General features: G+C 59.2%; 102 protein-coding genes (1 of these 102 cut by a window edge). 63 read left to right on the top strand and 39 right to left on the bottom strand.

The genetic code is table 11. The features are described 5' to 3' along the window. Positions 1-160 precede the first annotated feature (160 nt). The 7 genes from nagE to AC07VV_RS15730 form a co-directional block, all read right to left on the bottom strand. The gene (gene nagE, locus AC07VV_RS15760; protein ID WP_495036738.1) at positions 161-1,876 is read right to left on the bottom strand and encodes an N-acetylglucosamine-specific PTS transporter subunit IIBC; all 1,716 of its coding nucleotides are present in this window, start codon (positions 1,874-1,876) and stop codon (positions 161-163) included. A 23-nt stretch (positions 1,877-1,899) separates the two neighbouring features. Then, a complete protein-coding gene (gene ptsP, locus AC07VV_RS15755) occupies positions 1,900-4,413 on the bottom strand; it encodes a phosphoenolpyruvate--protein phosphotransferase (protein WP_495036737.1) in 2,514 nt (837 codons plus the stop codon). A 35-nt stretch (positions 4,414-4,448) separates the two neighbouring features. Next, the gene (locus tag AC07VV_RS15750) at positions 4,449-5,471 is read right to left on the bottom strand and encodes an SIS domain-containing protein (protein ID WP_495036736.1); all 1,023 of its coding nucleotides are present in this window, start codon (positions 5,469-5,471) and stop codon (positions 4,449-4,451) included. After that, positions 5,452-6,558: an N-acetylglucosamine-6-phosphate deacetylase gene (gene nagA / locus AC07VV_RS15745; RefSeq protein WP_495036735.1), complete on the bottom strand. Its 1,107-nt coding sequence runs from the start codon at positions 6,556-6,558 to the stop codon at positions 5,452-5,454. Before nagA ends, AC07VV_RS15750 begins: the two co-directional genes overlap by 20 nt. Positions 6,559-6,588: 30 nt before the next feature. Continuing rightward, the gene (locus AC07VV_RS15740) at positions 6,589-7,320 is read right to left on the bottom strand and encodes a GntR family transcriptional regulator (protein ID WP_007954613.1); all 732 of its coding nucleotides are present in this window, start codon (positions 7,318-7,320) and stop codon (positions 6,589-6,591) included. 329 nt (positions 7,321-7,649) lie between these two features. Continuing rightward, on the bottom strand, positions 7,650-8,165 hold the full coding sequence (locus tag AC07VV_RS15735) for a L,D-transpeptidase family protein (RefSeq protein ID WP_096819231.1): 516 nt from the start codon (positions 8,163-8,165) through the stop codon (positions 7,650-7,652). Between the two features lie 103 nt (positions 8,166-8,268). Beyond that, positions 8,269-8,820 carry an NUDIX hydrolase gene (locus AC07VV_RS15730; protein ID WP_096819233.1) on the bottom strand — a complete coding sequence of 184 codons (552 nt, stop codon included), beginning with the start codon at positions 8,818-8,820 and terminating at the stop codon, positions 8,269-8,271. 147 nt (positions 8,821-8,967) lie between these two features. Here AC07VV_RS15730 and AC07VV_RS15725 point away from each other — a divergent pair, with 147 nt between their 5' ends. From AC07VV_RS15725 to purT, 5 genes are all read left to right on the top strand, one after another. Further along, positions 8,968-9,567, top strand: a complete 600-nt coding sequence (locus tag AC07VV_RS15725) for a CoA pyrophosphatase (RefSeq protein ID WP_085608172.1) — start codon at positions 8,968-8,970, stop codon at positions 9,565-9,567. 47 nt (positions 9,568-9,614) lie between these two features. Then, positions 9,615-10,139, top strand: a complete 525-nt coding sequence (locus AC07VV_RS15720) for a gamma carbonic anhydrase family protein (protein ID WP_495036734.1) — start codon at positions 9,615-9,617, stop codon at positions 10,137-10,139. After that, positions 10,136-10,351, top strand: coding sequence for a DUF1289 domain-containing protein (locus AC07VV_RS15715; protein WP_096819234.1), 216 nt, complete (start codon positions 10,136-10,138; stop codon positions 10,349-10,351). The genes AC07VV_RS15720 and AC07VV_RS15715 overlap by 4 nt, the downstream gene beginning before the upstream one ends. Before the next feature lie 64 nt (positions 10,352-10,415). Next, complete coding sequence (locus AC07VV_RS15710; RefSeq protein WP_096819236.1) at positions 10,416-10,883, top strand: preQ0 transporter; 468 nt, start codon at positions 10,416-10,418, stop codon at positions 10,881-10,883. A 100-nt stretch (positions 10,884-10,983) separates the two neighbouring features. Further along, entirely contained in the window at positions 10,984-12,165 is a 1,182-nt protein-coding gene (gene purT, locus AC07VV_RS15705) for a formate-dependent phosphoribosylglycinamide formyltransferase (protein WP_102619525.1), read from the top strand. A gap of 46 nt (positions 12,166-12,211) precedes the next feature. On the opposite strand, the gene AC07VV_RS15700 is transcribed toward purT, so the two are convergent. The 3 genes from AC07VV_RS15700 to AC07VV_RS15690 form a co-directional block, all read right to left on the bottom strand. Then, the gene (locus tag AC07VV_RS15700; protein WP_102619526.1) at positions 12,212-13,528 is read right to left on the bottom strand and encodes an MFS transporter; all 1,317 of its coding nucleotides are present in this window, start codon (positions 13,526-13,528) and stop codon (positions 12,212-12,214) included. Between the two features lie 235 nt (positions 13,529-13,763). Then, positions 13,764-15,005 carry a transporter associated domain-containing protein gene (locus tag AC07VV_RS15695; protein WP_495036733.1) on the bottom strand — a complete coding sequence of 414 codons (1,242 nt, stop codon included), beginning with the start codon at positions 15,003-15,005 and terminating at the stop codon, positions 13,764-13,766. Positions 15,006-15,017: 12 nt separating this feature from the next. Then, positions 15,018-15,830, bottom strand: a complete 813-nt coding sequence (locus AC07VV_RS15690; protein ID WP_495036732.1) for a cytochrome C assembly family protein — start codon at positions 15,828-15,830, stop codon at positions 15,018-15,020. A 210-nt stretch (positions 15,831-16,040) separates the two neighbouring features. Between AC07VV_RS15690 and ffh the strand changes: the two genes are divergently transcribed. The 13 genes from ffh to AC07VV_RS15625 all read left to right on the top strand — a co-directional run bounded on the left by ffh (position 16,041) and on the right by AC07VV_RS15625 (position 27,327). Further along, complete coding sequence (ffh, locus tag AC07VV_RS15685; RefSeq protein WP_495036731.1) at positions 16,041-17,414, top strand: signal recognition particle protein; 1,374 nt, start codon at positions 16,041-16,043, stop codon at positions 17,412-17,414. A gap of 251 nt (positions 17,415-17,665) precedes the next feature. Further along, positions 17,666-17,917: a 30S ribosomal protein S16 gene (rpsP, locus tag AC07VV_RS15680; protein ID WP_003185073.1), complete on the top strand. Its 252-nt coding sequence runs from the start codon at positions 17,666-17,668 to the stop codon at positions 17,915-17,917. 5 nt (positions 17,918-17,922) lie between these two features. Next, on the top strand, positions 17,923-18,459 hold the full coding sequence (rimM, locus tag AC07VV_RS15675) for a ribosome maturation factor RimM (RefSeq protein ID WP_095191188.1): 537 nt from the start codon (positions 17,923-17,925) through the stop codon (positions 18,457-18,459). A 2-nt stretch (positions 18,460-18,461) separates the two neighbouring features. After that, positions 18,462-19,214, top strand: coding sequence for a tRNA (guanosine(37)-N1)-methyltransferase TrmD (gene trmD / locus AC07VV_RS15670; RefSeq protein WP_096819250.1), 753 nt, complete (start codon positions 18,462-18,464; stop codon positions 19,212-19,214). Between the two features lie 45 nt (positions 19,215-19,259). Beyond that, the gene (gene rplS, locus AC07VV_RS15665) at positions 19,260-19,610 is read left to right on the top strand and encodes a 50S ribosomal protein L19 (protein WP_003175895.1); all 351 of its coding nucleotides are present in this window, start codon (positions 19,260-19,262) and stop codon (positions 19,608-19,610) included. 91 nt (positions 19,611-19,701) lie between these two features. Continuing rightward, on the top strand, positions 19,702-20,115 hold the full coding sequence (locus AC07VV_RS15660; RefSeq protein WP_114881518.1) for an acyl-CoA thioesterase: 414 nt from the start codon (positions 19,702-19,704) through the stop codon (positions 20,113-20,115). A gap of 62 nt (positions 20,116-20,177) precedes the next feature. Continuing rightward, positions 20,178-21,074, top strand: coding sequence for a site-specific tyrosine recombinase XerD (gene xerD, locus AC07VV_RS15655; protein ID WP_495036730.1), 897 nt, complete (start codon positions 20,178-20,180; stop codon positions 21,072-21,074). 143 nt (positions 21,075-21,217) lie between these two features. After that, positions 21,218-21,949, top strand: a complete 732-nt coding sequence (dsbC, locus tag AC07VV_RS15650) for a bifunctional protein-disulfide isomerase/oxidoreductase DsbC (RefSeq protein WP_495036729.1) — start codon at positions 21,218-21,220, stop codon at positions 21,947-21,949. Between the two features lie 132 nt (positions 21,950-22,081). Beyond that, complete coding sequence (locus tag AC07VV_RS15645; RefSeq protein ID WP_018926703.1) at positions 22,082-23,386, top strand: homoserine dehydrogenase; 1,305 nt, start codon at positions 22,082-22,084, stop codon at positions 23,384-23,386. A 66-nt stretch (positions 23,387-23,452) separates the two neighbouring features. Beyond that, a complete protein-coding gene (gene thrC, locus AC07VV_RS15640; protein ID WP_007954636.1) occupies positions 23,453-24,862 on the top strand; it encodes a threonine synthase in 1,410 nt (469 codons plus the stop codon). Between the two features lie 119 nt (positions 24,863-24,981). Next, positions 24,982-26,355, top strand: a complete 1,374-nt coding sequence (locus tag AC07VV_RS15635) for a transporter substrate-binding domain-containing protein (RefSeq protein WP_495036728.1) — start codon at positions 24,982-24,984, stop codon at positions 26,353-26,355. A gap of 118 nt (positions 26,356-26,473) precedes the next feature. Continuing rightward, complete coding sequence (locus tag AC07VV_RS15630) at positions 26,474-26,881, top strand: response regulator (RefSeq protein ID WP_495036727.1); 408 nt, start codon at positions 26,474-26,476, stop codon at positions 26,879-26,881. A gap of 164 nt (positions 26,882-27,045) precedes the next feature. Beyond that, positions 27,046-27,327, top strand: coding sequence for a DUF3509 domain-containing protein (locus AC07VV_RS15625; protein ID WP_085729753.1), 282 nt, complete (start codon positions 27,046-27,048; stop codon positions 27,325-27,327). A gap of 173 nt (positions 27,328-27,500) precedes the next feature. Here the strand turns inward: AC07VV_RS15625 and AC07VV_RS15620 are convergent, their stop codons facing one another. Then, the gene (locus AC07VV_RS15620; RefSeq protein WP_495036726.1) at positions 27,501-28,481 is read right to left on the bottom strand and encodes a TIGR02285 family protein; all 981 of its coding nucleotides are present in this window, start codon (positions 28,479-28,481) and stop codon (positions 27,501-27,503) included. Further along, positions 28,408-29,607, bottom strand: a complete 1,200-nt coding sequence (locus AC07VV_RS15615) for a CaiB/BaiF CoA transferase family protein (protein ID WP_495036725.1) — start codon at positions 29,605-29,607, stop codon at positions 28,408-28,410. Before AC07VV_RS15615 ends, AC07VV_RS15620 begins: the two co-directional genes overlap by 74 nt. A gap of 146 nt (positions 29,608-29,753) precedes the next feature. On the opposite strand from AC07VV_RS15615, the gene AC07VV_RS15610 reads away from it, so the two are divergent. From AC07VV_RS15610 to AC07VV_RS15595, 4 genes are all read left to right on the top strand, one after another. After that, positions 29,754-30,296, top strand: coding sequence for a YaeQ family protein (locus tag AC07VV_RS15610; RefSeq protein ID WP_495036724.1), 543 nt, complete (start codon positions 29,754-29,756; stop codon positions 30,294-30,296). Between the two features lie 54 nt (positions 30,297-30,350). Continuing rightward, on the top strand, positions 30,351-32,060 hold the full coding sequence (recJ, locus tag AC07VV_RS15605) for a single-stranded-DNA-specific exonuclease RecJ (protein WP_273540214.1): 1,710 nt from the start codon (positions 30,351-30,353) through the stop codon (positions 32,058-32,060). 232 nt (positions 32,061-32,292) lie between these two features. After that, a complete protein-coding gene (locus AC07VV_RS15600) occupies positions 32,293-33,399 on the top strand; it encodes an NADH:flavin oxidoreductase/NADH oxidase (protein ID WP_495036723.1) in 1,107 nt (368 codons plus the stop codon). A 91-nt stretch (positions 33,400-33,490) separates the two neighbouring features. Next, entirely contained in the window at positions 33,491-34,024 is a 534-nt protein-coding gene (locus AC07VV_RS15595) for a GNAT family N-acetyltransferase (RefSeq protein WP_495036722.1), read from the top strand. A gap of 12 nt (positions 34,025-34,036) precedes the next feature. Here AC07VV_RS15595 and AC07VV_RS15590 read toward each other — a convergent pair whose 3' ends face one another. Next, entirely contained in the window at positions 34,037-35,665 is a 1,629-nt protein-coding gene (locus tag AC07VV_RS15590; protein WP_323159962.1) for a glucan biosynthesis protein D, read from the bottom strand. A gap of 402 nt (positions 35,666-36,067) precedes the next feature. Between AC07VV_RS15590 and AC07VV_RS15585 the strand changes: the two genes are divergently transcribed. The 17 genes from AC07VV_RS15585 (at position 36,068) to AC07VV_RS15505 (ending at position 50,447) form a co-directional block, all read left to right on the top strand. Continuing rightward, positions 36,068-36,250 (top strand): hypothetical protein, encoded by a 183-nt coding sequence (locus AC07VV_RS15585; protein ID WP_495036721.1) that lies wholly within the window; start codon positions 36,068-36,070, stop codon positions 36,248-36,250. A 318-nt stretch (positions 36,251-36,568) separates the two neighbouring features. Continuing rightward, the gene (locus AC07VV_RS15580) at positions 36,569-37,564 is read left to right on the top strand and encodes an ATP-grasp domain-containing protein (protein WP_495036720.1); all 996 of its coding nucleotides are present in this window, start codon (positions 36,569-36,571) and stop codon (positions 37,562-37,564) included. An 86-nt stretch (positions 37,565-37,650) separates the two neighbouring features. Beyond that, positions 37,651-38,784: a trypsin-like peptidase domain-containing protein gene (locus tag AC07VV_RS15575; RefSeq protein ID WP_495036719.1), complete on the top strand. Its 1,134-nt coding sequence runs from the start codon at positions 37,651-37,653 to the stop codon at positions 38,782-38,784. A gap of 71 nt (positions 38,785-38,855) precedes the next feature. Beyond that, positions 38,856-39,983, top strand: a complete 1,128-nt coding sequence (locus tag AC07VV_RS15570) for a phosphoribosyltransferase domain-containing protein (RefSeq protein WP_096819280.1) — start codon at positions 38,856-38,858, stop codon at positions 39,981-39,983. Beyond that, positions 39,973-40,731: an HAD family hydrolase gene (locus AC07VV_RS15565; protein WP_495036718.1), complete on the top strand. Its 759-nt coding sequence runs from the start codon at positions 39,973-39,975 to the stop codon at positions 40,729-40,731. The genes AC07VV_RS15570 and AC07VV_RS15565 overlap by 11 nt, the downstream gene beginning before the upstream one ends. Next, the gene (locus AC07VV_RS15560; protein WP_495036717.1) at positions 40,724-41,818 is read left to right on the top strand and encodes a cysteine protease StiP family protein; all 1,095 of its coding nucleotides are present in this window, start codon (positions 40,724-40,726) and stop codon (positions 41,816-41,818) included. Before AC07VV_RS15565 ends, AC07VV_RS15560 begins: the two co-directional genes overlap by 8 nt. Further along, a complete protein-coding gene (locus tag AC07VV_RS15555) occupies positions 41,818-42,768 on the top strand; it encodes an HpcH/HpaI aldolase/citrate lyase family protein (RefSeq protein WP_495036716.1) in 951 nt (316 codons plus the stop codon). Before AC07VV_RS15560 ends, AC07VV_RS15555 begins: the two co-directional genes overlap by 1 nt. Then, positions 42,765-43,478, top strand: coding sequence for an HAD family hydrolase (locus AC07VV_RS15550; RefSeq protein ID WP_495036715.1), 714 nt, complete (start codon positions 42,765-42,767; stop codon positions 43,476-43,478). The genes AC07VV_RS15555 and AC07VV_RS15550 overlap by 4 nt, the downstream gene beginning before the upstream one ends. A 2-nt stretch (positions 43,479-43,480) precedes the next feature. Further along, complete coding sequence (locus tag AC07VV_RS15545; protein ID WP_096819288.1) at positions 43,481-44,065, top strand: TerD family protein; 585 nt, start codon at positions 43,481-43,483, stop codon at positions 44,063-44,065. Beyond that, entirely contained in the window at positions 44,065-45,243 is a 1,179-nt protein-coding gene (locus AC07VV_RS15540) for a TerD family protein (RefSeq protein ID WP_495036714.1), read from the top strand. Before AC07VV_RS15545 ends, AC07VV_RS15540 begins: the two co-directional genes overlap by 1 nt. Positions 45,244-45,289: 46 nt before the next feature. Further along, positions 45,290-45,739, top strand: coding sequence for a tellurite resistance TerB family protein (locus AC07VV_RS15535; RefSeq protein ID WP_096819292.1), 450 nt, complete (start codon positions 45,290-45,292; stop codon positions 45,737-45,739). A 45-nt stretch (positions 45,740-45,784) separates the two neighbouring features. Continuing rightward, on the top strand, positions 45,785-46,783 hold the full coding sequence (locus AC07VV_RS15530; RefSeq protein ID WP_495036748.1) for a TerC/Alx family metal homeostasis membrane protein: 999 nt from the start codon (positions 45,785-45,787) through the stop codon (positions 46,781-46,783). 31 nt (positions 46,784-46,814) lie between these two features. Beyond that, positions 46,815-47,390 carry a TerD family protein gene (locus AC07VV_RS15525; protein WP_096819294.1) on the top strand — a complete coding sequence of 192 codons (576 nt, stop codon included), beginning with the start codon at positions 46,815-46,817 and terminating at the stop codon, positions 47,388-47,390. A gap of 77 nt (positions 47,391-47,467) precedes the next feature. Further along, complete coding sequence (locus AC07VV_RS15520; protein WP_495036713.1) at positions 47,468-48,046, top strand: TerD family protein; 579 nt, start codon at positions 47,468-47,470, stop codon at positions 48,044-48,046. Between the two features lie 177 nt (positions 48,047-48,223). Continuing rightward, a complete protein-coding gene (locus tag AC07VV_RS15515; protein WP_495036712.1) occupies positions 48,224-49,150 on the top strand; it encodes a hypothetical protein in 927 nt (308 codons plus the stop codon). An 82-nt stretch (positions 49,151-49,232) separates the two neighbouring features. Next, positions 49,233-50,171: a lysozyme inhibitor LprI family protein gene (locus tag AC07VV_RS15510; RefSeq protein WP_495036711.1), complete on the top strand. Its 939-nt coding sequence runs from the start codon at positions 49,233-49,235 to the stop codon at positions 50,169-50,171. Positions 50,172-50,228: 57 nt separating this feature from the next. Next, positions 50,229-50,447 carry a DUF4236 domain-containing protein gene (locus AC07VV_RS15505; protein ID WP_495036710.1) on the top strand — a complete coding sequence of 73 codons (219 nt, stop codon included), beginning with the start codon at positions 50,229-50,231 and terminating at the stop codon, positions 50,445-50,447. Here AC07VV_RS15505 and AC07VV_RS15500 read toward each other — a convergent pair. From AC07VV_RS15500 to AC07VV_RS15455, 10 genes are all read right to left on the bottom strand, one after another. Next, entirely contained in the window at positions 50,438-51,694 is a 1,257-nt protein-coding gene (locus AC07VV_RS15500) for a TerD family protein (protein WP_495036709.1), read from the bottom strand. The genes AC07VV_RS15505 and AC07VV_RS15500 overlap by 10 nt on opposite strands. A 76-nt stretch (positions 51,695-51,770) precedes the next feature. Further along, positions 51,771-53,015, bottom strand: a complete 1,245-nt coding sequence (locus tag AC07VV_RS15495; RefSeq protein ID WP_495036708.1) for a VWA domain-containing protein — start codon at positions 53,013-53,015, stop codon at positions 51,771-51,773. 74 nt (positions 53,016-53,089) lie between these two features. Continuing rightward, complete coding sequence (locus tag AC07VV_RS15490) at positions 53,090-54,568, bottom strand: APC family permease (RefSeq protein WP_495036707.1); 1,479 nt, start codon at positions 54,566-54,568, stop codon at positions 53,090-53,092. A gap of 145 nt (positions 54,569-54,713) precedes the next feature. Further along, positions 54,714-56,138 (bottom strand): gamma-aminobutyraldehyde dehydrogenase, encoded by a 1,425-nt coding sequence (locus tag AC07VV_RS15485; RefSeq protein ID WP_495036706.1) that lies wholly within the window; start codon positions 56,136-56,138, stop codon positions 54,714-54,716. A gap of 50 nt (positions 56,139-56,188) precedes the next feature. Beyond that, positions 56,189-56,998, bottom strand: a complete 810-nt coding sequence (locus AC07VV_RS15480) for an ABC transporter permease (RefSeq protein WP_207866805.1) — start codon at positions 56,996-56,998, stop codon at positions 56,189-56,191. Then, positions 56,988-57,923, bottom strand: coding sequence for an ABC transporter permease (locus tag AC07VV_RS15475; RefSeq protein WP_007954664.1), 936 nt, complete (start codon positions 57,921-57,923; stop codon positions 56,988-56,990). Before AC07VV_RS15475 ends, AC07VV_RS15480 begins: the two co-directional genes overlap by 11 nt. Position 57,924: 1 nt before the next feature. Then, positions 57,925-58,962 carry an ABC transporter ATP-binding protein gene (locus AC07VV_RS15470; protein ID WP_096819314.1) on the bottom strand — a complete coding sequence of 346 codons (1,038 nt, stop codon included), beginning with the start codon at positions 58,960-58,962 and terminating at the stop codon, positions 57,925-57,927. Positions 58,963-59,175: 213 nt separating this feature from the next. Continuing rightward, positions 59,176-60,327: a putative ABC transporter substrate-binding protein YdcS gene (ydcS, locus tag AC07VV_RS15465; protein WP_495036705.1), complete on the bottom strand. Its 1,152-nt coding sequence runs from the start codon at positions 60,325-60,327 to the stop codon at positions 59,176-59,178. Between the two features lie 82 nt (positions 60,328-60,409). After that, entirely contained in the window at positions 60,410-61,897 is a 1,488-nt protein-coding gene (locus tag AC07VV_RS15460) for a gamma-aminobutyraldehyde dehydrogenase (RefSeq protein WP_495036704.1), read from the bottom strand. A gap of 101 nt (positions 61,898-61,998) precedes the next feature. Then, positions 61,999-62,913: a LysR family transcriptional regulator gene (locus AC07VV_RS15455; RefSeq protein WP_007954670.1), complete on the bottom strand. Its 915-nt coding sequence runs from the start codon at positions 62,911-62,913 to the stop codon at positions 61,999-62,001. 176 nt (positions 62,914-63,089) lie between these two features. Here AC07VV_RS15455 and AC07VV_RS15450 point away from each other — a divergent pair, with 176 nt between their 5' ends. After that, positions 63,090-63,812 carry a tellurite resistance TerB family protein gene (locus AC07VV_RS15450; protein ID WP_495036703.1) on the top strand — a complete coding sequence of 241 codons (723 nt, stop codon included), beginning with the start codon at positions 63,090-63,092 and terminating at the stop codon, positions 63,810-63,812. Between the two features lie 261 nt (positions 63,813-64,073). Here AC07VV_RS15450 and AC07VV_RS15445 read toward each other — a convergent pair whose 3' ends face one another. The 10 genes from AC07VV_RS15445 to AC07VV_RS15400 all read right to left on the bottom strand — a co-directional run bounded on the left by AC07VV_RS15445 (position 64,074) and on the right by AC07VV_RS15400 (position 76,747). Continuing rightward, positions 64,074-64,790: a permease gene (locus AC07VV_RS15445; RefSeq protein ID WP_495036702.1), complete on the bottom strand. Its 717-nt coding sequence runs from the start codon at positions 64,788-64,790 to the stop codon at positions 64,074-64,076. Positions 64,791-64,852: 62 nt separating this feature from the next. After that, positions 64,853-65,563 carry a hypothetical protein gene (locus tag AC07VV_RS15440; protein ID WP_495036701.1) on the bottom strand — a complete coding sequence of 237 codons (711 nt, stop codon included), beginning with the start codon at positions 65,561-65,563 and terminating at the stop codon, positions 64,853-64,855. Positions 65,564-65,600: 37 nt separating this feature from the next. After that, positions 65,601-66,350 carry a hypothetical protein gene (locus AC07VV_RS15435; RefSeq protein WP_495036747.1) on the bottom strand — a complete coding sequence of 250 codons (750 nt, stop codon included), beginning with the start codon at positions 66,348-66,350 and terminating at the stop codon, positions 65,601-65,603. Between the two features lie 207 nt (positions 66,351-66,557). Further along, positions 66,558-67,625: a hypothetical protein gene (locus AC07VV_RS15430; protein ID WP_423204986.1), complete on the bottom strand. Its 1,068-nt coding sequence runs from the start codon at positions 67,623-67,625 to the stop codon at positions 66,558-66,560. A gap of 97 nt (positions 67,626-67,722) precedes the next feature. Continuing rightward, positions 67,723-68,334 carry a hypothetical protein gene (locus AC07VV_RS15425; protein ID WP_495036700.1) on the bottom strand — a complete coding sequence of 204 codons (612 nt, stop codon included), beginning with the start codon at positions 68,332-68,334 and terminating at the stop codon, positions 67,723-67,725. Between the two features lie 34 nt (positions 68,335-68,368). Next, positions 68,369-69,268, bottom strand: a complete 900-nt coding sequence (locus tag AC07VV_RS15420) for a hypothetical protein (protein ID WP_423205732.1) — start codon at positions 69,266-69,268, stop codon at positions 68,369-68,371. Positions 69,269-69,432: 164 nt separating this feature from the next. Then, a complete protein-coding gene (locus tag AC07VV_RS15415; protein WP_495036699.1) occupies positions 69,433-73,233 on the bottom strand; it encodes a hypothetical protein in 3,801 nt (1,266 codons plus the stop codon). Continuing rightward, entirely contained in the window at positions 73,230-74,024 is a 795-nt protein-coding gene (locus tag AC07VV_RS15410; protein ID WP_423204989.1) for a DUF4123 domain-containing protein, read from the bottom strand. The genes AC07VV_RS15415 and AC07VV_RS15410 overlap by 4 nt, the downstream gene beginning before the upstream one ends. A gap of 2 nt (positions 74,025-74,026) precedes the next feature. Further along, complete coding sequence (locus AC07VV_RS15405; protein WP_495036698.1) at positions 74,027-76,105, bottom strand: type VI secretion system Vgr family protein; 2,079 nt, start codon at positions 76,103-76,105, stop codon at positions 74,027-74,029. 126 nt (positions 76,106-76,231) lie between these two features. Beyond that, positions 76,232-76,747 carry an Hcp family type VI secretion system effector gene (locus tag AC07VV_RS15400; RefSeq protein WP_007949952.1) on the bottom strand — a complete coding sequence of 172 codons (516 nt, stop codon included), beginning with the start codon at positions 76,745-76,747 and terminating at the stop codon, positions 76,232-76,234. Positions 76,748-77,274: 527 nt separating this feature from the next. On the opposite strand from AC07VV_RS15400, the gene AC07VV_RS15395 reads away from it, so the two are divergent. The 14 genes from AC07VV_RS15395 (at position 77,275) to AC07VV_RS15330 (ending at position 92,572) form a co-directional block, all read left to right on the top strand. Then, entirely contained in the window at positions 77,275-78,897 is a 1,623-nt protein-coding gene (locus AC07VV_RS15395) for a methyl-accepting chemotaxis protein (RefSeq protein WP_096819669.1), read from the top strand. Then, positions 78,897-79,433 (top strand): chemotaxis protein CheW, encoded by a 537-nt coding sequence (locus AC07VV_RS15390; RefSeq protein WP_096819668.1) that lies wholly within the window; start codon positions 78,897-78,899, stop codon positions 79,431-79,433. The genes AC07VV_RS15395 and AC07VV_RS15390 overlap by 1 nt, the downstream gene beginning before the upstream one ends. Next, on the top strand, positions 79,430-80,707 hold the full coding sequence (locus tag AC07VV_RS15385; RefSeq protein ID WP_495036697.1) for a CheR family methyltransferase: 1,278 nt from the start codon (positions 79,430-79,432) through the stop codon (positions 80,705-80,707). The genes AC07VV_RS15390 and AC07VV_RS15385 overlap by 4 nt, the downstream gene beginning before the upstream one ends. After that, the gene (locus tag AC07VV_RS15380) at positions 80,704-81,387 is read left to right on the top strand and encodes a chemotaxis protein CheW (RefSeq protein WP_495036696.1); all 684 of its coding nucleotides are present in this window, start codon (positions 80,704-80,706) and stop codon (positions 81,385-81,387) included. The genes AC07VV_RS15385 and AC07VV_RS15380 overlap by 4 nt, the downstream gene beginning before the upstream one ends. Beyond that, complete coding sequence (locus tag AC07VV_RS15375) at positions 81,384-83,678, top strand: hybrid sensor histidine kinase/response regulator (RefSeq protein WP_495036695.1); 2,295 nt, start codon at positions 81,384-81,386, stop codon at positions 83,676-83,678. The genes AC07VV_RS15380 and AC07VV_RS15375 overlap by 4 nt, the downstream gene beginning before the upstream one ends. Further along, positions 83,675-84,685, top strand: coding sequence for a chemotaxis response regulator protein-glutamate methylesterase (locus AC07VV_RS15370; RefSeq protein ID WP_096819665.1), 1,011 nt, complete (start codon positions 83,675-83,677; stop codon positions 84,683-84,685). The genes AC07VV_RS15375 and AC07VV_RS15370 overlap by 4 nt, the downstream gene beginning before the upstream one ends. 48 nt (positions 84,686-84,733) lie before the next feature. Then, positions 84,734-85,735 carry a diguanylate cyclase domain-containing protein gene (locus AC07VV_RS15365; protein ID WP_495036694.1) on the top strand — a complete coding sequence of 334 codons (1,002 nt, stop codon included), beginning with the start codon at positions 84,734-84,736 and terminating at the stop codon, positions 85,733-85,735. Positions 85,736-85,841: 106 nt separating this feature from the next. After that, positions 85,842-86,937 (top strand): peptide chain release factor 2 gene (prfB, locus tag AC07VV_RS15360; protein ID WP_458830478.1). Its coding sequence is split into 2 segments (ribosomal slippage): positions 85,842-85,913 and positions 85,915-86,937, totalling 1,095 coding nucleotides; the frame shifts between segments, so codons are not numbered across the junction. Positions 86,938-87,006: 69 nt separating this feature from the next. Further along, positions 87,007-88,509 (top strand): lysine--tRNA ligase, encoded by a 1,503-nt coding sequence (lysS, locus tag AC07VV_RS15355; RefSeq protein ID WP_495036693.1) that lies wholly within the window; start codon positions 87,007-87,009, stop codon positions 88,507-88,509. Positions 88,510-88,627: 118 nt separating this feature from the next. Next, on the top strand, positions 88,628-89,332 hold the full coding sequence (locus AC07VV_RS15350; protein ID WP_096819676.1) for a TetR/AcrR family transcriptional regulator: 705 nt from the start codon (positions 88,628-88,630) through the stop codon (positions 89,330-89,332). A gap of 75 nt (positions 89,333-89,407) precedes the next feature. Then, on the top strand, positions 89,408-89,962 hold the full coding sequence (locus tag AC07VV_RS15345; protein WP_495036692.1) for a hypothetical protein: 555 nt from the start codon (positions 89,408-89,410) through the stop codon (positions 89,960-89,962). Between the two features lie 33 nt (positions 89,963-89,995). After that, complete coding sequence (locus tag AC07VV_RS15340; RefSeq protein ID WP_102621445.1) at positions 89,996-91,273, top strand: flavohemoglobin expression-modulating QEGLA motif protein; 1,278 nt, start codon at positions 89,996-89,998, stop codon at positions 91,271-91,273. A gap of 58 nt (positions 91,274-91,331) precedes the next feature. Continuing rightward, on the top strand, positions 91,332-92,246 hold the full coding sequence (locus AC07VV_RS15335; RefSeq protein WP_495036691.1) for an alpha/beta hydrolase: 915 nt from the start codon (positions 91,332-91,334) through the stop codon (positions 92,244-92,246). After that, a complete protein-coding gene (locus tag AC07VV_RS15330; RefSeq protein WP_495036690.1) occupies positions 92,243-92,572 on the top strand; it encodes a PA3694 family proteiin in 330 nt (109 codons plus the stop codon). Before AC07VV_RS15335 ends, AC07VV_RS15330 begins: the two co-directional genes overlap by 4 nt. Positions 92,573-92,621: 49 nt before the next feature. Here AC07VV_RS15330 and AC07VV_RS15325 read toward each other — a convergent pair whose 3' ends face one another. The 4 genes from AC07VV_RS15325 to AC07VV_RS15310 all read right to left on the bottom strand — a co-directional run bounded on the left by AC07VV_RS15325 (position 92,622) and on the right by AC07VV_RS15310 (position 97,189). Then, a complete protein-coding gene (locus AC07VV_RS15325) occupies positions 92,622-95,135 on the bottom strand; it encodes an Ig-like domain-containing protein (protein ID WP_495036689.1) in 2,514 nt (837 codons plus the stop codon). 180 nt (positions 95,136-95,315) lie between these two features. Next, entirely contained in the window at positions 95,316-96,110 is a 795-nt protein-coding gene (gene lptF, locus AC07VV_RS15320) for a lipotoxin F family OmpA-related lipoprotein LptF (RefSeq protein ID WP_495036688.1), read from the bottom strand. Between the two features lie 55 nt (positions 96,111-96,165). Then, positions 96,166-96,570, bottom strand: a complete 405-nt coding sequence (locus AC07VV_RS15315; protein ID WP_102621443.1) for a DUF4398 domain-containing protein — start codon at positions 96,568-96,570, stop codon at positions 96,166-96,168. Positions 96,571-96,844: 274 nt separating this feature from the next. Beyond that, positions 96,845-97,189, bottom strand: a complete 345-nt coding sequence (locus AC07VV_RS15310) for a pilin assembly protein (protein WP_096819655.1) — start codon at positions 97,187-97,189, stop codon at positions 96,845-96,847. Between the two features lie 214 nt (positions 97,190-97,403). On the opposite strand from AC07VV_RS15310, the gene ppc reads away from it, so the two are divergent. The 6 genes from ppc (at position 97,404) to AC07VV_RS15280 (ending at position 103,961) form a co-directional block, all read left to right on the top strand. Then, positions 97,404-100,034, top strand: a complete 2,631-nt coding sequence (gene ppc / locus AC07VV_RS15305; protein ID WP_495036687.1) for a phosphoenolpyruvate carboxylase — start codon at positions 97,404-97,406, stop codon at positions 100,032-100,034. A gap of 300 nt (positions 100,035-100,334) precedes the next feature. Further along, positions 100,335-100,982, top strand: a complete 648-nt coding sequence (adk, locus tag AC07VV_RS15300) for an adenylate kinase (protein ID WP_096819653.1) — start codon at positions 100,335-100,337, stop codon at positions 100,980-100,982. Positions 100,983-101,076: 94 nt separating this feature from the next. After that, the gene (gene tsaB, locus AC07VV_RS15295) at positions 101,077-101,751 is read left to right on the top strand and encodes a tRNA (adenosine(37)-N6)-threonylcarbamoyltransferase complex dimerization subunit type 1 TsaB (RefSeq protein ID WP_192552959.1); all 675 of its coding nucleotides are present in this window, start codon (positions 101,077-101,079) and stop codon (positions 101,749-101,751) included. Positions 101,752-101,924: 173 nt separating this feature from the next. After that, positions 101,925-102,233 carry a hypothetical protein gene (locus tag AC07VV_RS15290; RefSeq protein ID WP_096819651.1) on the top strand — a complete coding sequence of 103 codons (309 nt, stop codon included), beginning with the start codon at positions 101,925-101,927 and terminating at the stop codon, positions 102,231-102,233. Then, positions 102,233-103,093, top strand: a complete 861-nt coding sequence (locus tag AC07VV_RS15285; protein ID WP_495036686.1) for a DUF72 domain-containing protein — start codon at positions 102,233-102,235, stop codon at positions 103,091-103,093. The genes AC07VV_RS15290 and AC07VV_RS15285 overlap by 1 nt, the downstream gene beginning before the upstream one ends. Positions 103,094-103,124: 31 nt before the next feature. Beyond that, a complete protein-coding gene (locus AC07VV_RS15280; RefSeq protein WP_438300812.1) occupies positions 103,125-103,961 on the top strand; it encodes an isocitrate lyase/PEP mutase family protein in 837 nt (278 codons plus the stop codon). 12 nt (positions 103,962-103,973) lie between these two features. On the opposite strand, the gene AC07VV_RS15275 is transcribed toward AC07VV_RS15280, so the two are convergent. After that, entirely contained in the window at positions 103,974-104,591 is a 618-nt protein-coding gene (locus tag AC07VV_RS15275) for an energy transducer TonB (RefSeq protein ID WP_495036685.1), read from the bottom strand. Between the two features lie 93 nt (positions 104,592-104,684). On the opposite strand from AC07VV_RS15275, the gene AC07VV_RS15270 reads away from it, so the two are divergent. Continuing rightward, positions 104,685-105,467, top strand: a complete 783-nt coding sequence (locus AC07VV_RS15270) for a class I SAM-dependent methyltransferase (protein WP_495036684.1) — start codon at positions 104,685-104,687, stop codon at positions 105,465-105,467. A gap of 44 nt (positions 105,468-105,511) precedes the next feature. Here AC07VV_RS15270 and AC07VV_RS15265 read toward each other — a convergent pair whose 3' ends face one another. After that, the gene (locus AC07VV_RS15265) at positions 105,512-106,147 is read right to left on the bottom strand and encodes a TetR/AcrR family transcriptional regulator (RefSeq protein WP_495036683.1); all 636 of its coding nucleotides are present in this window, start codon (positions 106,145-106,147) and stop codon (positions 105,512-105,514) included. Between the two features lie 94 nt (positions 106,148-106,241). Between AC07VV_RS15265 and AC07VV_RS15260 the strand changes: the two genes are divergently transcribed. Beyond that, positions 106,242-107,342, top strand: a complete 1,101-nt coding sequence (locus AC07VV_RS15260) for an efflux RND transporter periplasmic adaptor subunit (protein WP_096819646.1) — start codon at positions 106,242-106,244, stop codon at positions 107,340-107,342. A gap of 6 nt (positions 107,343-107,348) precedes the next feature. Further along, a protein-coding gene (locus tag AC07VV_RS15255) for an efflux RND transporter permease subunit (protein ID WP_495036682.1) crosses the window boundary here: on the top strand, positions 107,349-107,870 show its start. It continues 2,547 nt past the right edge of the window; only the first 522 of its 3,069 coding nucleotides appear in the window; the start codon lies at positions 107,349-107,351; its stop codon lies off the right edge, out of view.

Here is a 107,870-nt window from a genome sequence, read left to right as displayed (position 1 = left end):
CCTACGGTTTGCTTCGCTGCACCTCCTCTCGATGCATGCGGCTTCGCCGCACGGTCGCTGCGCTCCCACCCCCGGATGAATCCCTCCACTCAGCCTGCCGATGGGGCCGGCACGTCAAAAGCGGTACTCGAGCTAACGCTCATCGTGTTGAGTGGTGGTCCTAAACCTTGGCACTTACCTCACTCCGATTAACCAACCCCTCCAGCGCCGCACTCAAACTCTGCGCCCGTTCACCCACCAGCAAGTGCCACACGCCATCTTCCAGCGCGCTCACACCCAAACATCCAAGCTCTTTCAATCGGCTTTCCGAGAGCACCTTGCCATCGGCCAGTTGCAGGCGAATCCGGCTCATGGCGATGCAATCAAGTTGCAGCACATTGTCGCTGCCGCCCAGTGCGGTCAACCATTGCTGTGCCAGCGGTGTGGCGACTGCGACGGGCTCGCTGGTTTCGATGACGGCGACAGGTGCAGTCGCTACGGCACGTCCCAACGCCGGCATCGCCAGTCGGATTTCGTCGGCAATGCTGTCGGCCATCGGCCCGACAACCACCTGCAAGCTCCCGCCCTTGCCCGGACGCACAACGGCCATCGCGCCCAGCGCTTTCAAATCGGCATCCGAGGCTTTGTTGCGATCCACCATTTCCAGTCGCAGCCGCGTGGTGCATGCGCCAACAGTCACCAGATTCTCCGCGCCGCCGAGTGCCTTGATGTAAGCCCCGGCGCGTTCGTTTTCGGTCAGAACCGCTTTGTCGGCGGTGGCGACGTCTTCACGTCCCGGCGTTTTCAGGTTGAAGCGGCGGATGCAGAAATCAAACACCGCGTAATAGATGACCGCATAAGCCAGGCCCACCGGGATCACCAGCCAGCCATTGGTGGACTTGCCCCAGCCGAGCACCATGTCGATGAAGCCACCGGAGAAGGTGAAGCCCAGATGAATGTTCAGTGCGTTGGTGATCGCCATCGACAGCCCGGTCAGCAACGCATGCACCAGATACAGCAGCGGTGCGAGGAACATGAAGGCGAATTCGATCGGCTCGGTCACCCCGGTCAAAAACGAGGTCAGCGCCATCGACAGGAAGATCCCGCCCATTACCTTGCGCCGTTCCGGCAGGGCGTTGCGGTACATCGCCAGGCACGCGGCGGGGAGGCCGAAGATCATCATCGGGAACATGCCGGTCATGAACTGGCCGCCCTTCGGATCACCTGCGAAGTAGCGTGAAAGGTCGCCAGTCACCAGCGCTCCGGTGGTCGGGTCGGTGAAGTTGCCGAACACGAACCACGCCATGTTGTTGAGGATGTGGTGCAGGCCGGTGACGATCAGCAGGCGGTTGAACACGCCGAAGACGAAGGCGCCGAAGCTGCCGCTTTCCATCATCAGGCTGCCGAAGCTGTTGATGCCGTGCTGGATCGGCGGCCAGATGTAGCCGAATACCACGCCCAGACCCACCGCCGCGAAACCGGTGACGATCGGTACGAAACGCCGGCCGCCGAAGAACGCCAGATACTCCGGCAACTTGATGTCCTTGAAGCGGTTGTACAACGCGCCGGCCATCAGGCCGCTGACGATCCCGGCGAGCATGCCCATGTTGATGCTCGCGTCGAGCACCTTCAGCGTGGAGATCATCACCAGGTAACCGATCACCCCGGCGAGGCCGGCGGTGCCGTTGTTGTCCTTGGCGAAACCGACCGCGATGCCGATGGCGAAGATCATCGCCAGGTTGGCGAAGATCACCTGACCGGCGTCGTGGATGATCGCGATGTTCAAGAGGTCAGTGTCTCCCAGGCGCAGCAGCAGGCCGGCGATCGGCAGGATCGCGATCGGCAGCATCAGCGCTCGGCCGAGGCGTTGCAGGCCTTCGATGAAGAGTTGGTACATGGCGTTTGTCCTTGTTGTTTTTGTTAGCGCAGAGGCCAATGTTGATGACAGGCATGACGCACCGCGGCAGCGCTGCTCAGCTTGAGCATGTCCCGGGCGAGGCGTTGGCATTCGGCTTCGTGCAGCTGGCGCACGCGATCCTTGATTTCACCAATTTGCACCGGGCTCACCGACAGTTCGGTCACGCCGAGGCCGATCAACACCGGCGTCGCCAGCGGATCTGAAGCCAGGGCACCGCACACGCCGACCCAGCGTTTATGCACCGCCGCGCCTTCGCAGGTCATGGCGATCAGGCGCAGCAGCGCCGGGTGCAAGGCATCGACCCGTGCGGCGAGACCGGCGTGGTCGCGGTCCATGGCCAGGGTGTATTGCGACAGGTCGTTGGTGCCGATGGACAAGAAGTCGGCGTGTTCGGCCAGTTGTTCGGCCTGCAAGGCGGCGGCCGGGACTTCGATCATCACGCCGATTTCCGGACGTAGGCTGATACCCAGTTCCAGGCACAGCGCATCGACCCGTTGGCGGATGTGCAGCAGTTCGTCGACCTCGGTGACCATCGGCAGCAGGATCCGGCAGCGCTGTAACGGGCTGACTTGCAGCAGGGCGCGCAGTTGCTGATCGAGGATTTCCGGGCGGGCCTGGGCCAGGCGAATACCCCGCAGACCGAGCACCGGGTTGGCTTCCACTGGCAGCGGCAGGTAATCGAGTTGCTTGTCGCCGCCGACGTCGATGGTGCGGATGATCACCGACTTGTCGCCCATGGCATCGATCACGGCTTGATAGGCGGCGCGTTGTTCTTCGACGTCCGGTGCAGTGTGGCGATCGACGAACAGAAACTCGGTGCGCAACAGGCCGACACCATCGGCGCCGTTCGCAAACGCATCCGCCGCTTCATGGCTGGAGGCGACATTGGCGACCACTTCGATGGCCACGCCGTTGCGGGTTTCCGCCGGCAGATGGGCCTGGGCTTGCTGGGCTTCGCGACGTTGTTGGCGGTCGATCTGGGCTTGCCGGACTTCGGCCAGTCTTTCGGCATTTGGCGTCAGTTCGAGGCGCCCGCCGTCGGCGTCGAGGACCACCGATTGACCTTGCGCTTGGTCGAGCAGCGCCGTGCCCAGTGCGACCATGCACGGCAGGCCTTTTCCCCGGGCCAGAATCGCCACGTGTGACGTTGCGCCACCTTCGGCCATGCACAATCCGGCGACACCTTGCGCGCTCAGTTGCAGCAAGTCCGAAGGCGTCAGTTCGTGGGCGGCGACGATAGCGCCGGCCGGCACTTCGTAATGCCAGGCTTCGCCGAGCAGGGCACGCAGCACCCGTTGTTTCAAGTCGCGCAGATCGTTGGCGCGTTCGGCCAGTAGCGCGCTGCCGGTGTTCTGCAGCACCTCGCATTGCACGTCGATGGAGTGGCTCCAGGCGTGGGTCGCTGCGGTGCCGGTTTCGATCGATTGCTGCGCGGCGTCGAGCAGGGCCGGGTCTTCCAGCAGCGCCAGGTGCGCGGCGAAGATCGCTTCTTCGTCGGCATTGCGCTGTTTTTTCGCCTGGGCGAGGGTGCCGTTGATTTCGCTGCGAACCTGATTCAGTGCCGCGTCGAGGATCTGCAATTGTTGCTCGGGCTGATGATTGCCAGCGTCCGCCGGCAGGCTGATCGCGTTCAAGCGAAACAGCGGCCCGCCGACCAGACCCGGTGCGGCGCAAACACCATGCAACACGCCGGCCTCGGCCGGGCGATTGCGTGGGGCAGAAACAACCGGCACGGCAGCGTGGTGATCGTCGGGCAGGGCGGTGGCCAGTGCGGTGAGCAAGGCTTGCAGCGCCGCTTGCGCATCGGAGCCCTGACAACTGACTTGCACTTCGTCCTGCTCGCCAATCGCCAAGCCCATCAAGCCGATGAGACTGTTGCACGGCGCCGATTTGCCGGCGAAATGCAGTTGTGACTGGCTCTTGAAACCTTGCGCCGTCTGACGGATCAACGCCGCCGGACGTGCATGCAGGCCACCGCGATGGGCGACCCGCACGTGACCGTGAACTTCAGGGCCGCCGGTTTCTTCTGCATTCGCCGCCGTGCTGTGACGAGCAACTATGTGCAGCAGCGGTTCGCCAACCTTCACTGTTTTCAGGGTGATGGGACGCGCCTGAAAGTCCTGGCTGTTGGTCAGGATCAGCAGGCTGACCAGGCTTTTGCACTGGCGGCCGACCTTGTCCAGGTCATAGCGCAGCAACGGCTGGCCACTGCTGACCCGGGTGCCTTCCTTGACCAGCATCGAGAAACCTTCGCCCTGCAACTCGACCGTGTCGAGTCCCAGGTGCAGGAGGATTTCCGCGCCGTTGTCGGCACGCACGGTCAGCGCGTGGCCGGTGCGGGCAACGTGGATCACCACCCCGGCGCAGGGCGAATACAAGGTGTCGTTCAGCGGATCGATGGCAATGCCGTCGCCCATCGCGCCGCTGGCGAACACCGCGTCCGGAACTTTGGCGAGCGTGAGCACCGGGCCGCTGAGCGGGGCGCTTAAAGTCAGCTCTTTATTGTTGTTGTGCATGGCTCGGTCTCATCAGGAAAACGTTCGGTTCGGACTCAGTGCGTACGAGTGACTTTGCTCAGGTGTCGCGGCTGATCCGGGTCCATGCCACGGGCCACGGCCAGACCGGCCGCCATCACGTAGAAACTCTGGATCGCCAGGATCGGGTCGAGCGCCGGGTGTTCGGCACGGCTCAGGGTCAGGTCGCGTTCGAGCACATCATCCGGCGCCGCCAGCAATACACGGGCACCACGCTGACGCATTTCCGCCGCGAGGCTCAGCAGGCCGGCCTGCTCGGCGCCGCGCGGGGCAAACACCAGCAAAGGGTAGTTGGCGTCGATCAGGGCCATCGGGCCGTGACGGACTTCGGCGCTGCTGAAGGCTTCGGCCTGGATCGCCGAGGTTTCCTTGAATTTCAGTGCGGCTTCCTGGGCGATGGCGAAACCGGCGCCACGGCCGATTACCATCAGGCGTTCGCAATCGCGCAGGGCGTCGATGGCCAGGCTCCAGTCCTGTTGCGCGGCTTCGCGCAAACCGGCGGGCAGGGCGTTGTGCGCTTCCAGCAATTCGCTGTCTTCTTTCCAGTGCGCGATCAGACGGGCGCTGGCGCTGAGGGTGGCGATGAAGCTCTTGGTCGCGGCGACGCTGCTTTCGGTGCCGGCCAGCAATGGCAGGCTGAATTCGCACGCAGCCTCCAGCGGCGAGTCGGCGGCGTTGACCATCGACACGCTCAGGGCACCGCGCTTGCGCAGCAGACGCAGGCTGTTGACCAGGTCCGGGCTCTGGCCCGACTGGGAAAACGCGAACGCGACCTGACCGCTGACCTTCAACGGCGCTTGCTGCATGGTCACCACCGACATTGGCAGCGATGCCACCGGAATCCCCAGTTGTTGCATGGTCAGGTAGGCGAAGTAGCTGGCCGCATGATCGGAACTGCCACGGGCGACGGTCATCGCCACTTGCGGCGGCTGACGGCGCAGGCGTCCGGCGATCTCGATCATCGAGCCATCGAGCTGTTGCAGTTGGGCTTGCACGGCCTCAAACGAGGACAGCGCCTCCTCAAGCATTTTTGAAGTCAATGTCTTCTCCTTCGACCATGACGGCGGTCAGTGTGAGTGAGCGATCCAGCCGCACGCAGTCGGCCCAGGCGCCCGGTTGCAGGCGCCCGCGTTCGGTGATGCCGAGGTAGTCGGCGGGGAATTGCGAAAGACGTTGCGAGGCCTCGGCGATCGGCAGACCGATCTTCACCAGATTGCGCAGGGCCTGATCCATGGTCAGGGTGCTGCCGGCCAGGGTGCCGTCCGGCAGGCGTACGCCGCCCAGGCATTTGGTGACGGTGTGGCTGCCGAGCTTGTACTCGCCGTCGGGCATGCCGGCGGCGGCGGTCGAATCGGTGACGCAATACAGGCACGGGATCGAGCGCAGGGCGACGCGGATCGCACCGGGGTGCACGTGCAGCAAGTCCGGGATCAGCTCGGCGAATTTTGCGTGGGCCAGTGCCGCGCCGACGATGCCCGGCTCGCGGTGATGCAGCGGGCTCATGGCGTTATACAGATGCGTGAAACTGGTGGCCCCGGCTTCGAGGGCGGCGACGCCTTCCTCGTAACTGCCGAGGGTGTGACCGATCTGCATGCGGATGCCACGGCGGCTCAGCTCACGGATCAAACCGTCGTGGCCGGCGATTTCCGGGGCGATGGTGATCACCCGGATCGGTGCGAGTGCCAGATACTCTTCGACTTCGGCCATCAAAGCAGTGTGGGCGAAGTTCGGTTGGGCGCCGAGTTTGCCGGGGTTGATGTACGGGCCTTCGAGGTGAACGCCGAGCACCCGGGCGGCGCCTTTCGGACGCTGTTCGCAGAATTCGCCGACATCCTTGAGCACGCTGGCAATCTCGGCACTCGGCGCGGTCATGGTGGTGGCCAGCAGCGAGGTGGTGCCGAAACGCACGTGGGTTTTGGTGATGGTCTCGAAGGCGCTGGTGCCTTCCATGATGTCTTTGCCGCCACCGCCGTGAACGTGCAGATCGATGAAGCCCGGCAGCAGATACGGCAGGTCATTGGTCGCCGGATCGCAAGGCACGCCTTCGATGGACACGACTCTGCCGTGTTCGTGGATCAGCCGGCCGCGAATCCAGCCGTCAGCGGTGAGGATGTTGTCTTCGGACATTTCGCTTCTCTCGTTTGGCCTGGCTGCTGATCAGCGGCGAAGCTCTGCAACAAAGTCGTAGTAGTCGTTGCGGCAATAGGTGTCGGTGACTTCGATCGGCGTGTTGTCTTCCAGGTAGCCGACCCGGGTCATCAGCAGCATCGCGGTGCCGGGGGCGATGCCGACCAGCGCGGCGAACTCGTCCGAGGCGTTGATCGCCTGGATGTGCTGCAAGGCGCGCACGATCGGTTTGCCGATGCTGTCGAGGTGTTCGTAGAGCGAATCGCCCACAACCTGCGGCTTGGGCATGATCGAGGCGGGCAGGGTGCTCATCTCGATGGCCATCACCGTGTCGTCCGCTTTGCGCAGGCGTTTCATGCGCGCGACCTTGTCGTTCGGCGACAGGCCGAGGCGGATCAGTTCTTCGTGGGTTGGCAGGGTGATTTCCCGCTCGAGCCATTGCGAGCTGGGCACGAAGCCCTTGAGACGGAGCATTTCGCTGAAGCCCGAGAGGCGCGACAGTGGTTGTTCAAGGCGTGGGGTGATGAAAGTGCCGGAACCTTGCAGGCGGCGGATCAAACCTTGATCGAGCAGGACTTCCAGCGCCTTGCGGGCGGTAACCCGAGAAATCCCCAGCATTTCGCTGAGATTGCGCTCCGACGGCATCGCCTGTTCGGCTTTCCACTGGCCGGCATGGATCGCTGCTTCCAGGTTGCGCGCCAGTTGCAGGTACAGCGGCGTCGGCTGGGAGTCGTCAGGGCGCAGGGCGTGTAGATCATTCATGCAGGCATTTCCGGAGCTGATATTGGATTGTTGTCGCTCGCTGTTTCGGCGAAAACTAATACCACTTGCATACCATGTCAACGCGGCGGAAAGGCTTGTAGTCCTTTGGAATCGGCTGTTTCAGGGGGGGTGGTTTCAAGTGGTATTAGAGGTGGGCTCTGGAATGCGAAAGATCGCAGTCTGCGGCAGTTCTGGCGGGTGAAAGTGGTATCACCGTTCAGACGTTGCCGCAGGCTGCGATCTTTTGAATTTATTTTTTGCGGGCGACCAATGGTCAGAGGGAAGGGCCGCTTCGCGGCCCGGAGAGAGCAGGCGCCCTGGTGACAGAATCAGGGGCGGATTTCGATCATCGTGCCGTCTGGCACCAGGTTCCAGACTTCGCGCATGTCGACGTTGCGCATGGCGATGCAGCCGTCGGTCCAGTCCAGGGTGTGGAACAGGTTTTCCGGGTTGTCTTCGGAATCCGGCGTGCCGTGGATCATGATCATGCCGCCAGGCTCGACGCCTTCGCGCCGGGCGCGGGCGGAGTCGCTGATGTTCGGGTAGGAGATGTGCATCGACAGGTTGAATTTGTCGCTGGTCTTGCGCCAGTCGATCCAATAGAAACCTTCAGGTGTGCGTTTGTCGCCTTCAATCAGTTTCGGGCCTTTTTTTGCGCCCTTGCCCAGGGAAATGCGATAGCTCTTGAGCGGCTTGCCATCGGCGATCAACTGCAGTTGATGAGCCGATTTGAGCACCAGTATTTTTTCGATGAGCGGGGTGTTCGAAGGCGTCACGGTGGTCACGAACGACGCTTGGGAGACGGTGACGAACGACAGGCAAAACAGGGCAAGCAACCAGCGCATTGAAACGATTCCCCATAAGGTGATGCAGATAATTTATTTATAGATCTTATGCAGGCGCTGTCGCGGGCTGCGCACGCGGGTTATCGGCCGGCTGGCGCTGAAATCAAGTGATGGCCGGTTGAGCGAGCGGCGGGATCGATTCCGAGCGCACCGGGTAAGTCTCGGCGCGGCGGTCAGCGAAGAAGCATTCTAAGGTACGGCCCACTGTGCGGAAAGCCAGCTCGTCCCATGGAATCTGCGCTTCGTCGAACAGTTGCACTTCGAGGCTCTCGGGGCCGGCGGAAAAATCCAGGTCCGCCAGCTCTGCGCGAAAGAACACATGCACCTGGCTGATATGCGGCACGTCGATCAGGGTGTAGATGCTCAGGTTACGCACCCGGGCGCAGGCTTCCTCGGCGGTTTCGCGGATGGCGGCCTGCTCGATGGTCTCGCCGTTTTCCATGAAACCGGCGGGCAGCGTCCAGTAACCGAGACGCGGCTCGATGGCACGGCGGCAGAGCAGGACTTTGCTGCCCCAGGTTGCCACGCATCCAGCCACGATATTCGGGTTCTGGTAGTGAATCGTCTGACAGCTGTCGCAGACAAATCGCAGCCGCGAGTCGCCTTCGGGAATGCGCTGGGTCACCGGGTTGCCGCACTGGCTGCAAAATTTCATGCTGGGGTTCCTGAATGCTGCGCCTATCTTGGCGTGCAGCGGTGTCAGTCGGCAAGTTGTCGTTTCGCGACATGACCCTTGTTCAGGGCTTGGGCGGTCGCATTGATTGGTGCATGATGCAGGGCAAGGCACAGATCGAGAACACTTATGCTGGACGAGCTACTGCACCGGGTAAGCAATCACACGCCGCGCACGCTGGAGACCGACACGCGTTTCCCCGAGGCCGCCGTCCTGGTGCCGATTACTCGCAGTGACGAACCCGAGCTTGTCCTGACCTTGCGCGCCAGCGGGCTCTCGACCCACGGTGGCGAAGTCGCCTTTCCCGGCGGACGACGGGATCCGGAAGATCCGGATCTGATCTTTACCGCACTGCGTGAAGCCGAGGAGGAAATCGGCCTGCCGCCTGGCCTGGTCGAAGTGATCGGCCCGCTCAGTCCGTTGATCTCCCTGCATGGCATCAAGGTCACACCGTATGTCGGGGTGATTCCCGATTTTGTCGAATACCAGGCCAATGATGCCGAGATCGCAGCGGTGTTCAGCGTGCCGCTGGAATTCTTTCGCAAGGATCCGCGCGAACACACCCACCGCATCGACTATCAGGGTCGCAGTTGGTACGTGCCGAGCTATCGTTATGGCGAATACAAGATCTGGGGGCTGACGGCGATCATGATCGTCGAGTTGATCAACCTGCTCTATGACGCCAAAATCAGCCTGCATCAGCCGCCAAAAAGCTTTATCAATACCTGAAGCCATCGCTCGAATGGCCAGCCATCGTGAGCCCTGAGGAAAACAAGATGAAATACCGCCTGGGCGACGTCCGTGTCGAAACCCATCCGCAGAGCTGGGTCGCCCCCAATGCCGTGCTGGTGGGCAAGGTCAAACTGGAAGAGGGCGCCAACGTCTGGTTCAACGCCGTGTTGCGCGGCGACAACGAACTGATCCTGATCGGCAAGAACAGCAACGTGCAGGACGGCACCGTGATGCACACCGACATGGGCTACCCGCTGACCATCGGCACCGGCGTGACCATCGGCCACAACGCCATGCTCCACGGCTGCACGGTCGGCGACTACAGCCTGATCGGCATCAACGCGGTCATCCTCAACGGCGCGAAGATCGGCAAGAACTGCATCATCGGCGCCAATTCGCTGATTGGCGAAGGCAAGGAAATTCCCGACGGTTCGCTGGTGATGGGCTCGCCGGGCAAGGTGGTGCGTGAGTTGACCGAACAACAGAAGAAGATGCTCGAAGCCAGCGCCGCCCACTATGTCCATAACTCGCAGCGCTATGCGCGCGATCTGGTCGAGCAGGAAGAATGAATACGGTTGAGCGGCCGGTGGCCTCGCCCTGCGTGAATATTTGCGCGTTGGATGACGATGACATTTGCACCGGTTGCCAGCGCACGGTCGAGGAAATCACCCGCTGGAGCCGGATGACCAATGACGAGCGGCGGGCGGTGCTCGGGTTGTGTCATGAGCGGGCGAAGTCTAGTGGGCTGGTCTGGATGATCGGCAAAACGCCTGGGCAATAGCCGATTTGATTGGCGTCCTCGAAGGGCTGAAGTAACCTGTGCGCCAAATTGACAGGTCACGCCCATGATTTTCCTCATCGCTTACATCAGCAGTGTCGTGCTGATCAACTTCGCCTTCTCCACCGCGCCGCACCTGGACATCATCTGGTCGGCCTGGGGCGGGCTGGTGTTCGTGTTGCGCGACATGGTGCAGATCCGGTTCGGTCATGGTGCGATTGCGGCGATGCTGGCGGCGCTGGTGCTGTCCTATGTCACCTCCGATCCATCGATTGCGCTGGCCAGCGCCACGGCGTTCGCGGTGTCCGAGTGCATCGACTGGCTGGTGTTCACCGTCACCAAGCGGCCGTTGCGTGACCGCCTGTGGATCAGTTCGGCGCTGAGCATTCCCCTCGATACCTTCATCTTCTTTGGCATGATCGACCTGCTGACGCCGCCGGTGATCATCACCGCCCTGGCCTCGAAGTTCGCCGGTGTCACTGCCGTCTGGCTGATCATGGCCTGGCGCGAGCGTAAACAGGCTGTCGCCGGCTGAAGCCAAACCCTCAGGTTCATGTAAAATGCCGCGCTTTCTCCCCATGGAAAGCGCGTCTGGCGTTGCTTTCCTCGATGATCCGCTTCTTTGAGGACCTGAGATGACCCGTATCGGAACTCCATTGTCGCCGACCGCGACCCGCGTATTGCTGTGTGGCTGTGGTGAGTTGGGCAAGGAAGTGGTGATCGAGTTGCAACGCCTGGGCGTTGAAGTGATCGCCGTTGACCGTTACGCCAATGCGCCGGCCATGCAGGTTGCTCATCGCAGCCACGTGATCAACATGCTCGATGGCGCAGCCCTGCGTGCGGTGATCGAAGCCGAGAAGCCGCACTTCATCGTGCCGGAAATCGAAGCCATCGCCACCGCCACCCTGGTCGAACTGGAAGCCGAAGGCTTTACCGTGATCCCGACCGCTCGCGCCGCGCAACTGACCATGAACCGCGAAGGCATCCGTCGTCTGGCCGCCGAAGAGCTGGATCTGCCGACTTCGCCGTACCACTTCGCCGATACCTTCGAGGACTACAGCAAAGCCGTTGAAGACCTGGGTTTCCCATGCGTCGTCAAACCGGTGATGAGCTCGTCGGGCAAGGGCCAGAGCCTGCTGCGCAGCGTCGATGACGTGCAGAAAGCCTGGGATTACGCGCAAGAGGGCGGTCGCGCCGGCAAAGGTCGGGTGATCATCGAAGGCTTCATCGATTTCGACTACGAAATCACCCTGCTGACCGTTCGTCATATCGGCGGTACCACGTTCTGTGCGCCGGTCGGCCACCGTCAGGAGAAAGGCGACTACCAGGAATCCTGGCAGCCACAGGCCATGAGCCCGATCGCACTGGCTGAATCCGAGCGCGTTGCCAAAGCGGTAACTGAAGCCTTGGGTGGCCGTGGCCTGTTCGGCGTCGAGCTGTTCATCAAGGGTGATCAGGTATGGTTCAGCGAAGTGTCGCCGCGCCCGCACGACACCGGTCTGGTGACCCTGATTTCCCAGGACCTGTCGCAGTTCGCCCTGCATGCGCGCGCGATTCTCGGCCTGCCTGTGCCGCTGATCCGTCAGTTCGGCCCATCGGCTTCGGCGGTGATTCTGGTGGAAGGTCAGTCGACCCAGACCGCATTCGCCAATCTCGGCGCAGCACTGAGCGAGCCGGATACCGCGCTGCGTCTGTTCGGCAAGCCTGAGGTCAATGGCCAGCGTCGCATGGGCGTGGCCCTGGCGCGTGACGAGTCGATCGAAGCGGCTCGTGCCAAGGCGACCCGTGCTTCTCAGGCGGTCGTTGTAGAGCTGTAATCTCGCTATCTGATCGCTCCCGCCTGTGCGGGAGCGATCATTGCGCTTACGACACCTGATTCAGGTCGTTATGGCGCGTTTCCTTCAGGCACAGCACAGCGATCAAGCTGAGCACCGCGGCCGCAGACACATACCCGCCGACGTAACTCAAACCACCCATCGCCACCAGTTTCTGCGCGAAGAACGGTGCCGCCGAGGCCCCGACGATCCCGCCGAGGTTGTAGGCCGCCGATGCTCCGGTATAGCGGACGTGCGTCGGAAACAGTTCCGGCAGCAGCGCACCCATCGGGGCGAATGTCACGCCCATCAGGAACAGCTCGATGCACAGGAACAGCGCGACGCCCCAGGTCGAGCCCTGAGTCAGCAACGGCTCCATCAGAAAACCGGAAAGAATCGCCAGCACACCGCCGACGATCAGCACCGGTTTGCGTCCGTAACGGTCGCTGGCCCAGGCTGACAGCGGCGTGGCAGCCGCCATGAACAGCACCGCGAAGCACAGCAGCCCGAGGAATGTCTCGCGGCTGTAGCCCAGCGTCGACACGCCGTAGCTCAGGGAAAACACCGTCGAGATGTAGAACAACGCGTAGCACACCACCATGGCGGCGGCGCCCAGCAGCGTCGGTGCCCAGTATTGGCTGAACAGCTCGACCAGCGGCACTTTAACCCGCTCTTGACGGGCGATGGCGTTGGCGAACACTGGCGTTTCGTGAAGTTTGAGGCGCACATACAGCCCGACCATCACCAGTACCGCACTGAGCAGGAACGGAATCCGCCAGCCCCAACTGCGAAACTGTTCGTCATTGAGCGTCATGGCCAGGGTCAGGAACAGGCCGTTGGCCGCCAGAAAACCGATCGAAGGGCCCAGTTGCGGGAACATGCCGAACCACGCGCGTTTGCCTTTCGGTGCGTTTTCGGTGGCCAGCAGCGCCGCGCCGCCCCATTCACCACCCAATCCCAGGCCCTGGCCGAAGCGCAGCACACACAACAGGATCGGCGCCCACGCCCCGATGCTGTCGTAACCCGGCAGCACGCCGATCAGCGTGGTGCAGACACCCATCAGCAGCAGGGAAGCCACCAGTGTTGATTTGCGTCCGATGCGGTCACCGAAGTGACCAAACAATGCCGAACCCAGCGGGCGGGCGAGGAAAGCGATACCGAAAGTGAGGAATGCCGAGAGCATCTGCGCCGTGCCGGATGTCTGCGGAAAGAATACCGGCCCGATCACCAGTGCAGCAGCAGTGGCGTAGACGTAGAAGTCGTAGAACTCGATGGCCGTGCCGATGAAACTCGCTGTAGCCACGCGGGTGGCGGAGTTGGTCGGTTGGGCAGGCGCGGTGTCGCTGTAAGCGGTACTGGTCGTCATGCGGTGATCCCTGACAGTCATGAGCTCCATTGGAGCGAATTATTATGGTCGAACACCCAGGGATGTGGGATAGGGCGCGAGCGCTGTTTCAGGTAGGAACAGTCGTCGGTGTGATGCGGAAAGCAGCGATGAACCGGCCGGAATCTGTCGGGTGCGGGGTAAGCACGCGGTTCGGCGGGGCTTGGGTAAGCGCCCCGATTATAGGAAGGTGGCTAACGATTGAACAAGGGGCGAACTAGCGGACGGGTGTGAGCGCCGGTGCCGAGCTGGTGTGCCAGATGAGCACTTTGCTCACGCGGTTTTCCTCGGTTTCGAGGATCTCCAGGCGATAGCGCCCGATCTTCAGGCAGACCGCGCTTTCCGGAATGGTTTCCAGCGCTTCGGTCACCAGGCCGTTGAGGGTTCTGGGGCCGTCGCTGGGCAGGTGCCAACCCAGGCATTTGTTCAGCTCGCGGATCGAGGCGGCGCCATCGATCACCATGCGCCCATCGGCCTGCGGATGAATATGCGGGTTGTCGAGGCTGTGCTCGCTTTCGAATTCTCCAACGATTTCTTCGAGAATGTCTTCCAGGGTGACGATCCCCAGCACTTCGCCGTACTCGTCCACCACCATGCCCAGACGACGCTGCTGCTTGTGGAAGTTCAGCAGCTGCAGTTGCAGTGGCGTGCTTTCCGGTACGAAATACGGCTCGTAGCTGGCGGCGAGGAGCGCTTCGCGGGTCAGGGCGTGATTGTCCAGCAAATGGCGGATCTGCCGGGTGTTGAGGACGGCCTCGACCTGGTTGATGTCGCTGTGGAAAACCGGCAGGCGCGTGCGCTTGTTGTGGCGCAATTGCTCGATGATCTCCTCGATCGGGTCGTCGAGATTGATGCCGTCGACGTCACTGCGAGGCACCAGGATGTCGTTGACCGTGATGTTGTCCAGCGCATGGATGCCGGAAACCGGGTGCGGGCGAGACGAGTGCTCCGGGTCGTCATGGCGATCGGCGGGGACGTCGTCATCGCTCTGCTGCACGACCTGAGGCTTGCGCACCAGCGGACGCAACAGCAAACCACTGATGCTGCTCAGCAGCCATGCGAGCGGATAGATCACTTTCAGCGGAACAGCCAGCAACGAATTGCCGAATGACAGCACGGCGTCCGGATAACGTTGGGCGAGGGTGCGCGGGAAATAGTCGGCAAATACCAGCAATACGGCGCTGGCGCCCAGGCAGGCTGCCCAAGGACCGTTCTCTTCACAGAGGAAAATCGCCAGTAGCGTGGCAAGCACCACGGCGAGGGCGCGGCACAGGGTGTTGCACAGGATCAGGCTGTCGAGCGGGAAGCTGAGTTTTGCCAGTGGTTTGTCACTGGCGCGCGACGCGGTACGTTGCGCCAGCAGGTGCTGTTGCGCCACTTCGATGGCGGTAAACAATCCCGACCAGAGAATCAGCAGGACAAATACCGCGAGCATCGGCCCTATGGGCAAACCGTCCATTTATGCCGCCCGTCAGATGTGCAGGATGTATTCACGGACCAGTTTGCTGCCGAAATACGCCAACATCAGCAGGCAGAAACCGGCGAGGGTCCAGCGGATCGCTTTGTGGCCGCGCCAGCCCAGGCGGTTGCGGCCCCACAACAGCACGCTGAACACGACCCAGGCCAGGCAGGCCAGCAGGGTCTTGTGCACCAGGTGCTGGGCAAACAGGTTTTCGACGAACAGCCAGCCGGAAATCAGCGACAGCGACAGCAGCGTCCAGCCGGCCCAGAGAAAGCCGAACAGCAGGCTTTCCATGGTTTGCAGTGGCGGAAAGTTCTTGATCAGCCCGGACGGGTGCTTGTTCTTGAGCTGGTGATCCTGCACCAGCAGCAACAATGCCTGAAACACGGCGATGGTGAACATGCCGTAGGCGAGGATCGACAGCAGGATATGCGCGAGGATGCCCGGCTCTTCGTCGATGATCTGCACGGTGCCGGTGGGTGCGAACTGCGCCAGCAACACGGTGATCGCACCCAGCGGGAACAGCAGGATCAGCAGGTTTTCCACCGGGATCCGCGAGCAGGCCAGCAGGGTCAGGGCAATGACTGCCGCGGCAATCAGGCTCGAAGCGCTGAAGAAGTCCAGGCCCAGGCCGATTGGCGTCAACAGGTGAGTCAGCAGGCTGGCACTGTGGGCCAGCACGGCGAGCACGCCGAGCGTGACCAGCAGGCGCTTGTTGGCCTTGGCGCCAGTGGCCAGGCGGGTGCCCTGATAGAGGGTCGCAGCGGCATATAGAAGGGCGGCGGCGAGGGTGGTCAGCAAACTCGGTGACAAGGGGAGCATAAATCCTGTTAGGCAAGCCCGAAAGGCGCTGAGTTTGGCATAGAACCGCCATGGCACGAAAGACTCAGCAAGCTGACAGCGAGGTGTCCGCCAGACGCAGTCTTCGCTATAATCCGCGACCTGCCCACGCCGCAGGCTCGCCGAGCACATGTTGATTCCGGTCTGGGCCGCCATTATCCCGGTCTACACAGGGCCTGAAAGGATCGCGCAATGTTTGAAAACTTAACCGACCGTCTCTCGCAGACGCTGCGCCATGTCACCGGCAAGGCGAAGCTGACCGAAGACAACATCAAAGACACCCTGCGCGAAGTGCGCATGGCGTTGCTCGAAGCCGACGTCGCCCTGCCGGTGGTCAAGGACTTCGTCAATTCGGTCAAGGAGCGCGCTGTCGGCACCGAGGTGTCGCGCAGCCTGACGCCGGGCCAGGCGTTCGTGAAGATCGTCCAGGCCGAACTCGAAAGCCTGATGGGCGCGGCCAACGAAGATTTGAACCTGAGTGCCGTGCCGCCAGCCGTCGTACTGATGGCCGGTCTGCAGGGTGCCGGTAAAACCACTACCGCCGGCAAGCTGGCGCGCTTCCTTAAAGAGCGCAAGAAGAAGTCGGTGATGGTCGTGTCGGCGGACGTCTATCGTCCTGCGGCGATCAAACAGCTGGAAACCCTGGCCAACGACATCGGCGTGACGTTCTTCCCGTCCGACCTGAGCCAGAAGCCGGTCGACATCGCCAACGCGGCTATTAAAGAAGCAAAACTGAAATTCATTGACGTGGTCATCGTCGATACCGCCGGCCGTCTGCACATCGACGAAGAGATGATGGGCGAGATCAAGGCGCTGCACGCCGCGATCAACCCGGTCGAAACCCTGTTCGTGGTCGACGCCATGACCGGTCAGGACGCCGCCAACACGGCCAAGGCCTTCGGCGATGCACTGCCGCTGACCGGTGTGATCCTGACCAAAGTCGACGGTGACGCCCGTGGCGGTGCCGCGCTGTCCGTTCGTGCCATCACCGGCAAGCCGATCAAGTTCATCGGTATGGGCGAGAAGACCGAAGCCCTCGAGCCGTTCCACCCGGAGCGTATCGCTTCGAGGATCCTCGGCATGGGCGACGTGCTCAGCCTGATCGAACAGGCTGAAGCGACCCTCGACAAGGACAAGGCCGACAAACTGGCCAAGAAGCTGAAGAAGGGCAAGGGCTTCGACCTCGAAGACTTCCGCGATCAGTTGCAACAGATGAAGAACATGGGCGGTCTCGGCGGCCTCATGGACAAACTGCCGAGCATCGGTGGTGTGAACCTGTCGCAGATGGGCAATGCCCAGAACGCTGCAGAGAAGCAATTCAAACAGATGGAAGCCATCATCAACTCCATGACCCCGGCCGAGCGCCGCGACCCTGAGCTGATCAGCGGTTCGCGCAAGCGCCGGATCGCCATGGGTTCCGGCACTCAGGTGCAGGACATCGGTCGCTTGATCAAGCAGCACAAGCAGATGCAGAAGATGATGAAGAAATTCTCCGCCAAGGGCGGAATGGCGAAAATGATGCGCGGCATGGGCGGAATGTTGCCCGGCGGCATGCCGAAAATGTAAAGAATCCGCGCCGGTCGTCGCACCGGCGCAGACCCTGCAAGGACGCAGGATCAACAGCAAACCCGCACTCGGCGGGAGCTGACTGGCCGTTTTAAACGACGGCTCTATATGCAAATCTGCACGGCCTGCCATAGGCGCCGGAAAAAGTCATTTGCAAAAGTCCGGATATTCCTTAGAATATGCGGCCTTTCGGGCACCCATGCCCGCTGTGCATTTAGATTTGCAGCACCGACTACAGGAACGATGTTCACATGCTAACAATCCGTCTTGCCCTTGGCGGCTCCAAAAAGCGCCCGTTTTACCACCTGACCGTAACCGACTCCCGCAACCCGCGTGACGGTTCCCACAAAGAACAGGTTGGTTTCTTCAACCCTGTTGCCCGTGGTCAGGAAATCCGTCTGTCCGTGAACCAAGAGCGCGTTGCCTACTGGCTGAGCGTTGGTGCACAGCCTTCTGAGCGCGTTGCTCAGTTGCTGAAGGAATCGGCTAAGGCTGCGGCCTGAGCAATATGAACGCGACGCCTGCTGTTGCCGATGATTTGATCGTTATTGGCAAAATTTATTCTGTTCACGGCGTTCGCGGCGAAGTGAAGGTTTATTCCTTTACTGATCCGACTGAAAACCTGTTGCAGTACAAAACCTGGACGCTCAAGCGCGAAGGCAATGTCAAACAGGTCGAGCTGGTCAGTGGACGCGGGAGCGACAAGTTCCTGGTCGCAAAGCTCAAGGGTCTTGATGATCGTGAAGAAGCTCGTCTTCTGGCCGGTTACGAGATCTGCGTGCCGCGCAATCTGTTCGCTGAATTGACCGAAGGCGAGTACTACTGGTACCAGCTGGAAGGTCTGAAGGTCATCGATCAACTGGGGCAATTGCTCGGGAAAATCGATCATCTTCTGGAAACCGGCGCCAATGATGTAATGGTAGTCAAGCCTTGCGCTGGCAGCCTGGATGATCGCGAACGCCTGTTGCCCTATACGGAGCAATGTGTGTTGGCCGTCGACCTCGCAGCGGGCGAGATGAAGGTGGATTGGGACGCGGACTTCTAAGCGTGGCTAACTTGCGCGTAGAAGTGATCAGTTTGTTTCCCGAGATGTTTTCCGCCATTGGCGACTACGGCATCACCAGTCGTGCGGTCAAACAGGGGCTCTTGCAGCTGACCTGTTGGAATCCGCGGGATTACACGACGGATCGGCATCACACTGTGGACGATCGCCCGTTTGGCGGTGGTCCGGGCATGGTGATGAAGATCAAGCCCCTGGAAGATGCTCTGGTTCAGGCCAAGGCAGCAGCCGGGGAGGCGGCGAAGGTGATTTACCTGTCCCCCCAAGGCCGTCAGCTGACTCAGTCGGCGGTACGCGAACTGGCGAAATCGGATGCACTGATCCTGATTGCCGGTCGCTATGAAGGCATTGACGAGCGTTTTATTGAAGCTCATGTCGATGAAGAGTGGTCGATTGGCGACTATGTACTGTCTGGCGGCGAGCTGCCGGCCATGGTCCTGATCGATGCGGTTACACGACTGCTGCCTGGAGCTTTAGGGCATGCGGACTCCGCCGAGGAAGATTCCTTTACGGATGGTCTGCTGGATTGCCCGCACTACACCCGACCTGAGGTGTATGCGGATCAGCGTGTACCCGACGTGTTGCTGAGTGGCAACCACGCGCACATCCGGCGTTGGCGTTTACAGCAGTCCCTTGGTCGGACCTATGAACGACGCGCCGATCTTCTGGAAAGCCGCTCGCTTTCTGGAGAAGAGAAGAAGCTGCTCGAGGAATACATCCGCGAGCGGGACGATAGTTAACAACGTATCGATGGTAGATCCGACGATTTACCTTAGGAGCACAGCATGACCAACAAAATCATCCTTGCACTCGAAGCAGAGCAGATGACCAAAGAAATCCCTACCTTTGCCCCGGGCGACACCATTGTCGTTCAGGTGAAAGTGAAGGAAGGCGATCGTTCCCGTCTGCAAGCGTTCGAAGGCGTTGTAATCGCCAAGCGTAACCGCGGCGTGAACAGTGCGTTCACCGTTCGTAAAATCTCCAACGGTGTTGGCGTAGAACGTACTTTCCAGACCTACTCCCCGCAGATCGACAGCATGGCTGTTAAACGTCGCGGTGACGTACGTAAAGCCAAGCTGTACTACCTGCGCGACCTGTCGGGTAAAGCAGCTCGCATCAAGGAAAAACTGGCTTAAGTCCAGCTTCCGATGCAGAAAAAAGCAGCCTACGGGCTGCTTTTTTGTTGCCCGTAATTTATCCACAGCACTATTGCTTCAGGCCGTATCCATGACATCTCGTGAGCAAGAAATCGAACGCCGCACCGAACTCTCGGTGACCCGCGTGACCAAAGCGGTTTTCCCGCCGACCACCAACCATCACAACACCCTGTTCGGCGGCACAGCGCTCGCCTGGATGGACGAAGTGTCGTTTATCACCGCTACGCGTTTCTGCCGCTTGCCACTGGTGACCGTGTCGACCGACCGTATCGATTTCAACCACGCGATCCCGGCAGGTTCCATCGTCGAGCTGGTCGGGCGGGTGATCAAGGTCGGCAACACCAGCCTCAAGGTCGAGGTGGAAGTGTTCGTTGAAAGCATGAGCTGCGACGGGCGCGAAAAGGCGATTCACGGGCAGTTCAGCTTCGTCGCGATTGACGACGACAAGCGTCCGGTACCGGTTCTGCCTGGTTTTGCCGCCTGAAGGTTCCGTGTACGGGCAGGCTATGAAAGACTGTCCGCCATCTCTGCCTTGCCTGAGCTTTTATGCCCGCCATCGACCACCCGCTGATTGACCAGTTTCTCGACGCCCTATGGTTGGAAAAAGGTCTTTCCGACAACACCCGTGACGCCTATCGCAGTGATCTCGCACTGTTCAACGGCTGGTTGCAGGAGAAAAATCTCGAGTTGATCAACGCCGGTCGTGAATTGATCCTCGATCACCTGGCCTGGCGTTTGGAACAGAATTACAAACCGCGCTCCACCGCGAGATTCCTCTCGGGCGTACGTGGCTTTTATCGCTACCTGTTGCGGGAAAAACTGATCTCGGTCGATCCAACCTTGCGTGTCGACATGCCGCAACTCGGTCGGCCGTTGCCAAAATCCCTGTCGGAAGCCGACGTCGAAGCCCTGTTGAAGGCGCCAGACTTGAGCGAAGCCATCGGCCAGCGTGATCGCGCCATGCTTGAAGTCCTTTACGCCTGCGGCTTGCGGGTAACCGAGCTGATCAGCCTGACCCTGGAACAGGTCAACCTGCGTCAGGGCGTGTTGCGGGTGATGGGCAAGGGCAGTAAAGAGCGGCTTGTACCGATGGGTGAGGAAGCGATTGTCTGGATCGAGCGTTACCTGCGCGATGGTCGCGGCGAGCTGCTGGGCGGGCGCCCCAGCGATGTGCTGTTTCCCAGCCAGCGCGGCGAGCAGATGACTCGCCAGACCTTCTGGCACCGTATCAAGCATCAGGCCAAGGTCGCCGGCATCGGCAAATCGCTGTCGCCCCATACGCTGCGTCATGCCTTCGCCACGCACCTGCTCAACCATGGCGCCGACTTGCGGGTGGTGCAGATGTTGTTGGGCCACAGCGACCTGTCGACCACGCAGATCTACACTCACGTCGCCCGGGCGCGGTTGCAGGATCTGCATGCCAAGCATCACCCTCGAGGCTGAGCGCAGCCTGTCTTGCGACAGGCGCATTCGGTCACGCGAACCTTATGTGGTAGGCTTTGCCGGTTTGCACGATGGACGGTTATGACCCGGTGTTCCGGCACGGGCGTTCTGATCGTTCCATTTGTCCGCCTTCAGGAGTTCTCATGCGTCTGACCCAGATTTTCGCCGCCGCAGCCATTGCGTTGGTCAGCACCTTTGCCGTCGCCGATGATGCGGCCGACAAAGCCATCCGCCAGAGCCTGGAAAACCTCCAGCTCGACGTACCGGTGGACACCATCACCGCCAGCCCGCTGCCGGGCCTGTACGAAGTCAAGCTCAAGGGCAGCCGCGTGCTCTACGCCAGCGCCGACGGCCAGTACATCGTTCAGGGCTACATGTTCCAGCTCAAGGACGGCAAACCGGTCAACCTGACCGAGAAGACCGAGCGCCTGGGCATTTCCAAACTGATCAATGCAATCCCGGTGACCGAGACCGTGGTTTACCCGGCCGTGGGCGAAACCAAGTCGCACATCACCGTTTTCACCGACACCACTTGCCCGTATTGCCACAAGCTGCACGCCGAAGTGCCGGAGCTGAACAAGCGCGGCATCGAAGTGCGTTACGTGGCGTTCCCGCGTCAGGGCCTGGGCTCGCCGGGTGACGAGCAACTGCAAGCCGTGTGGTGCTCGAAAGACAAGAAAGCGGCCATGGACAAAATGGTCGATGGCAAGGAAATCAAGGCCGCCAAGTGCGAGAACCCGGTTTCCAAGCAGTTCGCCCTCGGTCAGTCGATCGGCGTGAATGGCACGCCGGCCATCGTTTTGGCTGACGGACAAGTCATTCCGGGCTACCAGCCTGCGCCACAAGTCGCCAAACTGGCGCTGGGCGCGAAGTAATTCGCATCGTCACGCTCAGGCGCTGACGAGCGTGGTCCGGCGGCAACATGGCCGGGCCATCAATAGAGAGCCGCGATTGCGCGGTTGTTTTCACGGCCGGCCTCGCGTCGGCCGTTTTATGGGGAGTTCACAGTGAAACCGGTCAAAGTAGGCATCTGTGGGTTAGGGACCGTCGGTGGCGGTACCTTCAACGTACTTCAGCGCAACGCCGAGGAAATTGCTCGTCGTGCCGGGCGTGGAATCGAAGTGGCACAAATTGCCATGCGCACGCCAAAGCCTCAGTTCCAGACGACCGGTATTGCGATTACCAACGATGTCTTCGAAGTGGCCACGAACCCTGAGATCGACATCGTCATAGAGCTGATGGGCGGCTACACCGTTGCCCGCGAGCTGGTACTCAAGGCCATCGAGAATGGCAAGCATGTGGTCACCGCGAACAAGGCTCTGATTGCCGTTCACGGTAATGAAATTTTCGCCAAGGCACGTGAGAAAGGCGTGATCGTGGCATTCGAAGCGGCGGTAGCCGGCGGCATTCCGGTGATCAAGGCGATCCGAGAAGGCCTGTCCGCCAACCGTATCAACTGGGTCGCCGGGATCATCAACGGCACCGGCAACTTCATCCTCACCGAAATGCGCGAGAAGGGTCGCACCTTCGAAGACGTGCTGGCCGAGGCGCAAGCGCTGGGCTACGCCGAAGCCGATCCGACCTTCGACGTCGAAGGCATCGACGCAGCGCACAAGCTGACGATCCTGGCATCGATCGCATTCGGTATTCCGCTGCAGTTCGACAAGGCTTACACCGAAGGCATCACCAAGTTGACCACCGCCGATGTGAACTACGCCGAAGCGCTGGGCTACCGCATCAAGCACCTGGGCGTTGCACGCAGCACCGCCGCGGGTATCGAGTTGCGCGTACACCCGACGCTGATCCCGGCCGATCGTCTGATCGCCAACGTCAACGGCGTGATGAACGCGGTGATGGTCAACGGTGACGCAGCCGGTTCGACCCTGTTCTACGGCGCCGGCGCCGGCATGGAGCCGACTGCTTCTTCGGTAATCGCCGATCTGGTGGACGTGGTTCGCGCCATGACCTCCGACCCGGAAAACCGCGTGCCGCACCTGGCCTTCCAGCCGGACTCGCTGTCGGCCCATCCGATCCTGCCGATCGAAGCCTGCGAAAGCGCCTACTACCTGCGCATTCAGGCCAAGGACCATCCGGGCGTACTCGCTCAGGTGGCGAGCATCCTCTCGGAGCGCGGCATCAACATCGAGTCGATCATGCAGAAGGAAGTCGAGGAGCACGACGGCCTGGTGCCGATGATCCTGCTGACCCATCGCGTGCTGGAACAGCACATCAACGATGCGATCGCCGCGCTTGAAGCCTTGGCGGGCGTGGTTGGTCCGGTTGTGCGGATCCGCGTCGAGCACTTGAACTAAGTTGATCTCCTTCACCGGGCCCGCCTGCGGGCCCGGTGTTGCGAACACTGTCCATTGGAGTCAGTCATGCGTTACATCAGTACCCGCGGCCAGGCACCGGCCCTGAATTTCGAAGACGTCCTGCTGGCCGGTCTCGCCACCGACGGCGGTCTGTACGTCCCGGAAAACCTGCCACGTTTCACCCAGGAAGAAATCGCTTCCTGGGCCGGCCTGCCGTATCACGAGCTGGCTTTCCGCGTGATGCGTCCGTTCGTCACCGGCAGCATTCCGGACGCCGATTTCAAAAAGATCCTCGAAGAAACCTACGGTGTGTTCGCCCACAACGCCGTGGCGCCGCTGCGTCAGCTGAACGGCAACGAATGGGTGCTGGAGCTGTTCCACGGCCCGACCCTGGCGTTCAAGGACTTCGCTCTGCAACTGCTCGGCCGTTTGCTCGACTACGTGCTGGAAAAGCGCGGCGAGCGCGTGGTGATCGTCGGCGCCACCTCCGGTGACACCGGTTCGGCTGCCATCGAAGGCTGCAAGCACTGCGAAAACGTCGACATCTTCATCCTGCACCCGCACAACCGTGTGTCCGAAGTGCAGCGTCGGCAGATGACCACCATCCTCGGTGAGAACATCCACAACATCGCCATCGAAGGCAACTTCGACGACTGCCAGGAAATGGTCAAGGCCAGCTTCGCCGACCAGAGCTTCCTCAAGGGCACGCGTCTGGTCGCGGTGAACTCGATCAACTGGGCGCGGATCATGGCCCAGATCGTCTACTACTTCCACGCAGCCCTGCAACTGGGCGGCCCGGCGCGTTCGGTGTCGTTCTCGGTGCCGACCGGCAACTTCGGCGACATCTTCGCCGGTTACCTGGCGCGCAACATGGGCCTGCCGATCAACCAGTTGATCGTCGCCACCAACCGCAACGACATCCTGCACCGCTTCATGAGCGGCAACCAGTACGTCAAGGAAACCCTGCACGCCACGCTGTCGCCGTCGATGGACATCATGGTCTCGTCGAACTTCGAACGCCTGCTGTTCGACCTGCACGGTCGCAACGGCGCGGCGATTGCCGGTCTGATGGATTCGTTCAAGCAGGGCGGCGGTTTCAGCGTTGAACAGGAACGCTGGACCGAAGCGCGCAAGCTGTTCGACTCGCTGGCCGTGGACGATGCGCAAACCTGCGAAACCATTGCTGAGGTCTACGAACAGACCGGCGAGGTGCTCGATCCGCACACGGCTATCGGTGTGAAAGCGGCCCGCGAATGCCGTCGCAGCCTGGATATCCCGATGGTGATCCTGGGCACGGCGCATCCGGTCAAATTCCCGGATGCCGTGGAAAAAGCCGGTGTAGGAAAAGCTCTCGAACTACCTGCACATCTTTCTGATTTGTTTGAGAGAGAAGAGCGCTGCACAGTTTTGGCAAATGAGCTGAAAGCCGTGCAGGCCTTTGTCAGCCAGCATGGCAATCGCGGCAAGCCGCTTTAAGCCCTGAAAGCTGTCACATTTTGAAGCCCGTCTCCTGACGGGCTTTCTTGTTTTTGCATGCCACACTGCTCGGGTTTCGCCCACGAAGGACGGGCGAGTCGATGACGAAGGATGTGGCAATGCGGTTTTATTCAGGATTGAGGCCAGCGCTGAGCTGGTTGTTTTTGTTGGGGCTGTCGGGGTTTCTGCAATTGACCGAGGCGGCCCATCTGACGATGCATTCAGAAGGGATGGAGTTGAACATCCAGCCCATCGAGCTGGACGCGCAAGAGCGACAGTGGATTCGTGAAAACCCCAGGGTGACAGTCGCCTCGGTGCAATACCCGTTGTATCTGTTTCAGGACGAACACGGTCAGTGGAGTGGCTTGAACAACGATGTGCTCAAGCACATCAGCGCCATGACCGGTTTGCAGTTCGTGCATCAGGAATCGTTCTCCACCAACCACATGCTGGAGCGCCTGGAAAGCGGTGTCGCCGACATCAGTACGACACTGGCCATGAACGAGGAGCGCAGGCAGTTCCTCGATTTCAGCCATGCCTTCGGGGGAGCGGGGTGGGTGTTCGTCGGGCGGGCAGGCTTGCCGGCGGTGCAGTCGCTTGAAGAACTGGAGAAGCGGGTCCTGGTGTTGCCGGCCAGGCATGCGCTGGAGGACAGTATCCGACGCGACCACCCGTTGATCGAGATTCGGTCGGTCAAGACCTACGCCGAGGCCCGGGCGCTGGTGGAGAGTGGCGAGGCTTACGCCACGATTGAAAACGAGATCGGTGCACAGCTGTTTCCATCAGGCTTGCTCAAGGTCGGTGGCCTGGTCGAGGGCAAGTGGGAGGCGGATCATCTGGCGGTGCGCAAAGGCCTGCCTGAGTTGCTGAGTATTCTCAACAAGGCCCTCGGTGCTTTCTCGGCCGCCGAGTTGCGGGCGATGCGTGTGAAGTGGCTGGACGGTATTTCACCTGCACCGGCACCGTCCTTCGGAGCGCGGCTGATCAAGTGGGGATGCTGGGCGATGGGGGCGCTCGGGGTATTAGGCCTGCTTTCGCTGTTTTGGAATCGTCGGCTTGCTACCGAGATAAAACAGCGCCGGGAAGCCGAAAAGGGCTTGGGCGATCAACTGGCCTTTCAGCATGCACTGATCGATGCGATGCCCGACCCCGTGTTCGTTCGTGATCTGCAGGGACGGTTGATCATGTGCAACCGCAGCTATGAAGAAGCACTCGGCGTCCGTTTCGAGCAAGTGCAAGGACGGACGCTGTATGAGTTCGATGCGCTTCCGCCAGCCACCTCACTGATGCTGCATGACGAGTTCATGGTGCAACTGCGCACACGCAAGACGCGCTTCAGCAAACGGCAGTTGTTGTTCAGGAATGGCTCCCGGCACATCTACCAATGGACGGTGCCCTTTTACGGTGTCGATGGGAAGTTGCGTGGCCTGCTGGGTGGCTGGACAGATATCACCCAGCGGCGGACAGAGAGCGGGTGTCGTTGTCCGCAGTGAAGTTGGGAAATGTCCTATAAAGCGTGGCTACTTTTCTGATGGGAGGCTTAGGACGACTGCCCTAGAGTGACAAACCACTGCGGCGAGAAACCGCGATTGTCGTTCCAGAGGTCGTCCAATGCGCTCGCTCAAAATCCTGCTTCTCGAACCCAACCCGTTCCAGTTGATGGCGTTGCACCAGATGCTCAACGCCATCGGTATCTATGACGTGTTGACCGCGCCTTCGCTGAGCGCGGCAAAGCGTTCGCTGGTACGCCGCGGAACAGTCGATATCGCCATCTGCAATCCGCAACTCAAGGGCGGCGACGGTTTGGCGCTGATCAGGCATCTGGTGGCCCGGCAAGAGGCGCGAGCGCTGATTCTGGTGGGGGTGGTGGCGCCCAGCGTACTGGCCGACCTGGAACCTTTGCTCGGCGATGAAGGGATCAAGCTCCTGGGTCGACTGCACACACCGGTTTCGGCGGTGCTGATGCGCAATCTGCTCGACAGTTATCTGTCGTCGCCCCGACGTCCGGTCATTGCCTGAAGTCATTGGTTATTTTTCTGTCATCTTGACGATGCATGCTCCGATAGGCCGGTGACACTCCGGGAGAGGCCGCCGATATGCAGAACTTTCTTCTCGGGCCGGTGGTCATTTACTGTGGACACGCCCCAGGCACTGTGTTTTCGGACTATTGAGTGGAGATCGAGATGGAAAGTATCAGTCTATTGCTCGGTGAGGCTCTGAGCCCGTATCAGGTGACGCTGACCCCTCGCGGTCTGCAGGGTGAATGCCTGGTGACATTGAAGAACGGCAGTGGTGCCATCATGGTGGAGCGCGAATTCAATCGGGCGCAATTGAGCGACAAGCGCCAACTGACGGATGTGGTCGATGGCTTGCATCGCGACATCCTGATCGCCGAAGGCCGGCTGGAGCCCTGTGTGATTGCAGCGTTGCGCAACGCTGCCCGCGACAAGCACCCGGGTCTCTGAAACTGATTTGTCTTTTGTGGGAACCTTCCTGCACCCGGGTCAGTCAGACCCCATAGCAGCAGGATCAAGCATTGTGCTCCGGTGCTTGTCGCTTGCTGCTACGGGTCTTTGATAAAGACCACGTTTAACCCCGAGTCGTCTCCCCACTTCTCGGGGTTTCTTTTGTCCGGGATTTACTGCGTGGCCTGTTGCTGGAAGAAAATCCGCGCCTGCTCCAGATAGTCCTGACGCCTTTCCGGGTCCAGCCAGTCGGCGTAGAGCTGGTCGAGATGTTCGTGGGGCAGGGTACGCAACAGTTGATCGATTTCACTGATCGCCTGCCGGCCCTGAGTGGTGTCGGTGCAGCCGACGTGGCCCGAAATGTACTTGCCTGACCCGCGAATGGGGAAGAACTCCAGCTCGTCTTCAGCGATCTGTGCCTGACGGGCCTGATAACGGATTTCCGGCCAGTAACCCAGCACCACCTGCAATCGCCCGAGCCGCTGCATCGACAGCAGACTGCTTAACGCGTCATTCCCGTAATGCGGTGTCAGCGCGCCGCCCGGTGCCTGTCGGAGCAGGCCGTCGATGTATTCGCCATAACTGCGCTCGGCCACTACGCCGACTTTCTTGTCGCTGTTGGCCAGGAATGCGGACAGATCGACTTCACCGTCGGAAATGAACGGCGCCAGCACTTCGCGATCTTTCTGACGCACCACCAGGCCATTGCTGACCGCCCGAAATGCCGGGATGGAGAACGCGATCCATTGCGCGCGCTCCTTGTTCCAGATCAGCGAAGGATCACAGGCAAAAGGATGTTCGTGGAGCATCTGGATGCCGCGGGCGCGGTTGACGCGCATCAGGGTGTGTTCGTATTGCGGCATGCCGGCAATCAGCATCGGCATCAGTTGATCGATAACGCCCTGGCCCTTTTTCGGGCCTTCGAAAATGGTCAGCGGCGGCAGGTCGCGCAGCAGCCAGATCAGCGTCGGTTTGGCCTGCGCCCAGGCCGGGAGCACCAGCAGAAAAAGCAGGCCGAACAGCCGCCACGTCCACCAGTGGTGGGCGCGGTTGGAGGCTGAGGCCGGTCGGCGCTTCAGCTCAGATGGCTCCGTCTTCGCGCAGCCGGGCGATCTGCTTCTCGTCGTAGCCAAGATCGTGGAGTACCTGCGCATTGTGTTCACCGAGCTGCGGTCCGACCCATTCGGACGTGCCGGGTGTATCTGAGAGTTTCGGCACGATGCCCGGCATCTTGAAGGGTTTGCCGTCCGGCAGTTTGGCCTGCAGGAACATTTCCCGGGCCAGGTACTGCGGATCGTTGAACATGTCTTCGGCGCTGAAGATCCGGCTGGCCGGGACTTCGGCCTGGTTCAGCAGGTCCAGCACGGTTTGCAGCGGCAGCGAATTGACCCATCGATCGATCACCCCGTACAACTCGTCTCGGCGACTGTCGCGCCCGTCATTGCTGGCCAACGCCGGGTCATTGGCCAGATCTTCACGGCCGATGATCAGCATGAAACGCTTGAAGATCGCATCGCCATTGGCGCCGATCTGCACGTGTTTGCCGTCGGCGCTGGTGTGGATCGACGAAGGGGTAATGCCCGGCATGATGTTACCGGTGCGTTCACGAATGAACCCGAACACATCGAACTCCGGGACCATGCTTTCCATCATGGCGAAGATCGCTTCGTACAGCGCCACATCAACGACCTGGCCGAGCCCGCCGTTGACCTCGCGATGACGCAGGGCCATCAAGGCGCCGATCACGCCCCACAGGGCGGCAATCGAATCGCCGATGGAAATCCCGGTGCGCACCGGTGGTCGATCTTCGAAACCGGTGATGTAGCGCAGGCCGCCCATGGACTCGCCGACTGCGCCGAAACCTGGTTGATCCTTCATCGGCCCGGTCTGGCCGAAACCGGACAGGCGCACCATCACCAGTTTCGGGTTCAGCGCGTGCAGGGTTTCCCAGCTCAGACCGAGTTTTTCCAGAACACCGGGGCGGAAGTTTTCGATCAGGATGTCGGCTTCGCCCAGCAGTTTTTTCAGGATCGCCAAGCCGTCGGGGTGTTTCAGGTTCAGCGTCAGGGACTTTTTGTTGCGTGCCTGGACGAACCACCACAACGAAGTACCTTCATACAGCTTGCGCCACTTGCGCAACGGATCACCGCCGTCCGGCGATTCGATCTTGATCACTTCGGCACCGAACTCGCCGCAAATGCGCGAGGCAAACGGCCCGGCAATCAAGGTACCCAATTCGATGACTTTCAGACCGCTGAGCGGTTTGTTGGCGAACGGCATGCGAGATCCTGTAGGACAAGGCTGAACGGATACAGCGTTTTAACATAGCCGGCCGTCAGTCGCGCAAGGTTGATCGCCATCAATTCGTGGATTGCCTACCGCATCGGTTAGACTTGCCGACTTTCCTCGTATCAAGAAGCCCGTTCATGGCCCAGCCGTCCACCACCTACAAATTCGAACTGAACCTCACCGATCTCGACCGTAGCGTCTACGAGAACGTGAAGCAGACCATCGCCCGCCACCCTTCGGAAACCGAAGAACGCATGACCGTGCGCCTGCTGGCCTACGCGCTCTGGTACAACGAGCACCTGTCGTTCGGTCGTGGTCTGTCGGACGTGGACGAACCTGCGCTGTGGGAAAAGAGCCTGGATGATCGTGTCCTGCACTGGATCGAAGTCGGCCAGCCGGACGCGGATCGCCTGACCTGGTGCTCCCGTCGTACCGAACGCACCAGCCTGCTGGCCTACGGCAGCCTGCGCGTCTGGGAAAGCAAGGTGATCCCGGCGATCAAGAACCTGAAGAACGTCAACATCGCCGCGGTCCCTCAGGAAGTGCTGGAAACCCTGGCCAAGGACATGCCCCGCGTCATCAAGTGGGACGTGATGATCAGCGAAGGCACGATCTTCGTCACTGACGACCGTGGTCAGCACGAAGTCCAGCTCAGCTGGCTGCAAGGCGAGCGCGGTTAAGTCCGCACCGCTCCCGAAAAATCCCACGTACCCAAGAGAAGCTCCTGTCACCCCATGCGTATCGATCCTCGCCCGTTGCCCGCCACTCTGCCGTTTCTCGGTGACCTGCCACCGTTGCTGACCCGCCTGTACGCGGCGCGGGGCGTGCAGTCCGAGGCGGAGCTGGACAAAAGCCTGGCGCGGCTGATTCCGTTCCAGCAACTCAAAGGGATCGATGCGGCGGTGGATCTGCTGGTGACGGCGCTGGAGCAGCGTCAGCGGATCCTGATCGTCGGCGACTTCGACGCCGACGGCGCGACGGCCAGCACCGTGGGCGTGCTTGGCTTGCGCCTGCTGGGCGCGGCACATGTCGATTATCTGGTGCCGAACCGCTTTGAATACGGCTACGGCCTGACCCCGGAAATCGTCGAAGTCGCGATGACCCGCGAGCCGCAACTGTTGATCACCGTCGACAACGGTATTTCCAGCGTCGAAGGTGTGGCGGCTGCGAAGCGTCACGGCCTGAAGGTCTTGATCACCGACCACCATTTGCCCGGCGACGAACTGCCGCAAGCCGATGCACTGGTCAACCCGAACCAGCCTGGTTGCGAGTTCCCGAGCAAGGCGCTGGCCGGGGTCGGGGTGATTTTCTACGTGTTGATGGCCTTGCGTGCACGCCTGCGCAGCCTCGGCTGGTACGAGAGCAAGCCACAACCGAACATCGGCGAACTGCTGGATCTGGTGGCGCTGGGCAGTGTTGCCGACGTGGTGCCGCTGGATGCCAACAACCGGATTCTGGTGCACCAGGGCCTGGAACGAATTCGCGCCGGACGTGCGCGGCCGGGGATCAAGGCGATCCTTGAAGTGGCCAAGCGCGAGGCTTCGCGCATTACCTCTACCGATCTCGGTTTCATCGTCGGCCCGCGCCTGAACGCGGCGGGGCGTCTGGATGACATGAGCCTCGGGATTGAGTGCCTGCTGACCCAGAATGCAGAACTGGCTCGGGAAATGGCCGCGCAACTGGACGGCATGAATCAGGATCGCAAATCCATCGAGCAAGGCATGCAGCGTGAAGCGCTGGCCCAGCTCAAGGACCTGCCGGTCGAGTCGATGCCGTTCGGACTTTGCCTGTTCGATCCGGAATGGCACCAGGGTGTCATTGGTATCCTCGCCTCGCGGATGAAAGAGCGTTACTTCCGCCCGACCATCGCCTTTGCCGATGCCGGTGACGGCCTGCTCAAGGGCTCGGGGCGTTCGGTTCAGGGTTTCCATATTCGCGATGCGTTGAGCGTGGTGGCAGCGCAGCATCCGGATCTGATCAGCAAGTACGGCGGTCATGCGATGGCGGCTGGCCTGACCTTGCCGCAGGAGAATTTTCCGTTGTTCGCCGAAGCATTCGATGCCGAAGTGCGTAGGCAGCTTCGCGAAGAAGATCTGACCGGGCGTCTGCTGTCGGATGGCACCTTGGCTGTTGAAGAGTTTCATCTGGAACTGGCTCGTGCCCTGCGTCATGCCGGGCCTTGGGGCCAGCATTTTCCGGAGCCGCTGTTCCACGGCGTGTTTCAGTTGGTCGAGCAGCGTGTGGTCGGCGAGCGGCACCTGAAAGTGGTGCTGAAGAGCGAATGCGGTTCGGTGAAACTCGATGGCATCGCCTTCGGCATTGATCGTGATATCTGGCCGAACCCGACGATCAAATGGGTCGAACTGGCCTACAAACTCGATCTCAACGAGTTTCGCGGCAATGAAACCGTGCAGTTGATGATTGCCCACATCGAACCGCGCTAAAGGTTACTGCGCCCCTTTCTGAAGGGGCGCAGGCGTCTTCAATTGTGCTGTTTCAATTCTGAACCCTCCCTCATCCCCGGATGTCGACTAGGCTCTAAGCACTGCTTGATTGGCCTTGTGACGTCTTGTCGAATTTTTTGCCCGCGGGGGCGGGTGCTGCACCTTTTTCCTGTCACTCGTCGACTTTTCAAACAGAACCCTGGAGCCTGCCCACTGATTTGAGAGGTGCCCCATGAGTCTGCTGCTTGAACCCTTTACCCTTCGCCAACTGACCCTGCCCAACCGCATCGCCGTATCGCCAATGTGCCAGTACTCCAGCGTCGATGGCCTGGCCAACGACTGGCATCTGGTGCATCTCGGCAGCCGTGCAGTGGGGGGCGCGGGCCTGGTATTTACCGAAGCCACGGCGATCACGGCCGACGGGCGGATCACCGCCGAAGACCTGGGCCTGTGGAACGACGAACAGATCGAACCGCTGCAACGCATCACCCGCTTCATCAATGCGCAGGGCGCAGTGGCCGGCATTCAACTGGCCCACGCCGGGCGCAAGGCCAGCACCCATCGGCCGTGGATCGGCAAGCACGGCAGCGTCAAACCGGACGAAGGCGGCTGGACACCGGTCGGGCCTTCGCCTATTGCCTTCGACCCGCAACACACCCAGCCGAAACAGCTGGATGAAGGGCAGATCGCCCAGGTCATCCAGGATTTCGTGGCCGCAGCCAAGCGTGCGCTGGCAGCCGGTTTCAGCGTGGTCGAGGTGCATGCGGCGCACGGTTATCTGCTGCACCAGTTTCTCTCGCCGCTGAGCAATCAGCGCCGCGACCAGTACGGCGGTTCGTTCGAAAACCGCATTCGTTTGGTGCTGCAAGTGACCGAGGCGGTACGTACCGTGTGGCCGGAGGAACTGCCAGTGTTTGTGCGCCTGTCGGCTACCGATTGGGTTGAAGACGGTTGGAACCCCGATGAAACCGTGGAGCTGGCGCGACGCCTGAAAACCCTCGGCGCGGATCTTGTCGACGTATCGTCGGGTGGCACCGCAGCGAACGCGGAGATTCCGGTGGGGCCGGGTTATCAGACCCGCTTCGCGGAAAGGGTGCGCAAGGAATCAGGCATCGCTACCGGCACCGTGGGCATGATTACCGAGCCTGCGCAAGCCGAGCACATCCTGCGAACCTGTCAGGCCGACATCATCTTCCTCGCCCGTGAGTTGCTGCGTGATCCGTACTGGCCACTGCATGCCGACGATGACCTGGGCGGACGCAAAGCGGTATGGCCGGCGCAGTATCAGCGTGCGACCCATCGGGATCAGCCGATTCACGAGTCTGATCTGCGGGATTGATTCCGACCGGTCGCAAAGCCTATAAAACCCGCCATTGAACCGGCGGGTTTTTTCTTGCCTGTCGCTTGGAATTGCAAAGGAATGGACCGCAATGTTGATCGAACGTGACCTGACTGAATCGGACTTGCCGCTGCTGGCGCTGATCGACCGCAGTGAGTTGGTCGAAGAATGTTATCGCGTGGAAAACGGTGGGCTGATTCTGTATCCGGCGCATTTCGACATGCGCGGATGGCCCGAAGGCGAAGGGGAGGAGAATGCGCGGGTATTGGAGAAGTGCTGGCGCAGCGGCGGGTGGCTACACGGACTTTTCGATGGAGAAGCGTTGGTGGCAGCGGTGGTTGTGGATAACCGGGTTATTCACAATCAGGGCCTGAAGATGCGGCAGTTGAAGTTCCTGCACATCAGCCGTCCCTGGCGTGGGCAGGGGCTGGGCGGGCGATTGTTTGCCCTGGCCTGCGCGCATGGCCGAGAGGTCGGGGCCGAAGCGTTGTATGTCTCGGCGACCGAGTCGCGCAATACCGTGGAGTTCTACCAGCGCCAGGGTTGCCGGTTGCTGGCGCAACCGGATCCCGAGCTGTTTGATCTGGAACCCCACGATATCCACTTGTACTGCCCGTTGGCCTGACGGCTCAAGCCATCAAGGGTATTTGCGCTTGTCCGGCGCCGGCGGGAAGTACTGGTACAACCAGGTCTCGCTCAGCGTGCGGTCATTGGTGCGGATGAACAGGCGCAGTTCCACCGGCTCAACGCTGTCATTGGTCGGATACCAGTCGAACAGGATCCGGTAACCCTTGATGTCATCCAGCACCAGTACGCTGAAGTCCTGCACCTTGCCGTTGGAGCAGGTGACCACCGGTTCGATCCCGGTGCCCTGCGGCAGGCGATCCAGACCGCCACCGGTGAAGTCCACGGCGAAACGACGGGCCCAGACTGGCGGGTAATGCTCGCCTGGTGCCCAGCCTTCGACGAATCCACCCATGCCGGAACGGGTCGCATGCACCCGTGCCAGCGGCGTGCCGACCGGCGGCAGAGCGCTCCAGTAGAGCTTGTAGCCGTAGTTCAGCGAATCGCCGGCCGCCACCGGTTTCTTCGGCGTCCAGAACGCGACGATGTTGTCGAGGGTCTCGCCGGTTGTAGGAATTTCCAGCAGATCGATAGAGCCTTCGCCCCACGCGGTTGTAGGTTCTACCCACAGGCTCGGGCGCTTGCTGTACCAGTCGACGGTGTCCTGGTAGTTGGCGAATTCGTGGTCGGTCTGGACCAGACCGAAACCTTTCGGATCGGTGTCGGCGAAGGCGTTGAATTGCAGGGTCGCCGGGTTGTTCAGCGGGCGGCAGATCCATTCGCCGTTGCCGCGCCACATCGCCAGACGATCCGAGTCATGAATTTGCGGATGGATGGTGTCGCACATCCGGCGCTCGTGGGTGCCGCAGCTGAACATGCTGGTCATCGGCGCGATGCCCAGTTGTTCGATGGCGGTGCGGGCGTTGACGTGGGCATCGACTTCCATCACCACGCGCTCGGCCTGGCAATCGATGTCGAAGCGATAGGCACCGGTCGCGCTCGGCGAGTCGAGCAGGGCGTAGACCACAAAGCGGGTCGCGTTCTGATCCGGGGTCTCGAACCAGAACTTGGTGAAGTCCGGGAATTCTTCGCGTTTCTTGGCGTAGGTGTCGATGGCCAGACCACGGGCGGAGAGGCCATATTGGCCAGTGGCATCCACCGCGCGGAAGTAGCTGGCGCCGAGAAACGACACCACGTCATGCCGATCCAGTTCCGGTGCCTTGAACAGCTTGAAACCGGCAAAACCCAGGTCGCCCTTGAGCTGCTGGGTGTCGACCGAAGTGTTTTCATAGTTGAACAGCTGAGGGCGGAAATGCACCTCGCGGGCCGTGCGAGTCTTCGGATCGACGCTGTACATGCGCACCGGCTGACGGAAACCCATGCCGACGTGGAAGAACTGTACATCGAGCTGACCCTTGTTCTCCTTCCACAGCGAATGCTCGCCGTCGTAACGGATCGCATTGAAGTTCTGCGGGGTCATGGTCGCCAGCGTCGGCGGCAGCACCTGTTTGGTGTCCTGATAGGCGTTGCCGGCCAGTTGCTTGGCCTGGCGCTTCAGCGCTTCAAAATCGAATGCCTGGGCTTCACCGTCGGCAGCACCGCCAGAGGCGGCCCAGGCACGAGAGGCCAGCAGGCCCGTGGCCGATAGACCGGTATAAGCCGCAATGGCCATGGACGCTTTCAGCAAATTCCTGCGGTGCATAGATACAACCTGTCGTGGACAATCCCGCGCCGTTCCTGGCACGTACTGGATCAGAAATTACGGTTCGGACAAGCCTTCGGCCAAACGCTACGGACTAGTAACAGATGCCCGCTAGCTTAATCCGTTCGCTGATTTTGCAAAATTCATTGATAGCACGACGAAAGCGTCTCAATGAAACAAGACGTTTCGGTTACTTATCCCACAGCCCTTTCTGATTTATAGGGCATATCTGCTTTTCTCGACTAATTACTCTAAAAACAGCTTTTCAGCGCCGATTTAATTTCTATTCTATGGGCATCGTCGGTCACGACCCATCCGACCGGCAGGGCTCAAATCGTTGCTTGCAGGAGCAGGGCGAGGCGGTTTCAAAAAAATCTGAAGTAATGGAAAAGGACATCGTCCATGGCAAAGGTGCAATGCATTACCGAAATGTTGGGAATCTTTCCGTGCCTGGGAGGCAGACGCGGGAAGCGGCTCAACTCTGAAGAGCGCAAATTGGTCGAGCGCTACCGAGAACTGTCGGAAAGTGACCGGATTGCGATGCGCTATCTGGTGGATGCGATGCGCAGCGTTTCACGGTTTTGAGGATGTAATACATAAGGGGCAGGCGTTGAGTCTGCCCCTTTTTTGTGTGTTTTTCGGCCAGATGAGCATGGCCTCGGCGGGGAAGCCCGGTAATTTTCACATGCGGAAATGTATTGCTGGTGGACGCTCCGTTTGGCTCGCCAGCAGAATATCAAGAGTGAACTCCCTAATTGATTCACCCCCCATGTAAAAACTCGAAAACAAATCTACTTCCCAAGGCCTTCGCGCGCCGATTTTGCGGCCCGATGACCCAAATCTGCCATCAGTTGATATTCATCCAGTTACTATTGCGCCGGCGCATCAATCAGCGAGTATCAAATGATCTGGTTTCTAGAAGGGCAATCGAGTCAGCGTGACGTCATCATCGGCGCGCGCGAGGCACTTCCGGCGGATGTAAAAATCTTCGCCTCTCATCGTCAGGATCGCCCTGAAATCACGTCGCTTGCCGACGTCAGTTTTACCGAGCCAAGTGACAATGAAGAGCGTATCGACTGGGTCATCGCCACTGCAGTAGCGCACAACATCAAACTGATTCTGGCTGGACGCGTCGGTAATGTTTTCGAGATCGAACGGGCGCGCTTTGAACAGGCAGGTCTTGAATTGGTGACTGGCGGTACGTCGATGACGACCTTCGACATGGTCGACGACAAGAGCCGATTCACCGCCGAAGCAGAGCGTGTCGGCCTGGCTTGTGTCCCGGCGATCACAGCATTGAATGCCGAAGAAATGTTCGCAGCTTACAAAACCCTCTCCGCCAGTGGCGAAGTGTGCGTCAAACCTGCGGTCGGTATTTATGGCCAGGGTTTCTGGCGATTCAAGGCGGATACCGATCCGTTCCGCTGTTTTGCCAACCCGGATGCGCGTGAAGCCAATTTTGAAACTTATATGCGTGCTTACTGCGAAGCCGAAGCTCCGGCACCGATGCTGATGATGCCGTACATGGCCGGCAGCGAATGTTCGGTGGACATGGTCTGCGAAGCCGGCCGTCCGGTTGCGTTCGTCAGTCGTCGAAAGGCTGGTGTACATCAGACCTTCGAACGTGAGGGCGCTGCTGTCGAGTTGGCACTCAAGGCTGCCGAGCATTTCGGATGTGACGGAATCGTCAATGTGCAAACCCGCGACGACGCTGATGGCCAGCCGCATTTGCTGGAAATCAACCCGCGATACTCGGGCGGCATCGGTTACACGCGGGCGACCGGGACCAACCTGCCGGGCATTTTCGCGGCTCGACGGCTGGGCTTGCCGGAGCCTGCGACCGTCTGGAGGGCGAACGTCCGGGTCAAGGGCGTGACCGTGGCGGCTGTGGCATCCTGATATTAAAGCGATATCTATTTTTTGATACAATTCGCCGCGCTGCATGTGAAGCAGCTGGTCGTTAGCAGTCAAGGAGAGATCAGGGAATGATGGTGCTGGCGCCTGGCGCAAATGCCGTAATATCGAGCACACAGAGTGAATGGACTCTTGAATGCGGTAAGTCCTCGGCTTTCGGGGACTATGCAGCAGTCGCTATATTGCCGGTTGACGAGAAACGCCGCCCGACAGGTGAACCCGCCCTGTTCCAGACCTCCCATGGCTGGATGGAGTGGAAAGGTGATCAGGAAAAGGTCGGCTGTGCGATGAACCTGGCAGAACTGCCGTCAGGCAGCGATCGCGTGCTGATCATCGTCTATACCTTCTCTGCTGCTGGTCCGGTCAGTGATCTGAAGACCCTGCGTTTTCAGGTTGATGGCCAGCTTGATTACAGTCTCGATCTGCGTGATAACGGCGAATCGGCGATCATCATCGGCGAGTTTTACACGCGCAATCAGCAATGGAAGTTCCGGGCTCTGGCTGAAGGTTCAGCTTATGGCCTGGCGGCTTTTGGCCGGCGAATCGGCCTCGATATCAACGATGCCCATCCCAAGGGACGCTCAAGCCCTTCCGAATCCGGACGCGGCAGTGCGACCGGAACCGGTTTTGCCGTTTCGAGAAATCACGTCCTGACCTGTGCTCACGTCATCGAGGACATGCAGGAAATTCACATCTCCTCCTTCGAAGGACGTTACCGTGTCGAACCCGTTGTGGTCGATCGGCGCAACGACATCGTTTTGTTGCGAGTGCTGGATTGCCCACCGCTGAAACCGGTGGCGTTCAAGGAAGGTTTTGGCTGCGACCTCGGCGACAACGTTGTGGCGTTGGGATTCCCGCTTGCGGGGTTCGCTGGCGGCGGCGTGCAAGTGACGCAGGGTGGTGTGTCGGGGCTGTTTGGCCTGCACAATGATTCGAGCCTGCTGCAGTTCACTGCCCCGATTCAGCCCGGTTCCAGTGGCAGCCCTCTTTTTGACTCCTCGGGTGCGGTGGTCGGTCTGGTGACCTCAACTCTGCCGGATGCGCAAAACATGAATTTTGCGGTCAAGGCGCCATTGCTCCTCTCATTCCTTGACGCTTGTCGCGTCGAGGCCAGCAAGATCCCTGTCGGCAAATCTTTCACAACAGCGGAACTGGCACGTGAAGCCCAGGCTTCAATGTGGCGTGTCGAAGCGCGAAATTTCTGACTTCTCTTGATTTGAAACATTTGGTACCGGCGCGCGGTTAATTCCCCAGCGCCATTTAGGAATTTTTGCTCATGGAAAGTAACGCAGCTACACAAACGCTCAGTGCGCAACTGATGCGCGGGCGACTCGATGTCAAAGTAGATGATTCACTCATCGCTCCGAACGCTTTGTTCGGCTTTGCCGAGCGCCGTAACCCCAAGCGTGCGTTCCTGTTCGTGTCCAAAGTGCTTGGCCGCCATATCCCGGTACGCCCCTCGGCAATGAACACCAGTTTCGCAAGCCTCGCGGCGCAGATCCCTGCGGATCTGCCCGGCCCGGTGCTGGTGATCGGCATGGCCGAGACCGCCGTTGGCCTCGGTGCTGGCGTGCACCGCGCGTTCAGCGCGACCCGGCCTGACACGGTGTACATGGTCAGCACACGGCACCCGACCGGCACCGAACTGTTCACTCGTTTCGAAGAAGAACACAGCCACGCCAGCGCCCATTTGATCCACTTGCCGGTCGATCCTGACGTGCGCGAAATGATGTTGAATGCGCGCTCGCTGGTGCTGGTAGACGATGAAGCTTCCACCGGCAAGACCTTCATCAATTTGCACCGCGCTTTGGTCGACTCGGGTCTGACCCAGGTCGAACGTGTCGTGACCTGCGTGCTGACCGACTGGTCGAGCAACGCGGTGCGCAACACCATTGGCGAGTCCGCGCATCAAGTCTCGTTACTGCAAGGCTCCTACGATTTCCATCAAGACCTCGAAGCGCCGCTGCCGGAGATGCCGGCCGTCGGCACCGTCGCCGCCGGTGAGTGGCCGTTGTCGGCACACAACGACTGGGGCCGGCTCGGTGTGCGCAAGGTCGAAGACACCTTGGCCCCCGATCTGCAAATCAAGGCTGGCGAGCGAGTGTTGGTGGTCGGCACCAGCGAGTTTGTCTGGCGTCCGTTCCTGCTCGCCGAACGTCTTGAGCGTGCCGGTGCCGACGTGCACTTCAGCTCGACCAGCCGTTCGCCGATCGCGCTGGGCCATGCCATCGGTCACGCATTGTCGTTCTCGGACAACTACGGTCTGGGCATTCCGAACTTTCTCTACAACGTGCGCCCGGGGGAGTTTGATCGCGTGCTGATCTGCTCGGAAACACCGACGCAGGCAGTATCTGCCGAGCTGGTTGCCGCCCTGAACGCCGAGGTGATTGTCGATGCTCAGTAATCGTCCGCTGGCCTTGGTTGACCTTGATGACACGCTGTTCCAGACCGCGCGCAAAATGCCTGAAGGCACGCCACGCCATCCTGCGACCTTTGACATTGAAGGCCAACCGAACGGGTACATGAACCCGGTGCAGAAAACTCTGGTGGAATGGCTGTTGTCCTCGACCGACGTCGTGCCTGTGACTGCGCGTAGTGTCGAAGCTTTCAGCCGAGTCAAACTGCCTTTCGACAAGGGCGCCGTGTGCTCGCACGGCGGGGTGATTCTCGGCGCCGACGGCAGGATCGATGAGCAATGGCGGGCGCACATGACTGTCGTCCTGGCAGACTTTCAACACCGGCTCCCCGATCTGAGCGCCGCGACCCTGGCCATTGGCAAGGCGCTGGGCATTTCGCTGCGCGGCTGGGTAGTTGAAGAAGAAAACCTGCGCCACTACGTGGTGACCAAGCACAACGAATCCAACGACGAAGTCCTGCAAACCGTGCTGGCTGAAGTCCAGGCGCGCGGCTTGCTGGAGGGAATGCACGTCCACGGCAACAGCAACAATCTGGCCTTTTTGCCCGCCGGTCTGTCGAAGCGCGTGGCCGTTGAGGAACTGTTGCACCGTGACCGTGAAGTCAACGGTGAACGACCCGTGCTGGGCTTCGGCGACAGCATTACCGACCTCGGTTTCATGGATGCCTGCCATATGTGGGCAACCCCGTCCGGTAGCCAACTGGCGAAGTTTGTGGGGCATGCGCTCAATGACTGAGTCCATCGCTGACCTCAAGACTGTTGGTAGCGGCAGCTATTTGCAGGACGACGTGCACTTCCTGCTCCAGCCGGTGCAGATGGAGGTGACCGACGTCTTAGAGAAAGAGCGGCTGATTCAGACGCAGCAGAAGCACTACTCGGAGATGATCAGCTTCGAGAGCGCGCCGACGCCAGTGCACAAAGCGCTGTACGAGAGAGCGCTCGCGCAGAATGGCGTGCGCATGGCCAGCGACGTTCAGGCACTGGCGCTGGCGTTGAATGGCGCTTGCACAGGCCCATCGATTGTTCTGGTGTCGTTTGTCCGCGCCGGGTTGCCGCTGGGTGTGCTGCTGCGTCGGGCGCTGATCGACATGGGCCGCGAGACTCATCATTACGGCATCAGCATCGTGCGGGATCGCGGCATAGACCTCATCGGTCTTGAGGCGATCATTCAGGCCCACGGCGCGCAAAACATCGTGTTCGTCGACGGCTGGACTGGCAAAGGCGCGATCTCCGGTGAAATTCAGCGCAGCCTCAAAGGCGATGCTCGATTCCCTGAGGAGCCGCGTCTGGTGGTGCTGGCCGACCCTTGCGGGCGAGCCTGGCTGGCGGCCTCGGCGGAAGACTGGGTGATTCCGTCGGGCATCCTTGGCGCGACCGTCTCGGGTCTGGTATCGCGTTCGATCTGGCCGGCTGATGGCGGGCTGCATGGCTGCGTGGTCTACGACCACCTGACTGAACACGATGTGACGCGCGAGTTCATCGAGCACATCGAGCAACAGCGCAAAACCCTGGGCCCGGTGCCTGCTGCGGTGCCGTGGACGGCCAACAAGCGTGCCAAGCTGCAAGCCGCCGCCACGCAAGTCGTGGAGTCGCTGGCTGCACGTTTCGATATCAGCAATCTGAACCGGGTCAAACCGGGCATCGCCGAGGCCACTCGCGCGGTGCTACGCCGGGTGCCGGATCATGTGCTGGTGCGAGATCGCAACGACAGTGACGTGCAATTACTGATGCACCTCACCGAAGGCGCTGGCGTTTGCGTCGAAGAAGTCGGTGCCGCACTCGGCCCGTACCGAGCCGTGACCATCATTCGGAGCGTGAGCTGATGAAGAAGCTTTCTCCTTATGCCTTGGGTGCCACGCTGTACATGCCGGCCACGCGCGCCGATCTGCTGGATGTGGTGTTCGCCACCAAGCTGCCGGAACTGCGTTCGCTGGTGGTATGCCTGGAAGATGCGGTTGCCGAGATCGATGTCAGCACCGCGTTGAGCAACTTGCATTGCCTGTTGTCGGCAATAGATGAGCGCGGCGGGCGGCCTGCCGACGGGCCGGTGCTGTTCGTGCGTCCGCGTGATTCGGCGATGGCGGCGGTACTCAATGACTGGCCGTTGATGAAGCACGTCGACGGCTTCGTTGTGCCGAAACTGACGCTGCGCAACCTCGACGCCTGGGAGCGGGCGGTGACCAGTCCTGAGCTGTTCCTGATGCCGACTCTGGAAACTGTCGACGTGTTCAGTCCGGTGGCGATGCTCGAGTTGGGCCAGGCGCTCAAGGCCAATCTGAATCACCGGATCATCGCCCTGCGTATTGGCGGTAATGATCTGATGGGCAGCCTCGGCTTGCGGCGTAACCCGGCGACCACGCTGTACAACACGCCGATGGGTTACGTGATTCCGATGTTGGCCGGGGTGATGGGGTCGCAAGGTTTTGCACTGACCGCGCCGGTGTTCGAACAACTCGCCACGCCGAATCTGCTGTGTGAAGAGCTGGAACTGGACATCGCCCACGGTCTGGTGGGCAAGACCGCGATTCACCCGAGCCAGATCAGCATCATTCAGGATGCGCTGCGAGTCAGCCTCGAAGACCTGAACAGTGCGAAGTTGATCGTCAGCGACGTGGCCCCGGCCGTGTTCAAGCACAACGATGTGATGTGTGAACCGGCGACCCATTACCAATGGGCGATGAAGATTCTTGAGCGCGCCGAATGGCATGGCGTGCGCCAAACCGATGCCGCCCACGGTGAAGCACCCATTCGACTAGCCGAGGCCGTTCGATGATTCAGGCAAATACCGGCCCTGACCAGCCGGGGAAAAAGGTGCTCTGCGTCTTTGATTTCGACGGCACACTGACCCGCCATGACAGTTTTATACCGTTCTTGAAGTTTGCCTTCGGCAAACGTGAGTTCGCCCGGCGTGTGCTGACGCTCGCGCTGCCGAGCATTCGATTCCTCGCCCGACGCATGAGCCGCGATGAGCTCAAGGCGCAGTTGATCAGCCGCTTTCTCAGCGGCGTGGACGCGGAGTGGGTGAGCCAGCAAGCAGCGAAGTACTGCGCAGCTTTCTGGACCAGGCTGATGCGCCCGACAGGCTTGATGGCGATTGCCAGCGAGATCGCCGCCGGTTCGCAGGTGACCCTGTGCTCGGCGTCGCCAGCGCTGGTGCTGCAACCCTTCGCGGATCGCTTGGGTATCAAGCTGATCGGCACCGAACTTGAAGTGATCGACGGCAAATTGACCGGACGTATATCCGGCAACAACTGCCGCTGCGAGAACAAGGTGCTGCGGCTGGAGGCGGTCTATGGGCCGCTGACTGAATACCGCCTCAAAGCCTGGGGCGATACCCGTGGCGATCACGAATTGCTCGCTGCGGCGCAAGACGCGCACTGGCGACACTTTCATCCGGCATGGCGTCGTGGACGTCTGCGGACAGCAAAAAGCGCGATCAGACCTGATCGCGACGTGAACACTGACGATCAACAAGGAGCGTAACGATGGCACTTACCCTGAGCAAACAGCAAAGCATTTCTCTGGAAAAAACGGCCGGCAGCGCTTTGACCCGCATCAGCCTTGGCCTGGGTTGGGACCCGGTGAAAGCAGGTTTTCTCGGCAAGCTGATGGGCAGCGGCGGAGAGATCGATCTGGACGCTTCGTGCATCCTGCTCGACGAAAGTCTGCAAGTGATCGACCTGGTCTGGTTCCGTCAGTTGAAGTCGCAGGACGGTTCGATTCAGCACTCTGGCGACAACCGTACCGGTGAAGGCGATGGTGATGACGAAACTATCCACGTTGATCTGTCGCGTCTGCCGGCCGCCGTCAAGCATCTGATCTTCACCGTGAACAGCTTCACCGGGCAGAACTTCGACAAAGTCGAAAAAGCCTACTGCCGCATCGTCAATGCCAGCAACAAATCGGAACTGGCGCGTTTCAACCTGTCCGAGAAGGGCGGTCATACCGGCATCGTGATGGCGAGCCTGTCGCGCAAAGGTTCCGATTGGGAATTCAAGGCCATCGGCGAAACCACTCGTGGGCGAACTGCTGACGACCTGGTCAATCTGGCCGTACAGGCGCTGAGCTGATGGCCACTCTCGTACCTGGTGGTAATGCGCCGGTTGCCTGCGGCCAGCTTCGCGTGGATATCAACTACACGCCAATTCCGGGCGTCGACATTGATGTATCGGCTTTCGTCCTGAACGCTTCGGGTAAAGTCCGTGGCGATGGCGACATGTGCTTCTATGGCCAGAGCAGTGTGCTCGGCGGCGCGTTGCAGATGACCGAGGCGACAGCCGGGCGCGCGGTATTCACTGTCGATCTGAGTCGTCTTGAAACAGCGGTCGAGAAAGTCGCGCTGTCGGCGACGATCTACGAGAACAAGGCCAGTTTCGAGCGCGTCTCGCACTTGTCCGTGGCAGTCTCGGGCGGCATCGAGGCTCAGTTGCCAACTGCCGGGATGAAGGAAACTGCGTTGATCCTTGGCGAGTTTTATCGTCGCCAGGGTGAGTGGAAATTCCGCTGTGTCGCGCAAGGTTTCAACGGCGGTCTGGAACCACTGGCCAAGCATTTTGGTGTTGAAGTCGCCGCTCCGTCCGCTGCACCGACGCCTGCGCCAGTTCCACCTGCACCAGCCCCGGCACCGGTGCCTGCGCCCGCGAAATCGACGATCAGTCTGAGCAAGATCACGCTCGACAAGACTCGTTCGTCGATCAGCCTGGAGAAAACCGCCAGCGGTTTCGGCGAAATCAAGGTCAACCTGAACTGGAACAAGGGCAGCGGCGGTGGCTTCTTCAGCCGCAGCAAATCCGTCGACCTTGACGTTGGCTGCCTGTACGAACTGCAGGATGGCGAAAAGGGCGTGGTACAGGCCTTGGGCAACTGCTTCGGCAGCCTGAGTGGCGCGCCGTACATCCAGCTCAAGGGCGATGACCGCACTGGCTCGGTTGCCGGTGGCGAGTGGATGCACATCAACGGCGCGAAGTGGGGCGAGGTCAAACGCATTCTGATCTTCGCCTTCATCTACGAAGGCGCGCCGAACTGGAAAGAGACTGACGGCATCGTGACCATCTACATCCCCGGCCAGCCGGACATCGAGGTTCGCCTCAATGAAGAAGGTGGCCGCGAAGGCATGTGTGCGATTGCCATGCTCGAGAACGTTGACGGGGCGGTGAAGGTTTCGCGCCGCGTCGATTTCCATCGTGGTCATTCGGCAGTCGACAAGGCTTATGGCTGGGGCATGAGCTGGCGCGCCGGCTCGAAATAATACGGATGGCGGGGCCTTCCGGTCCCGCCCCTTAAGGAGATTTGACATGCTCGCATGGCTTAAAGAAAACGCGACGGCGGCTCGCGACAAACTGACAACTGAAGTCGGTAAATTCAAGAACCAGAAGTTCATGGAAGCGATGACGGCCAGCTGCGCCATCGTCTCCGCAGCGGATGGCGATATCTCTTCGGCGGAAAAGCAGAAGATGATCGGCTTCATCAATATCTCGCCAGAATTGAAAGTGTTCAACACGGCAGACGTGATCAAGTCCTTCTCGGCGCATTGCGAGAAGTTCGAGTTCGACTTCCAGATCGGTCAGGCGGAAGCACTGAAAGTCATCGGCAAGATCAAGAGCGACCCGGGTGCTGCTCGCCTGTTGGTGCGTGTTGCCTGTTCCATCGGCGCATCGGACGGCACGTTCGATGAAAAGGAAAAAGCGGCGTGCCGTTTGATCTGCGCCGAGCTGGGTCTGAACCCGGCTGATTTTGATCTTTAAGGAGCGGTACCTGTGGAAACGCAAATCGGATTTCCCCCGCTGACCATGGCGGTGTTTGTAGGGCTGTCGCTTGGCGCCCTGCTGCTGGACATGGTCACGCACCGTGGAGGCAAGCCTATTTCGCTGATGAAGGCCTCGATCTGGTCGATATTCTGGATCGCGATTTCGCTGGCGTTCGCAGGTTTCCTGTACGTGCAGCACGGCCCTGAAGTGGCCAGCCTGTTCGTTACCGGTTATGCGCTGGAAAAAGTCCTGAGTGTCGACAACCTGTTTGTCTTCATGGCGATCTTCGCCTGGTTCAAGGTGCCGGATGGCCTGCGTCACCGCGTTCTGTACTGGGGCATCATCGGCGCCATCGTGTTCCGTGGCGTGTTCGTCGCGATCGGCACCGGCCTGCTGGCTTTCGGGCCGTGGGTGGAAATTGTCTTCGCGGTGATCGTTGCGTGGACGGCCGTGATGATGTTGCGCGCCGGCGGGGACGATGAGGAGGAAGAAGACTACTCCAAGCACATGGCGTATCGCTTCGCGCAGAAGCTGTTCCCGGTGTGGCCAAAACTGTACGGCCACAATTTCTTCGTGACCCGCAAGGTGCTCGAAGGTGAGCTGCAGAAACCGGAAAACCAGGGCATGACCCTGGCCGCCAAAGGCACGCTGTTCGCCACGCCGCTGTTCCTGTGCCTGGTGGTCGCGGAAGTGTCCGATATCCTCTTCGCGTTCGACTCGGTGCCGGCAGTGATCGCTGTCAGCCGTGAACCGCTGATCGTCTACTCGGCGATGCTGTTCGCGATTCTTGGCCTGCGAACCATGTACTTCGTGCTCGAAGCGCTGAAACGCTACCTGGTCCATCTGGAAAAATCGGTGATTGCGCTGTTGTTCTTCATCGCAGTGAAACTTGGCCTGAACGCCACCGACCACATGTTCCACCACGGCTACACCATTGACGCGAATACCAGCTTGTTGATTGTCATGGTGGTCCTGGCAATCGGCGTAGTGGCGAGCCTGATCATGCCGGGTCAGGAAGAAACCCAAACCGAAAACAATTGAGTAGCAGCATCAACCACAAGGAGATGTACCGATGGCTTTGACACTTCAAAAAGGTGGCAACCTGTCCCTTACCAAAACCGACCCGAGCCTGACCAGAATTCTGGTTGGCCTGGGTTGGGACCCGCGCGCTACCGACGGCGCGGAGTTTGACCTGGACGCCAGCGCGTTTCTGGTAGGCGCCAGCGGCAAGGTTCGCAGCGACGCAGACTTCATTTTCTACAACCAGTTGAAGAGTGCGGACGGTTCGGTTGAGCACACGGGTGACAACCGTACCGGCGCTGGCGACGGCGACGACGAAGTGCTGAAAGTTGACCTGAGCCGTGTTCCGGCCGACGTCGAAAAAGTCGTGTTTGTCGTAACCATCCATGACGCCGAAGCCCGCAAACAAAGCTTTGGCCAGGTCGGTGGATCGTTCATTCGTGTGGTCAACGAAGTATCCAGCGCCGAAGTCGTTCGCTATGACCTGGCTGAAGACGCTTCCACCGAAACCGCGATGATTTTCGCTGAGCTGTATCGCAACGGTGGCGAGTGGAAATTCCGCGCTGTTGGCCAGGGTTACGCTGGCGGCCTGAAGGCTGTGGCCAACTCTTTCGGTCTGAACTTCTAAGGTTCGGCATCTTGCCAATTGATTTGCAAGGCCCTGAATTCAGGGCCTGACTCACCACAACCAAGAGGAATTTGAACATGGCGGTATCACTGAGCAAGGGTGGCAATGTCAGCCTGTCCAAAGAAGCTCCAGGCCTGTCTGAAGTTATCGTTGGCCTGGGCTGGGACCCACGCGTCACCGACGGCACCGAATTCGACCTCGACGCTTCGATTTTCATCGTTGGCGAATCCGGCAAAGTGCTCGACGACAACAGCTTCATTTTCTACAACAACAAAAAGTCTGCTGATGGCTCGGTCGAGCACATGGGCGACAACAAGTCGGGCGCAGGCGATGGCGATGACGAACAAGTCACCGTCAAACTGACCGGCCTGGCGCCAGCAGTGAAGAAGCTGGTATTCGCTGTAACCATCCACGATTCGGACGCGCGCAAGCAGAGCTTCGGCCAGGTGCAAAACGCCTACATCCGCGTCGTCAACAAAACTGACGGTAAAGAGCTGGCACGCTTCGACCTGAGCGAAGACGCTTCGACCGAAACCGCGATGATCTTCGGCGAGCTGTATCGCAACGGCGAAGAGTTCAAGTTCAAGGCCATCGGCCAGGGCTTCGCTGGCGGCCTGGCGCCGTTGGCTAAAGAGCACGGCGTGAACATCGGCTAACCCGAAAGGGTTGCGAGAGCCCCCGGCGTTTGCCGGGGGCTTTTTCTTGTCTGCAGAATTTCCACGGACCAGCAATTCGCTGGTTATTCAACTTATGTACAACCATTTCGCCAAGCGCGACTGCGTCGGATCAAACGGGCAGTTCAGCAGGATGCAGCACTGATAAGGATTTTTTCAATGGGAATGCTTCGCGGGGTCATGGCGGTTGGTGTATTGGCAGCCTTGTCAGGCTGTGGCGCTTACGACGACTTCAAAGCCAATAATGCTGTTCAGGAATACCGGCAGAATTGCTTGGGCAACTACACCAACGAATGCGAAAGCAAATTGGTCGACACCAACATCATCATGCTCGAACTGGCTCGCAGAAACGTGGCGCGCGAGAAGGATACGTTGATAAAAGCCGTTGGCCAGGATGGCTATGAACGCTTTGCCAAAGCGGCCAACGAAGTGATCGACGACCTGGTCGATCGCCAGGAAAAGAAACGTCCGGGAATCTTCGCTCGCTGGGTACTGGGCGACGCACAGCCGTTCGGCGATACGCGAAACCAGCTATTTCTCGAATCGGACATGCTGGCACTCAGGGCTGCCGTACTGAAGAAGATCAGCGATTCCAATCCGGTCGCGCAACGCCATGCAATCACCGAACAACCTGTCGCTGCAGCTCCTGTAGAGACTCCGTCGGCAGCGCCTGATGTTGCTGCTGTCACCGCGTTGCTCAACGCTGCGATTGACCGTGAAATCGCCAGCGAAATCGCACAGGACGGCGGTGACGAGTACAAGGACGCCCGACAAATCATTTTGACCGATCTGAACGGTGACGGAACCAACGACGCGGTGGTGCTTTACACCCTTGAAGGGCAGGGGGGTGGCAATGGCTACTTCCAGTCGCTGGCGACGTTTTACGCGACACCTCAGGGCTGGATTCACCGAGCAAAACTGGTCGTGGGATCAGGTGTGCAAAGCGTTGAAGTCATCGCGCCGCAAACCCTCGCAGTGAAAATGCTCAGCGTCGGTCCGGACGACGCCAACTGCTGCCCAAGTGTCGAAAGCACGCAAAAATTCACATGGAACGGCACCACCTTCCTGCAATCACCTGGTACCTGAGGCGAGCGCATTCTCCCCCCGACTCAGGCGTAGTTCAGAGACCCTTGGTCGGGCAGTACAAGCAACAAGAAAGGACTCGATCATGTCTCGCTCAAGCATAAGCACCGGTATTGCTCTGGTGCTCGCATTTATTTCATTGCACGCCCATGCCACCAGTTTCGACTGCGCCAAAGCGGTGAGCTTCGCGGAAAAATCCATTTGTGCCGATACTGCACTGAGTCTTCTCGATGAACAGCTGAACTCGCAATACGTGCGTGCGCTGGATTCTGCGGCTAACCGTAATCAGGTTCGTATCGAGCAACGTGAATGGCTGCGCTTGCGCGATAACTGCGTAACCGACAGTTGCCTGAGCACATCAATGTCGCAGCGACTCAATCAACTCTCCGGCGCGATACCGCAGTCCGCCAGACCGGCCCCCACCAGCGATATCAAACGTGCTGAACCGCGTGTACCTGCTGCGGCTGCTCAAGTACCAGCGGTGGCAAGTCCTGTCCCGGCAAACAGTAACGCGCAGGATAATCATCAGGCCGTTCTGTATCTGAAGATCGCCCTGTTCTGCATGGCGGTGTTGTTGCTGATCTGCATCTGGCTACACCGACGAGGCTCGATGACGATCTATCAGGACTACACCGATGCGCTTTTCACCAGCATCACGCCGATTCTGGGTATCGGGTCTTATTTTGTATTTAGCGTCTGGCTGGAGATCCCGAAGAATTACGCGCTGATTGCCGCTTGCGTGCTGGCAGGCCTGATGTCGCTGCAAGTGACCATTCAAACCTACCGCAGCAATGGCGTGTCACTGTTTTTCCTGCTCTCGCTGTTTGCCAAAATCGCCTTGCTGACCTTTTATTTCCTGATGATGGTGTTGCTGCTGTGTGGCGGCGCACGTACCCGGCAAGACGCACGTCGTCGCCGGGGATGGGCGGTATTTGCAACGACGGCGTTCGTTTTCCTTTCTGGCTGGATGTGTCGTAACCGGCAGTTCTCTTCGATCGACGACTACATCGCCGGCCGAACCTGAACGGCGGAGCGCTGGCCGGGATAGATGTCCCGGCCTTTCAGGGCCAAGGAGCTGTTCATGGGGTTTCGTTTCTCCAAACGCATCACGATCGTTCCCGGCGTTCGCCTCAACATCAGCGGTTCGGACGTCAGCACCTCGATTGGCCCGCGTGGCCTGAGCATCACCATGGCGCGTTGCGGAGGCGCGGGGCAATGGCAGGCTGACATTCAAGAACCGCACAGATGCACAGATGCACAGGTGCGGCGCGGGCAGTCAGAGTGGCTGGCTCAAACGTAGCGTTTCGAACCGCTGTTTTGCAGTGGCTCGCCCTTGAACACTTCGGGGCCATCCATTGTGAGCTTGAGTTTTTCGCCGTTGCGGGTCAGCCACGGCGTGGCTTCGCTGCAAGACTCGGAGGTGGCGCCGGACGGGCTGAGCACGATGTGTTCTTGGTCGATTTCGATCAGACCGATCACATAGGTGTAGATCATGTCGCTGTAGTCCTCATCCTCGTCATCATCATGATCTTCGGGGAATTCGAAAGCGCACTCGACGACCTGGTTGCCGTATTCCATGCGCATTTTCGGTTTCAGCGAGGCCACCGACACCGCACCATTGTCGACCGCTGAGTACACGCTGCACACCAGCGCCACTTTACCGCCCATGAGCTGCGAGATCGCCGGGTTGATGTCGACGGTCTCCACCGCCGGTTCGCCGGCGCTCGCGCTCATCACATCGCCGGTGTGGAACACGTAAGGATCGAGATCGAACTCGCCACGTTTGTCCGGTGCCTGGATGATCGACATCCGCCCATCAGGGCGCAGGATGCCGATGCGCAGATCGAGGTCGTCGTTGTCGCAGTCGTCACCGTTATCCACCCAAGTGGCACTGACGCGAATGACTTTTGGTGCGGACGGGCCTTTTTCCAGCGAGACCTTGTGGCTGCTGCCGACCTTGTCGAGGGTAATCAGCGACTTTTGCATGCTGACGGCTTTGGCCGGTGGCGGAGGTGGCGCTTCTTCTTCGACTTCAACACCATACAAACCACACAGACCCGCCAAACCCGAAGCGAAACCCTGCCATACCGAACGCGCCTTGAACTGGCCATTGCGCACGTACAAATCGAGGACGATGATCCCGGTCTCTTTGGCGAAAGGCTCGGGAGCCAATTCCAGCACTTGAGCACCGGCCATCACCGTGGCTCGCAGGTCCTTGACCGCTTCAAACCCGCCGGCACTGCCGTCTTGCGTCAGGGTGATGGCAACTTTCGTGATGTTGGCCGGCAGGCGTGCCAGATCGAAACTGATGCTGTGACTGATCACACTTCCCTGAACCATCGGCGCTGCAAACGTAGCTGCGCCGGACGGATGTTCAGGAACGTTGAAGAACACCATGCCGCTGTCATCCAGCACCTTGCCGGTGTCGCTAAGCAGAAACGCGGTCAGATTGACGTCCAGATTGGCGCCTGCCGCGTGCGTAACCACGACCCGCCCTTGGGCGAGGCTGAGATTGGTGTTTTCGCCGGGCTTGAGTGACTGATTCAATTGAAATTCCTATTCCGTGGATAACGTGCAGTACACCGCGCTTGCGATGTGCCTGAGGTGTTGAGCGTTTCGTCGGTCAGCGAATGATGTTTTTGACTTTGGCTTCCTTGAGCCAGGAGGGGAATTCAGCCATCAACTTGTCGTACAGCTGTTCTTCGCTGATGTCGTGCAAGTCATCCAGTGCGAAGAAGCCGCAGTTGTCGACCACACGTCCACTCAGGGTGTCGAGCTTTTCCAGGACGCCGTAGTTGGAGCCGCCGATGCCGACGAACTGCCAGAAAATCCCGTGCCTGGCAGCGTCTACCATCAGTTTGGTAATTTCGCGGTTTTTCGACACGCCGCCGTCACTGATGAAAATCACGAACATCGGCGTGTGTTCATCGGACTGCTGAAACGATGCCAATACTTTTTCGATGACTCGCGGTTCATCGTTGAAGCGACCGCCGACATTCCATTTCTTCCAGCCTTGGCTGTCGGTGTCGATGAAACGCTCATAGTTGCTGAGCGTGACGGGGGAGAGTTGCAGTGGTTTCTCGGCGAATGCCCAGCATTCCAGTTCGCCGTCTTCATCGAACGATACGGCCAGCGGGATGACCCGGTTGAGCACTTCCTGCACCCGGCCACGGGAATACTGGCCGTTCATCGAGCCGGTTGCGTCGAGCACCAACACCACGCGGGCTTTGGTTTCAGTGAGGTTGGCTTTCTCCAGGCTGACTTGCGCTTTCTTGGCCAGGCTGACCAATTGCGGGGCAGCATCGCCGACGCGTTTCTCCAGAGAGACCTTCGCTGATATCGGCGCCGGTGGTGCTTCTTCAGCGATTTCACCACCAAAATGTCGAACCAGCGCATCCAGACCTTCGGCATAACCTTGCAGGTTGGCCGCGATGCGCCACTCACCGTCCTTGCGATACAGATCGGCGACCATGATCGCCTTCTCGCCAGTGAAATCGGCCCCCGAGAACGGGCAAGTTGCAAGCGTCTCGCCGACCGGGCTGAGTACTTCGAAGCTACTGGCGCGAATGTCCTTCATCGCGCCAGCGCCGTCGATTGAGGCTGTGAACACCAGACGCTCGATCGATGCCGGGAGCGAATCGAGGTTGATGGCGAAGCGGCCGCCATCGGTGATCCTGATGCTGGCGCAGGGCGTACTCGGCTGATTGAAAAAGACCATGTAGCGGTCATCCGAAAGCTTGCCTTGCGCATCGACGCCGAAGCAGACGAAGTCGATCACTTGCGCGGCGTCGATCCTGATCGAGAGCGTCAGTGCGCGTCCCTGAAGAATCTTTGATAACGGCAACCGTTGCCCTTGGCTGATCTGCATGTGTGACTTCCTTGAAATTTTGAATTCGGTGCCTTTCGACGCGACGGGTAATCTCGCCGAAAAGCACTGCGAAATCAAATTGACCAGGCGTCTCCCGCAGGCGCTTTGCCGTGGTCATACGGCTTGCCAATCCACATGTAAACCAGCCCCAGACCAATCACGATCGCCGTGCTCAGCACCATCGCGTAATTGATGTACCACGCTGCATCCGGCGTGCGGGGCCAGGCCATGTTGATGATTGCGCCGACGCCGTAGACCAGCGCGCCGATGTTCACCGGCCAGCCCCAGGCACCGAGGGTGAATTTGCCGCTCGGTTTCCAGCCTTTGCTGCGGGCGTACAGGGCGGCCAGGACGATCATCTGGAACGCGAGGTAGATGCCGATGGCGGCGAAGCTGACGATGGTGGCCACGGCGTCTTGCAGGAAGAAGCCGAGGGCGATGATCAGGCCGGGCAGGACGCCGGACACGAACAGCGCAGCAACCGGCACCTGGGTCGTAGGAGAAATCTTTTTCAGCAGTCGGCTACCGATGACCATTTCATCGCGAGCGTAGGAGTACAGCAGACGACTCGCCGCCGCTTGCAGGCTGATGACGCAGGAGATGAAGGAAATCATCACCACGCCCATCACCACTTTCGAGCCGACCGGGCCGAAGGCGTTGTTGAGGATGGTGGTGACCGGGTCCTTGTCGGTGCCGTTGATCACTGCTTGCATGTCCGGCACGGCGAGGATCAGCGCCAGGCAAGCGAACATCGCCGCGATGCCGCCGATGTAGATGGTCATGCGCATGGCCACCGGGATTTTTGCGCTCGGGTTCGGGGTTTCTTCGGCCACGTCGCCGCAGGCCTCGAAGCCGTAGTAGAGGAACATCCCCGCCAGCGACGCGGTGAGGAACGCCGGCAGGTAAGAGCCGTCGACGCTGATGTCGAAGGTGTTGAACAGCACGCTGATCGGTTGGTGGCGCTCGAAAATCAGCAGGTACACGCCGACGATCACCGCACCCACCAGTTCGCAGAGGAAGCCGAACATGGCGATCCGCGCCAGCACTTTGGTGCCGCTGAGATTCACCAGGGTGGCGAACAACGTCAGCACCAGGGCGATAACGATGTTGGTGTTGTTGCTCGGCTCAAAACCCAGCATGGCGGCGAGGTACGGGCCGGCGCCAACCGCCACGGCGGCGATGGTTACGCACAGGGCGATGGAGTAGATCCAACCGACCATCCACGCCCATTTCTTGCCCACCAGACGCCGCGCCCAAGGATAGACGCCGCCGGAAATCGGGAACTGCGAAACCACTTCGCCGAAGATCAGGCATACCAGCAACTGACCACAGCCGACCAGCAAGTAAGCCCAGAACATCGGCGGCCCGCCAGCGGCCAGGCACAAGCCGAACAGGGTATAAACCCCTACGACCGGTGACAGATACGTGAAGCCCAGCGCGAAGTTTTCCCACAGGCTCATGCTGCGGTTGAAGTTGGAGGTGTAGCCCAGTTGACGCAGTTGTTCGGCATCGCTGTCGGCAACGGCGGCTGAGAGATCGGGTGATGCACTCATGTGTGTTTGCTCCGTGAAATCGGCAGATTTCGGATGGCCGAAACCGTGGCGGGGCTTGGTGAGCGCCGCCCGGATCGGTAGTTATTGTTTTGAATGCCTGGTGATGCGGATGACCGGTTTCTGCCTTGAAGCCGGGGGAATGCTTTTAGTGTTTGAACATCACATGCCGAACCGTGGTGTAGTCCTCCAGCCCGTACATGGACATGTCCTTGCCGTAGCCGGACAGTTTCTGACCGCCATGAGGCATTTCGCTGACAAGCATGAAGTGCGTATTCACCCAGGTGCAGCCGTACTGCAAACGGGCGGACAGGCGATGGGCGCGCCCTACATCCGCCGTCCACACAGAGGAAGCGAGGCCGTAGTCCGAATCGTTGGCCCACTCCAGCGCCTGGGCTTCATCGGTGAACTTGGTCACCGACACCACCGGCCCGAACACTTCGCGGCGGACGATTTCGTCGTCCTGCTGCGCGTCGGCCAGCACCGTCGGTTCGAAGAAGAAACCGTTGCCGTCCACAGCCTTGCCGCCGGTGATCAAGCGGATGTGGGATTGCGCCACGGCGCGTTCGACAAAACCGGCCACGCGGTCGCGATGCTGGGCGGTGATCAGTGGCCCGAGTTCGGTCGACGGATCATCCTGCAAGCCGTACTTGATGCTGCTGACCGCCGCGCCGAGCTTCTCGACGAACTTGTCGTAGATGCCTTGCTGGGCATAGATCCGGCACGCGGCAGTGCAGTCCTGGCCGGCGTTGTAGAAGCCGAAAGTGCGAATGCCTTCGACCGCAGCATCAATGTCGGCGTCGTCGAAGATGATCACCGGCGCCTTGCCGCCCAGTTCCATGTGCATGCGTTTGACGCTGTCGGCGGTGCTGGAAATGATGTTCGAACCGGTGGCGATGGAGCCGGTGAGCGAGACCATGCGCACTTTCGGATGAGTCACCAGCGGACTGCCTACGCTCGGCCCACGCCCGAACACCAGATTGAGTACACCGGCCGGGAAAATTTCCGACGCCAGTTCGGCCAGCCGCAACGCGGTCAACGGGGTTTGTTCCGACGGCTTGAGCACCACGGTATTACCGGCGGCGAGGGCTGGGGCGATTTTCCAGGCGACCATCATCAGCGGGTAGTTCCACGGCGCGATGGAGGCGATGACGCCCACCGGGTCGCGGCGGATCATCGAGGTGTGGCCGGGCAGGTATTCGCCGCCGGCCGAACCACTCATGCAACGGCTGGCGCCGGCGAAGAAACGGAACACGTCGGCAATCGCCGGGATCTCATCGTTCAGCGCGGCGCTGTAGGGTTTGCCGCAGTTGTCCGATTCCAGTTTCGCCAGTTCTTCGCCGTGGGCTTCGATGGCGTCGGCGAGTTTGAGCAGCAACAGCGAACGGTCTTTCGGCGTGGTCTGCGACCATTCGGCGAAGGCACTGTCGGCGGCGCGCACCGCGGCATCAACCTGGGCTTCGCTGGCCTCGTTGATTTCCACCAGCACTTCGCCACGCGCCGGGTTGAGCACCGGTTGCGCCGGGCCTTCGCCGTTGACCAGTTGGCCGTTGATCAAGAGTTTGGTTTGCATGTTGTTGTCCTCTTTCTACTGCAAATTCAGGGTGGGAAAGGTCAGGGAAATCATTTGCCGCCGCTGCCTGCGACGCTCTCGCCACCCCGGGTCAGGTAGTAGGCGCCGAGGATCGGCAGCATGGTCACCAGCATCACGAGCATCGCCACGACGTTGGTCACCGGCACGTCCCGTGGGCGGCTCAACTGGTTGAGCAGCCACAGCGGCAAGGTGCGTTCATGGCCGGCGGTGAAGGTGGTGACGATGATTTCGTCGAACGACAGCGCAAACGCGAGCATGCCGCCGGCGAGCAACGCCGAGCCGAGGTTCGGCAGGATGATGTAGCGGAAGGTCTGCCAGCCGTCGGCGCCGAGATCCATCGACGCCTCGATCAGGCTGTGCGAGGTGCGGCGCAAACGGGCGATGACGTTGTTGTAGACGATCACCACGCAGAAGGTCGCGTGGCCGACGATGATGGTGAACATCCCCGGCTCGATCCCCAGCGTCTTGAAGGTCGCCAGCAGCGCGATCCCGGTGATGATCCCCGGCAGTGCAATCGGCAGGATCAGCATCAGCGAAATACCCTGCTTGCCGAAGAAGTCCCGGCGGTACAGCGCGGCGGAAGCGAGGGTGCCGAGCACCATCGCGATCAGGGTGGCGATGCTCGCAATCTGCAGCGACAGCTTGATTGCTTCCAGCACGTCGGGCCGCGAAAACGCCACGCTGAACCAGTGCAGCGTGAAGCCTTTGGGTGGAAAACTGAACGCCGCGTCTTCGGTGTTGAAGGCGTAGAGGAAGATGATCAGGATCGGGAAGTGCAGAAACACCAACCCGCCCCAGGCTGCTATGCGCAGACCAATGGAAGCTTTCTCAGAGTGCATCGAAGGCCCCCAGTCGTTTGACGATGGACAGGTAAATAGCGATCAGCACGATCGGCACCAGCGTGAACGCCGCGGCCATCGGCATGTTGCCGATCGCGCCCTGTTGCGCGTAAACCATGCTGCCGACGAAGTAGCCCGGCGGGCCCACCAGTTGCGGCACGATGAAGTCGCCCAAGGTCAGTGAGAACGTGAAGATCGAACCGGCCGCAATCCCCGGCACCGACAGCGGCAGAATCACCTGCATGAAGGTCTGACGCGGTTTGGCCCCGAGGTCGGCGGAGGCTTGCAGCAACGACGGCGGCAGGCGTTCCAGTGAGGCCTGGATCGGCAGGATCATGAACGGCAGCCAGATGTAGACGAACACCATGAAGCGCCCCAGATGCGAGGTCGACAAGGTGCTGCCGCCGACCCCGGGAATCCCCAGAATGAACTGCAGAACCGGTTCCAGCCCCAGGTGCTGAACGAACCACTGCGCCACACCGCCCTTGGCCAGCAGCAGCGTCCAGGCGTAGGCCTTGACGATGTAACTGGCCCACATCGGCATCATCACCGCGATGTAGAAAAACGCCTTGGTCTTGCCGGTGGTGTAGCGCGCCATGTAGTAGGCAATCGGGAACGCGACGATGGCGCTGGCGATCGACACCACGACGGCCATGCTCAGGGTGCGCAGGATGATGTCGAAGTTCGACGGCTGAAACAGCGCGGCGAAGTTGGCCAGCGTCAGATCCGGCGTGACCGCCATGGTGAAGTCGTCGAAGGTGTAGAAACCTTGCCACAGCAGCACCAGCAGCGACCCCAGATAGATCGCGCCAAACCACAACAGCGGCGGCACCAGCAGCATCGACAAATACAGGTTCGGCTTGCGGTAGAGCAGGTTGGAAAACCTGCGCAACGGCGCCGATTGAGGGAGGGCGAGGGCGGTCATGTCACACCCCGCTCGCAACGGTGTCGTGCAGCGGAATCATCGCTTCCCGTGCCCAGCGTGCGCTGATGCGCTGACCGGTCTGGTGTTGCGCGCTGCTGTCGATCCACTGATTGTTGGCGTGGCTGATGCTCAGGGTCTGGCCGTTTTCCAGGGTCAGTTCATAGCGCGTGGCGCTGCCCTGATACTGGATGTCGTGGAGCAGACCGCTGACTTCGATTTCGTGACTGGCCAGAGGGCCTTCGGCGAAACGCACGTGTTCCGGACGAATCGAAAACGGCTGCGGATGACCGCTGAGCTGGCGCGCCAGATCGCCGCGAATCACGTTCGAAGTGCCGACGAACTCGGCGACAAACGTGGTGGTGGGTTTCATGTACAGATTGCGCGGCGTGTCGACCTGCTCGATGCGGCCCTTGTTGAACACGGCCACGCGGTCGGACATCGACAGCGCTTCAGTCTGGTCGTGAGTGACGAAGATGAACGTGATGCCGAGCTGGCGTTGCAGCTTCTTCAGTTCGCTCTGCATTTGTTCGCGCAATTTCAAATCGAGAGCGCCCAACGGCTCGTCGAGCAACAGCACTCGCGGGCGATTGACCAGCGCGCGGGCGAGGGCGACACGCTGGCGCTGACCGCCGGACAACTGCACCGGTTTGCGGGCGCCGTAGCCGCCGAGGGCGACCATGTCCAACGCTTCTTCGGCGCGCTTGTGGCGCTCGTTCTTGTTCACGCCTTTGACTTTCAAACCGTAGGCCACGTTGTCCAGCACGTTCATGTGCGGGAACAACGCGTAATCCTGAAACACCGTGTTTACGTCGCGTTGATAGGGTGGCAAACCGGCGGCTTCGGCGCCGTGAATGCGGATCGAGCCAGCGCTCGGTTGCTCGAACCCGGCGATCAGGCGCAGGCACGTGGTCTTGCCCGAACCGGAAGGGCCGAGCATGGAAAAGAACTCGCCGTCCTGGATATCGATGGAAACCCGGTCAACGGCTTTCACTTCGCCGAACTGCCGGGAAACGTTGGTGAACTGGACTGCAAGCGTCATGGTGCGGTGCTCCAAAAAGGCGAGGGCCGTCGCAGCGGCCCTGCCTGGACTTCTGAAAAACAGTGTTCGAATTGATCGTTCCCACGCTCTGCGTGGGAATGCAGCCCGTGACGCTCTGCGTCAGCTCATGCGAATGGACGCGGAGCGTCCGGTGATGCATTCCCACGCAGACGGATCGACGCCTCGACGTGGGAACGATCGGTGTGTGGGCGATTACCTACCGCCCATAATCGCAATGTAGTCCTGCGTCCACCGGCTATACGGCACAAACTTCCCACCCTCAGCCTGCGGTGTTTTCCAGAAGGCAATCTTCTCGAACTGATCAAACCCGTTGGTCTTGCAGCCCTCGGTCCCGAGCAACTCACTGCCCTGACACGCCGCCGGAACTGCCGGCAACGAACCGAACCACGCCGCCACATCACCCTGGACTTTCGGCTGCAGCGACCAGTCCATCCACTTGTAGGCGCAGTTCGGGTGCTTGGCCTCGGCGTGCAGCATGGTGGTATCGGCCCAACCGGTGGCGCCTTCTTTCGGCACGGTCGAAGCGATGGGCTGTTTCTCGTTGATCAGGCCGTTGACCTGATACGGCCAGGCGCTGGACGCGACCACGCCCTCGTTCTTGAAGTCGCTCATCTGCACGGTGGTGTCGTGCCAGTAGCGGTGGATCAGCTTCTGCTGGGCGCGCAACAGTTCCAGCACAGCCTTGTACTGTTCTTCGGTGAGCTGGTACGGATCCTTGATCCCCAGCTCAGGCTTGGTGGACTTCAGATAGAGCGCTGCATCGGCGATGTAGATCGGGCCGTCGTAGGCTTGCACACGGCCCTTGTTCGACTTGCCGTCAGGCAGGTTCTGTTCGGCGAACACCACGTTCCAACTGGTCGGTGCGGTCTTGAACACGTTGGTGTTGTACATCAGCACGTTCGGGCCCCACTGGTACGGGGTGCCGTAGGTTTCCTTGTTGACCACGTACCACGGCGCGTCTTTCAGGCGTGGGTCGAGGGTTTTCCAGTTCGGGATCAACGCAGTGTTGATCGGTTGCACACGCTTGCCGACGATCAACCGCAGCGACGCATCGCCCGACGCGGTCACCAGGTCGTAACCGCCCTTGGCCATCAGGCTGACCATTTCGTCAGACGTGGCGGCGGTTTTTACATTCACCTTGCAGCCGGTTTCCTTCTCGAAACCGGTCACCCAATCGTAGGCCTTGTCGCTCTCACCGCGTTCGATGTAACCGGGCCAGGCGACGATATCCAGCTGGCCTTCGCCGGCGCCGACGGCTTTCAGCGGCTCGGCGGCCTGCAGGCTGGCGCTGGCCAGCAGGGCCGTGGTGATTGCACTGAGCAGTGCGGTCTTGTGCACGAACATGGTGAACCCTCTTCTTTAAATTATGGTCGGGGCAGTTGTGAACGCGGTGAAGCATGCCGTGGTCGGCTTGTTATTAGCGTAGTCAGAGATGCTGGCCGTGGCGTGCCATGATGTGCCGCACCACGCTGTAGTCCTGTAGCGAATCGCTGGATAAGTCTTTGCCGTAGCCGGAGCGTTTCAGCCCGCCGTGGGGCATTTCGCTGACCAGCATGAAATGACTGTTGATCCACGTGCAGCCGTATTGCAGGCGTGCGGCGACCTGCATCGCCTTGTCCAGGTTCTGCGTCCACACCGACGAAGCGAGGCCGTATTCCGAGTCGTTGGCCCAGTCCACCGCTTGCGCCAGTTCGTCGAAGCGGGTCACGGTCACCACCGGGCCGAACACTTCACGCTGGACGATTTCATCGCTCTGTTTGCAACCCGCCAGCAGGGTTGGCTGATAGAAGAACCCGGCGCCGGAATGCACTGCCGCACCGGTCACTCGTTCGATGTGCGGCTGACCGAGGGCGCGCTCGACGAAACTGGCCACTCGGTCGCGCTGGCGGGTGCTGATCAGCGGGCCGATCTCGTTGTCGGCATCACGTTTGCCGGCGAAGCGCAGGCTGCTGACCGCCGCGCCGAGCTCGGCGACCAATTTGTCGTGAATTCCCGCCTGGGCATAGATCCGGCAAGCCGCCGTGCAATCCTGCCCGGCGTTGTAATAGCCATAAGTGCGCACGCCTTCGACCACGGCTTTGAGATCGGCGTCATTGCAGACGATCACCGGGGCCTTGCCGCCGAGTTCAAGGTGCGTGCGCTTGAGGGTTTTGGCGGCGGCCTGGAGAATTTTCTGGCCGGTGACGATATCGCCGGTCAGCGACACCATGCGTACTTTCGGGTGGCCGACCAAGTGGCTGCCGACGCCTTCGCCGCCACCGCAGACGATATTGATCACCCCGCGCGGCAGAATTTCGGCCAGTGCCGGGGCCAGCGCCAGAATCGACAACGGCGTGTGTTCGGACGGCTTGAACACCAGCGTATTGCCGGCGGCGAGGGCCGGTGCGATCTTCCACGCGGCCATCATGATCGGGTAGTTCCACGGTGCAATCGAGGCGACGACGCCAATCGGGTCGCGGCGCACCATGCTGGTGTAGCCCGGCACGTATTCGCCGCTGAGCTGGCCGATCTGGCAGCGCACGGCACCCGCGAAAAAGCGAAATACATCGACCGTGGCGGTCAAATCATCCTGCCGCGCCAGATGCAGCGGCTTGCCGCAGTTCAGGGCTTCGAGGCGGGCGAGGTGGTCGGCGTGCTTTTCGACGGCGTTGGCGATTTCCAGCAAGAAGTTCGAGCGTTGTTGCGGGGTGGTGCGCGACCACTCGGCAAAGGCGCGATGGGCGGCGAGGATGGCGGCTTCGACTTGCTCGGTGCTGGCTTCGGCAATCTGGGTCAGGACTTCACCGGTGGCCGGGTTGAGGATTGGTTCGACAAATCCTTGCCCGGCGACCAGTTCGCCGTCGATCAGCAACGCGGTGTGCATGTGGGTCTGCGCGCCAGCCATTTTCCGTGATCTCTTTTCTTGTATGGCCATGTTGCTCCCGTGGATCCAGGAGCCGACCGTCTTATAGATGCAGCAAGACTAGTGCGCGGCTCCGGGGTCGACAAATTCTAAATACTGAAGGTGGCATTCGATTAAATAGATGGCTTGCGTCCGCCGTGAGGCTGCTCGCGGGCCACAGTCAGGAACGGGTCGACCAGCGCAGGGCGTGCGGTGCCACGGCGCCAGGCCAGACCGACGTCGAGGGTCTGGTTGAGGTCGGCAATCGGTCGGGCTTCGATGATGTCCCCTTCCAGCGACCATGGGCGGTAAGTCATGTCGGGCTGGATCGACACGCCCAAGCCGGCCGCGACCAGACTTCGCACCGCCTCTGTGGACGCGGTTCTGAGGGTGATCTTCGGTTGCAGCCCGGCGCCGCGCCAAAGGCGTTGGGCATTGCGATCCATCTCGTCGACGTTCAGTTGAATCAACGGCTCCCGGGCGACGTCGGCGAGGTTGATGCTGTCGTGTTCCAGCAGCGGATGCTGGGCCGGCAGCCACAAACGGTGCGGTGAATGGGTCAGCACTTCAGTCTGCAAGGCGTGGCGGTCTTCGAGGTTGGAGAGGATCAACACCCCGACATCGATCTCGCCGCTGACCAGCAGATGCTCGATGTATGGCCGCTCGTCCTCCATCACCCGGATCTCGACGTTGGGGTACGCACGCTGGAAACGAGTGAGCAAATCCGCCAGGTAATAACCGGCCACCAGACTGGTCACGCCGACGATCAACTGCCCGGCGACCTGATCGGTGCTCTGTTGCAGGCTGCGTTTGGCGTTGTCCACGGTTGCCAGAATCAAGTGCGCCTGGCGTAGAAACTGGTGCCCCTGATGGGTGAGCGTCATGCCCTTGGCGTGGCGGTTGAACAGGCTGACGCCGATTTCTTCCTCCAGTTGCTGGATGGCCAGGGTCAGGGTCGATTGGGAAATGAACGCGGTCTGTGCGGCGGCGGAGATCGAGCCGGTCTCGGCCACGGCGATGAAATGGCGGATCTGACGCAAGGTCATCATGGAAGGTTTACCCGGTGGGCGGTTTTTATAGATTGTCTCGAGTGTATATCTATTTTCACGAAGGGCTGCTGAGGGCCAGGCAACATCTGGAAGCACACTCGCACCCAAACGACGGGCACTTTCGAACTAGGCTGAGGGCCTTATTGATCCGGATAACCCCTGTTTGGAGGCGGAACATGAACACCCGTGGATTGCTCGATCAACTCCTCAAGTCCGGCCAGGATCTGCTGCAGAACAAGGCGGGCGGGGCGCAGAACAAACCGGCTGCCGGTGGTTTGGGCGGCTTGCTGGGCGGATCTTCCAGTAATGGCGCACTTGGCGGTTTGCTGTCAGGCGCAGGCGGCGGTGCCCTGGCGGCCGGCGCCATGGGCCTGCTGCTGGGCAGCAAAAAGGCCCGCAAGGTTGGCGGTAAAGTCGCCCTCTACGGCGGCCTCGCCGCACTGGGCGTGATCGCCTACAAAGCCTACGGCAACTGGAACGCGCAAAAAGGCACCGCCCCACAAAGCGAACCGCAAACCCTCGACCGCCTGCCACCGGCGCAAGTCGAACAACACAGCCAAGCCATCCTCAAAGCCCTGGTCGCCGCCGCCAAAGCTGACGGCCACATCGACGACCGCGAACGCCAACTGATTGAAGGCGAATTCACCAGGCTCGACAACGATCAGGAGCTCAAACACTGGCTCCACGCCGAACTCAACAAACCCCTCGACCCTACCGACGTTGCCCGCGCGGCGAGCACACCGGAGATGGCCGCCGAAATGTACGTGGCGAGCGTGATGATGGTGGATGAGGAGAACTTTATGGAGAAGGCGTATCTGGATGAGCTGGCGAAGCAGTTGAAGCTGGAGCCGGGGTTGAGGGTGGAGTTGGAGAGGCAGGTGCGTCAGGCAACTTTTTAGGTTGTGAATTCGACGAGGCGGTTAGGCAGGTTCCAGAACGTCATGACCGCAGCCATAAATGGTCCACCCGGCGTCATTTACCATGAGAGCACCTGGGGCATGCCGCCACTGAAATCCAGGTAAGTATAAGTGGGCAGCGGCAACGGTGCTCTCGGATCAAGGAAAAGGTGACAGATCCATTTGTTAGAAAATGGATCTGTCACCTTTCTATCTTTTATATATTTAGATAAGTAGTCAGTGTGATTATAAGTTTTTCAATAATTACCATTGCCAATTCTTTTCTGTGAATATGGCGCTGCTTGGTAGTACTGCTTTCAAAGTTCTCAAGTAACGATCGAATGTAGCCGTTTCTTGGAAGCGTGCTTCGAATCCCACTGATTGGTTGGTTCTATGGATGATTATCATGAGCCTGGACCGATCTATAGTTACAAAATTATATTCCGCCCAAGGGGAGCTGCGCGAGTTGGTTGTTTTGTTTTTCCAGCCGAGAAGGGTTTTTGCCGCTCCAAGAGCCATAGCTACCGGGCCGATCATAAAGGCCAAGGACCCTGTATAAATCGCAACGCCTGAGAAAAATAATATTATAAAAATAGCGAGGCTTTTGAAAATGGTTCCGGAAGATTCTGGGTAGTGCCGATAATGTTCGACTTTTCCATGATTCTCTGTGATGGAGTAATTGAATACTGTTTTTTGGCGTAATAAAAATATGAAGTAAATGGTCAGTGCGTACGAAAATATATACACCGACAAAAGTCCAAGCGTATATTGTGGCAGGTTATTCCAAGTGATGGCCGTTACAAAAATATTCATTAGCGTCGCGCCAGCAAAAAGCCAAAGCTGTGCTTTCATGATTTCCTTAGGTGGAGATTTTATTGTTTTTGTCGACCATTCCATAAGGAGGCGTTCATGTGCACTTGATTCTTCTTCAAAGGCTCTGCATGAAATCTGGTTGAATGAGTTGTCACTGGGTTTTGTCATGTTCGTATTATTCCGCTACGGCCAGGATCATCGCGAAGGTTTCCATGTTTCGGTTTGGTAGTTCACCACATCCAATCTTTTTCCGCAAAAACTGCATCTTTCGGAAGTAGTTCTTTAAGTGTTGATAAGTATTCCGCAAATAAGCTTTCGGGAAGCCTGGCCTCGAAGCCGATCATGATGTCGGTGTATTGAGCTACGATTAAACGTCTTTTTTTGTCGATGGTGACGAACTTGTATTCTTTCCATTCGGATGATTCTTCTATTTTTGGAGTGTTATTCCAGGTAAGAAAAAATTTTGCAGCTATCAAGGCCATCCCTGCAGGGCCTGCGAGTATTAAAGCCGATGTAGGGCTATAGATAATGGTTGCGATAATAATTATAAAAAATAGCACCGATATGGCCTTGAATACGGTATGAGCAGACTTTGAAAAGTTTACTGAAGATTCCTCGGTTCCCACTGTTTCGGTAATAGTATAGGTATATGTCTTTTTTTGATGAACGACAAGAGTCCAAAGGTAGGTGGCTACCAAAGTCCAGATTATACCAGCATGAAGATTCAAGAAAATGGAGCCATTTTCTTCTGATAAGTTGAGGATATAAGACTCTTGGATACCATTTATTATCGCCGCTACACCGATGGCTATAATAATTGCCATGCCAATGTCCATGTTGGTTGTATCCCGGGGTTTGGCTTTTATCGTCCATTTCATCAGGATTTTTTCCTGATTTTTTAATGGTTTTTCTGAAGGGGGAATGTCGTTTTTTAATTCCATTGTTTGTGGTTTTCTTGTCGTTTTGCTTGCATTTTTGTCAATCAGTGCTTAGCGGTACATCGACCTTGGCGGTGATGAAGGGCACGTCTTTGGATAAGTAGGGTTTAATCAGGTTGGCTACAGTTTTTTTTTGTTTGTTGCCGCAGAAAATGTTCAGGTTCCAGTTCGTTTTATGGTTGTCGCCGTCTTGAATGACGCTGTACTTTAAATCTACGACTTCTCTGTTTGTAGCGATAGCCAGTTGGGTGATGTCTTCCCATCTGTATGCGTAGTGGTGATGTTGGGTGTGCATTTCTTGGTAGTTTTTCGAGTTGATCAACAGGAGGTAAGTCAAGCCCATGCCGACCGGTCCTATCAGGGCACCTATCAAAAAAGCAGGATCAATAACGGCCAGCAGAATGAAAGCGATTGCTGTTATTCCGGAGAACCATTTGAGAAATGTGAAAGTATATTTGGGGAGGTCATTCCACTTGCAATATTCTATCCCTGACCGGGTAAGACGGTAAGCGAAATTCATTTTTTGATGGGTGATTGATATTAATGAAATGCCCACTGTAATGAAAAATAGAGAGGTCAATGTTGCACTGAAAACAGGATCATCGTCCATGCTTTGATATATAAAAAATGAAGCTGCTGTTATGGCGATTAGGCATGCAAAAAACATTAAATTGGCAACAAAAGTGTTGTAGTTTCTTGCTCGGATTGTCCATTCCAATAATGCTGGTTCTTTTTCATGCTCCCAATGTAGCTGCGGAGGTAGTGCTGGTGGCTTTTCAAAATTTAACATGGTGGCGTTCATTGGTTATCTCAATAGAAAAAAGGTGACAGATCTATTTTTTAGATATTAAATCTGTCATTTTTTCTTTATGTAGCGCTTGCTCCATCCCCGGCGAGGTCAGGAATTCGCTCGCCGGGGATTTTCAATGCAAATTCGGCCTTGGCTGGTTGAAAGATCCGGACTTTGGGCAGTGGCAGCTTTGAGGTTTCACTGACGTCAATCCATATATTTCACATGATTCAACATCAAGTTGGATCGACTGAATGTATCGATGGCATCGATTCGTACCAGTAATTCTGCGAGTTTTTCTTTAAAAACATTGTCGGCCATGTCAATCCAGTAACGGGGCTTACGTCCATTTTTTTTGTCGTGTGCAACCGAGACAGGATCAAGGTGACGTGAAGCTTCGAACATCGGTATGTCGGGTATCGGGCGGCTGACATCCATGTAGTTCTGCAGGAAGTCCCATAGCGCACAGGGTTGCTGGGTCGTGTTGTCTGGAGTTATCAGGTCGTTGAAGTTGATCCCGGCACCGTTATAGCGATGGACCAGCGATAAACTGTTCATGGCCAAGCCCTGCCGGTCAGGGCTGGTGATGATGTAAGCGTCGAACTCAGTAAAAGGAGCTTCAAATTCGACAGCTTCGTTTTTATCGGCAGCGTTCCTGTAATTGAAGATTCTGACCACGCCCGTACGCCGGTTAAATTCCCACTTCGGGCCTTGGGGAGGGCGGAACCAGATTGTCGGAAAGCGGGTGATGACGATGTGGCCTATCATCCAGCAGATGAGCGGTAAACCTAATGCCCAAGAATAAAAACTGATAAACAGATGGGTTGTGAAATCCCAGGCAGACTGTTCTGACGCGGACATCACTGTGATGTGAGCCAGTATCAAAACGGGGATCAATATGATAGTTGCCCACTTCCCGGCACTTTTTAGAAATAGCCAGAATTGCGAGCGAAAAGGCAACTGCGCATGGCGAAACACTTCATGGTCATGCTTGATGTGAAGCTCCACATCTTCAAGCGGACGTGGCGTATAGGTACCGCTTGCTTTCATTTCATTTTTTTCCAATTCCCATTTCTCCCAAAACCGCAGGGTTTCGGGAGTCGGATCTTGGAATAAGCTGCTTGGAACTACTTCTTGCGCATTTCCCCAAGGAAGCCGAGTCCCGATCAACTTATGCAGAGTTCCGCGGACGGATGCGTCCACCTGGTTTGGTATTCGACGCGGGTCGTATGCTTTGTTTGAGTAATAGGTGGAGGGTTCCATGAGCGCTGGCATCAGTTAGCCTTATTAGTCTGTTCGTCAGCCCAGAAAGGCCGTTTGGTCTTGACGAAGTCCGCTTTCGCGTACTCCGGACCATAACGTGTGGGGTCTTTTACGCCGGTGGCCGGGAAGTAGCGTGTTTCCGAGGCGGTTTTAAGAACGAATTGTGCTCGAACGGCCAGATCGTATCCGACGGCTTTTTTATTGCAGATCCTTTCGATTCCGGAGTGTCCAGATATAGCTCCAGAAAGTCCGGGAACGGACGCTGCGCTTTGATAGGTGGAATTTCATTCAGAATGCTGGTTTGCGTGGTCATTGGCATAAACCTGGCGTATGAGATTTCTTTTTTTCTCATCCGGCACTCAGCTTGAATACCAATGCTACCCACGCTGCCCAAAAGACCAGGCAGCCGGCTTTCTATACGAACTACTGTATTGGAAGTCCTCACGTCATATGGCGTTGGATTTTGGTTATCCAGTTTTGCGTTGACGTCAAAAAGCGGGTTGCTTCTAACGTCAATGCTGACACCCGCAAGTAGCCCAATCAGGCGATAAAATGCTTCTGCGTAGATGAAAGGTGACAGATTTATTTTGTAGAAAATAAATCTGTCACCTTTTCTTTTTTTCTTTATTCTGAAGTGTAGATGTTGTTTCTGGATTTTCTGATGCAGAGTTTTCGTTGTATGGAAATGATGACAGCTTTTTTCAGGAAGTAGATCTGTCACCATCTGTCCAATATCTTCCCTGACCAAACAATGTCTAATCAATGTATTTGACTGCTTTTGCCATAAGGTTCGGGCGAGCAAATGTATCTATGGTGTCGATTTTTTCAAGCATTTCCTTAACTTTTGCTTTGAAAGTATCGTTGTCCATATCGATCCAATAACGCGCTGGTCGACCATTTTTTTTATCATGTTCAAAAGTCGTTGGATCCGAGTTTCGATAGGGTTCATACATCGGGATTTCAGGCAGTGGACGTTGGGTGTCCATAAAATTTTGCAAGAAGTCCCAGAGCGCACAGGGTCTTTGTGTCGTATTGTCAGGGGTTATCAGGGCGCTCAGATTAATGGTGGTATCACTATAGCGATGAGCGAGTTGTAACCCATTCGTGGGCAATCCTTGGCGATCTGGTGACGTTACGATATAGGCATCGAATTCGTGAAATGGTGCAACCATGTCAGCGGTTTTACTTTGCATTTTTGCACGTGCGTAATTGAAAATCGTCACCTGTCCTGTAACGCGATTCAATTCCCATAGCGGCCCTTTGGGAGGTCGAAACCAGACTTTCGGGAAGTAATTGACAATGATGCTGCTAATTATCCAAGGTGGGAGTAAAATTTTTATAATGAGTAATGTAATGGAGTTGTTTGTGAGCTCTCTTATGTTGAATTCAGATGAGTCCATTTCAAATAGCGAATCAATCAGAAAACATAATGGGAGGAGAATGATCATCCCCCACTTGCAAAAGGTTCTGAGCGAGAGCCAGAACTGAGATCGAAAGGGCAATTGAGCAAAACGGAACCGCTCATGATCATATTTACAGTGCAGCTCCACATCTTCGAATGGGCGTGGCACGTATTTCCCATTCGCTTTCATCTCTGCCTTTTCTTTCTCCCATTGCTCCCAAAAACGCATACTTTCTGGTTTTGGATCTTCCATTATATTTTCTGGAACCACATCTTGCGTGTGACCCCAAGGCAAGCGCGTGCCGGTTAGTTTGTGAAGGGGGCTTCGCTTCGCTGAGTCTGCTTGCACGGGGATGCGGTCTGCCCGGTAAGCTTCTTCAGAGTAGTAAAGCTGCGGTTCAGCGTCTTTTGACATGTTCAGGCCTTGTTCGTCTGCTCATCGGCCCAGAATGGGCGGTTGGTTTTGTTGAAGTCTGCCTTGGCATACGCTGCGCTAAAACGAGTAGGGTCTTTTACACTGGGTGCTGGAAAGTAACGTGTTTCAGACTGATTTTTTAGAACGAACTGTGCACGTACGGCCCATTCGTACCCTGTCGACTTTTTGGGTGTGGTGATCATTTCTGGAGTGTCAACGTACAGTTCCAGCGCATCCATGTATACACGCTGCGCTTTATAAACAGTAGGGCTGCCAGATACGTTTTTCTGAGTTGATAATGGTGATCCTCGAAAATTGGTAGTCACTACTTCACGAATTCGACACTCGGCCTGAATGCCAATGTTGCCTATGCTCCCGATAAGTCCGGGCAGTCTGCTTTCGATGCGAATCACTGTATTGGCATTACGGACTTCAAAAGGACTTTCCGAATGTATGTCAAGTTTTGCGTTAGGATCAAAAAGCGTGTTTGGCTTCACCGAAATTCCGATACCGGAAAGTAACCCGATCAATCGATAAAGAGCCTCTTGCGGGTCTTTAAGATGCTTGGCGTTTTCCTCACCCTTCGATGCAAAAGGGCCGTTCAGGAGCCAATCCTCCAGTGGAGTGCTACTAAGCCAAAGTACCAAGCCTGCTCCAGTGCCAATGAGCAAGAGTGCCAGCCAACCCAAAGGGGTCAGTCCGAGCACCGGACCCGCACTCGCCGCTCCCGTTGCCATTCCGGCAACCACTCCAGCTGCAGCACCGCCAGCCATCAGCAAGTATCCATACATCGCGTTGTCATTCCATTGCCAGGCATACCAGGCATCGTAAATGCTTATCCCAGCAAAAATGATCCCCGAGAATGATTGTGTGATCAATCGAGCCGTGATTTTTTGTGTTAGTCGTTCAGTCAGGGCTTTGCCGATCCACTTTTTTACATTGCTGTCTGCCAAGTCGTAAATCGGTTTTCGGGCTAACGCGAGCGCGGATTGGGTTCCAACCAGTTTTACGGTCAATGACTCCATCGCAATGATCAGGTCCATTCCTGCCGCCAAAACACCCAATCGGACTCGGTTTTTATTCTTCTCCCTGCTAGCGGCTTCCCTGCCTTGCAACTCTGCATTCACATTCCACATTTCAAGCATCAGTACTGCTATTGAGAACGGGCGTGAATTTAAAATTCGGAATACAGGGGCATTATTGCGAGTTCTGTGTTGGTTCACGGCATCAGTGAGAGCGGATCCAGTCTGTACGACCCGCGCATTCGCGGCATCGGATGCCGTATTGGAAAGCTGGGCAGCCGTAAGTTGCTGGTTCATGTTTCTGACTAACTGTGCAGTACTATGATTGCGCGGGATTGCCAGCACCAAATGTTCGGAGCTTACGACGCCGGTTTCAGGAAGACGCGTTCGATCGGTACTGCCTAGAAGTTTCCCTTTATTGTCCAGAAACTCTCCGTAGTACGTTACGGGTACGGACTCGCGGGTAGGAAGATCTTCCAGACCAAAGAGATAATAGCTTTGCGTGACGGCTCCCCGACGCATGAAGTAGGCGGGACCGAATGTGTTCGGCATCATACTGCGAAGCTGCTCCACTCCTCGTGCGTGCAGCTTCACATTGACGGGGCGCGCGCGTTCTGCCAATCGGTCACGTGTCTTTTGCATCCGATCATTTGCCCGGTTTCGGGCGTCATTACTTGCATCGGCATCGGCTGACGCCTGATTGAACGCCTCCCGCGACGGCAGGGTGGCGGCAAGCGCATTTTCCACGGCCGATTGAAGCGTGTCGTAGATGCCGAGAAGCGCGCTACTGATATTCTTGCCGCTTGTTATCAGAAAACTATCGAGGCTGGCGCCCGCCAGAAGGTTGGCCACGATATCGGCATCCATCGTGGTTAGCTGGGCAGCAGCGGGTGGGACTTTGTTCTCAAGCTTCGCTAGCTCAGAAGCGCGGTACTTTCCATCCCCTTTGTTTTTTTCCGGCTGCGGCACTTGATAGGGTTTGCAGGCGCGTTCCATATCGCATTCAGGCCAGAACATTAGGTGTAACGGCGTTTCGGCGCTATTGGCCAAAGTAGCCAACCACTGTTGCCCCGGTGTGGCTTTAGGGCTGTACAGAGTGACACCGCTTACGGCATCGACTACGTCACCGCTTGGCGCCAGAGGATCAAGACGCGAGGGGGGGGGCGCAAGTGCAGCAATCGTTTGGCTGATGACGAACAGAGCAGACAAGTAGTCAAAGCCATCAAGGCTCAGATGATCGGCCAGGGTTTGTTGTGTAACGTCCTGTTGCAAGCTTTCAGTCAGTAGATTCTGAGCACTATTCATGTGCTGCCAGACCATCGTTCGTTCCAGAACAGCGGTGCACTGATTGATTCGCTGCTTTCCAGTACCGCCAACTTTTTCAAGGCTCGCATGCAACGGGTTAGATTTGCCTTGTAGATTACGGGGTACTACCAGCTGTTGTATGAGCAGGGCACTGGCATGGTTGGCTTGTTGGGTCGCATGACGTGCGCAAAGTTTTAGCAGTTCCTGATGGGTTTCCAAACGACTCTTCAGATGTCTGAGCCGGTAGCGTGGATCTTCTAGCAGTACACCACAGATTTGCCGTTGTCTTGCCTTGGCTAGCGTATCTGCAACGCTGGCTTGGGCTATCCATACGTCGGGAGGCGCCTCCTTGTTGTCAGAGGCGGCTGGTGCCGGCATTGATGCAACTAATGCATCAGCTACCGCACTCAACTCGAGCAGTTCGGTACGCTGCACTGGATCGTTATTTTCTGATGTGCCTTTGGTACACGCTTGGAGGAACGTTTTGGCTTTCTGGCTAGCTGTAACAGGGAACTGTCCAGAGAGATCACACAGATAGCGGCCAGGATGATCGAGTAGTCCTTCATAGCCTGGCTCGCGCGATCGTTGAGGTGCTGCCACGCTGACTGGAAAACAACCGCTTTCGAGATTGCGTTTGACGACGGTGGCCTGCGCCGCTGCGGTGCTATTGGCGTAGTTGTGAACATTGAAATTTGAAAATGCCTCAAGCATAGCCTTGCCATCGGGCTTACCGGTGTACAGGTCTTTAAAGCTCTTGTTGGAGCAAGTCAGATTTTGCGGGTTCTTGCAGCGTTGGCTGCGCAAACGGCTGTCTTCCTCAAAGCGTTGCAGGCGAGCGGCGTGTAGTTGTATTTCAGAAAAGCACATCTGTAGATCTAGCACTCTCTGATTGTTCCAGAGAGAAGGTATCCAAATATCTTCCAGCGCTACCCCAGTGACTTTTCGTTCACCTGTTTTAAATGTCTTTTCTTGGCGGTAGTGAGCAATGTCCACGTCGTGATATGTCGTTTTCCCTTCAAGGATTCGAACCTCCAGTTCACGCCATAGTTTGCCTTTGTAGAAGACATAGATGAACCCTGCCCGAGCCAGCACTGGTGTGCCGTGGTCATACGCACTTTTTGAGCCGGGAAGCGAAACGAAAGGTAGAACGGGTACGAGTTGGTTCCACTGAACGTCAGATTCGCGTGGGGTTGATCGAACATCAGCAAGCAGGGGCAACCGGATGGGTTTACCCTGCGTCGAGTCGATTTCCAGCCAGAGTTTCCGTTTGGCTTCACCGGTGCAATTCCATACATGCAAAACGCTACTGCAAATTTCTTTTTCCTGCGGTTCCGTCTGTGCCTTCTGAACTTTGTCGGCAGGATCACACAACACTACTCTCTGAGTCGCAGGATGGTCCTTGCCTATGACTTGGACGATCACCTTGGATGTTTCGCAAGCCGGACCAGAGCTTAAACTCCCAACGGGTTTACTCATGTCAGAGACTCCTTGTCCTCGAAATTGCTACTTAGATATTGCTGCAGAAGGCCCAGGCGTTCTTCGCCACTACCACACTTGGGAATCATTGGAGTTTGTGTGTTCGGGTAACTGGCACGTAGCGATAAGTATTTGTTCAACTCTTGCGGTTCTATGAAACCATCTGCGATGCCTTCATCCAGGAATTGGGCTGCCTCAGCCAGCGATGCATCGCTCTGCTTGTGCCACCACACATAGACAAAATGTTCTTTCTGTTGCCGCTGCAAGGCTTGTTCATGAAGCACATCAAGATGCAGAGAGTTCAGACCGTCGTTTTTTTTCCAGTCCCGCGTATTCCCATTCTCTACACTGAACCAGTGAAGTGAGTTGTTTGCCAAGTCGTACCATGTACCGCCATACCAGCTCATCCGGTTGATAGGACCCATCCAGGTGTAGGGCGTCGTCTCGTTCTTAACGGTAAAGAAATAGCTCGCTGTTCTTGGGTTGGAATAGCGAAGCACCCCTTTGCGCTCTGTGTCGAAACGTATAAACAGAATATGCCGAAGGTGTGCCAACAGATTTTCATCGGATGCCTGGCTTTCTATGATCAGCCCTGGCCATGCTGAAGGCGACTCGCGCATTTGTTCGATAATGAAAGCGCTGGATGTCGACTCAAGCCAGATCGGACTTTGTTCCGAGTACGCTTGCAGCTCAGTCGAATCGAACAAAAGGGTTGGATTAGGATCGGGCAACTGTTGGTAGAGTTTTTCCAATAGGTCGTCCGTGCGTTCCAGCAATACCGAAATACTCATGTCTATGCTCCCGCCATCAAGGCTTTCCTGCAGGGGCAATCTGTCAATGGGCATTCCATTGGCGTCCCACCTTTGGGTTTTTGGCACAGTTCAACAATGGGCACATTTTCACGCAGACGCTGCTGCAAAAGCATGCCTGGCCTATCCGTATCCGCCTGCTTCAACGGCCCCGGCATCAGCGGCGCCGCACCCGTGCCGCTCCCCGGTCCACCGCCTGAATTGATGTTGATCGCCGGCCCGCTCATGGTCACGCCGCCGCCATCGATCTTGATGAAGCTGCCACCACCGACCAACGTCAGCTCAGCCCCAGCCTCCAGCACCACTTTCATCCCGCTGCTCAGGTGAATTTCCTGCCCCGCGTCGATGAATTGTCCGGTGCCGATCTTGATGTGCTGGTTCACGCCCACGGTCAGGTGGTCGTTGGCCCGTGCTTCGACTTTGCGGTCTTCGTAAACGGTGTGGTGTTCTTCAGCCTTGAATTCCGTGTAGCTGTTCTTTTCCACGACGTCGTGGCGTTCGTTGCCGACGCGGATTTTCTGGTCGTGTTCGATGTTTTCGTCCCAGTCGCGCTGGGCGTGGAGGAAGATCTGTTCCTGGCCTTTCTTGTCTTCGATGCGCAGTTCGTTGAAGCCACCGCCGCCCATCGAGCTCAGGGTCTTGAAGGTGGTGCGCGTCTTGTTCGCCGGCAGGGCGTAAGGGACGGTGTTTTCCTTGTGGTACAGGCAGCCGCTGATCAGCGGCTGGTCGGGATCGCCTTCGAGGAAGGTCACCAGCACTTCCATGCCGATGCGCGGGATGGCGATGCCGCCGTATTGGGCGCCGGCCCAGGCGCTGGAGACGCGCAGCCAGCAGCTGGTCTTGTCGTCGGCGAGGCCGTCGCGGTCCCAGTGGAACTGGACTTTGACGCGGCCGTATTCGTCGCAGTGGATTTCCTGGCCTTGCGGTCCGGTGACCACGGCGCTCTGGCTGCCGAGGATGCGCGGTTTCGGGTGGCGCAGGGGCGGGCGGTTCGGCACGTCCCACGGGGTGGCCTGAAAGCGGTTGCGGTAGCCTTGATGGAAATCGTCTTTCAGCGCGGTGGTGTCGCTGGTCACCGATTCTTCCAGCACTTGCGGCTGCTTGCCTTCGTGATGGACTTCGGTGAGCAGCCACAGGTCGTTCCACTTGGCCTTCGGGTGTTCTTTCAGCGCGAGGAAATGGCCGCTGACCAGCAGCGGCTGGTCGCTCTTGCCTTCGGCGAGCTGGAAGTCGCTGCGATGGCGTTCGAGGGCGCGTTTGGCCAGGTGTTTGCCGCGCTCGCGGTCGACGAAACGGCCCGGGTAGTCGTAATCCTCGAGGTCGGGCAGGGCGTCGCCGCGGTTTTCGCTTTCGAGGGTGATGCGCGGTTTTTCGAAGTCGTAGTCGCGGCGCGTCGTACGGCTGGTGCGGGTTTCCAGGCGCAGGTCGAAGCGCTTGATCACCGGGTCGCTGGCGACCATGCCGGAGTCCTGCTGATAGGCCACCGGTGCCAGTTTGTGGAACACCGTCTGGTCGTCGCCGAACACCAGTTTGTGCGCCGTGGCGCTGTGCTGGAAGTGGTAGTGAATGCCTTCTTCTTCGCACAGGCGCTGGATGAAATGCAGGTCCGATTCGTCGTACTGCACGCAGTAGATGCGGTCGGGGTAGATCGAACCGGTCTGGAACTCATAGGCGTTACCCTGGATGCCGTGTTCTTCGAGGACCTTGCCGATGATTTTCGGCACGCTGAGGTTCTGGAAGATCCGCTGGTTGATCCGGTGCGCGAGGTACGCCAGTTGCGGGCGCAGGGTCACGGAGTAGCGCGTCAGGCGCTTGCCGGAATCGCCTTGCGCGGCGCGGTAGATCAGGCCGTGGATGCCGCTGCCGTCGGGCGACAGCTGCAGGAAGGCCGGCTTGTGCAGCAGGGTTTCGAGGTCCAGCGACGGCTGCTCACTGACCAGCTCCACCTCGAATACGAAAGGCTGGCTGACCCCTTCCCGACCGGTGAGGGTAAACACCTGAAAGTCGTTGGAAAGACCTTCGACGGTCAGGGCAAAGTGGGTTTCATTGGCCGGCGCGAACATCCCTTGTTCCTCGTGCTGTACAGCGGCGTTCGTCGACCGCTAAACGATCAACGCACGCGAAATTCTGGAGGGCGTAAACAACATCGACCAGCAGAGCTGGCCGATGCTTGAAACGATCAGCCGTAATTAAACGACTGGAGCACGCCAGTCATCGGAACCCGAAGTACCGGATACTTCGTGGGTCCAGGTGATTTTGCGGTAGGTGAACTGCACTTCTTCCAGGTGGGTGAAGTGCGCGTTGCCTGGATCCTGGCAGTTGTGCATTTTGTTGTTGATGGCGACGATGATCGCGTCTTCCAGTTTGGTGGTGTAGTAGTGCTCTTGGGTGCCTTGAGCCGAAGTGCGGTACCACTGGATAACGATTTCGCTCATGCGCTCGCCGGAGGTCAGTGCTGCTTGCAGCAGAGGCGAAGCCTTGTCGTAGACCTTGGTGATCACAACTGGCTTGTGAACGCGCTGACCGGTTGGCTGACCGGATTGCGGGTCACGCGGGATGATCACGTCGTGGGTGAAAGCCTGAACCATAACCTGGTCTTCGTGGCCTTCCTGGTAGGTGTTGCCAACGGAGTCGGCGGTGAAGGCGCCGGCAGTGATCAGGCCTTGTTTTTCGCCGGTAACCGACATGTACGCTGGTGTTGCCATGGGATGCTCTCCTTGCGGATAAAGTTAGGGTGCCCGGGAGGCGAAATCGCCCGGTGGGTGCCAAAGCTATATCAAGGACCGTGCCAGCTTTGCCAAAGTCTCCGTGATACGGGGGCGAAACTGCTGTTAAGTGCATGTTTCAAGATGTTTCATGCCAAATTAAGGCCAAAAGTGCGCAACTTCTTGCGCAGTACTGCGCAAGAAGTTGCGCACTCGGCTACAGGCGACGGTACTCGGGGGCTGTAGCGATATCGGGCGGTGATTTCGCGAATCAAGTGCGCAAGAAGTTGCGCACCATGGCACATGGCTACTGTGTCGCCAGATCATCTAAAACGGAAATGGCCAATCCATCGCCCCTTTTTGCCATTGCGTCACTGGCACGCCGCCCTCCGATTGCTTGAAAGTCCCTATCCAGAGCCCACCCCGTTTAACACCGGAAGGCTTGAGCGCGGCAAACCGTCTTATAAATGAAACACCGCCCTCAGCTATACTCCCCCGCAATTTCGATCTGGCCCCGAGGACTGACTGTGAAGAACTGGACGTTGCGCCAACGCATTTTGGCGAGCTTTGCGGTGATTATCGCCATCATGTTGCTGATGGTGGTCGTCTCGTATTCTCGGCTGCTGAAGATCGAAGCCAGTGAAAACAGCGTCCGTGATGACGCGATTCCCGGCGTCTATTACAGCTCGATGATCCGCGGCGCGTGGGTCGACAGTTACCTGCAGACCCAGGAACTGCTGGGGCTCAAGGAGGGGCAGGGCGTCAGCAGTGAAGACGCGGCGGACTACCAGTCCTTCGAGAAACGTCTCCAGGAGCAGATGGCCAACTACCGCAACACCGTGACCACTGACGAGGACCGGATCGAGTTCGCCGCGTTTGAAAAGGATCACGACAACTACATGAAGATCCAGGACGCCGTGCTGGATCTGCACAAGCGCAATCTGGAAGCCGATGCGGTCAAGCTGTTCAACGAGAAACTGACCCCGGCCTGGGTCGGCGGGCGCATGAAGCTCAACGACATCATCGGCGAGAACAAGAAAGTCGCCGACCAGGCCATGGCCAACATCGACGACGCGGTGGCGGCAGCCAAGGTCAGCATGTTTGTCTCGCTGCTGGTGGCTGTGCTGGCCGCCGGTTTCTGCGGTCTGTTGCTGATGCGCGCGATCATGGCGCCGATGAACCGCATCGTGCAGATCCTCGAAGTCATGCGTACTGGCGACCTGAGCAGCCGCTTGAACCTCGAGCGCAAGGATGAGTTCGGCGCCGTGGAAACCGGCTTCAACGACATGATGACCGAGCTCACTTCGCTGGTGTCCCAGGCCCAACGCTCGTCGGTGCAGGTCACCACGTCGGTGACAGAGATCGCCGCCACCTCCAAACAACAGCAGGCCACTGCCACCGAAACCGCCGCCACCACGACCGAAATCGGCGCGACGTCCCGCGAGATTGCGGCGACCTCTCGTGACCTCGTGCGCACAATGACCGAAGTCTCCACCGCCGCCGATCAGGCCTCGGTGCTGGCCGGTTCCGGGCAGCAAGGCCTGGCACGCATGGAGGACACCATGCACTCGGTGATGGGCGCGGCGGATCTGGTGAACGCCAAACTGGCGATCCTCAACGAGAAGGCCGGCAACATCAATCAGGTAGTTGTGACCATCGTCAAGGTCGCCGACCAGACCAACCTGTTGTCCCTGAACGCCGCGATCGAAGCGGAGAAGGCCGGTGAGTACGGTCGCGGTTTCGCGGTGGTCGCCACTGAAGTGCGGCGTCTGGCGGATCAGACGGCTGTCGCTACTTATGACATCGAACAGATGGTTCGCGAGATCCAGTCGGCGGTGTCGGCCGGGGTGATGGGCATGGACAAGTTCTCCGAGGAAGTGCGTCGCGGCATGTCCGAGGTCCAGCAAGTGGGCGAGCAGCTGTCGCAGATCATCCATCAGGTACAGGCGCTGGCGCCGCGGGTGTTGATGGTCAACGAAGGCATGCAGGCCCAGGCCACGGGCGCCGAGCAGATCAACCATGCGCTGGTGCAACTGGGTGATGCCAGCAGCCAGACCGTCGAGTCGTTGCGTCAGGCCAGTTTCGCCATCGACGAACTGAGCCAGGTGGCCGTGGGCCTGCGCAGCGGCGTTTCGCGATTCAAAGTCTGATGAGCGAAATCACCGCCAAACGCAGCGCTGCACCGGTGGCGAAGCAGGCGTTATTCCTGCTGTTTCGCATCGGCAGTGAACGCTACGCCCTGCGTGCCACGGAAGTGGCCGAAGTGCTGCCGCGCCTGCCGTTGAAGCCGATTGCCCGGGCGCCGCACTGGGTGGCGGGGGTGTTTGCCTATCGTGGTTCGGTGGTGCCGGTGATCGATCTCAGCGCCCTGACGTTCGGTCATCCTGCCGAAGCGCGCACCAGCACCCGGTTGGTGCTGGTGCATTACCGCGCGGATGACTCGCAACCCTCGCAATGGCTCGGTCTGATCCTCGAACAGGCCACTGACACCCTGCGTTGCAACCCGGATGATTTCCAGCCGTACGGCCTCGACAATCGTCAGGCGCCGTACCTGGGCCCGGTGCGCGAAGACGCTCGCGGACTGGTGCAATGGGTTCGAGTCAATGATCTGTTGGACGAGACGGTGCGCCCGCTGCTGTTCCCGACGCCGCCGCTGGATCCGGCGCGGCTTGAGGAGCAGCCATGAGCAGCGACCAGCGCTTCTTCGATTTTCTCAAGGAACGCATCGGTCTCGATGTCGCTTCGGTAGGGCCGGCGATCATCGAGCGAGCGGTGCGCCAGCGCATCATCCTGTCGCAGATGGTCACGGCCGATGAATATTGGCAAACGCTGCAAGGTTCGCGGGACGAACAGCAAGCGCTGATCGAGGCGGTGATCGTCCCCGAGACGTGGTTTTTCCGTTACCCGGAATCCTTCGCCACCCTGGGCAAACTGGCGCGCAAACGCCTGGCCGAGCTGAACAACATGCGTGCGCTGCGTATCCTCAGCCTGCCGTGTTCCACCGGTGAAGAACCTTATTCGATTGCCATGGCATTGCTCGACGCGGGCCTCAAACCCCATCAGTTCAAGGTCGATGGCATGGACGTCAGCCCCCTGTCGGTGGACAAGGCGCGGCGGGCGCTGTACGGCAAGAATTCGTTTCGCGGCCAGGAACTGGCGTTCCGCGAACGGCATTTCATGCCGGAAGACGAAGGCTATCGCCTGAATGAATACGTGCGCGAACAGGTGCGTTTGCAGGTCGGCAATGTGCTGGATCCGACGCTGCTGGCCAGCGAGCCCCCGTTCGATTTCGTGTTCTGTCGCAACCTGCTGATCTATTTCGACCAACCGACCCAGCAACAGGTGTTCGCCGTACTCAAGCGCCTGACCCATGTGGATGGCGTGCTGTTTATCGGCCCCGCCGAGGGCAGCCTGCTCGGACGGCTGGGCATGCGTTCGATCGGGATTCCACAGTCTTTCGCGTTCAGTCGCCACAGCGATCCACAGCCCGAACCGCTACCGATTCCGGTCGCCATTCCGACGCCATTGCCGGTCCGCCAACCCGTGCGCAGCGCGCCACCGCCGCCGGTGCGCAGCCGGCCGTTTGCCGCTGTGACACCGTTGCCCGCCACCGTCAAAAGTCCGAATCCCGACGCCACGACCCTGCTGGCCAACATCGCCGCCCTGGCCAACGAAGGCAAAAGCGCCGAGGCCCGCGCTGCGTGCGAACAGTATTTGCGCAGCCATGAGCCGGTGGCTCAGGTGTTCTACTGGCTCGGCCTGCTCAGCGACGTTGCCGGCAGCGCTCTCGAAGCCCAGGGTTTTTACCGCAAGGCCTTGTACCTCGAGCCGCAACACGCCGAAGCCTTGATGCACTTGGCCGGTTTGCTGCAGGCCCAGGGCGATACGGCCGGTGCCAGACGATTGCAGGAGCGCGCCGCCCGTAGCGGCCGCACCGCCGACAGTGAGCGTAAACGATGATCCCGTCCGACACCTTGAACGTCACCCACGAAGACGCCCGGGCCATCGACGATTGCTGGAACCGCATCGGCATCCACGGCGACAAGTCCTGCCCGCTGCTGGAAGAGCACATTCACTGCCGCAATTGTTCGGTGTATTCCGCCGCCGCCACGCGCCTGCTCGACCGCTATGCGCTGCAGCAGGACGAACGCGATCCGGTGGCGATCCAGGTTGAGACCGAGCTGAAAACCCGTTCGCTGCTGATGTTCCGCCTCGGCGAAGAATGGCTCGGCCTGGCCACCCGCAGTCTGGTGGAGGTCGCGCCGTTGCAGGCGATTCACTCTCTGCCGCACCAGCGCTCCCGGGCCTTGCTCGGCGTGGCGAACGTGCGCGGGGCGCTGGTGGCGTGCCTGTCGCTGGTCGAACTGCTCGACCTCGACAGCAACGCCGCCCCGGCGACCGGCGCGCGGATCATGCCGCGTATGCTGATCATCGCGGCCCAGGGCGGGCCGGTGGTGGTGCCGGTGGACGAAGTCGACGGGATTCACGCCATCGACGAGCGAATCCTTGAGGCCGCGTCGCGTTCCGGGGCGCAGGCCAGTGCGAAGTACACCCGAGGCGTGTTGCCTTTCAAAGGTCGCAGCCTGCGTTGGCTGGATGAAGAACAGCTGCTGTCCGCCGTGACCCGGAGCCTCACATGACCCCCGAGCAAATGCGCGACGCCTCCCTGCTGGAGCTGTTCAGCCTCGAAGCAGAAGCTCAGACCCTGGTGCTCAGCGCCGGGCTGCTGGCGTTGGAACGCAACCCGACCCAGGCCGATCAGCTCGAGTCGTGCATGCGGGCGGCGCACTCGTTGAAAGGCGCGGCGCGGATCGTCGGCATCGACAGCGGCGTCAGCGTCGCCCACGTGATGGAAGACTGTCTGGTCAGTGCGCAGGAAGGGCGGCTGTTCCTGCGCCCGGAACATATCGACGCGCTGTTGCAGGGCACAGACTTGCTGATGCGCATTGCCACGCCGGCCAACGGCCCGCAACCGGCGGACATCGAGGCTTACGTGGCGTTGATGGGCAGTTTACTCGATCCGGCTGCGCCGGCAGTGGTACCCGCCGCTCCGAGCGCGCCGCCGATGGCCGAGTTGCAGCTTCAGCCACCGCCAGTGGTTGAGCCCGCGCCCGTTGAAATCCCCGTCGAGGTTACCGAGCCGGAGCCCGCGCCGCGCAAGAGCAAGCGCACCACCGAAGGCGGCGAACGGGTGCTGCGGGTCACCGCCGAACGCCTGAACAGCCTGCTCGATCTGTCGAGCAAATCCCTGGTGGAAACCCAGCGCCTCAAACCGCACCTGGCCACCATGCAGCGCCTCAAGCGCATGCAGAACAATGGTCTGCGGGCGCTGGAAAGTCTCAATGTGCATCTCAAGGAGCATTCCCTGAGTCTTGAGGCCCAGGAAGCGTTGGAAGATGCGCGGCGTTTGCTTTCCGAATCCCAACAGTTGCTGGCAGAGAAAAACGCCGAACTCGACGAGTTTGCCTGGCAGGCGAGTCAGCGTGCGCAAGTGCTCTACGACACCGCACTAGCCTGCCGCATGCGGCCGTTCGCCGATGTGTTGTCCGGTCAGGTGCGGATGGTGCGCGACCTCGGTCGCAGCCTCGGCAAACAGGTGCGGCTGGAGATTGAAGGCGAGAAAACCCAGGTTGACCGCGATGTGTTGGAAAAGCTCGAAGCACCGCTGACGCACCTGCTGCGCAATGCGGTCGATCACGGCATCGAAACGCCGGAAGAGCGGCTGCTCAAAGGCAAGCCCGAAGAGGGGCTGATCCGTCTGCGTGCCTCGCATCAGGCTGGATTGCTGGTGCTGGAGCTGAGCGATGACGGCAACGGCGTGGATCTGGAAAAAGTCCGCCGCAGCATCGTCGAACGCCAGTTGTCGCCGGCCGAAACCGCCGCGCAGTTGAGCGAAGAAGAACTGCTGACGTTCCTGTTCCTGCCGGGTTTCAGCCTGCGCGACAAGGTCACCGAAGTGTCCGGTCGCGGCGTCGGCCTCGATGCCGTTCAGCATATGGTCCGCCAATTGCGCGGCGCGGTGGTGCTGGAGCAGACGGCAGGCGAGGGCAGCCGCTTCCATCTGGAAGTACCGCTGACCCTTTCCGTGGTGCGCAGTCTGGTGGTGGAAGTCGGCGATGAGGCCTACGCCTTCCCGCTGGCGCACATCGAGCGCATGTGCGACCTGGCACCGGACGACATCGTGCAGGTCGAAGGGCGCCAGCATTTCTGGCACGAGGGCCGCCATGTCGGACTCGTCGCGGCCAGTCAGTTATTGCAGCGTCCGGCCAGCCAGAACAGCGGCGATACGCTGAAGGTCGTGGTGATCCGCGAGCGCGACGCGATCTACGGCGTGGCGGTCGAGCGTTTCGTCGGTGAGCGCACGCTGGTGGTGCTGCCGCTGGACGAGCGGCTGGGCAAGGTGCAGGACATTTCCGCCGGGGCCTTGCTCGACGACGGCTCGGTGGTGCTGATCGTCGATGTCGAAGACATGCTGCGTTCGGTGGACAAACTGCTCAACACCGGGCGTCTGGAGCGCATTGCCCGCCACGGCCATCAGGCCGCAGAAGCGGCGCGCAAACGGATTCTGGTGGTCGACGATTCGCTGACCGTACGCGAGTTGCAACGCAAGCTGCTGCTCAATCGCGGTTATGACGTGGCCGTTGCGGTGGACGGCATGGACGGCTGGAACGCCTTGCGCTCAGAGGACTTCGACCTGCTGATCACCGACATCGACATGCCGCGCATGGACGGCATCGAACTGGTTTCGCTATTGCGTCGCGACAACCGTCTGCAATCGCTGCCGGTGATGGTGGTGTCCTACAAGGACCGCGAGGAAGACCGACGCCGTGGACTGGACGCCGGAGCCGACTATTATTTAGCCAAGGCCAGTTTTCATGACGACGCCCTGCTCGACGCGGTGGTTGAGCTCATCGGAGGAGCGCGGGCATGAAAATCGCAATCGTCAACGACATGCCTTTGGCGGTGGAGGCCCTGCGCCGTGCGCTGGCCTTCGAGCCGGCGCATCAGGTGGTGTGGGTCGCCAGCAACGGCGCCGAAGCGGTGCGCCTGTGTGCGGAAAACACCCCCGACCTGATCCTGATGGATCTGATCATGCCGGTGATGGATGGCGTCGAGGCCACCCGGCGAATCATGGCCGAGAGCCCGTGCGCGATTGTCATCGTTACCGTTGACCGCCAGCAGAACGTGCACCGGGTGTTCGAAGCCATGGGCCACGGTGCGCTGGACGTGGTCGACACCCCGGCCCTCGGCGCGGGCAATGCCCAGCAGGCGGCGGCGCCGCTGTTGCGCAAGATTCTGAATATCGGCTGGCTGATCGGCGAGAAAACCGCTCGCGCCCGCCCGGCCCAGACGACACCGCGCAGTTCCGGGTCGTGCCAGCGGCTGGTGGCGATCGGATCGTCAGCCGGTGGGCCGGCGGCGCTGGAAGTCTTGCTCAAAGGCCTGCCGCGCAACTTTTCTGCGGCCATCGTGCTGGTGCAGCATGTCGATCAGGTGTTCGCCGCCGGCATGGCCGAATGGCTGGCCAGCGCCAGCGGCCTGGACGTGCGCCTGGCCCGGGAAGGCGAGCCACCGCAGGCCGGCGCGGTGTTGCTGGCCGGCACCAATCATCACATCCGATTACTCAAGAACGGCACGCTGGCCTACACCGCCGAGCCGGTCAACGAAATCTACCGCCCCTCGATCGACGTGTTTTTCGAAAGCGTCGCCAACTACTGGAACGGTGACGCAGTAGGGGTTTTATTGACCGGGATGGGACGCGACGGGGCTCAAGGGCTTAAGCTCATGCGCCAACAGGGTTACCTGACCATCGCGCAGGATCAGCAAAGCAGTGCGGTGTACGGCATGCCCAAGGCCGCCGCGGCCATTGATGCAGCCGTAGAAATCCGTCCACTGGAAAAGATAGCGCCACGATTGCTGGAGATTTTCCCCAAATGAACACGTCCATCCGCAATCCTGGCCCCCGCAGCACTCAGGTGACCGCCCATGAATGACTTACAGATCGATGACATCAAAACCGACGAGAACGCCGCCATGGTGTTGTTGGTGGACGATCAGGCGATGATCGGCGAAGCCGTGCGCCGTGGGCTGTCGAATGAAGAGAACATCGACTTCCACTTCTGCTCCGACCCGCATCAGGCCGTGGCCCACGCGGTACGGATCAAACCCACGGTGATCCTGCAGGATCTGGTGATGCCCGGCCTCGACGGCCTGAGCCTGGTGCGCGAATACCGCAATCACCCGGCAACCAAGGACATCCCGATCATCGTCCTGTCGACAAAGGAAGACCCGCTGATCAAGAGCGCGGCGTTCTCGGCCGGGGCCAACGATTATCTGGTGAAACTGCCGGACAACATCGAACTGGTGGCGCGCATCCGTTATCACTCGCGCTCCTACATGACCCTGCTGCAACGGGATGCGGCCTACCGCGCGTTGCGGGTCAGCCAGCAGCAATTGCTCGACACCAACCTCGTCTTGCAGCGGCTGATGAACTCCGATGGCCTGACCGGGCTGTCCAACCGCCGGCACTTCGACGAATACCTGGAGCTGGAATGGCGCCGTTCGCTGCGTGATCAGAGCCAGTTGTCGTTGCTGATGATCGACGTCGATTACTTCAAGTCCTACAACGATACGTTTGGCCACGTCGAAGGCGACGAAGCCCTGCGCAAGGTCGCCACGGCGATCCGCGAGGCCAGCGCCCGGCCGTCGGACTTGCCGGCGCGTTATGGCGGCGAAGAGTTTGCGTTGGTGCTGCCCAACACCTCGCCGGGCGGGGCGCGGCTGGTGGCGGAGAAGCTGCGCCAGACAGTGGCGGCGCTGAAGATTCCGCACAATGCTCCGGCCGAAGGGTCGAGCCTGACCATCAGCATCGGCCTGGCGACGATGGTGCCGGAGGCGGGCAGCGACTGCCGGTTGCTGATCTCGGCGGCGGACCGTGGTTTGTATCTGGCGAAGAACAACGGGCGCAATCAGGTGAGGATCGAATGAACCATCGGGTTCATTCGCCTCAAGAGCCGCCAGACGGGCTGCCGTGACAGCTTGATTACGTTATACTCGCCGGCTTTCAAAAGTTCGCCAACGAGTGCTGCCCGTCATGGAAATCAACCCGATCCTGAACACCATCAAGGACCTGTCCGAGCGCTCCGAAACTATTCGGGGGTATCTTTGACTACGATCAAAAGCATGAGCGTCTGATCGAAGTCAATCGCGAGCTTGAAGATCCTGCAGTCTGGAACAAACCTGAATACGCCCAGGAACTGGGCCGCGAGCGCGCTGCGCTGGCGCAGATCGTCGATACCCTCGACGAACTGAACGGTGGCCTGGCCGATTGCCGCGAGCTGCTGGACATGGCCGTTGAAGAGAACGACGAGGGCGCGGTCAACGACGTCGTCGAAGTCCTTCAAGGTCTGGAAGAGTCCCTGTCCAAGCTCGAATTCCGCCGTATGTTCAGCCACGAGATGGACCCGAACAACGCCTACCTGGACATCCAGGCCGGTTCCGGCGGCACCGAAGCCCAGGACTGGGCCAACATCCTGCTGCGCATGTACCTGCGCTGGGCCGACAAACGCGGTTTCGAAGCGACCATCATGGAGCTGTCGGCCGGTGAAGTCGCCGGGATCAAGGGCGCCACCGTGCACATCAAGGGCGAATACGCCTTCGGCTGGCTGCGGACCGAGATCGGCGTGCACCGTCTGGTGCGCAAGAGCCCGTTCGACTCCGGCAACCGTCGCCACACCTCGTTCTCCGCGGTGTTCGTCTCGCCAGAGATCGACGACAAGGTGGAAATCGAAATCAACCCGGCAGACCTGCGGATCGACACCTATCGTTCCTCCGGTGCCGGTGGTCAGCACGTAAACACCACCGACTCGGCCGTACGTATCACCCACGTACCGACCAACACCGTGGTCAGCTGCCAGAACGAACGTTCCCAGCACGCCAACAAGGACACCGCCATGAAAATGCTGCGGGCCAAGTTGTACGAGCAGGAAATGCAGAAGCGCAACGCGGCGTCCCAGGCGCTGGAAGACACCAAGTCGGATATCGGCTGGGGTCACCAGATCCGTTCGTACGTGCTCGATGCGTCGCGGATCAAGGATCTGCGCACCAACATCGAACGCAGCGACTGCGACAAGGTGCTCGACGGCGACATCGACGAATACCTGGAAGCCAGCCTGAAATCGGGGCTGTAAGCTTTCACCCGACCTCAAGTCCCCCGTCATCGGCGGGGGCAACGAACCTGTGATGGAATATTTAAAGACATGAGCGACCTACAACTCGACCCGCAAGCCCTGCAACAGGAAGAAAACTCCCTGATCGCCCTGCGCAAGGAAAAGCTTGCTGCCGAGCGCGCCAAGGGCAATGCCTTCCCGAACGACTTCCGCCGCGAAAACTACTGCGAAGCACTGCAGAAACAGTACGCGGACAAGACCAAGGAAGAGCTGGCAGAGGCTGCGATCCCGGTCAAGGTTGCGGGTCGCATCATGCTCAACCGTGGCTCGTTCATGGTGATCCAGGACATGACCGGTCGCATCCAGGTCTACGTCAACCGCAAGACCCTGTCCGAAGACACCCTGGCCGCGGTGAAAACCTGGGACATGGGCGACATCATCGCCGCTGAAGGCACCCTGGCCCGTTCCGGCAAGGGCGACCTGTACGTCGAGATGACCAGCGTGCGCCTGCTGACCAAATCCCTGCGCCCGCTGCCGGACAAGCACCACGGCCTGACCGACACCGAACAGCGCTATCGCCAGCGTTACGTTGATCTGATCGTCAACGAAGACGTGCGTCAGACTTTCCGCGTGCGTTCGCAAGTGATCGCGCACATCCGCAGCTTCCTGATGAAGCGCGACTTCCTCGAAGTCGAAACGCCGATGCTGCAGACCATCCCTGGCGGCGCTGCGGCCAAGCCGTTCGAAACCCACCACAACGCGCTGGACATGGAAATGTTCCTGCGTATCGCCCCAGAGCTGTACCTGAAGCGTCTGGTGGTTGGCGGCTTCGAAAAAGTGTTCGAGATCAACCGCAACTTCCGTAACGAAGGCGTTTCGACTCGTCACAACCCTGAATTCACCATGTTGGAGTTCTACCAGGCTTACGCCGACTACGAAGACAACATGGACCTGACCGAAGAACTGTTCCGCGAACTGGCGCAGCTTGTGCTGGGGTCCACCGACGTGCCGTACGGCGACAAGGTGTTCCACTTCGGCGAGCCGTTCGTGCGTCTGTCGGTGTTCGACTCGATCCTCAAGTACAACCCTGAGCTGACCGCCGATGATCTGAACGACATCGACAAGGCTCGCGCCATCGCCAAGAAGGCCGGCGCCAAGGTGCTGGGCTTCGAAGGTCTGGGCAAACTGCAGGTGATGATTTTCGAAGAACTGGTCGAGCACAAGCTGGAACAGCCGCACTTCATCACCCAGTACCCGTTCGAAGTGTCGCCGCTGGCCCGTCGCAACGACGACAACCCGAACGTCACCGACCGTTTCGAGCTGTTCATCGGCGGCCGTGAAATCGCCAACGCCTACTCCGAGTTGAACGACGCGGAAGACCAGGCGGAGCGCTTCATGGCGCAGGTGGCCGACAAGGACGCCGGCGACGACGAAGCCATGCACTACGACGCCGACTTCGTTCGCGCGCTGGAGTACGGCATGCCGCCAACGGCCGGTGAAGGTATCGGCATCGACCGTCTGGTGATGTTGCTGACCAACTCGCCGTCGATCCGCGACGTGATCCTGTTCCCGCACATGCGGCCGCAAGCGTAAGTGTTTCAATAAAAAAGCCGCCTGAAATGGGCGGCTTTTTATTGCCTGTCTGGTACAAACGTATCAAATGGTTACTTTTGAAAAAAACAACAGAGGAATGCCTGTCGTGATCGGTGCAATGGCTCAAGAGGGTGCAGCGGGTATCGCCACTGCGGTCGCTGAAAGTGTTCAGTACCAGGGCCGCAAGGCCAGCCGACAGGGCAGTGAGCAGCGTCGGCAGGACATTCTCGATGCGGCGATGCGGATTGTCGTGCGCGACGGCGTGCGTGCCGTGCGTCACCGCGCGGTGGCCGCCGAAGCCGGTGTGCCGCTGTCGGCCACCACGTACTACTTCAAGGACATCGATGACCTGCTCACCGATACCTTCGCCCAATACGTCGAACGCAGCGCGGCTTACATGGCCAAGTTGTGGATCAACAACGAAGGCCTGCTGCGCGAAATGGTGGTCAGCGGCGACGGCAGCCCTGAATCGCGCTCGCAACTGGCTGACGATATCGCCCGGTTGATGGCCGACTACGTGCACCGGCAACTGGTCAACCGCCGCGAGCATTTGATGGCCGAACAGGCCTTCCGTCAGGAAGCGCTGCTCAACCCGCGTCTGGCGGTATTGGTGCGCTCCCACCAGCAGATTCTGTTGCAGGGCACCTGCCAGTTGTTCCAGGTGCTGGGCTCCCGTGAGCCGCAGCAGGATGCCAAGGTGTTGACGGCGATTATCGGACGGATGGAATATCAGGGCCTGCTCAACGACGCCGAGCCTTTGGCCGAAGAGGACATGCTCGGTATTCTGACCCGCTATATGCATCTGGTGCTGGCGTCGATGTAACGCAATCCCGGCTTGATCGTTCCCACGCAGAGCGTAGGAACGATCAGGTGTAACGGGTGTTCAAGGGAGTGTTGAATGAAAGCCTGGCGTGGCGCGTTGATCGCGCTGTCGTTCCTGCTGCTCAGCGGTTGTCTGGTGACCTTCAAGGAGCCGCTGCCCGCCAGTGAGCCGGCGCCCAAGGGCCTGCTCGGCCATTGGGCGAGCACCAACGCCTGGGGCGAACCGATGAACCTGGAACTGACGCGCCTGGGCAACGACCGCTATCAGGCGGTTGCGTACTTCAAGGCCAGACCCCGCGAGCGCGAAGCCTATCCATTCACCGTGTCGCGCCATGGCAACCGCTGGTATCTGTCGGCGAAGGTGCCGGCGCAGTATGGCGGGCACTTCACCATCGCCGGTTTCGAGATTACCGATAAGCACGAACTGGTGATCTACAACCTCGATCTCGAACAGATCAACCAGGCCATCGCGCAGAAAAGCCTCGACGGCCAGGGCTTCCAGACCGATGACGGCGAGGGCGTGCAAGTCGACAGCGCTCTCGAAAAGGTCTTTGCTTACCTCGACGACCCGGCCAATTCCGACGTTTTCGTCGAAGCGGCGCGCTATCAGCATCAGGCCAAGGCCAAATAATTCAGTTCGTCATGTTTTCTACAGGAGTTTCGGGTGGACGATTACCAGCAGACGATACGCACGCTGTCCGATCGCATTGTGCTGGCGCAGACGCCGATTCGCGTCCTTGACGCAGTCAAGTGGGACGAGAACATCCGCAAGGGGTTCCTCAAGGCCAAGGGCAAGGAATTGCCGGCGGTGGATCGCGACTACTACCTCAACCGGCCGCTGTCCTTCGATTCGAGCAAGGTGAAGCTGGAGTTCCAGAACATCGAGCGCGACATCACCCGCCAGCTCGGCCAGTTCAACCCGGTCGGCCAGATCATGCGCCGCATGTGCAAGGAATACCGGATGGTGGTGCGCATGCTCGAAGCGCGCGGCACCGAGGATTTCGGCCTGATTTCCCAGGAACTGTATGGCGCGGCGTCCGATGCGTTCCATGCCGGTGACCCGACCCTGGCCGACCTTGGCCTGATGATGTCGGATTATCTGAACAACATCGACGGTCGCGGCGACCTGAAGGACGAACCGAAGATCCTCACCGCCAAGGACGCCGTGCACTTGCTGCAAACCCGCCTGAACAAGGTGTTCGGCGAGGCCGAGGAAACCATCCGCGTGTTCGAGTCCGACGGGATCGTCGCCGACGCGGCGGCGGGTGCCGACTACATCAAGATCCGCACTGACGCGATGTTCAACGACCGCGACGTGCGCGCGCTGGAAGTCCACGAAGGCCTGGTGCACGTCGGCACCACGCTCAACGGTCTGAACCAGCCGATCTGCACCTTCCTGTCCAAGGGCCCGCCCTCGTCGACCGTGACTCAGGAAGGTCTGGCGATCCTGATGGAAATCATCACCTTCGCCTCCTACCCGAGCCGCTTGCGCAAACTGACCAACCGCACCCGCGCCATTCATATGGTCGAGGAGGGCGCGGACTTCCTGCAGATCTTCGAGTTCTTCCGCGAGCAGGGCTTTGAAATGGCCGAAAGCTATGGCAATGCCAGTCGGGTTTTCCGGGGATCGACGCCGACCGGTCTGCCATTCACCAAAGACTTGTCCTACCTCAAGGGCTTCATCATGGTTTACAACTACATTCAGTTGGCCGTGCGCAAGGGCAAGCTCGAGCAGATCCCGCTGTTGTTCTGCGGCAAGACAACCCTTGAGGACATGCGAACCCTGCGTCAGCTGGTGGACGAAGGCCTGGTGGTACCGCCGAAGTATTTGCCGGACCAGTTCCGCGACATGAACGCGTTGTCGGCGTGGATGTGCTTCTCCAACTTCCTCAATCACTTGAGCCTGGACCGGATCGAGGCCGATTACTCGAACATCCTGTAGCCCCCTTGAACGTTCCCACGCGGTGCGTGGGAACCCGAATTTCGCGAGGTTTCAACGGATGAGAATCCTCGGCATCTTCTGCCTGCTCCTGACCCTCGGCGGTTGCAGCTCTCTGCTGTTCTACCCCGAGCCTGGCCAGTTGTTCACTCCGGAGAAGGCCAAACTTGAATACCGCACCGTCACCCTGACCACCGCCGACGGCCTCAAGCTGAACGCCTGGTGGCTGCCGGCCAAACCCGGTGTCGAGGTCAAGGGCACGGTCTTGCACCTGCACGGCAACGGCGGCAACCTGCCGATGCACCTGGGCGGGAGCTGGTGGTTGCCGAAAAACGGCTATCAAGTGTTGCTGGTGGACTATCGCGGTTACGGCTTGTCCGAGGGCGAACCGAGCCTGCCGGCGATCTATCAGGACATCGACGCCGCGTTCGCCTGGCTGGACAAGGCGCCGGAAGTCAGAGGCAAACCGCTGGTGTTGCTGGGCCAGAGCCTCGGCGGCTCGATGGCCGTGCATTGGCTGGTGCAACATCCGGAAAGACAAAAACAGCTCAAGGCTTTTGTGCTCGACGGGGTTCCGGCCAGTTACCGCAGCGTCGGCCAATACGCCCTCAGCACCTCATGGCTGACCTGGCCATTTCAGGTGCCGCTGTCGTGGCTGGTGCCGGACGACGACAGTGCGATCAACTCGATGCCACAGCTCAAAGGCGTACCGAAACTGATCTTCCACAGCATTGACGATCCGCTGGTTCCCCTTTCCAACGGCATCCGTCTGTATCAAGCTGCGCCGCCACCGCGCGTGCTGCAACTGACTCGCGGCGGCCATGTGCAGACCTTCGGCTACCCGGTGTGGCGCCAGGTGATGCTGCGTTACCTCGACGATCCCGAGCACTTCAACGGCCTGCGCCGCCTCGGCGAGATCCCGAACTATCCAACACCCCCGAATTCTGAAGCTGAACCACCAGAGAGTCCGCAATGAGTGAAGAACGTAACGCCATCCCGCTGATCATCACCGGTATCTGCAGCATCCTCGGCACTGTTGGTGCCCTGTGGTACTACGGCTACCTGCACTTCGCCAAACCCGAGGATGCGTTGCTGCTCAACGAATTCACCATGCTCAAGACCCTTCCCGGCGAAGACTACAAAGTCTCCCTGACCCCGGCGCCGCAAGTGGCGCAGTGCATCGATGGCGTGCTGGTGCTGTTCGACACCGAACAGAAAGGCCTGACCGGGGTGCTGGTCAACAGCCAGAAAAAGGCCGTGCGCTGCATGGGCCAGGAGACGCCAAAGTCACTTGAAGAGTGAGACTGGACGCCGAACGGTGACTGCAACGCACTTAAATAACGGAGCAAAATCATTTGACAATGAATTTTTTAACTGTAGCCCATCCAGACCGTTTATCCGCCATAGTCTGATATGCCCCGACTTCATAGTTACCTGGAGGAAGTGTGAGCTGACTCCGGGTCTCCCATTGACCAGAAGGATCTACGGTTGCCTGCGCCAGTAACTCTTCGGTCACATTTTGGACTACAGCGACTATTGCACCAGGAACGCCGCTGCCTTCGAAAACTGGATGATTGTCCACAGTGCTATTGTTCTCCGGCGTCTTGATGACGGGGGGCGGCGGAGTTTCGACAACGATAAAATCACGAGTGTCTGACAAGCTTGATACTTTCTTGTCAATCGTCTGCTCGGCTTCAATTGGGTATGGCCCGAACGGTAGAGCGTTAGAACTGTCCGCTTGCCAATGACCGAATCTGTCTACGATAGCGCCTCCTATTATAGGCTGCCCTTGCTCAGTCTTCCTTCCTAATATACGGACAACCGCGTCGGGTATTCCTTCTCCACTCAACCTCGGTCGTTGTCCGGTTGGCATGTCCTTCAGTGGCGTTTTGATAGTCGGGGGCATTGGAGTATCAGTCACTGTGCCGGTGCGAGTGTTCACACACCCGAAGAACTGTCCGTTAATTAAGTTTGTTACGCCTACAAGATATGGTCCTGCCGTTAGCTTTTTGTTGCTCTTCGCTCTCCATTTTCCGTAAGCGTCCACGAGCCCTTCAGCCAATACGCCATCCTGCACAACGAACACTCGTTCACCAGGAGTACCGGAACCCGAAAACACCGTCGTGGAGTAAACCGTATTGCCATTGTCGGGTTTTTCAAAAACGGGTAACGCCACCAATTCGCTTACCTGAAAAGTGATGGGTGCGGCCCATCCTGATTTCTTTCCACCCATGCTCTGATTCGCACCCGCCGTATAAGTACCCGGGGGCAATGCAATCTTGTTTAAAGCTTGCCATTTGCCGAAGGCATCTACAGTAGTCGTGGTGTATACAACAGTCGGATATCCATCTTTTACAACATTTACGATAGCGCCGGGTGTGCCGGTGCCACTGAACAAAGAGTACTTTCCACTGAGAACGTTTTTTAATGGTGTTTTGAGTATAGGAGGTGGTAGAGGAAGATCCGCTAGCACAATTGTTAATGTTGCTGATGCTGCTTGAGAAGAGTCTTCCAAAATTCGAGATACCGTGAATGTTCGATTTCCTGGGGGCAGGGCTTTGTCCGGTATGAAAGTCCAGTGACCCTCGACATCGGAGACTGTTTGCCATTCGCTGCTGCCATCGTTGATACGGAGTGAGATACCCGGTTCTGCGCTCCCCGTTAGAACGGGAAAAAGCGTGGTTCTGCTATTCGCCTCAGGCATCTTTATTGTAGTCTCCACAGGTTCACTACTACAGCTTGGTAGCTGATCACCGTTGACAGCAATTGATAGGTTCGCCCCAGTAGGGTAAACCCTGCAAACATGAATTTTTATCTTTGAAACCTCATCGACGAATGTTCGACCGGGTAAAAATGTCGGGTCTAATGTCGAAGTGGTTTCTGGAGTTCCATCAACCTGCTTTTCTACCAAGGCACCGACAGAGTTACTAAATCTAATCCAGACACCATTCGCCCGGTTATCTGTTTCTGAAAAAATGTCGTAGTCGCTGGGTTTGCGGTACTCCATCGATATCAGAGCCGGCTCAGCACCTGAATCACGTTTTAGGAAATAGGCTTGCGGACCTGTCTTGCCCATTACGCCCAGACGATATAACCCGGTCTGTTCAATTAAAACAGCCTGTTCATTATCCAGCCAGCCCGAGTAGAAGCGAGCTCTTGCACTCGGAAGAAAGCTGCCACCGCCCACTGGATTTCCAGTGTCACCGTAATCACTAAGAGTGCAGCCTGACGGAGCGGTCACTGTTTCACCGGACTTTTGACATCGGGTGTATGTATAGCCATGAGAGTACCCCAGAATGTGGCCAAACTCGTGCCAATAGATATAAGTGCCTAGTACCTGACCGTATATCGATAAATTCCGTCCTCCCAACTGGGCTGAGCCCATCCCGCCGCAATCAAGGATATTGAATTGAAAGTCATATTTGGCGGGGTCGATGCCTTTGGCTTGCAGAGCTTTATTGCCTTCTGATACAGCCAGATCGAATGGGTACGTGGTTTTACTGCAAACTTCCGGACGCGGGCTATCGGAAACATGGGTAATGACATCGCCAGCCAGATCAAGCTTTCCGTTGGAGGCGGCCAGAATATAGGAGCGTAGTGAGTCGTGATCCGACGAAAAAACCTGCCGGTTCAGCAGCACTGGATCCAGTTTTTTTTCACCCGGCCATTCAACAGCTACCACCACTACTTTCTTTATGCCGACCAGAGGATATTGGTTGGACAGAGTTTTCTGAGCGTCGTTGGCTATTTCGTCTCTTGCATCGTATGCCTGCTCAACGTCAGGTCCGGATGTGATCGATTGACCTTGAAACGAAGCACAACCGGCAACGATTAACAGACCGAAATATAAAAGAATTGCGCGCATCTAGAGTCACCTCGCTATTTGCAAGGGATTCTGATGCTGAATGTCTTAATCATCTACTGTCATATTTGACAGTTGTTAATAAGCGTTCGCTATAAAAGAAAATTGTTAATCAGTAATATGAACAAATGAAAAGCCCCGCCTGATCACTCAGGCGGGGCTTTTCATTTACCGCTCAGCGAATCAGTACGCGGTCGAGCTCACGGCCGAACGCGGTACCACTGGCTGGTTGTCGTTGGAAATGGTCACTTCCACCCGACGGTTCATCGCACGGCCCGAGACGCTGCCGTTATCGGCCACCGGGTATTCCTTGCCATAACCCTGCACCACGATGCGGGACGGATCGACGCCCATCTTGATCAGCGCAACCTGCACCGAAGTCGCACGACGCTCGGACAGCGACTGGTTGTAGTTCGCCGCGCCGGTGCTGTCGGTGTAGCCCTCGACGATCACTTTGCGATCAGGGTTTTCCTGAAGGAATTGCGCCAGTTTGTTGATGTTCACCAGACCGCTGGATTTCAGGTCAGCCTTGTTGGTGGCGAACAGCACGTCACCGAAGGTCACCAGCGTACCGCGATCGGTCTGCTTGGCATTGAGGCTGTCCTGCAACTGCTTGATCTGTTGATCGCGGGCATCCAGACGTGCCTGGGCACGTTGGGCGGAGGCGTTCTTCAGATTGTTTTCAGCAGTGCGCAGGGCGATGGTCTGCTTGGCCACTTCCACGCGCTGATTGGTCAGGTAGGCCAGTTGGTCAACCTTGGCCGCGTTTTCCTTGTCCAGATAGGCCTTGTCAGCCTTGTCCAGGTAATCGCTGGCGTCCTTGGTTTCCAGTGCGGCCACTTTGCTTGCTTGCGGGTTGGCCTGCAGACCGGCGTAGTTGGTGCGGGCCTGTTCCAGGTTCGGGTTCGGCGGCGTCGAACAGGCAGCCAGGGCAACACTTGCGGCCAGGAGAGCGGGGATCATCAGTTGTTTACGCATAATCGTTCGTCCTTTCTATCGGTAAGAGATTCAGCCTTGCGGTCGGGATGCGCGCTTATTGCACCGTGCGCTGACTTTCCTGACGCAATTCCTGAACACCTTTCTGGGCATCCTTCACAGCGAGTTCAGCTTTCGCCGCCTGAGCCTTGCGTTCCGCTACGCGAGCGTCCCACTCCGCCTGCTCGGACAGTGTGCGAGCCTCGTCATACTTCTTGTCGTGCATGGCGATCTCGGCTTGTTTGAGCTTGTCCTGCGCCTGCTTCATTTCCACGGCGGCAAATTCGGTACCACCGGCACTGACCGCGCTGTTGACCGCCGATTGAGTCACGGCGTACTGCTCGGTCGGTGGATTGCCGGCGCAACCGGCCAGCACGAAGCTGGTGCCGATGGCGAGAGCGGCCAGTTTCAGACCGCGCAGGTGGGAGAACGAGGTTTGGGTCTTCATGGTCTTCAACTCCATTGGTTAACTCCTTGAAAGCTTCGAAATCCATCCTGGCAGCGGAGCCGCAACCGTCATGTGCAAGTGCGTTTTGAAACGCTCGTTCCAGGCGTGGTTACCTGTTCCGACCGAAGGCTTTTTTTAAAAGTTCAGAAAAGATGGCTCATCGCCAAAAAATATTCTGACCGAATGGACAAGGCTCTAAACCGGGAACTTTGGACGTGCGCAGCGGTATCCCCGAGCCATTTCAGGCTCGGAGACAGCGCTGTTCAAGGGAGAAGAGAGGCAGGAAAAATCAGTGTTTCTGCTTACCGACGGCGGCCGATAAATCGTGCAGATGACGTCGCGACAACGCGAGAAAACGCGGCGTCGGGCCGACGTCTTCATACAGCGGGTCACCTTCCTCATCGGTCGCGACCACGGTCGAACCTTTCACATACGGCAGGCTCGCTTCGAACTCTTCGAGGGCGGCGCCGATCAGTTCGCCAAGCAGTTCTTCGGCGTGGCGTTTTGGGTACATCTCGGCGATCGCTGCCAGCCGTGCGGCAGCTTCCACATCCAGATGAATCGTGTAGCCGGTCTCGGTCAGGCGACCCTTGGCGGTTTCTTCCCAATGCTGGGCGAGTTCACGGATTTTCATAATGACCTCATGTCGTACCTGCTCGTGGCAGGTCTTGGTGAGTGTCCGGCGGTAGCCGGCGACAAGCCGTTGTGGGGCTTACTGTTGAGACTAGCTTCAAGCCTCAAGGTTTAAAGTCCCTTCGTCGTCTGCTTGTAAGAAGCGTCCCAGAGCGGCACTCTCTGTTCATCCACTCACTTGCGATCCGTCACCGATTACTGCTGGAGAGATGCTGATGACCGATATTGATGCACGCTTGCGCGAAGACGTTCACCTGCTCGGTGAGCTGTTGGGCAACACCATCCGTGACCAGTACGGCGAGGCGTTTCTCGACAAGATCGAGCAGATCCGCAAGGGCGCCAAGGCTGACCGACGCGGCTCGATGGATGCCGAGCTCAGCGCCAGCCTCAATCAGTTGAGCGAAGACGAATTGCTCCCGGTGGCGCGGGCGTTCAACCAGTTTCTCAACTTGGCGAACATCGCCGAGCAGTACCAGCTCATCCATCGCCGCGAAGAGTCGCAGGCCGCGCCGTTCGAGTCCCGGGTGCTGCCGGAATTGCTCGCCCGTTTGCGCGAGGAAGGGCACAGCGCCGACTCCCTCGCCCGACAGTTGTCGCGACTGGAAATCGAACTGGTACTGACCGCGCACCCGACTGAAGTGGCCCGGCGCACGCTGATCCAGAAGTACGACGCGATCGCCGCGCAACTGGCCGCTCAGGATCACCGCGACCTGACCAGTGCCGAGCGCGAGCAGATCCAGAACACCCTGCAACGCTTGATCGCCGAAGCCTGGCACACCGAAGAAATCCGCCGCACCCGTCCGACCCCGGTGGACGAGGCCAAGTGGGGTTTTGCGGTGATCGAGCATTCGCTGTGGCAGGCGATTCCCAACCATATGCGCAAGGCCGATCAGGCGCTGTTCGCCGCCACGGGCCTGCGTTTGCCGCTGGAAGCCGCGCCGATCCGCTTCGCTTCGTGGATGGGCGGCGACCGTGACGGCAACCCGAATGTCACCGCTGCGGTGACTCGCGAAGTGTTGCTGTTGGCACGCTGGATGGCGGCGGATCTTTACCTGCGGGATGTTGATCATCTCGCCGCCGAACTGTCGATGCAGCAAGCCAGCGAAGCGCTCAAGGCCAAGGCCGGCGACAGCGCCGAACCCTATCGCGCAGTGCTCAAGCAATTGCGCGAACGCCTGCGCGCCACGCGCAATTGGGCCCATGCATCCTTGACCGCGACCACCCCGGCACCGGCGGATGTGCTGCACAACAATCGCGACCTGCTCGATCCGTTGGAGCTGTGCTACCACTCGCTGCACGAGTGCGGCATGGGTGTGATCGCTGACGGGCCGTTGCTCGATTGTTTGCGCCGGGCCGTGACCTTCGGCCTGTTCCTGGTGCGCCTCGATGTGCGTCAGGATTCGTCGCGACACAGCGCGGCCATGACCGAAATCACCGATTATCTTGGCCTCGGTCGCTATGAAGACTGGGACGAAGAACAGCGCATCAGCTTCCTGACCCGCGAATTGCAAAACCGTCGGCCGTTGCTGCCGGCGCATTTCAAACCCTCGGCCGACACTGCCGAAGTGCTCGCCACCTGCAAGGAAGTCGCTGCAGCGCCGGGCGCTTCGCTGGGCTCTTATGTGATCTCCATGGCCGGCGCTGCCTCCGATGTGCTCGCGGTGCAACTGCTGCTCAAAGAGTCCGGTGTACTGCGGCCGATGCGCGTGGTGCCGCTGTTCGAAACCCTTGCCGACCTCGACAACGCTGGCCCGGTGATCGAACGCCTGTTGCTGCTGCCGGGTTATCGCGCACGTTTGCAGGGCCCGCAGGAAGTGATGATCGGCTATTCCGACTCGGCCAAGGATGCCGGCACTACGGCAGCGGCCTGGGCGCAATACCGGGCTCAGGAGCGTCTGGTGGAAATCTGCCGCGAGCAGCAAGTCGAACTGCTGCTGTTCCACGGTCGCGGTGGCACCGTGGGCCGTGGCGGCGGCCCGGCGCACGCGGCGATCCTGTCGCAGCCGCCGGGTTCAGTGGCGGGACGGTTCCGCACCACCGAGCAGGGGGAAATGATTCGATTCAAATTCGGCCTGCCGGACATCGCCGAACAGAACCTCAATCTGTACCTGGCGGCCGTGCTCGAAGCGACCCTGCTGCCACCACCACCTCCGACGCCGGAGTGGCGGCATCTGATGGACGAATTGGCCGCCGACGGTGTCGCCGCTTACCGTGCAGTGGTGCGGGAGAATCCACAGTTTGTCGAGTATTTCCGCCAGTCGACGCCGGAGCAGGAGTTGGGGCGTTTGCCGTTGGGCAGCCGTCCGGCCAAGCGCCGAGCTGGCGGCATTGAAAGCCTGCGGGCGATTCCGTGGATCTTCGGCTGGACCCAGACACGCTTGATGCTGCCGGCCTGGCTCGGTTGGGAAACCGCGTTGAGCAAGGCACTGGCGCGTGGCGAAGGCGAATTGCTGGGGCAGATGCGCGAGCAGTGGCCGTTTTTCCGCACCCGCATCGACATGCTGGAGATGGTGCTGGCCAAGGCCGACGCTGACATTGCGCTGTCCTACGATGAGCGACTGGTGGAGTCGGACTTGTTACCTTTGGGTGTGCACTTACGCGACCTATTGTCGCAGGCATGTTCCGTGGTCCTCGGCCTGACCGGTCAGTCTCAACTGCTGGCACATAGCCCGGACACCCTGGAATTCATCCGGCTGCGCAACACCTATCTCGACCCGCTGCATCTATTGCAGGCCGAACTGCTGGCACGTTCGCGGCAACAGAATGTCGAGCAGGGCAGCCCGGTAGAACAGGCGCTGCTGGTGTCTGTGGCGGGGATTGCCGCCGGTTTGCGAAATACCGGCTAAGGTTTTCTGCGTGGGGCGGGGCACCCGGGGCAAACGTCGGGTGCCGTTTATTGATCGTGGGGAAAATGCGGTCAGGCGACAGTTAATGATGGGGTTGCGACTTGGGGAACCGCGTCGCAAGGTCGCGGCAGGCGCCGGTTTCTCCGACTTTTGGCGTCTTGTGTGGGCGCAGCCTGCTGTGTATCTTGGTCAGCCTCTGGCCGTTTGGGCGGTCACGACCCTATTTCCAGGATTTCGCCCCATGAGGCGAATCCGTTGTTTTGCAAAAGCTTTTTATAAAAAAATTGAGGAGCACATCTAATGCGCGTCATTCTGCTGGGAGCTCCCGGGGCCGGTAAAGGTACTCAGGCTAAGTTCATCACCGAGAAATTCGGCATTCCGCAAATCTCCACCGGCGACATGCTGCGTGCTGCGGTCAAGGCCGGCACTCCGCTGGGCGTTCAAGCCAAGAGCATCATGGATGCCGGCGGCCTGGTGTCGGATGACCTGATCATCGCACTGGTCAAGGACCGCATCGCTCAGGCTGACTGCGCCAACGGTTTCCTGTTCGACGGTTTCCCGCGCACCATTCCTCAGGCTGAAGCGCTGGTGACTGCCGGTGTCGAGCTGGATGCCGTGGTTGAAATCGCTGTTGAAGACGAAGAAATCGTCCAGCGTATCGCCGGTCGTCGTGTTCACGAGGCCAGCGGCCGCGTGTACCACATCGTCTACAACCCGCCGAAAATTGCCGGTAAAGACGACATCACCGGTGAAGAGCTGGTGCAGCGCAAGGACGACACCGAAGAAACCGTGCGTCATCGCCTGTCGGTCTACCACTCGCAGACCAAGCCGCTGGTGGATTTCTACCAGAAGCTGTCGGCTGCCAACGGCAAGCCGAAGTACAGCCACATCCCGGGCGTCGGTTCGGTTGAAGCGATCACCGCCAAGGTTCTTGAAGCGCTGAGCTGAAAAACCTGATCCGCTGCATCATCCACGGCCCGCTTGCGGGCCGTAGTTGTTTATACTGGCGCACTTTTTCCCCACCTGATTTACGGACACATCGATGAGCACCTTGCTGGCCCTGGACACCGCGACTGAAGCTTGCTCCGTTGCCTTGCTGCATGACGGCAAGGTCACGAGCCATTACGAGGTGATCCCGCGCCTGCACGCGCAGAAACTGCTGCCGATGATCCAGCAACTGCTGGCCGACGCCGGCACCACGCTGCAAGCGGTGGACGCGATCGCTTTCGGTCGTGGCCCGGGCGCGTTCACTGGTGTGCGCATCGCCATCGGTGTGGTGCAAGGCCTGGCGTTTGCCCTGGACCGCCCGGTGCTGCCGGTGTCGAACCTGGCGGTGCTGGCGCAACGTGCTTATCGCGAACACGGTGTGAGCCAGGTCGCGGCGGCCATCGATGCGCGGATGGATGAGGTGTATTGGGGCTGCTATCGCGAGACGGCCGGAGAGATGCGTCTGGTCGGCACCGAAGCGGTATTGCCGCCGGAAGTCGCCGCGCTGCCGGATGATGCGGCTGGTGACTGGTTCGGTGCCGGCACCGGTTGGGGCTACGGCGAGCGCATCGCGGTCAATCTGAGCGGTTCCGACGCGGGCATGCTGCCCCATGCCGAAGACCTGCTGACGCTGGCCCGCTTCGCCTGGGAGCGCGGTGAGTCGATCCCGGCAGATGATGCCCAGCCGGTTTACCTGCGCGATAAAGTGGCCACCCCGAAAGCCCGCTGAAGACAATCTCCCTGTGGCACCCGCCACAGGGTTCCGCCAGCTCCTGCCAATCGTCAGTTTCCAACGCCCCGCTTTAAACCTTTTGTCTTTTATGTGTTCTAGTTATCACTCGGCGATTTGCTAAGTCGGTCAGGTGCCGCTAAATTGCCATCATCGATACCGAGCATGACTTTATGCGTATAGACGGCGTTTCCACTCAGTCCTACCCCATCAAGCGCAAGCCTCGCAAAGGCAATCCGGCGCTGGATGAGTCCGTCGAGGATATCGAAGGCGAGCTGGAATTCCCCACCGAGGCGCAACTGGCCGCCCGTGCTGCCAAAAACGCTGCGCAACGCCTGAGCAATCTGCCCGCCCGCCAACAAGACATGATTTATCACCGTGCGATGAAGAAAAGCGTGGCCATGGCCCTGGCCAGCTACCTGAGCACCGCCGGTTTTGTCGATTGGGACGCAGACGTGCTGGGCCTCGACCTGTACATCTGATGGATCTGCCTTACTACCTCGGCTGCCCGTCCTGGAGTGAAAACGCCTGGCGCGAGTATCTCTATCCGGTAGACGCCAAGACCTCTGATTTCCTCGGTCTCTATTCGCAAGTATTCAACGCCGTGGAAGGCAATACGACCTTCTACGCCAGCCCATCGCCAGCCACCGTGCAGCGTTGGGCCGAGGTCATGCCCGAGCACTTTCGCTTCACTGCCAAATTCCCCGGCGACATCAGCCACAGCGGTGATCTGCGCGATCAACTGACTGCTGCCGAAACCTTTATCCAGTTACTCAGCCCGCTCGGTGAACGCGTGTCGCCGCTTTGGCTGCAACTGTCGAAGAGCTTCACTCCGCAACGTCTGCCAGAGCTCGCAGCCTTCATCGACGCATTTGATCGGCCACTGGCGGTGGAAGTGCGGCATGAGCAGTTCTTCGCCAAGGGCGAAAGCGAACGTCTGCTCAATCGTCTGCTGCTGGATCGCGGTGTGGAGCGCATCTGTCTGGATCCGCGCGCGTTGTTCAGTTGCCTGTCCACCGAGTCTTCGGTGATCCACGCGCAATCGAAAAAGCCCCGCGTGCCAACGCGCCCGGCGGCGTTCACCCAATTTCCGCAGGTGCGCTTCATCGGCCATCCCGAACTTGAAGCCAATGATCCGTTCCTGGTGCCGTGGGTGGCGAAAATCGCCGAGTGGATTGAAGACGGCCGCACGCCGTACATCTTCCTGCACACTGCCGATAACCTTCTGGCGGCGAAGCTGGCGCAACGTTTCCATGCACAACTGATGCAACGTTTGCCTGGCCTGCCATCTCTGCCTGAGCTATACAGAGAACCCGCCGCCGAGCAACTTGGCCTGCTCTGAGGCGGTTTTTTTCCTGCCCAGGAGTCAGCCGATGGATGCCCAAGCCCGCAAAGAACAAGTCCGTAAAGCCGAAGCCTTCAAAGCCCTGCATGAACGTCCCGGGATTTTCGTGATTCCCAATCCGTGGGACGCCGGTTCCGCGAAGATGCTCGCCAGTCTGGGCTACCAGGCGCTGGCGACCACCAGTGCCGGTTATGCGTTTTCCCAGGGCAAACCCGATGGCGCTTTGGGGCTCGAACAGACTCTGGACAATGTTCGGGCAATTGCCGCAGCCACGGATCTGCCGGTGGCGGTGGACCTGGAAAACGGTTTCGCCGACGCTCCGGCCGAGTCCGCACAAAGTTTGCTGCGTGCAGCCGAAGCGGGCGCCGTGGGTGGCTCGATTGAAGATGCCACCGGCCGACCGGATGCTCCGATTTACTGTTTCGAACATGCCGTGGCGCGAATCGAAGCTGCGGTTGCCGCTGTTCGAACCTTACCGTTTCCCTTCACCCTGACGGCCCGCGCGGAAAACTACCTGCACGGTAATCCGGATATCAACGACACCATTCGTCGTTTGCAGGCGTTCGCCGAGGCCGGCGCCGACGTGCTCTACGCTCCGGGTCTGAGAACGGCTGAAGAAGTGTTGGCGGTGGTGCGCGCAGTCGCGCCGAAACCGGTCAACGTATTGATGTCCGGTGGGCTGAAACTGACCGTGCAGCAACTGGAAGAAATGGGTGTGAAGCGGATCAGCACCGGCTCGGCGCTGGCACTGGCGGCGTTTGGCGAGTTCTTCCGGGCGGCTGAAGAAATTCAGCAATCGGGCACGTTCGGCTTCACTTCGCGTTCGATGCCGTACGCCAAGGCCAATCAGTTTTTCAAAGGCTAAGGAGAGGCGGGATCAGGCGGCGATGCGCAGGTTCTGCTGAACGATCGGGCGCACCCAGCCGTTATCGAAGTCCAGGGCTTTCTGCTGTTCGACGATTTCTTCCGGCGGGAACGGCGGGTAAGGCTTCTGCATCAGGTCCAGATCGAACTCGGCAATCGGCAGGTACAGCGGCTTTTTCTGCGGGGCAGGGCCCGGTTCCGGAATCGGCTGGCCGTTGTTGATCACGACCGGACGAACCCAGCTGCTGTCAAAATCCTGCTGCTTTTGCTGAGTCTTGATGGCTTCCGGTGGGAACGGAGGGTACGGCTCGGCCAGTGTCATGTCGATTTCGGCAATCGGCAGGAAAAGCGGCTCAGGCGGGCGAACCGGGGTTTCCACCACGTTGCATTCGCGCTGGTCGATGATGTGGGCGTGCAGTTCACTGCCGACGGTTGGTTCTTCAGGGCTATCGAGATCAACCGGTGGGAATGTGCCGCAGGCCGGCACCACATCACTCGACTGCTCGGCCATCGCCTGGGCAAAAAAATCCTGCCACAGGTGACTGACGCCGCTCAGTGCTTGAGTGTTTTGACGGCTGAAATCGCCATGGGGCGAGATGTAGCCAATCGATGTGGGAAGAATGCCTGACATTTTTTTCGGTTGACGCTCAGCTCTGGCAAAATGCGCGTTGATTGGGTTATCGGCGGTTTTTGCCGATCCTTAACTTTTTTGAGCGTGTTTTCCATGATTGAGCAACCCGCGGCCTGCCGCATCCATGTCGAAGCCCTCGGCCCGACGTTCGAGGCGCAGGCCGAGCAGTGGGCCGAGCGCCTGAATCTGCCGTTGCAGGTGGCCGACGGCGAGTTCGCCTTGCAGGTCGGCGAGCAGGGTTTGCAACTGCAACAGCTGGGGCCGGATGCGCCGGGACCGGTGCGGGTCGACTTCGTCGAGGGTGGCGCGGCCCATCGTCGGTTGTACGGCGGCGGCAGCGGGCAGATGATCGCCAAGGCGGTCGGCATCGCCCAAGGTGTGCGTCCACGGGTGCTGGATGCCACGGCGGGATTGGGCAAGGATGCGTTCGTGCTGGCGAGCCTGGGCTGCGAGATGAGCCTGATCGAGCGCCAGCCGCTGATCGGCGCCTTGCTGGAAGATGGTCTGGCTCGCGCGGCAGAAGACTTTGATGTCGCGCCAATCGTGGCGCGGATGAAGCTGCTCAAGGGCAACTCCATCGACGTGATGCGTAATTGGGAGGGCGAGCCGCCGCAGGTGATCTACCTCGACCCGATGTTCCCGCACCGTGAGAAAACCGCGCTGGTGAAGAAGGAAATGCGCCTGTTCCGCCCGCTGGTGGGCGATGACCCGGATGCGCCGGCCTTGCTGGAAGCGGCGTTGGCGCTGGCCACGCATCGGGTGGTGGTCAAGCGCCCGCGCAAGGCGCCGTGTATTGACGGGCCGAAGCCGAGCCATGCGCTGGACGGCAAGTCCAGCCGCTATGACATCTACCCGAAGAAAGCGCTCAAGGCCTGAGCCGTCCCACAAAAAATCCCACGCATGGCGTGGGATTTTTGTTTTCAGGGTCGATAGGCCCGCATGAACAGCTCGACCACTTCCTGTACATGGCTTTCCGCTGCTTCGCCGGTCGGCGGTTCGCCGCAACCGTACAGCAGCCGGAAATTCCCCGCGCCCTTGATCAGGCAAAAGAAGTGCTCGGCGGCGTTGTGCGGGTTGTCGATGCTCAGCACGCCGGTTTCGTGAATTCGCCGCAGCAAGCGCTCCATGCCTTGCACCATGCGCTGGGGACCGGCCTCGAAGAAGATCAGCGACAGCTTCGGATCCTGACTGCCCAGCGCCATGATCAAGCGATGCAGGTTCACCGACTCGTCGCTGTTGATCAGGTGATGAAAGCCTCTGGCAATGTTCAGCAACACATTTTCCACCGCGATGCCGTCCGGCAATTCGAAGAACAGCGGCGGCAATTGCTCCTCGCATTTGGCGACGACGGCGGCAGAAAACAGCGTTTCCTTGTCATTGAAATGGCTGTAGACCGTCAGCTTCGACACGCCAGCCTCGGCGGCCACCGCGTCCATGCTGGTGTTGGCGTAGCCGTGACTCAGGAACAGGATTTTCGCCGCTTCGAGAATCGCCTGGCGCTTGGCCGGATCCTTCGGGCGGCCGGGGCCGTTTGGAGCTGAAAGATTGTTCGACATTCTTCGCTTTTAATACTGGACTGGTGAGTTTGCTATTAATAACATACCGGTCAGTATAATTATTCCAAGCCTCCTTAGCGAAAGGTCCTTCACCATGTTCCGCCATGCGTTGTCCTTTGCGGTGCCAGTCACTCTGGCGTTCTTATTGTCGGCATGTGGCAAGGAAGAGGTGACGCAAGTCAGCGTGCGACCGGCCATGGTGGTGCAGCCAGAGCCTTCGGCGCAGGCAATGGAGAGTTATCCGGGCGAGGTTCGCGCCCGGTATGAACCGGATCTGGCGTTCCGTATCGGCGGCAAAGTCAGCCGACGACTGGTCGAGGAAGGCCAGCGCGTGAAGGCCGATCAGCCGCTGGCCGAGCTCGATCCGCAGGACGTACGCCTGCAACTGGAAGCCACCCGCGCCCAGGTCACCGCCGCCGAAGCCAATCTCAACCTGGTGCGCGCCGAGCGTGACCGCTACAAGACCCTGATGGAACGGCAGATGGTCAGCCGCTCGGCCTACGACAATGCCGAGAACCTCTACCGCTCCGGCGAAGCCCGCCTCAAACAGATCAAAGCCGAATTCAACGTCTCTACCAATCAGGCCAGTTACGCCGTGCTGCGTGCGCCTCAGGATGGTGTGGTCGCCAAACGCTCGGTAGAAGTCGGGCAAGTGGTTGCTGCCGGGCAGACCGTTTTCACCCTCGCCACCGATGGCGAACGGGAGGTGCTGATCAGCCTGCCGGAGCAAAGCTTCGGCAGGTTCAAGGTTGGCCAGCCCGTCTCCGTGGAGCTTTGGACTCAACAGAACCAGCGCTTCGCCGGGCAGATCCGCGAACTGTCGCCGGCCGCCGATCCGAAATCCCGCACCTTCGCCGCGCGCATTTCATTCACCGCCGGCAAAGTCCCGGCAGAACTCGGCCAGAGCGCCCGGGTCTTCGTGCAGACCGCCGACGTAATCCCGCTGTCGGTGCCGCTCTCGGCCCTGACTGCCGAAAACGGCGCGACCTACGTCTGGGTCGTCAGCGCCAACAACACCTTGAAAAAGACGCCCGTGCGCATCGGCCCGTTCGGCGAGAAAACCGTGCCGGTGCTCGAAGGCCTCAACGCCAGCGACTGGGTAGTGGCCGCCGGCGTGCATGTGCTGCTGGAAGGGCAGCAAGTGCGTCCCGTGGATCGCTCCAACCGTGTGGTCAATCTGGCGGACAAGGAGTAAGTTCCGATGCGCTTCAACCTTTCCGAATGGGCGCTGCGTAATCGCCAGATCGTACTGTTCCTGATGCTTCTGCTGGCCATCGTCGGCGCCTTGTCCTACACCAAGCTGGGGCAGAGTGAAGACCCGCCGTTCACCTTCAAGGCCATGGTCATCCAGACCCGCTGGCCCGGCGCCACGGCGCAGGAAGTCTCGCGTCAGGTCACCGAGCGCATCGAAAAGAAACTGATGGAAACCGGCGAGTACGAACGCATCGTTTCGTTTTCCCGTCCCGGTGAATCACAGGTCACCTTCATCGCCCGCGACTCGATGCATTCGGTCGAGATTCCGGATCTCTGGTATCAGGTGCGCAAGAAGGTCAGCGACATTCGCCAGACCCTGCCACCGGGGATTCAGGGACCGTTTTTCAACGATGAGTTCGGCACCACCTTCGGCAATATCTATGCGCTGACCGGCGACGGTTTCGACTACGCGGTGCTCAAGGATTACGCCGACCGCATCCAGATCCAGCTGCAACGGGTCAAGGACGTG

This window comes from Pseudomonas sp. GW821-FHT02C04 (assembly GCF_059421845.1).
This window is presented reverse-complemented; position numbering and strand designations above follow the sequence as displayed.

Excerpts from the sequence above, each read along its gene's own strand:
- AC07VV_RS15720 (WP_495036734.1), top strand. The coding sequence starts at position 9,615 with ATGAAATACCGCCTGGGCGACGTCCGTGTCGAAACCCATCCGCAGAGC.
- AC07VV_RS15415 (WP_495036699.1), bottom strand. The coding sequence starts at position 73,233 with ATGAGTAAACCCGTTGGGAGTTTAAGCTCTGGTCCGGCTTGCGAAACA.
- AC07VV_RS15335 (WP_495036691.1), top strand. The coding sequence starts at position 91,332 with ATGAGAATCCTCGGCATCTTCTGCCTGCTCCTGACCCTCGGCGGTTGC.
- AC07VV_RS15310 (WP_096819655.1), bottom strand. The coding sequence starts at position 97,189 with ATGAAAATCCGTGAACTCGCCCAGCATTGGGAAGAAACCGCCAAGGGT.
- AC07VV_RS15275 (WP_495036685.1), bottom strand. The coding sequence starts at position 104,591 with ATGTCAGGCATTCTTCCCACATCGATTGGCTACATCTCGCCCCATGGC.
- AC07VV_RS15715 (WP_096819234.1), top strand. The coding sequence starts at position 10,136 with ATGAATACGGTTGAGCGGCCGGTGGCCTCGCCCTGCGTGAATATTTGC.
- AC07VV_RS15630 (WP_495036727.1), top strand. The coding sequence starts at position 26,474 with ATGCGCTCGCTCAAAATCCTGCTTCTCGAACCCAACCCGTTCCAGTTG.
- adk (WP_096819653.1), top strand. The coding sequence starts at position 100,335 with ATGCGCGTCATTCTGCTGGGAGCTCCCGGGGCCGGTAAAGGTACTCAG.
- AC07VV_RS15270 (WP_495036684.1), top strand. The coding sequence starts at position 104,685 with ATGATTGAGCAACCCGCGGCCTGCCGCATCCATGTCGAAGCCCTCGGC.
- AC07VV_RS15390 (WP_096819668.1), top strand. The coding sequence starts at position 78,897 with ATGAGCGAAATCACCGCCAAACGCAGCGCTGCACCGGTGGCGAAGCAG.
- AC07VV_RS15375 (WP_495036695.1), top strand. The coding sequence starts at position 81,384 with ATGACCCCCGAGCAAATGCGCGACGCCTCCCTGCTGGAGCTGTTCAGC.
- AC07VV_RS15545 (WP_096819288.1), top strand. The coding sequence starts at position 43,481 with ATGGCACTTACCCTGAGCAAACAGCAAAGCATTTCTCTGGAAAAAACG.
- AC07VV_RS15470 (WP_096819314.1), bottom strand. The coding sequence starts at position 58,962 with ATGACGCTTGCAGTCCAGTTCACCAACGTTTCCCGGCAGTTCGGCGAA.
- ptsP (WP_495036737.1), bottom strand. The coding sequence starts at position 4,413 with ATGCACAACAACAATAAAGAGCTGACTTTAAGCGCCCCGCTCAGCGGC.
- AC07VV_RS15445 (WP_495036702.1), bottom strand. The coding sequence starts at position 64,790 with ATGACAAAACCCAGTGACAACTCATTCAACCAGATTTCATGCAGAGCC.
- AC07VV_RS15420 (WP_423205732.1), bottom strand. The coding sequence starts at position 69,268 with ATGGAAGATCCAAAACCAGAAAGTATGCGTTTTTGGGAGCAATGGGAG.
- AC07VV_RS15575 (WP_495036719.1), top strand. The coding sequence starts at position 37,651 with ATGATGGTGCTGGCGCCTGGCGCAAATGCCGTAATATCGAGCACACAG.
- AC07VV_RS15380 (WP_495036696.1), top strand. The coding sequence starts at position 80,704 with ATGATCCCGTCCGACACCTTGAACGTCACCCACGAAGACGCCCGGGCC.
- tsaB (WP_192552959.1), top strand. The coding sequence starts at position 101,077 with ATGAGCACCTTGCTGGCCCTGGACACCGCGACTGAAGCTTGCTCCGTT.
- rpsP (WP_003185073.1), top strand. The coding sequence starts at position 17,666 with ATGCTAACAATCCGTCTTGCCCTTGGCGGCTCCAAAAAGCGCCCGTTT.
- AC07VV_RS15615 (WP_495036725.1), bottom strand. The coding sequence starts at position 29,607 with ATGCCGTTCGCCAACAAACCGCTCAGCGGTCTGAAAGTCATCGAATTG.
- AC07VV_RS15480 (WP_207866805.1), bottom strand. The coding sequence starts at position 56,998 with ATGCACTCTGAGAAAGCTTCCATTGGTCTGCGCATAGCAGCCTGGGGC.
- lptF (WP_495036688.1), bottom strand. The coding sequence starts at position 96,110 with ATGCGTAAACAACTGATGATCCCCGCTCTCCTGGCCGCAAGTGTTGCC.
- AC07VV_RS15400 (WP_007949952.1), bottom strand. The coding sequence starts at position 76,747 with ATGGCAACACCAGCGTACATGTCGGTTACCGGCGAAAAACAAGGCCTG.
- AC07VV_RS15565 (WP_495036718.1), top strand. The coding sequence starts at position 39,973 with ATGCTCAGTAATCGTCCGCTGGCCTTGGTTGACCTTGATGACACGCTG.
- AC07VV_RS15330 (WP_495036690.1), top strand. The coding sequence starts at position 92,243 with ATGAGTGAAGAACGTAACGCCATCCCGCTGATCATCACCGGTATCTGC.
- AC07VV_RS15405 (WP_495036698.1), bottom strand. The coding sequence starts at position 76,105 with ATGTTCGCGCCGGCCAATGAAACCCACTTTGCCCTGACCGTCGAAGGT.
- AC07VV_RS15350 (WP_096819676.1), top strand. The coding sequence starts at position 88,628 with ATGGCTCAAGAGGGTGCAGCGGGTATCGCCACTGCGGTCGCTGAAAGT.
- AC07VV_RS15430 (WP_423204986.1), bottom strand. The coding sequence starts at position 67,625 with ATGCCAGCGCTCATGGAACCCTCCACCTATTACTCAAACAAAGCATAC.
- AC07VV_RS15370 (WP_096819665.1), top strand. The coding sequence starts at position 83,675 with ATGAAAATCGCAATCGTCAACGACATGCCTTTGGCGGTGGAGGCCCTG.
- AC07VV_RS15510 (WP_495036711.1), top strand. The coding sequence starts at position 49,233 with ATGTCTCGCTCAAGCATAAGCACCGGTATTGCTCTGGTGCTCGCATTT.
- AC07VV_RS15450 (WP_495036703.1), top strand. The coding sequence starts at position 63,090 with ATGAACACCCGTGGATTGCTCGATCAACTCCTCAAGTCCGGCCAGGAT.
- ppc (WP_495036687.1), top strand. The coding sequence starts at position 97,404 with ATGACCGATATTGATGCACGCTTGCGCGAAGACGTTCACCTGCTCGGT.
- AC07VV_RS15525 (WP_096819294.1), top strand. The coding sequence starts at position 46,815 with ATGGCTTTGACACTTCAAAAAGGTGGCAACCTGTCCCTTACCAAAACC.
- AC07VV_RS15365 (WP_495036694.1), top strand. The coding sequence starts at position 84,734 with ATGAATGACTTACAGATCGATGACATCAAAACCGACGAGAACGCCGCC.
- AC07VV_RS15260 (WP_096819646.1), top strand. The coding sequence starts at position 106,242 with ATGTTCCGCCATGCGTTGTCCTTTGCGGTGCCAGTCACTCTGGCGTTC.
- AC07VV_RS15385 (WP_495036697.1), top strand. The coding sequence starts at position 79,430 with ATGAGCAGCGACCAGCGCTTCTTCGATTTTCTCAAGGAACGCATCGGT.
- AC07VV_RS15580 (WP_495036720.1), top strand. The coding sequence starts at position 36,569 with ATGATCTGGTTTCTAGAAGGGCAATCGAGTCAGCGTGACGTCATCATC.
- rplS (WP_003175895.1), top strand. The coding sequence starts at position 19,260 with ATGACCAACAAAATCATCCTTGCACTCGAAGCAGAGCAGATGACCAAA.
- AC07VV_RS15410 (WP_423204989.1), bottom strand. The coding sequence starts at position 74,024 with ATGAGTATTTCGGTATTGCTGGAACGCACGGACGACCTATTGGAAAAA.
- AC07VV_RS15455 (WP_007954670.1), bottom strand. The coding sequence starts at position 62,913 with ATGATGACCTTGCGTCAGATCCGCCATTTCATCGCCGTGGCCGAGACC.
- AC07VV_RS15735 (WP_096819231.1), bottom strand. The coding sequence starts at position 8,165 with ATGCGCTGGTTGCTTGCCCTGTTTTGCCTGTCGTTCGTCACCGTCTCC.
- AC07VV_RS15690 (WP_495036732.1), bottom strand. The coding sequence starts at position 15,830 with ATGCTCCCCTTGTCACCGAGTTTGCTGACCACCCTCGCCGCCGCCCTT.
- AC07VV_RS15610 (WP_495036724.1), top strand. The coding sequence starts at position 29,754 with ATGGCCCAGCCGTCCACCACCTACAAATTCGAACTGAACCTCACCGAT.
- AC07VV_RS15550 (WP_495036715.1), top strand. The coding sequence starts at position 42,765 with ATGATTCAGGCAAATACCGGCCCTGACCAGCCGGGGAAAAAGGTGCTC.
- xerD (WP_495036730.1), top strand. The coding sequence starts at position 20,178 with ATGCCCGCCATCGACCACCCGCTGATTGACCAGTTTCTCGACGCCCTA.
- AC07VV_RS15710 (WP_096819236.1), top strand. The coding sequence starts at position 10,416 with ATGATTTTCCTCATCGCTTACATCAGCAGTGTCGTGCTGATCAACTTC.
- AC07VV_RS15700 (WP_102619526.1), bottom strand. The coding sequence starts at position 13,528 with ATGACGACCAGTACCGCTTACAGCGACACCGCGCCTGCCCAACCGACC.
- AC07VV_RS15620 (WP_495036726.1), bottom strand. The coding sequence starts at position 28,481 with ATGCGCAGGTACTCCACGATCTTGGCTACGACGAGAAGCAGATCGCCC.
- AC07VV_RS15285 (WP_495036686.1), top strand. The coding sequence starts at position 102,233 with ATGGATCTGCCTTACTACCTCGGCTGCCCGTCCTGGAGTGAAAACGCC.
- ydcS (WP_495036705.1), bottom strand. The coding sequence starts at position 60,327 with ATGTTCGTGCACAAGACCGCACTGCTCAGTGCAATCACCACGGCCCTG.
- AC07VV_RS15515 (WP_495036712.1), top strand. The coding sequence starts at position 48,224 with ATGGGAATGCTTCGCGGGGTCATGGCGGTTGGTGTATTGGCAGCCTTG.
- AC07VV_RS15740 (WP_007954613.1), bottom strand. The coding sequence starts at position 7,320 with ATGAATGATCTACACGCCCTGCGCCCTGACGACTCCCAGCCGACGCCG.
- AC07VV_RS15595 (WP_495036722.1), top strand. The coding sequence starts at position 33,491 with ATGTTGATCGAACGTGACCTGACTGAATCGGACTTGCCGCTGCTGGCG.
- AC07VV_RS15540 (WP_495036714.1), top strand. The coding sequence starts at position 44,065 with ATGGCCACTCTCGTACCTGGTGGTAATGCGCCGGTTGCCTGCGGCCAG.
- AC07VV_RS15530 (WP_495036748.1), top strand. The coding sequence starts at position 45,785 with ATGGCGGTGTTTGTAGGGCTGTCGCTTGGCGCCCTGCTGCTGGACATG.
- AC07VV_RS15265 (WP_495036683.1), bottom strand. The coding sequence starts at position 106,147 with ATGTCGAACAATCTTTCAGCTCCAAACGGCCCCGGCCGCCCGAAGGAT.
- AC07VV_RS15560 (WP_495036717.1), top strand. The coding sequence starts at position 40,724 with ATGACTGAGTCCATCGCTGACCTCAAGACTGTTGGTAGCGGCAGCTAT.
- AC07VV_RS15490 (WP_495036707.1), bottom strand. The coding sequence starts at position 54,568 with ATGAGTGCATCACCCGATCTCTCAGCCGCCGTTGCCGACAGCGATGCC.
- purT (WP_102619525.1), top strand. The coding sequence starts at position 10,984 with ATGACCCGTATCGGAACTCCATTGTCGCCGACCGCGACCCGCGTATTG.
- AC07VV_RS15585 (WP_495036721.1), top strand. The coding sequence starts at position 36,068 with ATGGCAAAGGTGCAATGCATTACCGAAATGTTGGGAATCTTTCCGTGC.
- AC07VV_RS15520 (WP_495036713.1), top strand. The coding sequence starts at position 47,468 with ATGGCGGTATCACTGAGCAAGGGTGGCAATGTCAGCCTGTCCAAAGAA.
- AC07VV_RS15315 (WP_102621443.1), bottom strand. The coding sequence starts at position 96,570 with ATGGAGTTGAAGACCATGAAGACCCAAACCTCGTTCTCCCACCTGCGC.
- AC07VV_RS15590 (WP_323159962.1), bottom strand. The coding sequence starts at position 35,665 with ATGCACCGCAGGAATTTGCTGAAAGCGTCCATGGCCATTGCGGCTTAT.
- lysS (WP_495036693.1), top strand. The coding sequence starts at position 87,007 with ATGAGCGACCTACAACTCGACCCGCAAGCCCTGCAACAGGAAGAAAAC.
- AC07VV_RS15280 (WP_438300812.1), top strand. The coding sequence starts at position 103,125 with ATGGATGCCCAAGCCCGCAAAGAACAAGTCCGTAAAGCCGAAGCCTTC.
- AC07VV_RS15485 (WP_495036706.1), bottom strand. The coding sequence starts at position 56,138 with ATGCAAACCAAACTCTTGATCAACGGCCAACTGGTCAACGGCGAAGGC.
- AC07VV_RS15325 (WP_495036689.1), bottom strand. The coding sequence starts at position 95,135 with ATGCGCGCAATTCTTTTATATTTCGGTCTGTTAATCGTTGCCGGTTGT.
- AC07VV_RS15345 (WP_495036692.1), top strand. The coding sequence starts at position 89,408 with ATGAAAGCCTGGCGTGGCGCGTTGATCGCGCTGTCGTTCCTGCTGCTC.
- nagE (WP_495036738.1), bottom strand. The coding sequence starts at position 1,876 with ATGTACCAACTCTTCATCGAAGGCCTGCAACGCCTCGGCCGAGCGCTG.
- AC07VV_RS15535 (WP_096819292.1), top strand. The coding sequence starts at position 45,290 with ATGCTCGCATGGCTTAAAGAAAACGCGACGGCGGCTCGCGACAAACTG.
- AC07VV_RS15435 (WP_495036747.1), bottom strand. The coding sequence starts at position 66,350 with ATGTTAAATTTTGAAAAGCCACCAGCACTACCTCCGCAGCTACATTGG.
- AC07VV_RS15440 (WP_495036701.1), bottom strand. The coding sequence starts at position 65,563 with ATGGAATTAAAAAACGACATTCCCCCTTCAGAAAAACCATTAAAAAAT.
- AC07VV_RS15695 (WP_495036733.1), bottom strand. The coding sequence starts at position 15,005 with ATGGACGGTTTGCCCATAGGGCCGATGCTCGCGGTATTTGTCCTGCTG.
- AC07VV_RS15625 (WP_085729753.1), top strand. The coding sequence starts at position 27,046 with ATGGAAAGTATCAGTCTATTGCTCGGTGAGGCTCTGAGCCCGTATCAG.
- recJ (WP_273540214.1), top strand. The coding sequence starts at position 30,351 with ATGCGTATCGATCCTCGCCCGTTGCCCGCCACTCTGCCGTTTCTCGGT.
- AC07VV_RS15730 (WP_096819233.1), bottom strand. The coding sequence starts at position 8,820 with ATGAAATTTTGCAGCCAGTGCGGCAACCCGGTGACCCAGCGCATTCCC.
- AC07VV_RS15290 (WP_096819651.1), top strand. The coding sequence starts at position 101,925 with ATGCGTATAGACGGCGTTTCCACTCAGTCCTACCCCATCAAGCGCAAG.
- AC07VV_RS15725 (WP_085608172.1), top strand. The coding sequence starts at position 8,968 with ATGCTGGACGAGCTACTGCACCGGGTAAGCAATCACACGCCGCGCACG.
- AC07VV_RS15475 (WP_007954664.1), bottom strand. The coding sequence starts at position 57,923 with ATGACCGCCCTCGCCCTCCCTCAATCGGCGCCGTTGCGCAGGTTTTCC.
- nagA (WP_495036735.1), bottom strand. The coding sequence starts at position 6,558 with ATGTCCGAAGACAACATCCTCACCGCTGACGGCTGGATTCGCGGCCGG.
- AC07VV_RS15505 (WP_495036710.1), top strand. The coding sequence starts at position 50,229 with ATGGGGTTTCGTTTCTCCAAACGCATCACGATCGTTCCCGGCGTTCGC.
- AC07VV_RS15660 (WP_114881518.1), top strand. The coding sequence starts at position 19,702 with ATGACATCTCGTGAGCAAGAAATCGAACGCCGCACCGAACTCTCGGTG.
- thrC (WP_007954636.1), top strand. The coding sequence starts at position 23,453 with ATGCGTTACATCAGTACCCGCGGCCAGGCACCGGCCCTGAATTTCGAA.
- AC07VV_RS15570 (WP_096819280.1), top strand. The coding sequence starts at position 38,856 with ATGGAAAGTAACGCAGCTACACAAACGCTCAGTGCGCAACTGATGCGC.
- AC07VV_RS15600 (WP_495036723.1), top strand. The coding sequence starts at position 32,293 with ATGAGTCTGCTGCTTGAACCCTTTACCCTTCGCCAACTGACCCTGCCC.
- AC07VV_RS15460 (WP_495036704.1), bottom strand. The coding sequence starts at position 61,897 with ATGGCCATACAAGAAAAGAGATCACGGAAAATGGCTGGCGCGCAGACC.
- AC07VV_RS15635 (WP_495036728.1), top strand. The coding sequence starts at position 24,982 with ATGCGGTTTTATTCAGGATTGAGGCCAGCGCTGAGCTGGTTGTTTTTG.
- rimM (WP_095191188.1), top strand. The coding sequence starts at position 17,923 with ATGAACGCGACGCCTGCTGTTGCCGATGATTTGATCGTTATTGGCAAA.
- AC07VV_RS15555 (WP_495036716.1), top strand. The coding sequence starts at position 41,818 with ATGAAGAAGCTTTCTCCTTATGCCTTGGGTGCCACGCTGTACATGCCG.
- dsbC (WP_495036729.1), top strand. The coding sequence starts at position 21,218 with ATGCGTCTGACCCAGATTTTCGCCGCCGCAGCCATTGCGTTGGTCAGC.
- ffh (WP_495036731.1), top strand. The coding sequence starts at position 16,041 with ATGTTTGAAAACTTAACCGACCGTCTCTCGCAGACGCTGCGCCATGTC.
- AC07VV_RS15495 (WP_495036708.1), bottom strand. The coding sequence starts at position 53,015 with ATGCAGATCAGCCAAGGGCAACGGTTGCCGTTATCAAAGATTCTTCAG.